The 115,343-nt window shown below is 41.8% G+C and carries 100 protein-coding genes, 1 tRNA gene, 1 rRNA gene, 1 other RNA gene and 1 pseudogene; 69 read left to right on the forward strand and 35 right to left on the reverse strand.

Annotated elements, in window-relative coordinates; translation table 11 throughout:
- Positions 1 to 190 precede the first annotated feature (190 nt).
- The 3 genes from rrf (at position 191) to Xsto_RS01275 (ending at position 1,584) form a co-directional block, all read left to right on the forward strand.
- Positions 191 to 306 (forward strand): 5S ribosomal RNA (gene rrf, locus Xsto_RS01265).
- Positions 307 to 358: 52 nt separating this feature from the next.
- A tRNA-Asp gene (locus tag Xsto_RS01270) sits at positions 359 to 435 on the forward strand.
- Positions 436 to 795: 360 nt separating this feature from the next.
- Positions 796 to 1,584, forward strand: coding sequence for an endonuclease/exonuclease/phosphatase family protein (locus Xsto_RS01275; RefSeq protein WP_099123954.1), 789 nt, complete (start codon positions 796 to 798; stop codon positions 1,582 to 1,584).
- Positions 1,585 to 1,673: 89 nt separating this feature from the next.
- Here Xsto_RS01275 and Xsto_RS01280 read toward each other — a convergent pair whose 3' ends face one another.
- Positions 1,674 to 3,059, reverse strand: a complete 1,386-nt coding sequence (locus Xsto_RS01280; protein ID WP_099123871.1) for an amino acid permease — start codon at positions 3,057 to 3,059, stop codon at positions 1,674 to 1,676.
- A 204-nt stretch (positions 3,060 to 3,263) separates the two neighbouring features.
- On the opposite strand from Xsto_RS01280, the gene queE reads away from it, so the two are divergent.
- The gene (gene queE, locus Xsto_RS01285) at positions 3,264 to 3,935 is read left to right on the forward strand and encodes a 7-carboxy-7-deazaguanine synthase QueE (RefSeq protein ID WP_099111061.1); all 672 of its coding nucleotides are present in this window, start codon (positions 3,264 to 3,266) and stop codon (positions 3,933 to 3,935) included.
- Between the two features lie 57 nt (positions 3,936 to 3,992).
- Here queE and queD read toward each other — a convergent pair whose 3' ends face one another.
- The gene (queD, locus tag Xsto_RS01290; RefSeq protein WP_099111062.1) at positions 3,993 to 4,355 is read right to left on the reverse strand and encodes a 6-carboxytetrahydropterin synthase QueD; all 363 of its coding nucleotides are present in this window, start codon (positions 4,353 to 4,355) and stop codon (positions 3,993 to 3,995) included.
- A gap of 257 nt (positions 4,356 to 4,612) precedes the next feature.
- On the opposite strand from queD, the gene cysJ reads away from it, so the two are divergent.
- From cysJ to Xsto_RS01305, 3 genes are all read left to right on the forward strand, one after another.
- Positions 4,613 to 6,430 (forward strand): NADPH-dependent assimilatory sulfite reductase flavoprotein subunit, encoded by a 1,818-nt coding sequence (gene cysJ / locus Xsto_RS01295; RefSeq protein WP_099123872.1) that lies wholly within the window; start codon positions 4,613 to 4,615, stop codon positions 6,428 to 6,430.
- A gap of 63 nt (positions 6,431 to 6,493) precedes the next feature.
- Positions 6,494 to 8,224 (forward strand): assimilatory sulfite reductase (NADPH) hemoprotein subunit, encoded by a 1,731-nt coding sequence (gene cysI / locus Xsto_RS01300; RefSeq protein ID WP_099123955.1) that lies wholly within the window; start codon positions 6,494 to 6,496, stop codon positions 8,222 to 8,224.
- Complete coding sequence (locus tag Xsto_RS01305) at positions 8,221 to 8,955, forward strand: phosphoadenylyl-sulfate reductase (protein WP_099123873.1); 735 nt, start codon at positions 8,221 to 8,223, stop codon at positions 8,953 to 8,955. The genes cysI and Xsto_RS01305 overlap by 4 nt, the downstream gene beginning before the upstream one ends.
- Before the next feature lie 307 nt (positions 8,956 to 9,262).
- Here the strand turns inward: Xsto_RS01305 and Xsto_RS01310 are convergent, their stop codons facing one another.
- Both Xsto_RS01310 and Xsto_RS01315 read right to left on the reverse strand, forming a co-directional pair.
- A complete protein-coding gene (locus Xsto_RS01310) occupies positions 9,263 to 9,688 on the reverse strand; it encodes a hypothetical protein (protein ID WP_099122801.1) in 426 nt (141 codons plus the stop codon).
- On the reverse strand, positions 9,685 to 10,038 hold the full coding sequence (locus Xsto_RS01315) for a hypothetical protein (RefSeq protein WP_099123874.1): 354 nt from the start codon (positions 10,036 to 10,038) through the stop codon (positions 9,685 to 9,687). Before Xsto_RS01315 ends, Xsto_RS01310 begins: the two co-directional genes overlap by 4 nt.
- 517 nt (positions 10,039 to 10,555) lie before the next feature.
- Here Xsto_RS01315 and Xsto_RS01320 point away from each other — a divergent pair.
- On the forward strand, positions 10,556 to 10,990 hold the full coding sequence (locus Xsto_RS01320; RefSeq protein WP_099123875.1) for a hypothetical protein: 435 nt from the start codon (positions 10,556 to 10,558) through the stop codon (positions 10,988 to 10,990).
- A gap of 124 nt (positions 10,991 to 11,114) precedes the next feature.
- Here Xsto_RS01320 and Xsto_RS21350 read toward each other — a convergent pair whose 3' ends face one another.
- Complete coding sequence (locus Xsto_RS21350; protein ID WP_169926574.1) at positions 11,115 to 11,288, reverse strand: hypothetical protein; 174 nt, start codon at positions 11,286 to 11,288, stop codon at positions 11,115 to 11,117.
- Positions 11,289 to 11,312: 24 nt separating this feature from the next.
- On the opposite strand from Xsto_RS21350, the gene Xsto_RS01325 reads away from it, so the two are divergent.
- The 9 genes from Xsto_RS01325 to truD all read left to right on the forward strand — a co-directional run bounded on the left by Xsto_RS01325 (position 11,313) and on the right by truD (position 19,816).
- Positions 11,313 to 12,014 (forward strand): hypothetical protein, encoded by a 702-nt coding sequence (locus Xsto_RS01325; protein WP_169926575.1) that lies wholly within the window; start codon positions 11,313 to 11,315, stop codon positions 12,012 to 12,014.
- 354 nt (positions 12,015 to 12,368) lie between these two features.
- Entirely contained in the window at positions 12,369 to 13,832 is a 1,464-nt protein-coding gene (cysG, locus tag Xsto_RS01330) for a siroheme synthase CysG (RefSeq protein WP_099123877.1), read from the forward strand.
- A gap of 21 nt (positions 13,833 to 13,853) precedes the next feature.
- Positions 13,854 to 14,780, forward strand: a complete 927-nt coding sequence (gene cysD / locus Xsto_RS01335; protein WP_280176238.1) for a sulfate adenylyltransferase subunit CysD — start codon at positions 13,854 to 13,856, stop codon at positions 14,778 to 14,780.
- Between the two features lie 34 nt (positions 14,781 to 14,814).
- Positions 14,815 to 16,257, forward strand: coding sequence for a sulfate adenylyltransferase subunit CysN (gene cysN / locus Xsto_RS01340; RefSeq protein ID WP_099111069.1), 1,443 nt, complete (start codon positions 14,815 to 14,817; stop codon positions 16,255 to 16,257).
- 39 nt (positions 16,258 to 16,296) lie between these two features.
- Positions 16,297 to 16,923 carry an adenylyl-sulfate kinase gene (gene cysC, locus Xsto_RS01345; RefSeq protein WP_099123956.1) on the forward strand — a complete coding sequence of 209 codons (627 nt, stop codon included), beginning with the start codon at positions 16,297 to 16,299 and terminating at the stop codon, positions 16,921 to 16,923.
- 192 nt (positions 16,924 to 17,115) lie between these two features.
- Positions 17,116 to 17,436 carry a cell division protein FtsB gene (gene ftsB / locus Xsto_RS01350; protein WP_099111070.1) on the forward strand — a complete coding sequence of 107 codons (321 nt, stop codon included), beginning with the start codon at positions 17,116 to 17,118 and terminating at the stop codon, positions 17,434 to 17,436.
- A gap of 72 nt (positions 17,437 to 17,508) precedes the next feature.
- Positions 17,509 to 18,294 carry a 2-C-methyl-D-erythritol 4-phosphate cytidylyltransferase gene (ispD, locus tag Xsto_RS01355; RefSeq protein ID WP_099123879.1) on the forward strand — a complete coding sequence of 262 codons (786 nt, stop codon included), beginning with the start codon at positions 17,509 to 17,511 and terminating at the stop codon, positions 18,292 to 18,294.
- A complete protein-coding gene (ispF, locus tag Xsto_RS01360; RefSeq protein WP_086955344.1) occupies positions 18,291 to 18,764 on the forward strand; it encodes a 2-C-methyl-D-erythritol 2,4-cyclodiphosphate synthase in 474 nt (157 codons plus the stop codon). Before ispD ends, ispF begins: the two co-directional genes overlap by 4 nt.
- Before the next feature lie 2 nt (positions 18,765 to 18,766).
- Positions 18,767 to 19,816, forward strand: coding sequence for a tRNA pseudouridine(13) synthase TruD (gene truD, locus Xsto_RS01365; protein ID WP_099123880.1), 1,050 nt, complete (start codon positions 18,767 to 18,769; stop codon positions 19,814 to 19,816).
- Between the two features lie 83 nt (positions 19,817 to 19,899).
- Here truD and Xsto_RS01370 read toward each other — a convergent pair whose 3' ends face one another.
- Positions 19,900 to 20,643, reverse strand: coding sequence for an SDR family NAD(P)-dependent oxidoreductase (locus tag Xsto_RS01370; RefSeq protein ID WP_099111073.1), 744 nt, complete (start codon positions 20,641 to 20,643; stop codon positions 19,900 to 19,902).
- 346 nt (positions 20,644 to 20,989) lie between these two features.
- Here Xsto_RS01370 and Xsto_RS01375 point away from each other — a divergent pair, with 346 nt between their 5' ends.
- The 5 genes from Xsto_RS01375 to rpoS all read left to right on the forward strand — a co-directional run bounded on the left by Xsto_RS01375 (position 20,990) and on the right by rpoS (position 25,500).
- Complete coding sequence (locus Xsto_RS01375) at positions 20,990 to 21,568, forward strand: P-loop nucleotide/nucleoside kinase family protein (protein WP_099111074.1); 579 nt, start codon at positions 20,990 to 20,992, stop codon at positions 21,566 to 21,568.
- 276 nt (positions 21,569 to 21,844) lie between these two features.
- A complete protein-coding gene (gene surE / locus Xsto_RS01380; protein ID WP_099111075.1) occupies positions 21,845 to 22,609 on the forward strand; it encodes a 5'/3'-nucleotidase SurE in 765 nt (254 codons plus the stop codon).
- Entirely contained in the window at positions 22,603 to 23,229 is a 627-nt protein-coding gene (locus Xsto_RS01385; protein ID WP_099111076.1) for a protein-L-isoaspartate(D-aspartate) O-methyltransferase, read from the forward strand. The genes surE and Xsto_RS01385 overlap by 7 nt, the downstream gene beginning before the upstream one ends.
- A gap of 154 nt (positions 23,230 to 23,383) precedes the next feature.
- A complete protein-coding gene (gene nlpD / locus Xsto_RS01390; RefSeq protein WP_099111077.1) occupies positions 23,384 to 24,451 on the forward strand; it encodes a murein hydrolase activator NlpD in 1,068 nt (355 codons plus the stop codon).
- Positions 24,452 to 24,504: 53 nt separating this feature from the next.
- Positions 24,505 to 25,500: an RNA polymerase sigma factor RpoS gene (gene rpoS / locus Xsto_RS01395; protein ID WP_099111078.1), complete on the forward strand. Its 996-nt coding sequence runs from the start codon at positions 24,505 to 24,507 to the stop codon at positions 25,498 to 25,500.
- Between the two features lie 120 nt (positions 25,501 to 25,620).
- Here the strand turns inward: rpoS and miaE are convergent, their stop codons facing one another.
- Both miaE and mutS read right to left on the reverse strand, forming a co-directional pair.
- A complete protein-coding gene (gene miaE, locus Xsto_RS01400; RefSeq protein ID WP_099123957.1) occupies positions 25,621 to 26,415 on the reverse strand; it encodes a tRNA isopentenyl-2-thiomethyl-A-37 hydroxylase MiaE in 795 nt (264 codons plus the stop codon).
- A gap of 18 nt (positions 26,416 to 26,433) precedes the next feature.
- A complete protein-coding gene (mutS, locus tag Xsto_RS01405; protein ID WP_099123881.1) occupies positions 26,434 to 28,995 on the reverse strand; it encodes a DNA mismatch repair protein MutS in 2,562 nt (853 codons plus the stop codon).
- Between the two features lie 651 nt (positions 28,996 to 29,646).
- Between mutS and Xsto_RS01410 the strand changes: the two genes are divergently transcribed.
- Complete coding sequence (locus Xsto_RS01410) at positions 29,647 to 32,169, forward strand: TonB-dependent receptor domain-containing protein (RefSeq protein ID WP_169926576.1); 2,523 nt, start codon at positions 29,647 to 29,649, stop codon at positions 32,167 to 32,169.
- Between the two features lie 74 nt (positions 32,170 to 32,243).
- Here the strand turns inward: Xsto_RS01410 and Xsto_RS01415 are convergent, their stop codons facing one another.
- Complete coding sequence (locus Xsto_RS01415; RefSeq protein WP_099123883.1) at positions 32,244 to 32,606, reverse strand: GFA family protein; 363 nt, start codon at positions 32,604 to 32,606, stop codon at positions 32,244 to 32,246.
- Positions 32,607 to 32,843: 237 nt separating this feature from the next.
- A complete protein-coding gene (locus tag Xsto_RS01420; RefSeq protein WP_099123884.1) occupies positions 32,844 to 33,449 on the reverse strand; it encodes a plasmid pRiA4b ORF-3 family protein in 606 nt (201 codons plus the stop codon).
- 185 nt (positions 33,450 to 33,634) lie between these two features.
- On the opposite strand from Xsto_RS01420, the pseudogene map reads away from it, so the two are divergent.
- The 4 genes and pseudogenes from map (at position 33,635) to Xsto_RS01440 (ending at position 38,945) form a co-directional block, all read left to right on the forward strand.
- Positions 33,635 to 34,429, forward strand: a pseudogene (gene map, locus Xsto_RS01425) (type I methionyl aminopeptidase).
- A gap of 205 nt (positions 34,430 to 34,634) precedes the next feature.
- Positions 34,635 to 36,194, forward strand: a complete 1,560-nt coding sequence (locus Xsto_RS01430) for a phosphoethanolamine transferase (protein ID WP_169926577.1) — start codon at positions 34,635 to 34,637, stop codon at positions 36,192 to 36,194.
- Positions 36,195 to 36,441: 247 nt separating this feature from the next.
- A complete protein-coding gene (locus Xsto_RS01435; RefSeq protein WP_099111085.1) occupies positions 36,442 to 38,595 on the forward strand; it encodes a carbon starvation CstA family protein in 2,154 nt (717 codons plus the stop codon).
- 146 nt (positions 38,596 to 38,741) lie between these two features.
- The gene (locus tag Xsto_RS01440; RefSeq protein ID WP_047678653.1) at positions 38,742 to 38,945 is read left to right on the forward strand and encodes a YbdD/YjiX family protein; all 204 of its coding nucleotides are present in this window, start codon (positions 38,742 to 38,744) and stop codon (positions 38,943 to 38,945) included.
- Between the two features lie 95 nt (positions 38,946 to 39,040).
- Here the strand turns inward: Xsto_RS01440 and Xsto_RS01445 are convergent, their stop codons facing one another.
- Positions 39,041 to 40,294, reverse strand: coding sequence for an NAD(P)/FAD-dependent oxidoreductase (locus Xsto_RS01445; protein ID WP_099123886.1), 1,254 nt, complete (start codon positions 40,292 to 40,294; stop codon positions 39,041 to 39,043).
- A gap of 128 nt (positions 40,295 to 40,422) precedes the next feature.
- Complete coding sequence (locus tag Xsto_RS01450; RefSeq protein WP_211284278.1) at positions 40,423 to 42,180, reverse strand: flavin monoamine oxidase family protein; 1,758 nt, start codon at positions 42,178 to 42,180, stop codon at positions 40,423 to 40,425.
- A gap of 205 nt (positions 42,181 to 42,385) precedes the next feature.
- Here Xsto_RS01450 and yjiA point away from each other — a divergent pair, with 205 nt between their 5' ends.
- Positions 42,386 to 43,339 carry a GTPase gene (yjiA, locus tag Xsto_RS01455; RefSeq protein ID WP_099111087.1) on the forward strand — a complete coding sequence of 318 codons (954 nt, stop codon included), beginning with the start codon at positions 42,386 to 42,388 and terminating at the stop codon, positions 43,337 to 43,339.
- Positions 43,340 to 43,942: 603 nt separating this feature from the next.
- On the opposite strand, the gene Xsto_RS01465 is transcribed toward yjiA, so the two are convergent.
- On the reverse strand, positions 43,943 to 44,506 hold the full coding sequence (locus Xsto_RS01465) for a tyrosine-type DNA invertase (RefSeq protein WP_086955361.1): 564 nt from the start codon (positions 44,504 to 44,506) through the stop codon (positions 43,943 to 43,945).
- Between the two features lie 1,006 nt (positions 44,507 to 45,512).
- Positions 45,513 to 46,838 (reverse strand): SLC5/6 family protein, encoded by a 1,326-nt coding sequence (locus Xsto_RS01470; protein WP_099111089.1) that lies wholly within the window; start codon positions 46,836 to 46,838, stop codon positions 45,513 to 45,515.
- A gap of 1,114 nt (positions 46,839 to 47,952) precedes the next feature.
- On the opposite strand from Xsto_RS01470, the gene Xsto_RS01475 reads away from it, so the two are divergent.
- Genes Xsto_RS01475 through Xsto_RS01485 form a run of 3 tightly spaced genes read left to right on the forward strand, consistent with a single transcriptional unit; the run spans position 47,953 to position 49,679 of the window.
- Entirely contained in the window at positions 47,953 to 48,624 is a 672-nt protein-coding gene (locus tag Xsto_RS01475; protein ID WP_099111090.1) for a CsgG/HfaB family protein, read from the forward strand.
- Positions 48,625 to 48,654: 30 nt separating this feature from the next.
- Positions 48,655 to 49,011 (forward strand): DUF4810 domain-containing protein, encoded by a 357-nt coding sequence (locus Xsto_RS01480; protein WP_099111091.1) that lies wholly within the window; start codon positions 48,655 to 48,657, stop codon positions 49,009 to 49,011.
- Positions 49,011 to 49,679 (forward strand): DUF799 domain-containing protein, encoded by a 669-nt coding sequence (locus Xsto_RS01485; RefSeq protein ID WP_099111092.1) that lies wholly within the window; start codon positions 49,011 to 49,013, stop codon positions 49,677 to 49,679. The genes Xsto_RS01480 and Xsto_RS01485 overlap by 1 nt, the downstream gene beginning before the upstream one ends.
- 84 nt (positions 49,680 to 49,763) lie before the next feature.
- Here the strand turns inward: Xsto_RS01485 and Xsto_RS01490 are convergent, their stop codons facing one another.
- The gene (locus tag Xsto_RS01490) at positions 49,764 to 51,104 is read right to left on the reverse strand and encodes an MATE family efflux transporter (RefSeq protein ID WP_099111093.1); all 1,341 of its coding nucleotides are present in this window, start codon (positions 51,102 to 51,104) and stop codon (positions 49,764 to 49,766) included.
- Between the two features lie 377 nt (positions 51,105 to 51,481).
- On the opposite strand from Xsto_RS01490, the gene Xsto_RS01495 reads away from it, so the two are divergent.
- The 3 genes from Xsto_RS01495 to Xsto_RS01505 all read left to right on the forward strand — a co-directional run bounded on the left by Xsto_RS01495 (position 51,482) and on the right by Xsto_RS01505 (position 55,651).
- Positions 51,482 to 52,828, forward strand: coding sequence for an NCS2 family permease (locus tag Xsto_RS01495; RefSeq protein WP_099123888.1), 1,347 nt, complete (start codon positions 51,482 to 51,484; stop codon positions 52,826 to 52,828).
- 271 nt (positions 52,829 to 53,099) lie between these two features.
- A complete protein-coding gene (locus Xsto_RS01500; RefSeq protein WP_099111095.1) occupies positions 53,100 to 54,749 on the forward strand; it encodes a Na+/H+ antiporter in 1,650 nt (549 codons plus the stop codon).
- Positions 54,750 to 54,751: 2 nt separating this feature from the next.
- Positions 54,752 to 55,651 carry a carboxylate/amino acid/amine transporter gene (locus Xsto_RS01505; RefSeq protein ID WP_099111096.1) on the forward strand — a complete coding sequence of 300 codons (900 nt, stop codon included), beginning with the start codon at positions 54,752 to 54,754 and terminating at the stop codon, positions 55,649 to 55,651.
- On the opposite strand, the gene metR is transcribed toward Xsto_RS01505, so the two are convergent.
- Positions 55,536 to 56,492, reverse strand: a complete 957-nt coding sequence (gene metR / locus Xsto_RS01510; protein WP_141554483.1) for an HTH-type transcriptional regulator MetR — start codon at positions 56,490 to 56,492, stop codon at positions 55,536 to 55,538. The genes Xsto_RS01505 and metR overlap by 116 nt on opposite strands.
- 107 nt (positions 56,493 to 56,599) lie before the next feature.
- Here metR and metE point away from each other — a divergent pair, with 107 nt between their 5' ends.
- Entirely contained in the window at positions 56,600 to 58,879 is a 2,280-nt protein-coding gene (metE, locus tag Xsto_RS01515; RefSeq protein ID WP_099123889.1) for a 5-methyltetrahydropteroyltriglutamate--homocysteine S-methyltransferase, read from the forward strand.
- A gap of 65 nt (positions 58,880 to 58,944) precedes the next feature.
- On the opposite strand, the gene Xsto_RS01520 is transcribed toward metE, so the two are convergent.
- A complete protein-coding gene (locus tag Xsto_RS01520; RefSeq protein ID WP_099123890.1) occupies positions 58,945 to 59,337 on the reverse strand; it encodes a YidB family protein in 393 nt (130 codons plus the stop codon).
- 577 nt (positions 59,338 to 59,914) lie between these two features.
- Between Xsto_RS01520 and otnK the strand changes: the two genes are divergently transcribed.
- The 17 genes from otnK to hemB all read left to right on the forward strand — a co-directional run bounded on the left by otnK (position 59,915) and on the right by hemB (position 77,163).
- Complete coding sequence (otnK, locus tag Xsto_RS01525) at positions 59,915 to 61,204, forward strand: 3-oxo-tetronate kinase (RefSeq protein WP_099123959.1); 1,290 nt, start codon at positions 59,915 to 59,917, stop codon at positions 61,202 to 61,204.
- Between the two features lie 399 nt (positions 61,205 to 61,603).
- Complete coding sequence (gene otnI, locus Xsto_RS01530; protein ID WP_099123891.1) at positions 61,604 to 62,383, forward strand: 2-oxo-tetronate isomerase; 780 nt, start codon at positions 61,604 to 61,606, stop codon at positions 62,381 to 62,383.
- 31 nt (positions 62,384 to 62,414) lie between these two features.
- Positions 62,415 to 63,182: a DeoR/GlpR family DNA-binding transcription regulator gene (locus Xsto_RS01535; RefSeq protein ID WP_099123892.1), complete on the forward strand. Its 768-nt coding sequence runs from the start codon at positions 62,415 to 62,417 to the stop codon at positions 63,180 to 63,182.
- A gap of 56 nt (positions 63,183 to 63,238) precedes the next feature.
- Positions 63,239 to 64,192 carry a D-erythronate dehydrogenase gene (denD, locus tag Xsto_RS01540; protein WP_099123893.1) on the forward strand — a complete coding sequence of 318 codons (954 nt, stop codon included), beginning with the start codon at positions 63,239 to 63,241 and terminating at the stop codon, positions 64,190 to 64,192.
- Positions 64,193 to 64,204: 12 nt separating this feature from the next.
- Positions 64,205 to 65,578 (forward strand): GntP family permease, encoded by a 1,374-nt coding sequence (locus Xsto_RS01545; RefSeq protein ID WP_099123894.1) that lies wholly within the window; start codon positions 64,205 to 64,207, stop codon positions 65,576 to 65,578.
- A gap of 183 nt (positions 65,579 to 65,761) precedes the next feature.
- Positions 65,762 to 67,141 carry a GntP family permease gene (locus tag Xsto_RS01550; RefSeq protein ID WP_099123895.1) on the forward strand — a complete coding sequence of 460 codons (1,380 nt, stop codon included), beginning with the start codon at positions 65,762 to 65,764 and terminating at the stop codon, positions 67,139 to 67,141.
- Positions 67,142 to 67,388: 247 nt separating this feature from the next.
- Positions 67,389 to 68,144 carry a uridine phosphorylase gene (gene udp / locus Xsto_RS01555; protein WP_099111100.1) on the forward strand — a complete coding sequence of 252 codons (756 nt, stop codon included), beginning with the start codon at positions 67,389 to 67,391 and terminating at the stop codon, positions 68,142 to 68,144.
- A 171-nt stretch (positions 68,145 to 68,315) separates the two neighbouring features.
- Complete coding sequence (locus Xsto_RS01560; RefSeq protein WP_099123896.1) at positions 68,316 to 69,104, forward strand: tyrosine-protein phosphatase; 789 nt, start codon at positions 68,316 to 68,318, stop codon at positions 69,102 to 69,104.
- 98 nt (positions 69,105 to 69,202) lie between these two features.
- Complete coding sequence (locus tag Xsto_RS01565) at positions 69,203 to 69,733, forward strand: DedA family protein (RefSeq protein ID WP_099123897.1); 531 nt, start codon at positions 69,203 to 69,205, stop codon at positions 69,731 to 69,733.
- 128 nt (positions 69,734 to 69,861) lie between these two features.
- The gene (gene rmuC / locus Xsto_RS01570) at positions 69,862 to 71,244 is read left to right on the forward strand and encodes a DNA recombination protein RmuC (protein WP_099123898.1); all 1,383 of its coding nucleotides are present in this window, start codon (positions 69,862 to 69,864) and stop codon (positions 71,242 to 71,244) included.
- Between the two features lie 198 nt (positions 71,245 to 71,442).
- Complete coding sequence (gene ubiE, locus Xsto_RS01575; protein ID WP_099111104.1) at positions 71,443 to 72,198, forward strand: bifunctional demethylmenaquinone methyltransferase/2-methoxy-6-polyprenyl-1,4-benzoquinol methylase UbiE; 756 nt, start codon at positions 71,443 to 71,445, stop codon at positions 72,196 to 72,198.
- A gap of 1 nt (position 72,199) precedes the next feature.
- Entirely contained in the window at positions 72,200 to 72,853 is a 654-nt protein-coding gene (ubiJ, locus tag Xsto_RS01580; protein ID WP_099123899.1) for a ubiquinone biosynthesis protein UbiJ, read from the forward strand.
- On the forward strand, positions 72,840 to 74,468 hold the full coding sequence (gene ubiB / locus Xsto_RS01585) for a ubiquinone biosynthesis regulatory protein kinase UbiB (protein WP_099111106.1): 1,629 nt from the start codon (positions 72,840 to 72,842) through the stop codon (positions 74,466 to 74,468). Before ubiJ ends, ubiB begins: the two co-directional genes overlap by 14 nt.
- Before the next feature lie 110 nt (positions 74,469 to 74,578).
- Positions 74,579 to 74,839, forward strand: a complete 261-nt coding sequence (tatA, locus tag Xsto_RS01590) for a twin-arginine translocase TatA/TatE family subunit (protein WP_099111107.1) — start codon at positions 74,579 to 74,581, stop codon at positions 74,837 to 74,839.
- Between the two features lie 9 nt (positions 74,840 to 74,848).
- Positions 74,849 to 75,232, forward strand: coding sequence for a Sec-independent protein translocase protein TatB (gene tatB, locus Xsto_RS01595; RefSeq protein WP_099111108.1), 384 nt, complete (start codon positions 74,849 to 74,851; stop codon positions 75,230 to 75,232).
- 3 nt (positions 75,233 to 75,235) lie between these two features.
- Complete coding sequence (tatC, locus tag Xsto_RS01600; RefSeq protein WP_099123900.1) at positions 75,236 to 76,015, forward strand: Sec-independent protein translocase subunit TatC; 780 nt, start codon at positions 75,236 to 75,238, stop codon at positions 76,013 to 76,015.
- A 131-nt stretch (positions 76,016 to 76,146) separates the two neighbouring features.
- A complete protein-coding gene (gene hemB, locus Xsto_RS01605; protein WP_099123901.1) occupies positions 76,147 to 77,163 on the forward strand; it encodes a porphobilinogen synthase in 1,017 nt (338 codons plus the stop codon).
- Positions 77,164 to 77,235: 72 nt separating this feature from the next.
- Here hemB and dxs read toward each other — a convergent pair whose 3' ends face one another.
- From dxs to xseB, 3 genes are all read right to left on the reverse strand, one after another.
- A complete protein-coding gene (dxs, locus tag Xsto_RS01610; RefSeq protein WP_099123902.1) occupies positions 77,236 to 79,101 on the reverse strand; it encodes a 1-deoxy-D-xylulose-5-phosphate synthase in 1,866 nt (621 codons plus the stop codon).
- 303 nt (positions 79,102 to 79,404) lie between these two features.
- Positions 79,405 to 80,322 (reverse strand): (2E,6E)-farnesyl diphosphate synthase, encoded by a 918-nt coding sequence (gene ispA / locus Xsto_RS01620; RefSeq protein WP_099123960.1) that lies wholly within the window; start codon positions 80,320 to 80,322, stop codon positions 79,405 to 79,407.
- A gap of 4 nt (positions 80,323 to 80,326) precedes the next feature.
- Positions 80,327 to 80,584, reverse strand: coding sequence for an exodeoxyribonuclease VII small subunit (gene xseB, locus Xsto_RS01625; RefSeq protein ID WP_086955388.1), 258 nt, complete (start codon positions 80,582 to 80,584; stop codon positions 80,327 to 80,329).
- Between the two features lie 248 nt (positions 80,585 to 80,832).
- On the opposite strand from xseB, the gene thiI reads away from it, so the two are divergent.
- On the forward strand, positions 80,833 to 82,281 hold the full coding sequence (thiI, locus tag Xsto_RS01630) for a tRNA uracil 4-sulfurtransferase ThiI (RefSeq protein ID WP_099111547.1): 1,449 nt from the start codon (positions 80,833 to 80,835) through the stop codon (positions 82,279 to 82,281).
- A 64-nt stretch (positions 82,282 to 82,345) separates the two neighbouring features.
- Here thiI and yajL read toward each other — a convergent pair whose 3' ends face one another.
- Together yajL and panE are read right to left on the reverse strand one after the other, a co-directional pair.
- A complete protein-coding gene (gene yajL, locus Xsto_RS01635; protein ID WP_099111548.1) occupies positions 82,346 to 82,942 on the reverse strand; it encodes a protein deglycase YajL in 597 nt (198 codons plus the stop codon).
- Positions 82,905 to 83,816, reverse strand: a complete 912-nt coding sequence (panE, locus tag Xsto_RS01640; RefSeq protein ID WP_099123903.1) for a 2-dehydropantoate 2-reductase — start codon at positions 83,814 to 83,816, stop codon at positions 82,905 to 82,907. Before panE ends, yajL begins: the two co-directional genes overlap by 38 nt.
- A 182-nt stretch (positions 83,817 to 83,998) precedes the next feature.
- Here panE and Xsto_RS01645 point away from each other — a divergent pair, with 182 nt between their 5' ends.
- Complete coding sequence (locus tag Xsto_RS01645) at positions 83,999 to 84,490, forward strand: YajQ family cyclic di-GMP-binding protein (protein ID WP_099111550.1); 492 nt, start codon at positions 83,999 to 84,001, stop codon at positions 84,488 to 84,490.
- A gap of 118 nt (positions 84,491 to 84,608) precedes the next feature.
- Here Xsto_RS01645 and Xsto_RS01650 read toward each other — a convergent pair whose 3' ends face one another.
- The 9 genes from Xsto_RS01650 to Xsto_RS01690 all read right to left on the reverse strand — a co-directional run bounded on the left by Xsto_RS01650 (position 84,609) and on the right by Xsto_RS01690 (position 94,438).
- Complete coding sequence (locus Xsto_RS01650; protein WP_099123904.1) at positions 84,609 to 85,976, reverse strand: MFS transporter; 1,368 nt, start codon at positions 85,974 to 85,976, stop codon at positions 84,609 to 84,611.
- Between the two features lie 113 nt (positions 85,977 to 86,089).
- Positions 86,090 to 86,974: a heme o synthase gene (gene cyoE, locus Xsto_RS01655; RefSeq protein WP_099122210.1), complete on the reverse strand. Its 885-nt coding sequence runs from the start codon at positions 86,972 to 86,974 to the stop codon at positions 86,090 to 86,092.
- A gap of 12 nt (positions 86,975 to 86,986) precedes the next feature.
- The gene (locus Xsto_RS01660) at positions 86,987 to 87,319 is read right to left on the reverse strand and encodes a cytochrome o ubiquinol oxidase subunit IV (RefSeq protein ID WP_086955395.1); all 333 of its coding nucleotides are present in this window, start codon (positions 87,317 to 87,319) and stop codon (positions 86,987 to 86,989) included.
- Complete coding sequence (locus tag Xsto_RS01665; RefSeq protein ID WP_099111553.1) at positions 87,319 to 87,930, reverse strand: cytochrome o ubiquinol oxidase subunit III; 612 nt, start codon at positions 87,928 to 87,930, stop codon at positions 87,319 to 87,321. Before Xsto_RS01665 ends, Xsto_RS01660 begins: the two co-directional genes overlap by 1 nt.
- The gene (gene cyoB, locus Xsto_RS01670) at positions 87,930 to 89,912 is read right to left on the reverse strand and encodes a cytochrome o ubiquinol oxidase subunit I (RefSeq protein ID WP_099111554.1); all 1,983 of its coding nucleotides are present in this window, start codon (positions 89,910 to 89,912) and stop codon (positions 87,930 to 87,932) included. Before cyoB ends, Xsto_RS01665 begins: the two co-directional genes overlap by 1 nt.
- Before the next feature lie 4 nt (positions 89,913 to 89,916).
- Positions 89,917 to 90,894 carry a cytochrome o ubiquinol oxidase subunit II gene (cyoA, locus tag Xsto_RS01675; protein WP_099111555.1) on the reverse strand — a complete coding sequence of 326 codons (978 nt, stop codon included), beginning with the start codon at positions 90,892 to 90,894 and terminating at the stop codon, positions 89,917 to 89,919.
- Positions 90,895 to 91,244: 350 nt separating this feature from the next.
- Entirely contained in the window at positions 91,245 to 92,006 is a 762-nt protein-coding gene (locus Xsto_RS01680) for a nucleoside-specific channel-forming Tsx family protein (RefSeq protein WP_099111556.1), read from the reverse strand.
- A gap of 237 nt (positions 92,007 to 92,243) precedes the next feature.
- A complete protein-coding gene (gene ampG / locus Xsto_RS01685; protein WP_099123905.1) occupies positions 92,244 to 93,770 on the reverse strand; it encodes a muropeptide MFS transporter AmpG in 1,527 nt (508 codons plus the stop codon).
- An 80-nt stretch (positions 93,771 to 93,850) separates the two neighbouring features.
- On the reverse strand, positions 93,851 to 94,438 hold the full coding sequence (locus Xsto_RS01690; protein WP_099111575.1) for a lipoprotein: 588 nt from the start codon (positions 94,436 to 94,438) through the stop codon (positions 93,851 to 93,853).
- 244 nt (positions 94,439 to 94,682) lie between these two features.
- On the opposite strand from Xsto_RS01690, the gene bolA reads away from it, so the two are divergent.
- From bolA to Xsto_RS01740, 9 genes are all read left to right on the forward strand, one after another.
- On the forward strand, positions 94,683 to 95,000 hold the full coding sequence (gene bolA / locus Xsto_RS01695; protein ID WP_099111558.1) for a transcriptional regulator BolA: 318 nt from the start codon (positions 94,683 to 94,685) through the stop codon (positions 94,998 to 95,000).
- Positions 95,001 to 95,490: 490 nt separating this feature from the next.
- Positions 95,491 to 96,795: a trigger factor gene (gene tig / locus Xsto_RS01705; protein ID WP_099111559.1), complete on the forward strand. Its 1,305-nt coding sequence runs from the start codon at positions 95,491 to 95,493 to the stop codon at positions 96,793 to 96,795.
- A gap of 259 nt (positions 96,796 to 97,054) precedes the next feature.
- The gene (clpP, locus tag Xsto_RS01710; RefSeq protein ID WP_086955403.1) at positions 97,055 to 97,678 is read left to right on the forward strand and encodes an ATP-dependent Clp endopeptidase proteolytic subunit ClpP; all 624 of its coding nucleotides are present in this window, start codon (positions 97,055 to 97,057) and stop codon (positions 97,676 to 97,678) included.
- A 144-nt stretch (positions 97,679 to 97,822) separates the two neighbouring features.
- On the forward strand, positions 97,823 to 99,094 hold the full coding sequence (gene clpX, locus Xsto_RS01715; protein WP_099111560.1) for an ATP-dependent protease ATP-binding subunit ClpX: 1,272 nt from the start codon (positions 97,823 to 97,825) through the stop codon (positions 99,092 to 99,094).
- Between the two features lie 208 nt (positions 99,095 to 99,302).
- Positions 99,303 to 101,657 (forward strand): endopeptidase La, encoded by a 2,355-nt coding sequence (lon, locus tag Xsto_RS01720; protein WP_099111561.1) that lies wholly within the window; start codon positions 99,303 to 99,305, stop codon positions 101,655 to 101,657.
- 240 nt (positions 101,658 to 101,897) lie between these two features.
- On the forward strand, positions 101,898 to 102,173 hold the full coding sequence (gene hupB, locus Xsto_RS01725) for a nucleoid-associated protein HU-beta (protein ID WP_153043670.1): 276 nt from the start codon (positions 101,898 to 101,900) through the stop codon (positions 102,171 to 102,173).
- Between the two features lie 226 nt (positions 102,174 to 102,399).
- Entirely contained in the window at positions 102,400 to 104,265 is a 1,866-nt protein-coding gene (gene ppiD, locus Xsto_RS01730) for a peptidylprolyl isomerase (protein ID WP_099123906.1), read from the forward strand.
- 105 nt (positions 104,266 to 104,370) lie between these two features.
- A complete protein-coding gene (locus Xsto_RS01735) occupies positions 104,371 to 104,790 on the forward strand; it encodes a ComEA family DNA-binding protein (RefSeq protein ID WP_241538015.1) in 420 nt (139 codons plus the stop codon).
- Between the two features lie 146 nt (positions 104,791 to 104,936).
- Positions 104,937 to 105,347, forward strand: coding sequence for an acyl-CoA thioesterase (locus Xsto_RS01740; protein ID WP_099111565.1), 411 nt, complete (start codon positions 104,937 to 104,939; stop codon positions 105,345 to 105,347).
- A 42-nt stretch (positions 105,348 to 105,389) separates the two neighbouring features.
- Here the strand turns inward: Xsto_RS01740 and queC are convergent, their stop codons facing one another.
- Positions 105,390 to 106,088, reverse strand: coding sequence for a 7-cyano-7-deazaguanine synthase QueC (gene queC, locus Xsto_RS01745; protein ID WP_099111566.1), 699 nt, complete (start codon positions 106,086 to 106,088; stop codon positions 105,390 to 105,392).
- Positions 106,089 to 106,120: 32 nt separating this feature from the next.
- Entirely contained in the window at positions 106,121 to 107,173 is a 1,053-nt protein-coding gene (locus tag Xsto_RS01750; RefSeq protein WP_099123907.1) for a PLP-dependent cysteine synthase family protein, read from the reverse strand.
- 121 nt (positions 107,174 to 107,294) lie between these two features.
- Between Xsto_RS01750 and Xsto_RS01755 the strand changes: the two genes are divergently transcribed.
- The 6 genes from Xsto_RS01755 to ffs all read left to right on the forward strand — a co-directional run bounded on the left by Xsto_RS01755 (position 107,295) and on the right by ffs (position 113,988).
- Complete coding sequence (locus Xsto_RS01755) at positions 107,295 to 107,756, forward strand: Lrp/AsnC family transcriptional regulator (RefSeq protein ID WP_099111568.1); 462 nt, start codon at positions 107,295 to 107,297, stop codon at positions 107,754 to 107,756.
- A gap of 68 nt (positions 107,757 to 107,824) precedes the next feature.
- A complete protein-coding gene (locus Xsto_RS01760; RefSeq protein ID WP_099123908.1) occupies positions 107,825 to 109,573 on the forward strand; it encodes a SmdA family multidrug ABC transporter permease/ATP-binding protein in 1,749 nt (582 codons plus the stop codon).
- The gene (locus tag Xsto_RS01765; RefSeq protein ID WP_099111570.1) at positions 109,557 to 111,350 is read left to right on the forward strand and encodes a SmdB family multidrug efflux ABC transporter permease/ATP-binding protein; all 1,794 of its coding nucleotides are present in this window, start codon (positions 109,557 to 109,559) and stop codon (positions 111,348 to 111,350) included. The genes Xsto_RS01760 and Xsto_RS01765 overlap by 17 nt, the downstream gene beginning before the upstream one ends.
- Positions 111,351 to 111,531: 181 nt before the next feature.
- A complete protein-coding gene (gene glnK / locus Xsto_RS01770; RefSeq protein ID WP_099123909.1) occupies positions 111,532 to 111,870 on the forward strand; it encodes a P-II family nitrogen regulator in 339 nt (112 codons plus the stop codon).
- Between the two features lie 14 nt (positions 111,871 to 111,884).
- Positions 111,885 to 113,165: an ammonium transporter AmtB gene (gene amtB, locus Xsto_RS01775; RefSeq protein WP_099123910.1), complete on the forward strand. Its 1,281-nt coding sequence runs from the start codon at positions 111,885 to 111,887 to the stop codon at positions 113,163 to 113,165.
- 726 nt (positions 113,166 to 113,891) lie between these two features.
- An RNA gene (gene ffs, locus Xsto_RS01780) (signal recognition particle sRNA small type) lies at positions 113,892 to 113,988 on the forward strand.
- A 122-nt stretch (positions 113,989 to 114,110) separates the two neighbouring features.
- Here ffs and Xsto_RS01785 read toward each other — a convergent pair.
- Positions 114,111 to 114,314: an HHA domain-containing protein gene (locus tag Xsto_RS01785; protein ID WP_010845060.1), complete on the reverse strand. Its 204-nt coding sequence runs from the start codon at positions 114,312 to 114,314 to the stop codon at positions 114,111 to 114,113.
- 46 nt (positions 114,315 to 114,360) lie between these two features.
- Positions 114,361 to 114,729: an Hha toxicity modulator TomB gene (gene tomB, locus Xsto_RS01790; RefSeq protein WP_099111573.1), complete on the reverse strand. Its 369-nt coding sequence runs from the start codon at positions 114,727 to 114,729 to the stop codon at positions 114,361 to 114,363.
- Positions 114,730 to 115,343 lie beyond the last annotated feature (614 nt).

Below are 115,343 nucleotides of genomic sequence, written 5' to 3' on the forward strand. Positions count from 1 at the left end.
AGGACGTAGATAGGCTGGGTGTGTAAGCGTTGCGAGACGTTGAGCTAACCAGTACTAATGAACCGTGCGGCTTAACCTGACAACACCGAAGGTGTTTTGCGGGGATTGAGAGCAAAGACAAAGTTTCAGATGAAAAAATGACCGAAAGAAGACGGTCAAACAGCTTGTTCGGGATTGAAAACAGGATTTGTCTGGCGGCAATAGCGCGGTGGTCCCACCTGACCCCATGCCGAACTCAGCAGTGAAACGCCGTAGCGCCGATGGTAGTGTGGGGTCTCCCCATGTGAGAGTAGGGAACTGCCAGACATCAATTTAGACGTGTTGCCAGCCCAAAAGGCAGCATGAAGCAGTATTCGGTGGTGCGGTAGTTCAGTTGGTTAGAATACCGGCCTGTCACGCCGGGGGTCGCGGGTTCGAGTCCCGTCCGCACCGCCACCGATTTAGAGAAACCCCTGAGAGAAATCTCAGGGGTTTTTTCTATTTCAGCCATTTTTATCAGTATCTTGATTCGATTCTCAATCAGCCCTTCTATATACTCGAGTATTGGAATACCGCCTCATCAATAACTTGCTACCAGATGCGTTACTTTTTTAATAAATGGAAAAGATTTCCTGTATAAAATCTATTCTGGCATTTACTCTTACAATTCATACTTTGTTTTTAGTACGTTTTTAGTACTAAGGATTGCAATCAATTATAGAGGTGTCATATTAATGAAGGCCGATGCATTAAGGTAGGTTGGGGTGCAATTTGATAAGAAATAGGTATGTAAGAAGAGCCCGTGAGAGAAAAAATCTGGCTCATAAAAATTATGCAGTAAGGTATATCGCAGGGCAGCCTGTAGAGAGGGTTTTTCCTACTTCCACGCGATTACTTGAAGAAGCACTCTTGCCATGTGGAGAGCCATTTTTTTCTGATAATAATGTGTTTTCTGTTGCTATTTGGAATATCCATAAACAGCAACGCCCACGGTGGCAAAGTGTTTTATCTTCCTTAATTGAAAAAAGTGATCTTATTTTACTGCAAGAAGCGCAAACAACACCTGACTTACTGAAATTCATCACAGCCAGTGGTTTGGTTGCAGATCAAGTACCTGCATTTGCTATTCCTCAGCATCCATCGGGTGTGATGACATTAGCCTCTTCTTCTCCTATCTATTGTTGTCCGTTAAGGGAAAAAGAACCTATATTAAGGCTTTCTAAATCATCTCTTATTACTATGTACCCTTTAGTTGATGAACAGCAGCTGATGGTGGTTAATGTACACGCTATTAATTTCAGCCTTGGCGTTGACGTTTATAGTCGGCAGTTGGATAACATTGGTATCTATATTAAGTTACATGATGGGCCAGTGATATTTGCCGGTGATTTTAATGCTTGGAGTCGTCGACGATTCAGAGTGCTGGAGCGTTTTGCTCAACGTATGGGGTTAAAAGAAGTTTACTTTAACGACGATCATAGAACAATTGTATTTGGTAAACCCCTAGACTTTGTTTTTTATCGTGAATTAACTGTCCAGAGTGCAACCGTTTTAACAACGATTGCTTCTGATCATAACCCGCTTCTTGTCCGATTTTCGTTATAAGTTACGAAGATCTTCAATTAATTAAGCGTGGTGAAAGGTAAAAAAGAGCAAAACGCCGGAAATTGCTCCGGCGTTTTCAGAGACCAATTTTATTGGCTAGCACGGTGAGATGTGGCAAGTTTTTTCTTTATGCTGAAAAAATAGGCAATGGTCAGGATGATCACCCAGCCAGCGCCAATGTATAAAGCATCTCTCGTTTGCTCAAAATACCCGAGTAGCAGGATAATTACACTCATAAAAATAATCGTAATTATGGGAGCAATGGGCCACATTGGAACCGGAAATTTCAAGGTTCTGACCTCTTCTGCACTCATTTTGCGACGCATAGCCACATGAGAAAGCAGAATCATCAACCACACCCAGACAGTGGCAAATGTAGCGACGGATGCAATAAGAATAAAAATATTGCCGGGAAGCAGCCAATTTAGCATGACTCCGAGCAGCAGAACCACAATCATGACCAAAACAGTCATCCATGGAACCCCATTTCGGGTCAGCTTTTTAAATGCCTCAGGTGCTTGTCCTTCCTGAGCCATGCCATACATCATTCGTCCGGCACCAAAAATATCGCTATTGATGGCTGAAATGGCAGCAGTAATAACAACAACATTCAGAACATGCGCAGCCGCACTGATTTTCAGATCAGAAAAAATCTGTACAAATGGGCTTCCATTCTGACCAATCTGATCCCACGGATAGATACACATCAGGATACATAAAGTCAGGACATAGAAGATTAAGATACGGAAGGGAACAGCATTAATCGCTTTAGGAATTGTTTTTGCCGGATCTTTTGCTTCACTGGCAGTGATACCAATGACTTCTATTCCACCGAAAGCAAACATCACAATAGCCAATGAAGCAACCACTCCACTGATGCCATTCGGCATAAAACCGCCATGTTCCCATAAATTAGCGATCCCGGTGGCATGCTCTGTTGTCTGGCCAAAACCAAAGATCATAATTGCAAGACCACCAATGATCATGGCAATAATGGCAGTGACCTTAACGATAGAAAGCCAGAACTCCATTTCACCGAAAATCTTCACATGACATAGATTCAGCGCACCAATAAAACAGACGATACTCAGAACCCAAATCCATTGATCAACATCGGGGAACCAAAATTTCATGTACAAGCCGAATGCAGTGATATCAGCGAGGCAAACAAACAGCATTTCAAGAACATAGAGCCAACCTGTCAGGAAACCGGCTAATGGGCCCAGATAATGGCTGGCATACTGCGAAAAAGAACCGGAAACAGGATGGTGAACGGCCATTTCGCCGAGTGCTCTCATCACCATAAATACGGCAGCACCGCCAATCAAATATGCCAGCAATACAGCCGGTCCTGCTTGTTGTATTGCAGCTGCTGAGCCATAAAACAGCCCTGTGCCTATTGCAGAGCCTAAAGCCATGAAGCGGATATGCCTCACACTCAGACCCTGTTTAAGCTGATTTTCATTGTCTTGCATTCGTTAATCCCATCTATCTTTCATGCCAGAGAGTATTTTCAGGCATACAATGCTATTTCAGGCATATGCTATTTCAGGTATACAATGCCCTGTCTGGTGTCAGATACCAGCAAAAGCAACCTCGTACGATACCATAAAGATGGATGTCCGCGGGATAGATATCTGTAATAATAACGGGCAGTTTATTAAAACCAGAGTTTTTTTATGATTTACCCAATAAATGAGATGTTTCAGACTTTGCAGGGAGAAGGTGTGTTTACCGGTGTTCCTGCTGTTTTCATACGATTACAGGGATGTCCGGTAGGGTGTAGCTGGTGTGATACCAAGCATACTTGGGAAAAAGAAGCTGATAAGCAGCAGTCGATGGAGAACATACTGGTAAAATCGCAGGATAGCGATACCTGGGGCGCTGCCACACCAGAGCAAATCATTAATTTGTTCACTCGTCAGGGATATACTGCTCGTCATATCGTAATTACGGGTGGAGAGCCGTGTTTGTATGATTTACGTCCCCTGACGGAATCACTGGAAAATGCAGGTTATCAGTGTCAGATAGAAACGAGTGGTACACACGCGATCCACTGCACTGACAAAACTTGGGTAACCGTTTCACCGAAAGTGAAAATGCGTGGCGGATACAAAGTATTGCCTGAAGCGATGAATCGCGCAAATGAGATTAAGCACCCTGTCGGGCGTGAGCGCGATATTGAATCATTGGATGATCTATTGACTATGCTTGATGAAAATAACAGACCGGTTATTGCCTTACAGCCTATCAGTCAGAAAGAAGAAGCAACCCGCTTGTGTATTGAAACCTGCATTGCCCGTAACTGGCGTTTCTCGATGCAGACGCACAAATACTTAAATATCGCTTGATGTGCGTTTGGCGCTTATTTATTGTGCATTCAGCACCAAAATTTGGTGCTGAATGTCTTACTTTCCACGATAGATACAACCGGCACTACAGGTTTCTTTAACCATAACGGCGCTGAGCTGTGGCAAAGCAGGTTGTAACTCTCTCCAAATCCATTGAGCCAGCACTTCGCTGGTTGGGTTTTCCAGACCGGGGATCTCATTGAGATAATGGTGGTCCAGCCGCTCCCAAATTGGCTTGAAGATGGCTTTCACATCGGCAAAGTCCATGAGCCATCCGCTATGAGGATCAATCTCACCGGTGATTTCCAGACGAACCATAAATGAATGCCCATGCAAGCGACCACATTTATGTCCTTCAGGAACATGTGGCAGGCGATGCGCCGCTTCAAATTGAAAATCTTTAAAGATGGTAGTGCTCATAATACTTTTTCCTGAATTCAAAAGGCCGGCTATTCTACCTGAACTTTCGCGCCTAACGTGATTTTTCTGTAGAAATAAAATCCAGCGTTTAACAACTTTATCGATATATTAAATCTGTAAATAAAGTTAGGTAATTTAGTTATTAGATATTGCTAACCTTTCTTTAAGTCCGACGCCTGTTCTAGGATAACCTTATGATTACTCCATGTTTGTGACTGTTAATCATGGGTATTGGCTATAGCAAAGGGCACTGGATAATGACTGCAAAACCACCTTCAACTGCATTACTACCTGTATCTCAGGAACAATTGTCACGCCTGCAATCAGAGGTTAGTGATTTTTCTCCACATCAACTGGCTTGGTTATCAGGCTATTTTTGGGGAATGTTGAATTCTCAACCGCAAACCAACACGGTAGCATCAGTGTCAGGAGTACCTGAACCTGAACAGGAAACCGTGACACTGATTTCGGCTTCTCAGACGGGTAATGCAAGGCGTCTGGCAGAACAGCTCAGAGACGCTTTACTGGCGCAGAATTTGAGTGTGAATTTAGTTAATGCTGGTGATTATAAATTCAAACAGATCGCAAAAGAGCGCGTATTGATCATTATTGCCTCAACGCAGGGTGAAGGTGAACCTGCCGAAGAAGCTGTAGCACTACATAAATATCTGCATTCCAAAAAAGCAGCTTCGATGAAAGAGACGGCTTACGCTGTATTTGGCTTAGGAGATACCTCCTATGAACATTTTTGCCAGTCCGGTAAAGATTTTGACCGCCGCCTGAGTGAATTAGGTGCTCAGCGATTACTGGATCGCGTTGATGCAGATGTGGAATATCAGGATATATCTACACAATGGTGTCAACAACTGACCGATATTCTGAAGCAACGCTTACCATCTCCGGCAAATACAGCAATAGCCACAACAAAGACAGCAGTGGCCGCTGGTACTGTTCTTTCCAGCCCTTATAGCAAAGAAGCGCCATTGACTGCTTCTCTGCTGGTTAACCAGAAAATTACCGGACGCACATCGGATAAAGATGTCCGCCATATTGAAATTGATCTGGGGGATTCTGGTTTGCGTTATCAGCCCGGTGATTCATTGGGAGTTTGGTTTGAAAACGATCCGGGATTGGTTGATGAATTGATTGGCTTGCTTCATCTGGAAGGAACTGAAACTGTCACAGTACATGGAAAGTCACTTGCTTTGCGTGAGGCTTTGACCAGCCATCTTGAACTGACACAAAACACGGGTGTTATTGTCGAAAAATATGCTGCCCTGACGAAAGATGAAAATTTGCTTGCTTTGCTCTCCGAAAAATCAACGTTGCAACAATATGCGCAAAAAACGCCTATCGTGGATATGGTCAGGCAGGCAGCTCAGCAACCTGAAGCTCAGCAATTTATCGATATATTACGTCCATTAACTCCACGCCTATACTCCATTTCCTCTTCTCAGGATGAAGTCGAAAATGAAGTACATATTACCGTTGGTGTTGTTCGTTATGACATAGACGGTCGCGCCCGTACCGGAGGAGCATCAGGTTATCTGGCTGATCGGTTACAGGAAGATGACAACATCCGTGTCTTTATTGAGCATAACGATAACTTCCGCTTACCCGCTGACCCACAAACCCCGGTGATCATGATTGGCCCCGGCACCGGAGTGGCTCCATTCCGGGCATTCCTGCAACAACGGGATAATCAGGGTGCTGAAGGTAAAAACTGGCTGTTCTTTGGTAACCCTCATTTTGTAGAAGATTTTCTGTATCAGGTGGAATTTCAGCGTTATGTCAAAGAGGGGTTACTTACCCGTATTGATTTGGCATGGTCGCAGGATCAACAGCATAAAGTGTATGTGCAGGATAAGCTGCGTGAGCAGGGCGAGGAAATCTGGCGCTGGATTAGTGAGGGAGCACATTTATACATTTGTGGAGATGCCAATCGTATGGCAAAAGATGTCGAGCAGGCATTGCTGGATATCATTTCACAACAGGGTGGTATGGATGTAGAGCAGGCGGATGAATTCCTAAGTGAACTGCGCCTTGAACGTCGTTATCAGAGAGATGTTTACTAGCAAAAATAACGAAAAACTATAAGCAATAAAAACCAACGGGCAATGAAAACGATCATGAAAACAATGAGCAATGAAAAACAAGGTCCTTTGATTGTTGAAGGTAAACTCGCTGACAGTGAACGTATGAAGTCAGAAAGCAACTACTTACGTGGGACGATCAGCGAAGATTTAAAAAATGGGCTGACAGGCGGGTTTGAGGGGGATAATTTTCTCCTCATCCGTTTTCACGGTATGTATCAACAGGATGATCGTGACATTAGAGCTGAGCGTGCGGAACAAAAACTGGAACCCCGCCATGCTATGATGCTGCGCTGTCGTCTGCCGGGAGGAATTATTACTCCGCGCCAATGGCTGGGCATTGATCAGTTTGCGACAGAGAGCACGCTGTATGGCAGTATCCGGTTGACTAACCGTCAGACATTCCAGTTTCACGGCATCCTGAAAAACAACGTCAAACCGGCGCATCAATTACTGTCTCAAATGGGATTGGATTCACTGGCAACCGCCAACGATGTTAACCGTAATGTACTGTGTACCTCTAACCCAGTACAGTCGGCTTTGCATCAGCAGGCTTATGAGTGGGCGAAGAAAATATCCGAACACCTCCTGCCACGTACTAACGCGTACGCTGAGATCTGGCTGGATAAAGAAAAAATCGCAACAACCGACGAAGAGCCGATCCTCGGTAAAACGTATCTACCGCGTAAATTCAAAACATCAGTCGTGATCCCACCACAAAATGATGTTGATCTGCATGCCAATGATATGAACTTCGTTGCTATTGCAGAGAATGATCAGTTGATCGGCTTTAACGTGCTGGTGGGTGGCGGATTAGCCATGACTCATGGTGATAAAAACACCTTCCCACGTCTGGCGAGTGAATTTGGCTATATTCCACTGGAGCATACACTGGCAATTGCTGAGTCCATCGTGACAACACAGCGTGACTGGGGTAACCGAACTGAACGCAAAAACGCTAAAACCAAATATACCCTTGAGCGTGTTGGCGTTGAAACTTTCAGGCAGGAAGTTGAAAAACGTGCAGGTGTGAAATTTGAGCCAGTCCGTCCTTATGAATTTACCGGACGGGGCGATCAGATTGGCTGGTTGAAAGGTATTGATGATCAATGGCATTTGACCCTGTTTATTGAAAACGGCCGCTTGCTGGATTACCCGGACAAACCACTAAAAACCGGCGTGGCAGAAATCGCCCGAATTCACAAAGGCGATTTTCGTCTTACCGCCAATCAGAACCTGATAGTAGCAGGAGTGGCGGAAAGTGAAAAAGCGCGTATTGAATCTATTGCCCGCGAGCATGGCCTTATTGATGACGGCGTGACGTCACTGCGTCACCATTCTATGGCGTGTGTTTCGTTTCCGACTTGCCCTTTAGCGATGGCAGAAGCGGAACGTTTCCTGCCAACTTTTGTGGATCATGTCGATGCGTTAATGGCAAAACATGGCGTTAGCCATGAGCATATCGTGTTGCGTGTTACAGGTTGCCCCAATGGATGTGGTCGGGCGATGTTGGCAGAAATCGGGCTGGTGGGCAAAGCGCCTGATCGCTATAACCTGCATCTTGGTGGAAATCGTAATGGTAGCCGAATTCCTCGTATGTATCAGGAAAATATCACCTCTGCTGAGATCCTGACCATTCTGGATGAATTTATTGGTCGTTGGGCTACAGAGCGTAATGAAAATGAAGATTTTGGCGATTTCCTGATCCGAACTGACATTATCAAACCTGTATTGAACTCAGCTATCGACTTTTACGACTGGCAGGAAGCAGTATGAGCCAGCCACATTTAGCTGAGTTACTGGTTTTGTCTCCTGAGCAGCGCACAGAAGCGCTCGCTGAGACAAACCAACAACTAGAGTTACTGGATGCCCGTCAACGCGTCCTATGGGCACTGGAGCATCTGCCCGGTGAGTTCATCCTTTCATCCAGTTTTGGTATTCAGGCGGCAGTCTGCCTGCATCTGGTCACGCAGGAATACCCTGATATTCCGGTTATCCTGACGGATACCGGCTACTTGTTCCCAGAAACTTATCAGTTTATCGACAAACTGGCTGATAAACTAAACCTGAACCTGAAAATATTTCGTGCAGAACAAAGCCCGACTTGGCAGGAAGCGCACTATGGCAAACTGTGGGAGCAGGGCGTTGATGGGATTGAACGTTATAACCAGATTAATAAAGTTGAGCCGATGAACCGTGCGCTGAAAACATTGGATGCGCAGACATGGTTCGCAGGATTACGTCGCCAGCAATCAGAAAGCCGCGCTAACTTGCCAGTGCTGGCAGTGCAACGCGGTGTTTACAAGATACTGCCGATTATCGACTGGGACAATCGCAAGATACATCAATACCTGACAGAGTATGCCCTTGAATATCATCCTTTATGGGATCAAGGCTACCTTTCTGTCGGGGATACCCATACGACGCAAAAATGGGAACTGGGTATGAGTGAAGAACAAACCCGCTTTTTTGGCCTGAAGCGGGAATGTGGCTTGCATGAAGGCTGAGTTCCTTTTGAACTTTTGGAATGGCCGAATTATTCGGCCATTCTCAAATTCAAATATTCAGTTATAGCTAAAATCAGTTATCACAATGCCCTTCTTTAGTAAGGTGCATGTCCATCTCCATCTTAGATTCTTCTTGCTCCTTTGTTCAATATACTCAAACTGGCGTCTTAAAGTTAAATTAGTACACTCCAAATTTAGCTGGTGTGAGTATAGATGCCACTATTCCCTTGGAATAATAGAAAGCTATAATAACAATCATGGAAGGCCTGATTAATTAAATCATCATCTGAAAAAGGTATAGAAGAAACTACAAAGGTACCCCGAATTTGTGTGTGTACCATAATATTCCGAAGTATTTCTTTGTATAATCTACCCAGTCATTATCTTCAGCGTTTGTGGACTTCTCTTTGATAGACATACCACCAACCGGATCACCATGAAAAATAAACAACGGATACATGTCCTGTGTTACACACCACCCTATCCATGGTATAGGGTTCTCAAATATAGCTTTTTTATCTTGGCAATATTTTTCCAAATATTGAAAAACATCAGTGTCAGTATGAAGTGTTACAATAGCTCCTGCACTTACCATTGAGCTTGGTCTCTCTGAGTATTTACTTTCAACGGCACTTACAATCCCATTTACAGGAGGTGTTCCTACTCTCAATCTACCATTAACACAACCAACCAATAAACAAGAAACTAAAAAAGTGATTAATAGTGACTTCATCTTTCTCTCTTATTATATTCAGACCATAGATAAGGATAAAACTCTTTTGAAAATGTTGTCCATTCATTATCAGAAACAAAATTTTGTTTTTCAAATATCCCCATCGTTCCCAATTTTGCATCTATATCTGTTCTACTTATAATAAATAAAGGAATTTTATCCTTTGTTATACACCATCCTGAGTATATAGTGTATTGTTCAAAATTTGCATTTTTATTTTTACAATACTCTTTAATTCTATTAAATAATATTGGCTTAACATGGAGGTCTACACTTTTAATGAATTTAAATCGATGTGTAGAATATTGTGGGTACTCTGATTCTAAAAAACTTATAACTCCATTATCCAATGGTTCTCCTTGTTTGAAAGTTACGCATCCAGATAACAAAAACATTACAAAAATTGAGGTTATTATTGGGCGCATTGCATATTTCTCTTAAAATAATTAATTTTTTCCATTGAAGATTCCTTTTGTGATAACTATTTTTTAATAAATTCAGTTTGAATTTACCAAGTTGATTTGGATTTTATTTTATCTTTCCTATGATTTTTTTCAAGTTATAGTTGCTGTTAATAAGCGGATTCTTAGCATATTATTGTTCAAAATAACTTTTGTTTACCTATATTAGGTGGTAAGGGAATGGAATTATATGTGTCATATATAACCACCTCCGTTAATAGATTGAATGGTAAGTAATAAAACTTAGCAATCCATACATTTAATAAATGAGAATATGATCAAGAAAAAATTTAGTGAAATAGATTATTCTGTTATTTTCAATAAATAATGGATAATGCATACAGACTCACTAAATTTTAATCGACAATATGAAAAGTGTAGCCTTAAGATAAATATTCGGAATAATATGAATAAAAATATTGATATTGGATATGTTAAATTATTATGGTTATATATACTATGCCAATTTCTAATTGGATGTGATAACTCCAATGCGAATTTTGATAATAGTGAACCATCTGAAATTCAGATAATTAAGGGCATACAAAACCACTTTGATTTGAATGCAATTGACAACAGAGTTCAAGAAATGCAAATTTTTTTGAATTCAGTAAAAAAATTAGATGATTGTGAATGGCTTGAAACAGAAGCTACTAAAATACGTTGTCCTGTAGACATAATTGTTAGTATGCAACTCAGCTCCAGAACCATCTCAAGACAATTTAAAATTAGACATAAAGTGCATCTTAGAGAAGATAATGGAAAATTAATTGTGGATGAAAAATTAAAAACAAAAATACGTCAAATGATAATCACTAACGGAGTTAATGCTAAGATGTAAACATATGGAAGATAATTGGTCTAATATATAATTTGCTTTTATGACAATTGATAAAAATAATGTTAAGGAAATGATGATTATGGAATCGATTAATTTATTTGGTCTATTTTTACTATGTATAGTTTTAATTGGTTGTGATAATACCAATACCAATACCAATACCAATACCAATACCAATACCAATACCAATACCAATACCAATACCAATACCAATACCAATACCAATACCAATACCAATACCAATACCAATACCAATACCAATATTCATTTTGCCGATGATGGTCCATCGGAAAGCCAAATATATGATGCTATTCAGGCTAGATTGAGTGAGTCTGAACCAAATAAGCCTATTCAAGAAGGGCCATTCTCTGTGGAGAGTGTAAAAAAAGTGGGAAATTGTAAACTATCTAAGGATGAACCCACCAAGATGCGTTGCCCTGTTGAGATGACCTTCAATAATGATCGTGGGCTAAATTCAGGGTCCAAACAAGGCTCATTTAAACGATTTAATTCTACTTTTAATTTTAAGGAGCAGATTGTTAGCCTAAAAATGTATATTTGGCAGGAAAATGGGAATTGGGTTGCGGATGATCAATTAAGATCACGAATACAAGCAGATACTTTGCTTAGCAAGGCTGGTGTTCGGGTTAGATACGCGGAAGATGTGGAACCTAATATCAGTACTCATTTTGATGATGGTGGTCCATCGGAAAGTCAGATATATAATGCTATCCAAGATCTTTATGATAAAACTGAATCAGATGGTGAAACTGAGAAAGAAGCATTTTTTTTGGAATCAGTAAAGAAAATAGGAAATTGTACACCCGTTGCGACTGAGCCGACTAAGATGAATTGTCCAGTGGATGTCACCGCAGGATGGCAAGGCGGAGCAAATTCTATTCCTCAAAAGTATACGTTTAATCAATATATATCTATCTGGCAGGAAAATGGTAATTGGGTTGCAGATAGCCGAGTAAAATCAAGAATACAGTTGGTGATGCTTTTCAGTATCAGGAAAGGTTAGTATGGGATTATTGTTGCTCCTAGTTCCCTAGTTTCGTAAGGATCCTTGATGAAAAAATGGTGTGTTAAGAGTGGATTGTTCTTTTTAATAGATAGTTAATTCTTTTAGTGTAAATCCTCGCCCAATGTGGCGGGGTATAAAAGAAAGAAGTGGGAGCCTGAAAATAAAAAAAAAAAAGTAGTCATTTTCCCCTGAATATTTATCATGTCACCATTTTATAACCCATTAAAAAACCTACCTTATACGATTCAGGAACTAATAATTACTTTTTGACATTTCATAACCCTATCACAGCCTCATATATTCATCTCTTAGATAATTATTAATAAATTAAATTCTGGATGGCATGTCATTGTGGATTACTTACCCTTATTTGTTGAGCTGAAGTCGCGTGCTGTTTTGCTGGTGGGAGGTGGCGAAGTGGCTTCCCGCAAGGCCAGCCTGTTATTGCGGGCCGGTGCGGCATTAACAGTCGTTGCTCCTGAATTACACACTGAATTGCAACAACGCCATCAAAAAGGGGAGTTTGAGTGGCGACAGGGTACATTCCGTACGGATTATCTTGATGGTGTATTTCTGGTGCTTGCAGCGACTGACGATCATGATTTAAACCAGGCTATTTTTACCGAAGCTAATCGCCGTGCCATTTTGGTTAATGTGGTAGATGATCAGTCACTGTGCTCAGCTATTTTCCCCTCAATTATTGATCGTTCTCCGGTTATGGTGGCGATCTCATCTGCCGGAAAATCCCCGGTATTAACACGGTTACTGCGGGAAAAGCTGGAATCGTTGTTGCCTTTTCATCTTGGTGCGATGGCAGAAATTGCCGGTCGTTGGCGTGGGAAGGTAAAACAGAGCCTGAATTCTCTGCGCCAGCGTCGCTATTTCTGGGAAAAAGCCTTTAGCGGGCGCTTTGCCACGCTAGTTGCTAATGGGCAGTTACAACAGGCTGAGGAGCAATTGGCTCAACAGATTGCCGATGAACAACAAAATCAAACCAGTAAACAAGGTGAGTTGGTATTAGTCGGAGCAGGTCCCGGTGATCCGGGTTTGTTGACGTTAAAAGGGTTACAGGTGATCCAGCAGGCTGATGTGGTGCTTTATGATCATCTGGTCAGCGATGAAATACTCGAATTAGTGCGTCGTGATGCTGACAAAATCTGTGTAGGCAAGAGAGCAGGTAGTCATTCTGTTGCGCAGGAAGAAACAAACGCTCTGATAGTCAAACTGGCACATCAGGGGAAAAAAGTGGTTCGCCTGAAAGGTGGTGATCCCTTTATTTTTGGTCGCGGCGGAGAGGAATTACAAGTTGCCGAATCTGCGGGTATTCCTTTTCAGGTTGTGCCCGGTATAACTGCCGCCGTTGGTGCTTCGGCTTATGCGGGTATTCCTCTGACACACAGGGAACACTCCCAAAGTGTCACGTTTATTACCGGGCATTGTCGCGAAAATGGCAATGAACTGGACTGGCCCGCACTGGCACGAGGTAACCAGACACTGGCAATTTATATGGGGATCATCAAGTCAGCCCTGATTAGCCAGAAACTCATTTCACATGGGCGGGATGCCAGTACACCGGTTGCTGTTATTGGCTGTGGAACCCGCGCTGAGCAACAGGTATTGACCGGAACCCTGTCCGAACTGGAGCAGTTGGCACAGGAAGCGCCATCACCAGCGTTGCTGGTAGTGGGAGAAGTTGCTCAGCTTCACCATCAATTAGCTTGGTTTGGGTTGAAATCGGTTGATCATCAAAATCCGGCAGAACATACAGAATCTACTGAGCCGGCAAATCGCCCTGCTGTTGTTGATTTAGCCTAATGAACTATTTATGGAAGAACTATTAATGGGGGAGCATTAATGGACAACAAAAGACTGACTCATTTGCAACAACTTGAAGCAGAAAGTATTCATATTATTCGTGAAGTTGCTGCCGAATTTACTAATCCGGTAATGCTTTACTCCATTGGTAAAGATTCTTCTGTGATGCTGCATCTTGCACGTAAAGCATTTTATCCGGGAAAGTTGCCTTTCCCGCTGCTGCATGTCGATACCGGTTGGAAATTCCGGGAAATGTATGAATTTCGCGATAAAACCGCAGAGAAATATGGTTTTGAATTGCTGGTCTATCGTAATCCGCAGGGTGAAGAATTGGGCATTAACCCCTTTATTCACGGTAGTGCCAAACATACCGATGTCATGAAAACGGAAGGCCTGAAGCAGGCACTGGATAAATACGGATTCGATGCCGCATTTGGCGGTGCCCGGCGTGACGAGGAAAAATCCCGCGCTAAAGAGCGTATTTATTCTTTCCGTGATCGCTCTCATCGCTGGGATCCGAAAAATCAGCGTCCGGAACTCTGGCGTAACTATAACGGCCAGATTAATAAGGGGGAAAGTATCCGAGTATTCCCGTTATCTAACTGGACTGAGCTGGATATCTGGCAGTACATCTATTTAGAGCAGATAGATATTGTTCCCCTCTACTTTGCGAAACCCCGCCCGATCGTTCAGCGCGATAGCACGTTGATTATGGTTGATGACAATCGTATCGATTTGAAAGCGGGAGAAGTTATCAGCCAGCGTAAAGTTCGTTTCCGGACGCTCGGTTGTTGGCCTTTGACTGGTGCCGTGGAATCGGAAGCGGAAACCCTGCCGGAAATTATCGAAGAAATGCTGATATCGACAACCAGTGAGCGGCAGGGGAGGCTGATTGATAGTGATCAGTCCGGCTCAATGGAGCTGAAAAAACGTCAGGGTTATTTTTGAGGCACAGCGTTATTTTTTTGAGGGGAGCATAAAAATGCCGGCACTCGCACATAATGAAGTCATCGCCAATCAAATCAGAGAGCAGGGCGGTGTTGAATCCTATCTGAGAGCACAACAGGAAAAGGGGTTACTGCGTTTTCTGACCTGTGGCAGCGTTGACGATGGCAAAAGCACGTTGATCGGTCGCTTGTTACACGATACCCGTCAGATCTACGAAGATCAGCTGGCGACTTTGCAAAATGACAGTAAACGGTTGGGAACTCAGGGAGAAAAGCTGGATCTTGCGCTTTTGGTTGATGGCCTTGCGGCTGAGCGGGAGCAGGGTATCACTATAGATGTTGCCTATCGTTACTTCTCCACGGAAAAACGCAAATTTATCATCGCGGATACGCCGGGGCATGAGCAATATACCCGTAATATGGCAACAGGGGCATCAACCAGTGATCTCTCTATTCTTCTGATCGATGCACGTAAAGGTGTACAGGAACAAACTCGCCGCCATAGTTTTATCAGTACGTTATTGGGGATCCGCTATTTGGTGGTGGCGGTAAATAAAATGGATCTGGTGGAGTACCGGCAGGGTATTTTCGATCAGATCAAACAGGATTATCTGGATTTTGCCAGCCAGTTGCCCACTGATCTGCAAATTTATTTTGTTCCTATCTCGGCGCTGGAAGGGGACAATATCGTCAGTCACAGTGAGAAAATGCCGTGGCACAGTGGAGCAACTTTGCTGGATCTCCTTGAAACAGTAGATGTACAGAAAAATGTTTCAGAGCAGCCTCTGCGCTTTCCGGTGCAATACGTCAATCGCCCTGATCTTGATTTTCGTGGTTATAGCGGCACATTATCATCGGGAATTTTACGTCAGGGGCAAAAAATTAAAGTGATGCCATCAGGCCGGGTTTCTACGGTAGAGAGGATCGTAACTTTTGATGGTGATTTGCCTTTTGCTGTACCGGGGCAGGCGATCACTATCGTTTTGAAAGATGAAATTGATATCAGCCGTGGTGATCTGTTGGTTGCAGTTGAAAACCAAATGACTGTAGCGCGCCATGCTCTGGTAGACGTTGTCTGGATGTCAGAAAAACCGCTGATTCAGGGGCAAAGTCTGGATATCAAGGTAGCAGGTAAAAAGAGCCGGGCAAAAATTGATAATGTCCGGTATCAGGTTGATATCAACAATCTGACCCAGAAAGTCGCGGTTGAACTGCCGTTAAATGCTATTGGGCTGGTGGAGTTTTCATTTGATGAGCCGCTGTTGATTGATAGTTATCAGCAAAGTGCGGATACCGGTGGCATCATTTTGATCGACCGCCTGACTAACGTTACCGTTGGTGCGGGGCTGGTGCGGGAAATTCAGACTGATGTCTATCAGGAGCCGCATGAATACAGTGAGTTTGAACTGGAGTTCAACCGGTTGGTGCGCCGCCATTTCCCACACTGGGGAGCACGTGATTTATTGGGAGGGAAGTAATTGGTTCAGGTCAGGGAGAATTCTCCCAATACTAATACTATTTCCCGCAATACGGTCTCCCACAATACGCTTTCACCTAATGTAGTCTGGCACTCACACTCTGTGGGCAGACAACAGCGGGAAGCAGTGAACGGGCATCCGGCTTTGGTTATCTGGTTTACCGGGTTATCCGGTTCAGGCAAATCAACACTTGCTGGGGTATTAGAACAGGCGCTGTTTTCGCAGGGGATCAAAACTTACTTATTGGATGGGGATAATCTGCGTCATGGGTTGTGCAATGATTTAGGTTTTTCTGAAGCTGATAGGCAGGAGAATATCCGCCGTGTGGGAGAAGTTGCAAAACTGATGCTTGATGCAGGGCTGGTGGTATTAACGGCTTTTATTTCTCCTAATCGTGCTGAGCGACAAAAAATACGGCAATCCATGAAACCAGAGCAATTCATTGAGGTATTTGTTGATACACCTCTGGAAATTTGCGAATCCCGTGATCCGAAAGGCCTATATAAGAAAGCACGAGCCGGAGAAATCCTGAATTTTACCGGCATTGATTCAGATTATGAGGCACCAGAACACCCCGATATTCATTTAGATGGTTCACAACCCATTGAGTTATTGATGGAAGAATTACTTATTTCGCTCAACGAAAGAAATATTCTGACTACCTGATATCCCATTTTTGTTTTCCATTCTCTGAACACATTTCCCGGACAAAGTAAAAACACATTATTGCGAGTCAGGTAATGTGTTCCTACACTCATGTCACTGCGTATTCTTTTGTGATCCATTTGTGATTCGTTTGTGATAGTGGCGTCATCCCCTGAGTTATGGGATGATTAGCGGGTTTTTCAGGGGGCGGAAATGGGTAAACTAACGCTACTATTACTGGTTTTACTTGGCTGGTTACAGTATTCGCTGTGGATCGGCAAAAATGGTATTCACGATTATATGCGGGTTAAGGATGAGGTTGCAAAACAAGAGAAAGACAACCTTTTTCTTAAGTCGCGTAATGACCAGCTATTTGCGGAAATTAAGGATTTGAAAGGCGGTCAGCAAGCAATTGAAGAACGTGCCCGTAATGAATTAGGTATGATTAAACCTGGTGAATCTTTTTATCGCATGGTACCGGATACAACGAAACAAAATGCACAACAGGCTTCAGGACAAAATAACGAGAAATAAAACAGTGAACAATAATTCAAATGAACTGCTCAACTCTTCACTCTCCTGCTGATATTTTTATAACTGAATTTTATGACTGAAATAGTTGCTTTAATCCCTGCTGCGGGTATCGGTAGCCGGATGAAATCGGAGTGTCCGAAACAATATCTCAGCATTGCCGAAAAAACGATTATTGAACATACACTCTCTGCACTGCTTGAACATCCCCGCATACAGCAGGCCATCGTTGTGTTACACCCTGCTGACAGACAATTTCACCAATTGCCTATCGCTTCTGATCCGCGTATTACAACAGTTATCGGTGGTGATGAACGCGCTGATTCAGTATTAGCCGGGCTGAATTATCTGGCCGGGTTGTCGCCGGAATGCCCGAATTGGGTTTTGGTTCATGATGCAGCTCGCCCCTGTTTGCATCGGAATGACCTTGATAACTTACTGCAATTGCTGGATGAGAAATCGGTTTCTTCTGTGTTGAATGGTGGGCCGTTTCATGACGAACGGTTTTGTGGGGGATTACTGGCCGCACCGGTCAGGGATACAATGAAACGCATGATGGTAGTTCCTTCGGGAAGAGTAGCTGAAACAGTACCACAGGCGGTCGATCACACTGTTGATCGCAGTGGTCTTTGGCATGCGTTGACTCCACAGCTATTTCCGTTGCAGTTATTACGCGATTGTCTGATGAAAGCCCTTGCCGAACAGGCCTGCATTACAGATGAATCTTCTGCGCTGGAATATTGTGGCTATCATCCAGCACTGGTCAGCGGTCGGGCGGACAATATAAAAGTAACTCAGCCGGAAGATCTGGCACTGGCTGAGTTTTACCTATCCCGAAAATCAAAGGAACGTATCTTATGAGAATTGGTCACGGTTTTGATGTACATAAATTTGGCGGAGAAGGGCCACTGATCATTGGTGGTGTCCGCATTCCTTATGAACAGGGGCTGATTGCACACTCAGATGGTGATGTTGCCTTACATGCTGCAACAGATGCTTTGTTGGGAGCGGCAGCATTGGGTGATATCGGCAAACTATTCCCGGATACTGACCCGGCTTTTAAGGGCGCAGATAGTCGTGAGCTGCTGAAAGAGGCTTATCGCCGCATTCGTGAAAAAGGTTATCGGATAGGTAATCTTGATATCACCATTATTGCTCAGGCACCTAAAATGTTACCTCATATTCCCCAGATGCGCGTCAATCTGGCAGAAGATCTTGAGTGCCATATGGATGATATTAACGTTAAAGCGACAACGACTGAAAAATTGGGATTTGTAGGCCGTAAAGAAGGTATTGCCTGTGAAGCGGTAGCTTTACTGGTGAAGGAATAAGCATGATATTGAGTGAATTACACTGGCTTTATGGGCGTCCGGAAGCCACTGGCGTTGTTAAATCGATCCCGGAAGATTTTATTGTACGGGAAGACTTAGGTTTTTCTCCTGATGGAGAAGGTGAGCACTTAATGGTGCATATCCGCAAGACAGGATGTAACACGCAGTTTGTTGCTGATAACCTTGCCCGTTTTGCCAAAATACCGGCACGTTCTGTCAGTTATGCGGGCTTAAAAGATCGTAATGCGGTGACAGAGCAGTGGTTCTGTTTACATCTGCCGGGAAAACAAGACCCTGATCTGTCTGTATTTCAGCTTGAAGGATGTGAAATACTGGCTACTGCTCGCCAGAAACGCAAACTGCGCATTGGTACGCTGAAAGGCAATGATTTTACACTGGTGTTGAGAGAAATTTCTGATCGTCAGGTAGTCGAAAAACGTTTAGAGCAGATAGCTCAGACAGGCGTCCCTAATTATTTTGGTGAACAGCGTTTTGGGCGTGATGGGCAGAATCTGGTTCAGGCGCAACGCTGGGCAACAAATGAAATACAGGTTAAGGAGCGTAATCGCCGTAGCTTTTACCTTTCTGCCAGCCGTAGCGCTATGTTTAACGCAATTACCAGTATACGTATCGGACGAGGCGAACATCGGCAAGTACAAAATGGCGACGCATTGCAGTTAACGGGGCGTGGCAGCTGGTTTGTGGCGGATGAATCTGAACTGGCTGTGTTACAGCAGCGGGTTATGGACGGTGAATTACAGATTACGGCGTCATTACCGGGTGATAAGGCATTGGGAACGCTACATCAGGCTTTGGATTTCGAACAGCAATGTTTACAAGATTATGAATCTCTTTGGGGATTGGTGAAACGTGAACATGTCGACAGTGCTCGCAGAGCGATGTTAGTAAAACCACTTAATCTGCACTGGGAATGGCTGGATGACCAAACGGTTACCCTTCATTTTTCTTTGCCATCGGGCAGCTTTGCCACCAGTGTTATCAGAGAGCTGATTAATCAGAAGCAAAACAATACGGCTGATATTTCTGAGTAATGGTTTTCGCCTGAGTATTACTTTAGATATTTCAAGTTGCAGCTTTGTCAGTAAGCTGCAACTTGAAAGTCGATGGAAGAGTATTACTGTGCGGTATATCCACCATCGACAAGTAATGTCGTGCCGGTAATAAATGAGGCATCATCACTTGCTAAGAATAATACGGCTTTCGCCACCTCTTCTGGTTTTCCTAAACGTCCCAGTGGATGAAGAGAAATAAGCTGCTCTTTTAGTTCTTCGGGGATCTTACTTAATAGCGGAGTGTTGATATAGCCGGGGCAAACTGTATTTACCCTGATATGGTTTTTGGCATAGTCAATCGCTAAAGTCTGGCTTAATAACTTTACGCCGCCTTTAGAGGCTGTATAAGCTGTAATGGCTTCGCGGCTGACAAAGCTGTGGATTGAACCACAGTTGACGATCACCCCGCCTGATTCTTGTTTAAGCATTTCATGGATAACAAACTTATCGCACAGAAAAACCCCGGTCAGATTTACATCGATAGTTTTCTGCCAGTTAGCAACCGTTAGTTTATCTGCACTGTTATCGGCGGCTATCCCTGCATTGGCAAATAAAACATCGATACGTTTAAATTTTTCAACTGTTTTCGAGACCATATACTTAATGCTCTCTTCGCTTGTGACGTCAGTTTTAATAAAGATACTTTCATTGCCTTTTGTATTAAGTTCCTCGGCAACTTTTTTCCCATGATCTGAGAAATCGGCAATCACAACATGAGCACCTTCGGCAGAAAATGCTTTTGCTGTTGCTTCACCAATTCCACTTGCTCCGCCCGTAATAATCACCACGCTATTTTGGAATCTCATATAAGCCTCTGTTATTACTATTGAATGCAAATAATAACTCTAAAGTGGTATTAACTATTCTAGGACAATATAATTACGTTAGTGAAAATTATTTTCGGAGATAATATAGATATTATTTTTACGAGAGGATTGTTTCAATTATCTGAAAACTGATCTGGTTATTGCAGTTGAAGTTTTCTATATTAATTTTTGGAATGTATTTTACATAATTAATTGGAATTTATGGGATGTATTATTATTTCACACTCAACGGAATAAAGTGGATAGTGTCTAATTTAGTTAGTGTTGGCCTCAAATGAAAATGCTCTTGTGAGTTAATAACCTTTACACAATGGAAGGTAATTTAATGTATTCATCAAAAATATCCTCATCGGAAAATACTCTTTGCCAAGATAAATCTATTTCTCAGGAAAAAACGACGCAGCAGCAAAAAGCGGTTTTTCACATATTATGTGGAAAAATTGCTTCGGGAAAATCGACCCTCTCTGCAAAGTTATCTCAGCAACCAATGACAATTGTGATGAATGAAGATTATTGGCTATCAACACTTTATGGTAGTGAAATAAAAACCGTGGCCGATTATGTGTGTTATTCAGAAAAACTCAGAAATGCGATGGAGCCTCATTTAATCTCTTTATTGAATGCCGGGATTTCTGTCATTCTTGATTTTCCTGCTAACACGATTGAAAACCGAAAATGGATGAAAAAAATCATTGAGGCAACAGAGGTCGAGAGCTACCTTCATTTTCTTGATGTGCCTGATAGTGTTTGTCTGGCTCGCCTACATCTGCGAAATCAGTCTGGTGAGCACCAATTTTCGGTCACAGAAGAGCAATTTGCGGCCATCACCCGCGCTTTTGTCGCTCCTCAGGAAGAAGAAGGGTTTAATATTGTTCTACATGGTAATAAAGAGATAAATCTCTGAACAAAAGTGAGTGCAACCAACAAAGGTACAACTTAAAAGATGCAGAGTATAAGTATGCTCTTATTTAAGTAAACGGGATGCAAAGCGCTCTACAAAACTGCTTGCGTCATGCTAAGATCAAACGATTTTCTGGCAAACCCTGATGTTGTTTAAGCAGAGATCTTTAAGACGCGAGCAGAATAGCATATAGGGAAAGTTACTGTATTAATCTATGTTTTAACAAATACCATGTTTCAACATTTGCCATTTTTTAAGTAAATTTAATGAGATATTTTAATGCTTCGGATATTGCTGAGTAATGATGATGGTGTTACCGCCCCGGGTATTCAAACGTTAGCGGCCAAATTGCGGGAACAGTATCACGTGCAGGTTGTAGCACCTGATCGTAATCGTAGTGGTGCATCGAATGCTTTAACTCTGGATCGTCCTTTGCGTATCAGCAGGCTGAATAATGGTGATGTTGCAGTTCAGGAAGGTACTCCGACAGATTGTGTTTATCTGGGCGTCAATAAATTAGTCCGTCCACGGCCTGATATCGTCGTTTCAGGCATCAATTGTGGCCCTAATCTGGGGGATGATGTGATTTACTCCGGAACCGTGGCTGCTGCGATGGAAGGGCGTCATCTGGGGTTACCCGCTCTGGCTGTGTCACTGGATGGTGACAAACATTACGAAACAGCGGCGGAAGTCACTGTTCGCTTATTGAATATGTTACAGAAATCGCCATTGAGAGCCGGTAATATTCTGAATATTAATGTCCCTGATGTGCCTATCGAACAAATCAAAGGATTCAAGGTGACACGGTGTGGCTGTCGAAGTGCAGCGGAAGAAGTTTATTCTCTGGAAGACCCTAAAGGCAATATGCTCTACTGGATAGGGCCACCGGGAGAAAAACACGATGCTGGCCCGGAAACCGATTTTGCTGCGGTAGAAGAAGGGTTTGTTTCCATTACTCCTTTGCAGGTAGATTTGACAGCCTATAAAGCACAGGAACTGGTAACTGATTGGCTGTTGAAAGCCGGGGATGTCGGAGAATGTTAAGTCGGTTAATGAAAAATTTGCTGACACAGCTACACCAACAGGGGATTCATAATGAACACCTGCTGGACGTGATATCCAAAGTACCCAGAGAATGCTTTGTCGATGAAGCTCTGGCACATAAGGCATATGAGAATACAGCATTGCCCATCGGACACGGGCAGACTATATCTCAGCCATATATTGTTGCCCGCATGACTGAATTACTGGATTTAACGCCTGAATCTAATGTACTGGAGATTGGGACGGGGTCTGGTTATCAGACTGCGATACTTGCTCATTTAGCCGGACATGTTTTTTCTGTAGAACGGATTAAGGGATTACAGTGGCAGGCTAAACGCAGGTTAAAGCAACTCGATTTACATAATATCTCAACCCGCCATGGAGATGGCTGGAATGGGTGGCCGTCAAAGGGGCCATTTCATGCCATCATCGTCACAGCAGCACCTCCAGAAATACCACAGGCATTGTTACATCAGCTGGCAGATGGCGGCGTGATGGTATTGCCTGTTGGTGAAAGCTCTCAGTCGCTGAAAGTGGTACATCGCTATGGGAACGATTTTCATAGTGAAGTGATCGAATCTGTTCGTTTCGTGCCTCTTATCCAAGGCGAACTGGCATAATCTGCTGATTTATTTTTTTACCGCTATTTTTAAATTAGCAGCCATTTTTTTGAGATAAAAAAAAGTATTTTGCCTTAAATATTTTTATGAATCTTAATTTCTTTATAAATCATAATGCTTGTCGCTTATATTTGCCTTTATGGGGGAATAAGGTATGAAAGTAGGAAACTTAATGAAAAAAATACAGTGGATAATAATCTATACAATTGCAGGCACAATACTGGCTGGTTGTAGTAATACACCAAATCGTCCTGCCCCAATAGTGAGTGTGGATAATCAGGAAAAAAATAGAATAATATCCTCCCGCCCCTCATCGATTTCGACTCCAATGCCATCGTCTCCTCCGGTAATCTCCAAAAATAGCGAAATAGATAAATATTCCACAAATGGTAAATATTCGGCAAATAATGCTGGAAATAATAATTTACAGCATGGAAAAATCGTCTATAACCGAAATTATGGGAGCATTCCGAAAGGGAGCTATAACGGTAAAACTTACACAGTTAAACATGGAGATACTTTATTTTACATTGCCTGGATTACAGGTAAGGATTTTCGTGAACTATCTCACATAAATGGCATTTCAGAACCTTATGGCTTAAATGTCGGCCAAGTCCTGAGAATTGGCAATGTAAACTCCAGGAACGGTGTATTAATAGCATCAAATAGCACACAATCTAAAATTGAGCAGGTTGATTTTCAAAAAGGTAATGCGTATCCTGCAAATAATGACAGGAATAATTCGCAAAAAATGTTGCCAAGGGAAACGATTTCTGATAGTGACGGTGCCCCTTCGAAAGTATCGTCTGCAACAGATTTAAATGCGAGTAAGGCTAGCACGAGTAAGACTATCAATAGTTGGAGATGGCCTGCTGAAGGAAAAGTTCTTGAAGGTTTTTCAGATTCTCAGGGTGGGAATAAGGGCATTGACATTGCGGGTAATCGTGGCCAACCCGTCTTTGCAACCGCCAGTGGGAAAGTTGTTTACGCCGGAAATGCATTACGTGGATATGGAAATCTAATAATAATAAAACATGATGATGACTATCTGAGTGCTTATGCTCATAACGATACTATGCTGGTGCGAGAGCAGCAGGATGTACAGGCAGGGCAGAAAATAGCAACTATGGGTAGCACCGGAACCAGTTCAGTAAGATTGCATTTTGAGATTCGTTACAAGGGAAAATCCGTAAACCCGCTGCGTTATCTTCCGCAGCGATAAACCAGGGCAGGAATCTGAACTCCTGTCCGCATTATCATGGGTAGGAGCAGCTGATGAGCCAAAGTACGCTTAAAGTTAATGAGTTGTATGAAGAGGCGGATTTAGACGAAAATGGCACGGAAGCCGATGACTTTGATGAAGCGTTGCTGAAAGACGAGGATGATTTAACCAGTTTTGATGAAGACTTGGAATTGTTGCAAGGAGTTAACCAACGGGTTCTTGATGCAACCCAACTTTATCTCGGAGAAATTGGTTTTTCTCCTTTGCTGACAGCAGAGGAAGAAGTTCTTTTCGCTAGACGGGCATTGCGGGGAGATATTGCTGCGCGCCAACGCATGATTGAAAGCAACTTGCGGCTGGTAGTCAAAATATCCCGAAGATATAGCAACCGAGGATTGGCGCTTTTGGATTTAATTGAAGAAGGCAACCTTGGTCTTATTCGAGCAGTAGAAAAATTCGATCCTGAAAGAGGTTTTAGATTTTCTACTTATGCCACCTGGTGGATCCGTCAGACAATTGAACGGGCGATTATGAATCAAACTCGTACGATCCGTTTGCCCATTCATATCGTTAAAGAGCTGAATGTTTATTTACGTACTGCAAGAGAGTTAGCTCATAAATTAGATCATGAACCAAGTGTCGAAGAAATTGCTGAAAAACTGGATAAGCCAGTTGATGATGTAAGCCGTATGATGCGGCTTAATGAACGCATTACTTCAGTCGACACTCCGATTAGCGGGGATTCAGATAAAGCGCTGTTAGATATTTTATCTGATGAAAACGATTCTGGGCCAGAAACAACTATCCAAGATGATGATATGAAGCAAAGTATTGTCAAATGGTTGTTTGAACTCAACGCAAAACAACGTGAAGTTCTGGCTCGTCGTTTTGGCTTGCTTGGTTATGAAGCGGAAACTTTAGAGGATGTAGGACGAGAAATTGGATTAACTAGGGAAAGAGTTCGCCAGATTCAAGTTGAAGGATTGCGCCGTCTCAGAGACATTCTGCATACCCAAGGATTGAATATCGAATCCTTATTCCGTACTTAGAATTTTACACCTGAGATAAAGGGATAATTAAATTAAAAGGTGGGATAATAAAGCCCACCTTTCTTAATTTATCGGCATACTTTTAATTTATCGGCATACTTTTAATTTATCGGCATACTTTTAATTTACAGGTATACCACTATGGAATTTAAAATCAGAATCGGGTGACTGAATAAGTTCAGCTTCTATTTGACCAAAGTATTTCACTCTTTCTGTAATATCATTTTTAGATATAGATTGAGCCAGTGTTAAATAATCCTGATAATGGCGAGCTTCTGAACGCAGCAGGGAAATATAAAATTTACCCAATTCCTCGTCCAGATGAGGCGCTAATTTAGCAAAACGTTCACAAGAACGCGCCTCAATATATGCCCCAATAATTAATTTATCCACCAGAGTATAAGGCTCATGATTCGTAATATGCTGAAATAGCGATCGAGCATAACGGCTCGCGCTGATGCTGTCATAGCTTATTCCTCTGGATTCCATAATCTCCAGCACCTGATAAAAATGATGTAGTTCTTCTTTTATCAGCAACACCATTTTATCAATTAACGACTGGCTGTAAGGGGACTTTTCCCGTGCAGTAATTTGTTTCGTAATTTGGCTTTTGCCCTTTAACGAATGGATGCTGCCGATTTTTTTATAGGCAAAATCCTCATAGGGCTGAAACCATGCCAGCAGCGCATCCGCGCTAGCCGGATCAACAGCATATTTACGGATCAGAAACATTGCGCTCTGCGCTGCTTTTAGTTCACATAAAAGATGATCACGCAGCAAAACCGGAAGGTTCTCCGGCTGCCGTGCTTTCTCAACCCATTGATTCGGGGTATCACACTGTAAAAATTGATAAATGGGCTCTAACAAGCTGGTATCACCTTTTATGGACAAACCTGCTGTTTTACGCCCTGTCATTTGTAAATCCGTCATGCTTTACACCATGTCTTTTAAACGGTAAATCCATTCCAGTGCCTGACGTGGCGTCAGGGAGTCCGGATTCAGGTTTTCCAGTGCTTCTACTGCCGGGGAGGTTTCTTCCGCCAGTAGTGCCAGCTGTGGTGTATCGACATGACTTGCTGTTGCATTGTTGGAGAGTGACTCCAGCTCTTTTAGTTTCTGGCGTGCCCGTTTGATGACATCACGGGGAACACCGGCCAGTGAGGCAACGGCTAGCCCGTAGCTCTTGCTGGCTGCTCCATCCTGCACATTATGCATAAAGGCGATGGTATCGCCGTGTTCAACCGCATCCAGATGGATATTGACCACTCCTTCCAATTTTTCAGGCAATGTCGTCAATTCAAAATAGTGGGTGGCGAATAACGTCATCGCTTTAATGCGGTTAGCCAGATTTTCAGCACAGGCCCACGCGAGAGAAAGGCCATCGTAAGTTGATGTGCCACGACCGATTTCGTCCATCAACACCAGACTGTGTTCTGTCGCATTATGCAGAATATTGGCCGTTTCAGTCATTTCTACCATGAATGTTGAGCGTCCGGATGCCAAATCATCGGATGCACCCACGCGGGTAAAAATACGGTCTACAGGCCCAATCACCGCTTTTTCTGCCGGGACAAAACTACCAATATATGCCAGCAAAGTAATTAAAGCGGCCTGACGCATATAAGTACTTTTCCCGCCCATATTCGGCCCAGTAATGATTAACAGGCGACGCTGTGAAGAGAGGGTTAACGGGTTAGAGATAAAAGGTTCGCTGAGAACCTGTTCAACAACCGGATGACGGCCTCCCGTGATTTGGATGCCGGTTCTGTCTGTTAATGTCGGACAGGTATAGTTCAGTGTTTCAGCTCGTTCGGCCAGATTTGCCAGCACATCCAGTTCTGAAAGTGCTTCAGCGCTGGTTTGTAGAGCTGCCAGATGAGGAAGTAACAAGTCGAACAGCTCTTCATACAGAGCTTTCTCAATGGCGAGAGCCTTGCCTTTGGAAGTCAGAACCTTATCTTCATACTCTTTTAATTCAGGAATAATATAGCGCTCTGCATTTTTCAGAGTCTGGCGGCGGACATAGTGAATTGGCACAAGGTGACTTTGTCCACGACTGACCTGAATATAGTAACCATGCACTGCATTGAAGCCGACTTTCAGGGTATCAATACCGAGTTTTTCACGTTCACGGATTTCCAGTTTATCGAGATAATCACTGGCACCATCAGCCAATGCCCGCCATTCATCCAGTTCAGTATTATAACCGGGCGCTATGACACCGCCATCACGCACCAGAACAGGCGGGGTTTCGACTACCGCGTTTTCCAGCAGTTGCTGTAACTCGTCAAAACGACCAATACGTTGTTGTAATGCCTGAATATACGGAGAGTCAGAAGAATCCATGATCTGGTGGATATCTGGCAATTGCTGGAAAGCGTGGCGCATTCTTGCCAAATCACGAGGGCGGGCAGAGCGGAGAGCGAGACGGGCCAGCACTCGTTCTAAATCGCCAACCTGACGCAAGAACGGTTGTAGCTCAAAGCCTATCTCCTGAAGCGCAGAAATAGCCTGCTGGCGATTTTCCAGTATATCCCGATTGCGGATTGGAGTATGGAGCCAGCGTTTCAACATGCGGCTGCCCATAGGCGTCACACACTGATCGAGTACAGAGGCAAGGGTGTTTTCAGTGCTTCCAGACAGGTTCTGAGTCAATTCAAGATTACGGCGGGTAGCGGCATCCATGATGACCGTCTCTTGCTGGCTTTCCATTGTGATATTGCGGATATGAGGCAGAGCAGTGCGCTGAGTGTCTTTGACATATTGCAGCAGACAGCCTGCCGCCCGCAGTGCCTGTGGAGCTTTTTCGACCCCAAAGCCGATCAGATCACGGGTACCAAATTGCAGATTTAGCTGCTGCTTTGCCGTATCCAGTTCAAATTCCCACATAGGGCGACGACGCAGGCCGTGATAGCGTTCGATCAACCCCATGTGCTCAAAGGCTTCAGGATAGAGTAATTCAGCCGGACGGGTGCGCTGGAGTTCAGCAGCAATTGTATCTTCATCAGCCATTTCAGAAACACGGAAACGGCCGGAAGTGATATCCAGAGTAGCGTAGCCAAACCCCTGACTGTCATGCCAGATAGCCGCCAGAAGGTTATCCTGACGTTCTTGCAGCAATGCTTCATCAGTGACCGTCCCCGGAGTCACAATACGTACAACTTTACGCTCAACAGGGCCTTTGCTGGTGGCAGGATCGCCAACCTGTTCACAGATTGCCGCAGATTCACCCAGTTGAACCAGTTTTGCCAGATAGTTTTCAATTGCATGATAAGGAACTCCAGCCATTGGGATTGGCTGGCCTGCGGACTGCCCACGTTTGGTCAAGGAGATATCCAGTAACTTTGCTGCCTTTTTCGCATCGTCATAGAACAACTCATAAAAATCTCCCATGCGATAAAGCAGCAAAATATCAGGGTGTTGCGCTTTCAGGCGCAGATACTGCTGCATCATGGGAGTGTGGGTGCTTATATCCTTTGCTGGAGATTCTTTCATGTTGATTTGATTCAATTTTATTGTTCCTGTTGACTCGGTTGGGCTATCGACACTCAGTCAACCCATCTAAATGACAAAACCTAAATATAATCAGCTAAGGATAGAACGCTAGTGAACCTCTGCTGGGCGAAAACACTATCTTATCACTGATAATCTGTGCGATTCATCTGTGGATTCGATGGCTGATATTAAGAGGAAGAGTCACACGGTAGGTTATCAGGATTGCGATCGGGAATGTATCGGATTTTTTGACTATTAAATGGGATTGCGAAGCGGCTCGATTTAAATATTTTTCCCTGATGTATCGATGTTGGTCATTTTTGATTCAGGGGTAATGGAAAGATAAATCATCCAGTAATGATAATTGTTACTGTTTGCATTTGTTTTTAGCATTAATTATCATTACAACCCTTATAAGAACGATACAAATATACCAGCAGCACACAACAAATGAGTATACCTATTATTTTTCGACCTAATCCTCCGCGTTTGGGCGGCTTTTCATTATTATTTTTGGTTGGATCGCTTTTACTCATTGGTTGTCTATATGTCGCTGATTCTGGTGCTCATCAGTTACTTCCTACCCCAATTAAATTCAAATTGAATTAATTATCACACTGAACTAATAGCCATAACATGGAAGCATTAAAAGTGGAATCATCAACAAACTCGTTCAGCTCCCCACTGAACCTGAGAACAGGGATTTTATTAGCACTACTGGGAAACACAGTTTTTCCATCTTACGCAGCAGACACTGATAAAACATCGAAAACCGCGCCAGAAAATCCTCATAAGCCAGAAACCGTGGTACTTAAAGAGCTTAAAGTTTCCGGATTCAGTGAAGCACAGCTAAACGCGGATTTACCTTATATGACCCCCGGTTCCAGTACTCATATTTCAGCGGAGCAGGTAGAACAGCGTCGTGGCACATCCGTGGGTGATTTTCTGAAGGGAACGCCGGGTGTACTGAATAGTGAGAACCGTAACTCTGGTGCGCTGGATGTCAATATCCGTGGGATGCAGGGACAGGGAAGAACACCGGTTATTGTTGATGGAGCCATGCAGGAGACAACGATTTACCGTGGTTATTCAGGAGTTGCCGGACGCACATATATAGATCCGGATTTGATTAGTTCGGTAGATATTGAGAAAGGCCCGAGTACAGGGGCTGACGCTAATGGAGCCATTGGCGGAGTGGTCAGGGTAAGTACGCTTAATGTGAATGATGTTGTTTTACACGGCCAGACATTCGGTGTGAGAATGACTGGTGGGTTTAATAATAACAGTACAAGGCCTCCGGAAGTGGGTACGGTTGGTGGTTATCCCAAATCTGATTCCTATCAGAATGACGAGATTTATAAGGCCTATGGTCACCCTGCCGGAATGGATCGACATGGTGGATTCCGTCCAACCGGAGGGAATGGCAGTATTGCATTGGGGATCAAAAGCGAATATCTGGATATGGTTGCCGCTTTTGCCCGCCGACATAATGGCAACTATTATGCGGGTAAAAGAGGAGAAAATGTTCCTCAGATAACAATTACACCATCTCGTAAAGGTCGGAGTTTTGCCTCGTCTGAGAGATTTACGCCTTATAGGGCGAGTGAGGAAATACTTAACACCTCGATGGATAATATTTCCTATTTACTGAAAGGAAAATTGAAGTACGAAGGTCATGGCCTTGAACTGGCTAGAAACGAATATATCAGTCGCTATGGTGAAATAATGCCATCGGCAATAGCGCGTTGGGGTGTGCCTTATGAAGGCTTTATGAATAAGATCAATGTCAATTCATATACGGCACAATATCGTTTTAAGCCAGAAGGTAATTATCTGGTCGATTTAAAATCTAATGTGTTTTATAACCGGGCTGTTAGCCGAATTAACACCTCAAACCCCCCTTTCGGTAAAGAACCAACTGGTTCCGCTTATTTAAAAGAAGAATTATCACGAGGCCGTACTTATAGCCAAGTGGATAAATGGGGAGTAGGTATTAATAATACATCAGAGATCCTGTTCCCTTATGGGGATCTTTCGTTTACCTATGGCGCATCTTACACATATGAAACTATTGGTTATCCGAAGGATGAGATCTATGACGCACATAAGAGTGGTACTTTTAGGGAAGGATGGCGCAATGATTACAATATTTTTGCTAATGCCGAATGGAAACCTCTGGATTGGCTGACCTTTGATGGTGGTTTGCGTTATTCATATTTTAAGTCTCATGATAATAATCCTATATTTCCAGATACTTTTGATGAGAATTATAAACCGAAGGCAGTGGTTGAACCGGTTACCTACGGAGAGGGATTAGAACGTACTGCCGGTGGTTGGTCTCCGATTATCAATATGACCCTTGAGCCTTTAGAAGGTCTTCAATTCTATGGCAAGTATGGCTCTGCTATCCGGTTACCAAGCCTGTTTGAAACAACTAAAGGCTGGTCTCAGACTCCGAATACAAACCTCCTGTTATCACCTGAGCGTTCTTTGTCATGGGAAGTCGGGGTCAATGTATTGAAGAATGATCTGTTGATGGATGGCGATAAATTCCGTACTAAACTGAGCTATTTTGATACACAAGTTAAAGATTATCTGACCAGAATAAACAACGCAAAACGTGGTCAGTATGAGACTCAGCTTACAATGATCAATGTTGATAGAGCGGAGTGGCGTGGTTTAGAGCTTTCATCAAGTTATGATGTGGGTTTTGCTTACGCTGAATTAGGCTGGTCATATTACACACACACGCTATTTTGTTTAACACCAGAACAGGCAAGCATTAATCCTAAAATGCGCTGTAATCCGGGGGGTATTCCGGACAGCTACGTTGTGAACCATATCCAGCCGAAGAATAGTTATACAGTGACATTGGGTGGACGTGCTTTTGATCAGGATTTGGATATGGGAGCTATGCTAAGTTACTTTGGTAGCCGACCTAGTGTAGGGCTGAGTGATGTTAAAGGGCAGCGTTCCGGAAGTGTTCTGGTTCACGTTGAATGGGAACCTTACACAACTGTTGACCTGTTTGTGAAATATAAAGTTAATAAAAACATCCGGATTCAGGCAGGTATTGATAACGTGACTGATGTCTATTACCTCGATCCGTTAGCAATGGGATTAATGCCGGGACCGGGACGTACTTTCAGAACGAATGTGACTGTTAAGTTTTAATTACAATCGTTGTGAACGCCTGACTGAAATGCCTATTCCCGGACGGAGTAGGCATTTTCTTTTCTGTATTATTTTCATTTCGGTTGTGAAGGCGGGTAAGAATGTGACAATGGGGTTAATTCTTCTGATTCATAATTATCAAAATTTCCCAGAATTAATCCAATCGTCGAGCCATCATCAATTGCCCCTAATGAACTACCACAATGATTACAAAATGCCCGGCTGGAATAATCAGAGGATCGATATAAAGAAGGAAAGCCCCCCTTTCCAATCCATCGCACTGAATCTTTCGGAAATTCAACCCAGCAGAGTGTCAATGCTCCGGAATGTTTCTGACACATCGTACATGAACAGGTATGGGGATTATTAGGCGTTCCTGCCGCAATGAATCGAATATTGCCGCATAAACATCCACCACGATATTCAGATATATCCATAATTCTTTCTCCCATAAAAAATAAATAGCTTCATACACAATTAATAAAAGACGCTTGCTATTTTATTCACCGGGATAAATAGCAAAGGCCCTTTATATACACTTCGTCTTTCAAGTTGCCTCTTTGTTGGCTGCGCTCGCTCACCCCAGTCACATAGTTATCTATGCTCCCGGGGATTCTCTCTCTTGTCGCCGCGATGCATTTTGAAATCCATTGTGTATATTGTGTATAAGTAATTCACCCGAACAAAGACAGATAACGATCTCTCGACCAGCGATAATATAAGGCCAGCATATTATTGACTTCCTCGGGATAAAATTTTTCAGGTAAAAATGCGTCACCGGGGGAAATTTCAGTTTCACCATGTATCCATTCAAACATTTCCTGATATTCTTCATGGGCTGGATCTTTAAGAATATTAAGTAGATCCCTATAACCATAGACTCCGCCACAATCTTCCGGAGGGCAGGCTTGTTCTCCTTCGAGGCAGAATATCGGCATGGGTAATTCTTCCGGTGAATAGTTACTGTTTTCCAACAAGATTTCATGTTCCCATGAGTCACCAAAATCATAAAGATAAATGAATTTACTTCCTTTGCGTTTGATGAGTGAATCCAGTTTGAATTTCCCTTCCTCATGACCTTCTTCTGGTGCTTCAGGCCTTTCGGTAAAACGTTTAGAATCCAAAATAAATTCATGTAAATGACTATCTTCCCAGCCCATTACAACTTGAATGACATCATGTAATCTATCCAATGAAATATTGGATGGAACAATGAAGCGACGCCATATAGCGGGTTTTGTTTCTGTAAGTGTAATTTTTAACTGATAGAACTTTTTCATTTATTACCCTTAATGACTTGAATAATTGACAAAGAAATATGTTGAGTTCAATAAGGCTTCATTACAGTATGAATTATCCTATAGTGATAATGCGAACAAATTTTAATAAATAGCTTGAGTTATTCACTTATGCAAGGGCATGATTAATAGAAGCCCCTATTTACTGAAAAAATAAGAGAAAATTAATGGCAGATAGTACTGGCGTATTGATTAAAAATTCAGAAGAAATAAAACGAATGGAAATTGCGGGACATATGACAGGGCAGGTTCTTGAAGCTGTTCGTCAGATTATTGTCCCCGGAGTGACGACATTAGAAATAGATGCGTTTTGTCATAATTATATCGTTAATACACTGGGAGCTATTCCTGGTAGTCTGGGGCAATATGGTTTTCCCCATACAGTTAATACATCAGTTAATCATGTCGTTTGTCATGGCTGACCATCCGATAAGAAATTAAAAAATGGTGATATTGTTAATGTGGATGTGACAGTAAAAAAAGAGGGATACTATGGCGATAGCAGCGTCACGTTTTGTGTCGGAGAAGTTCCCTCACATGCCAGACGGCTGGTGGATATCACACAAGAGTGTCTGTATAAGGCGATCAGGATTGTAAAGCCGGGTATCACATTAGGGGATATCGGGCAGACAATACAGCAGCATGCTGAGGCGAATAATTATAGTGTTGTCCGTGAATACTGTGGTCATGGTATCGGAAGTAGTATGCATGAAGAGCCTCAGGTTCTGCATTACGGGAGAGCGGGTGAAGGAATTATACTGGAAGAAGGTATGACATTCACAATTGAGCCAATGATCAATCAGGGGAAAAAAGAGGTTAAGCTGCATAAAGATGGCTGGACTGTTACAACGAAAGATCGCCGCTTATCAGCTCAGTTTGAGCATACTATTCTGGTTACGCATGATGGTTTCAGGGTTCTGACCTTACGGGATGAGGAACGGGAGATGTTTGAGCGCAGCTAGCTTCCCGGTTTTGTACGCTACTGATAGTGATCTTTCTTTGTGTTTTAAGCAGGCTGTTTTTTGTTTTCTAATAGTCTGCTATGACGTAGTATTATCAGAAATTAAAGTCTATTGTTTAGTATAGCCATCATTTTTCTGGGTTTATAAACAATAAAGGAACTGACTTACAGCAATATTTATGGTTATAAGGAATACCGATAATATTATGTCCTCACTTTATAAAAATAAAAATATTTTTTATTTAATCTCTCTTTTTCTACTGGTATTACTGATTCATAATTGCTTGGGATATCAGCTAAAATTAATATATGTTTTTAGTGCTTTCGCATTCTTTTTATTTCTTGCTTCCAGTAATAAACGTTTATATGTTGTACTGATCTCTCTGTTTTCCATTGTCGGAATATTATACGCACCGCTTGGTCTCAACTACGGTTTTCCAGATATCAACGCTGTCGGTTCAGTGCTTTATACTAACCGGAATGAAACACTGGAATATATCAGTGGGTTTCCTGTATCAACTTATTTGACTGTGTTTGCTATTTTTATTCTGATGTTGTGCTCGGTAAAATTAAATGCCGTTTTTTCAGCAAAAGGTAAGAAGTGGTTATTGGCACTGTTTTTTATTTCTGCGTTTTGGTCACCTGTTAAGGGATATGTGAAGTCGGATTTTGTGGATAGTTATGGACTTCTGAATACCAGTTTACCTGAAATTCGTTTTTTTAAAGACGCCTACCAAAGTTATGTGAAGGTTATGTCTGAAAATAACCGGTTTGCCAGCGTTATCAAATATCAGGATGACTGGCAGCCTACAGTTAAAGAAGATAAGTACGATACCTATATTATGGTTATTGGCGAGAGCGTCCGTCGGGATTTTTTAGGGGGATATGGATTCCCTGATAACAACACGCCCTGGTTGGATAAAACGAATGGAACAATATTCACTAACTATATTTCTGCTGCACCATCCACTCAGCTTTCATTGACGAACTCACTGGCAATTCGTCAGGAAAATCAGATCAAGCTGAATAACAGTATCATGACACTGGCAAATAAGGCTGGTTTTGAAACTCACTGGATTTCCAATCAAGGTATGAAAGGCGGGTTTGATTCTCCTTCTGCAATGATAGGCCAGCAGGCCATGCACTCTATTTTTCTGAAAGAGGGAAGTTCAGATGATAGGAGCTACATGCCGGATGAAAATTTATTACCCCATATCCGTAATGCCCTGAAACAGGGTCACAAAAAGAGATTGATTGCCATTCATTTGATGGGCTCACATCCACAGGCTTGTGCCAGAACTAATAATAAATACAGCCACTATCTTCACTCCAAAGATATCTCCTGTTATGTACAAAGCATCCATAATACGGACAGTTTATTGGCTGAAATTGAGAATATCGCCAGACACAACCAGCTGAACTGGACGATGCTCTATTTTGCTGACCATGGTTTGTCTTTTGTGCGCAAAGGAACGGATAAAGAGAATCTGAACCATAGTGATGCCAATAAACAGAATTATCAGGTGCCTTTCGTCATTACTGGCTATGACTACAACGTTAAAACCAGAATCGATGCTTACCGCAGCGGATTTCATCTTTTACCTATGCTATCCACGTGGCTGGGGATTGAAGAACCTCGGTTATCTTCTGAATGTGACTGGTTCTCTGAGCAGCAATGCGGCGATCAACACACTGTCATGTCATTTGATGGTAAGTATGCTGACTTTAACAGCCTGAAAGATGATGCCATTGATTTTGGTTTGTAGACGATAAGTATATTCACGAAGCATTTACTTTAAAGTCACTGTAAAACCACTGATAGAAGGATTCTGACCGCTTAATGTGTTATTTCACCGTTAGCGCAGATCCTTCCCATCCCGGCGGAAGAAGTTTCGTATCATAGTACAGTGTGGCGAGTAGTATCGCTTCCTGCGGTAGTCGGATAACTGGCGTACAGAAGCGGAGAAATGAAAGGGTAACTTGCTGTTCGTCTTACCTTAAAAAGGGTGTTTTATGAACAATAATAAATTTTTAAAACATATCCCCTGGATGATACTGGGGATAATTGGGGCATTTTGCCTCGGAGTTGTTGCACTACGTCGGGGAGAACATGTTAGTGCTTTATGGATAGTTGTTGCTTCGGTGGCAGTTTATCTGGTTGCTTATCGCTATTACAGCCTTTATATCGCCACTAAGGTGATGAAGCTGGATGCAACACGGGCAACACCGGCGGTTGTTAATAATGATGGCCTCAATTATGTGCCAACCAACAAAAATGTCCTGTTTGGTCACCACTTTGCTGCTATTGCGGGAGCCGGGCCGTTAGTCGGGCCAGTGCTGGCGGCACAGGTTGGCTATCTGCCGGGAACATTGTGGCTGCTGGCGGGGGGCGTTCTTGCCGGTGCCGTACAGGACTTTATGGTTCTGTTCATGTCTTCCCGCCGTAATGGAACATCACTGGGAGAGATCGTTAAAGAAGAGCTGGGGCGGGTTCCGGGAACAATCGCCCTGTTCGGTTGCTTCCTGATTATGATCATTATCCTGGCAGTACTGGCACTGATAGTGGTGAAAGCACTGGCAGAAAGTCCGTGGGGAGTATTTACCGTTTGTTCCACCGTTCCCATTGCTCTGTTCATGGGCATTTATATGCGGTATATCCGCCCGGGACGAGTGGGGGAAGTTTCCGTTATTGGTATTCTGCTGCTGATTGCTGCGATATGGTTTGGTGGTGTTGTCGCTGCTGATCCTTATTGGGGACCGGCTTTAACTTTCAAAGATACCACCATTACTTATGCATTGATTGGCTATGCCTTTATCTCTGCCTTGCTGCCTGTTTGGCTGATTCTGGCACCACGCGATTATCTGGCAACTTTCCTGAAAATCGGTGTGATTGTTGGTCTGGCGGTTGGTATTGTGATCCTTAATCCTGACCTGAAAATGCCGGCTGTAACACAATTTGTTGATGGTACAGGCCCTGTCTGGAAAGGCACGTTATTCCCATTCTTATTTATTACGATCGCCTGTGGTGCTGTATCTGGTTTTCATGCCCTGATTTCTTCTGGTACGACGCCTAAGTTACTGGCAAACGAAAAAGATGCCCGATTCATTGGCTATGGTGCAATGCTGATGGAATCATTCGTTGCGATCATGGCTTTAGTTGCTGCATCCATCATCGAGCCGGGGCTTTATTTCGCCATGAATACGCCGCCGTCTGCACTGGGTATTACCATGCCGGATTTGCATAATCTGGGAACATCTGAAGCGCCTGTGATTATGGCAGCTTTGCAGGATGTCACCACTCAGGCAGCCGCCACGGTAAGTTCATGGGGATTTGTGATTTCACCTGACCAAATCCTGCAAACGGCAAAAGACATAGGTGAACCTTCGGTTCTGAACCGAGCCGGTGGTGCACCGACTCTGGCGGTAGGTATTGCTCATGTATTCCATCAGATCATTCCGGCCGCAGATATGGGCTTCTGGTATCACTTTGGTATTTTGTTTGAAGCGTTGTTCATTCTGACTGCTCTGGACGCAGGGACACGTTCCGGCCGTTTTATGTTGCAGGACTTATTGGGCAATTTCGTTCCATCGCTGAAAAAAACGGATTCCCTGATTGCCAGTATAATTGGTACAGCGGGCTGTGTGGGAATGTGGGGCTACCTGTTGTATCAAGGCGTTGTCGATCCGCTGGGCGGTGTTAAGAGCCTGTGGCCACTCTTTGGCATTTCGAACCAGATGCTGGCAGCTGTTGCACTCGTGTTGGGTACTGTTGTACTGATCAAAATGAAACGTACTAAGTACATTTGGGTAACGGTTGTACCGGCTATTTGGTTGTTGATTTGTACCACATGGGCGTTGGGGCTGAAATTATTCAGTGATAACCCTAAACTGGAAGGCTTCTTATTTCTGGCGAAGGAATATAAGCAACGTATTGCGGAAGGCGGAGCAGATCTGACCGCTCAGCAGATCAATGATATGAGCCATATTGTTGTGAACAACTATACGAATGCTGGCCTGAGCATTTTGTTCCTTATTGTGGTCTATAGCATTATTATTTATGGTATCAAAACTGCGATAAACGCGAATAAAAACCCAGAACGTACAGATAAAGAAACGCCTTATGTTCCTGTTCCGGAAGGTGGAGTAAAAGTTTCTTCTACGCACTGATGCTAATATTTAAGCCATAGAGTGGCTTTGGCAATCACAATACCCCACATGATAGGTTTTGTATTATGTGGGGTATTTCTTTAAGGTATAGTTTTAAGGTATAGCATTAAGGAAATCACTTTTGAGAACAGTTATGGGAGAGTGTTATGTTTGGTAATCTTGGCCGTGCCGGAAAATATTTAGGGCAGGCAGCCCGGATGCTGGTGGGAGTGCCTGACTATGATACTTATGTACAGCATATGAAGGATAACCATCCCGACCAACCTTATATGACTTATGAAGAATTCTTCCGTGAACGGCAGAATGCACGTTATGGTGGTGATGGGAAAGGGGGAATGCGTTGTTGTTAGCGAGTGTAGATGGTACAAACCTGAGGCGCGTCGTCACCTTATTTTTATCAAAAAGTGTTGATTGCGCCTCAGGCTAAGTCAGGTAAACCTGGCAGCTAAGCTGGCTTAATAATATTTTTCCTGTCTATCCTGAATGGATAAATATTAAAAGAAGTACTTCCTTTTAATGCAAGATCGGCGCAGGCTTTGCCAAATAATGGGGCAAATTTAAATGACCAGCCACCTAATGATAAGATAATATTTTTGTATTGGTCATATTGTTGAGGTATAAAATCCAGGACGGCTGTATTATCAGGTAAATCAGCATGCAATGCTCTCGCCATATCAATAGGGGTTGTATCGACTCCTCTCATATATTTGTTGGCAAAATCCCGGGTTATATCAATATCTAATTCCTTTGGTGCAAAACACCTATCTTCCACATGATCATAAGTATACGAAGCCCAATCTACCGCCAGACGGATAAAGCCTTTTCTTGCAAAGTCATAACTAGGAAAGCCATAGAACAGGTTGCTGTAACCATTTTTAGAATTCTCAAATTGAAAAAACATTGGATAGTTTTTTTCTGGAATTTCTCCGGTGAGTTTATAATATGAAAAGCACATATCCCAAATAATATAATTTATTCTTATTCCTACTGAGTCAGGTAATATTTGATTGGTGAAAGCATTAGAAGTCATCACTACTTTATCAGATTTATAGCTGCCATTGTTTGTTATAATCGAAACGCCATCTTGGCGGCTGGTTATTTTACAGACTTTTGTTTCCTCAGTAACGGTAACATTATTTGACTCTTTCAAGTATTGACCAAGTTTTTTGATAATATTTTTGACATCAATGGTTGCATTATCAGGGCTATATAAACCCATATAATTATCTGGCAGATTTTTGAAAGGATACTTACTTTCCAGTTCATCTTTGGTAATTATTTCATATTTTTTATTGAGTTCTTTTAATACTCTTACTGGCCCGAATAGAGTGCCTTGTGGTGTATCACCTGTGGCGATACCAAAATTGAGTAACCCATTCATATACATGAATTTAGAATCCAGATCTTTTTCTAAATCATAATACATTTCTCCGGCTTTGAAAGATAATTTAGCATGTTCAAGATCATCATACACGGTTCTCCACATTCTGACATGTCCTGCTGAGCTTGAGTCTTGTGTTCCGATAGTATTCCTTTCTATCAGCAGTATATTCTTACCAGACTTAGCGGCATAATAAGCCGTGCACAATCCAATAATTCCTCCACCGACTACACAGATATCATATTTTTTATTATGAATGTATTTATTTTCATGATCTGATAATGGTGATTCCATTTTAATAACGTCATGTCGATTCATCTATATTCTCCAATTTTATTTATTGTTAAAATTTAATTTTATTAACTATAAAACCAGACACAGATTGCACGCCAAACACGATTGAGACTAAATAGTGTTCTATATTGAAATTCATTGCATATAGATAATTATCGCCCTAAATAATATTCTTTATCTAACCACTCAGGCCAATTAAGACGAAATATTTCTTGTAATAATTTTTCCGTGACACAAAATGCTCCTTCAGTCCAGCCTTGATCCCCTGAATAAGCTTCTCCGATAATATGCACTGATTCATTTTTTATTGGATGCCTCATAAAAGGCATGACTTCGTCAACTGATACTCCGACTTTCCATGCATGATATCCACCACCATATGGATCCTTAGACCAGTCTTGAATTCGGGCAATATAAGGAGGAGGAATATCAATACCATGTAGCTCTTTAACCTGATTCATTGCTTCTTCGACCAGGTGTTTAGATACAGGCTCTCCGGGTAAAGGCGATTCTTTCAATTTTTCTTTTGATACTATACGAGTTTCACAAGGTTCATAGATAGAGTCTTTATCTTTTATTTGTATCAGTGCTTTCCAAAATGTTACAGCCCGCATATCGTTATAGCTTGATAGGAATAATGAATGTGAATTTTTATCGTCTGTGCCGAAATAGTAGCATTGGCGAATAGCTAAATCAGTAATTGATGCACCGGATTTGGTGTTAAATTGTTTATTCCACCACGGGTATTCAAATCCCATTAATAATTTTAATGATGGTTCAGGAATGACCGTATCAATATTCTTATTTAATTTTGGTTGTGAATGTTTATCAAAGAAAAAATTGTACTGATCCAGAAGATTAAGGGATTGTTTTGGCATTGCCAGAATAATAGTGTCAGTGTGTACTGTCCAATAAGTCTGGCTATTTTCATTTCTGAATTTTAATGAATAACGACGATTTCCGCCATTATTATGTTGAAAAGTTATTAAAGTGTTTTTTAACCATAGCTTAGCACCATTTTGGTCTGTATAGGCTTTTGCTAAAGCATAAGCTAATTGATCATATCCATTTTTAATAGTTCTATATTCTATATCAGTTTGTGTAAAATCACCTACCATATAAGACATTGATTCAGCAGCATTCCAGTTTATGGTGTTTGAGTAATATCCTCCTGCATCAGATAAGAAATTATATCCTTCCTGACCGACTTGATCTTTAATTAAATTCCAGAATCCGATGTCTTTGACTTTCATTTGATCATAGGGGCTTCCTTTTTTAATATAAGTTATATTCTTTTTGATGATATCCCACTGCCGTAGACTGATTTTAAATTTGTAATCATATTTACTTGTTTTTTCAACAAGATTACCATAGTTCTTCTTAAACCAAGGGTCTGCAACTAAAACGTCATATATAATCTTATTAAATAGCTGTGATGCACTATATCCTTGAATATCATCATTAAGAAAGTATCGTATTTTAAATTTTTTATCATTTTTCTGCATTTCAGACCATATATCCGCCCTGAATCGCTGACCTCGTAAATAGAAAAAATTATTTGGTGAGTCACTTTCTGGAAAGGGAGCGTGATCTAATTTAAAAATATTTTCAATCAATGAAGTGGTGATCTTTTGTGATGTTAAATAACGCATTCCTCCTAACTCACCAATAATATCCATTCCAGGTAAGTTAACAGAGAGTAACCTTCCTCCTATCGTATGATTTAAATCAAAAATATGTACATTTGTAGGATAATTGGTGTTGTCAGAATAATCTCCACTTAACAAACGATATCCTGTATATAAACCAGATACACCCGCACCAACAATAGCAATATCAATTGATAGTTCTTCCTGAGTCCCGGTACTATGAGGAATTTGATCCATCTCAATTCTTTTGTTTATTTTCATGGTCCATCTCCATTAATATAAATAGTATTCTGCTGGAGTTGTTTTTTAATACAAGTCTGAGAAGAGAAGTAATTTTTATCAGTATGGTATTATTTTTCTAGAATTGGAGTAACTGGATTAATCTGATTGTTCAAATCGTGTATTATTATTGATCTCAGATTTGAATTTTTTAAAACAAACAATTTTTATAGTGATGCAGGAAAAAATGAAACCTATATCAGTGACCATCCTTACAGGATTTTTAGGATCAGGGAAAACGACATTATTACAGCATATTCTCAATGCTGAACATGGTTATAAAATTGCTGTCATAGAAAATGAATTTGGTGAAGTACCTATTGATAATGAACTTATCGGAGATAGAGCAACACAAATTAAAACACTAAGCAATGGTTGTATCTGTTGTAGTCGCTCGAATGAGCTGGAAGATACTTTACTTGATTTATTAGATGGTATTGATAACGGGCAGTTTGTTTTTGATCGTCTGATTATTGAATGTACAGGGATGGCAGATCCCGGCCCAATCACTCAGACTTTCTTTTCTCACGAGGTTTTGTGTCAGCGTTTTTTACTGGATGGCATTATTACACTGGTGGATGCGGTTCATGCAGAGCAGCAGCTTGATGATTTTTCCATTGCACAATCACAAGTAGGATATGCTGATAGGCTTTTGTTGACGAAAACGGATGTTGCTCCTGAGAATGACGCATTAATCGGGCGATTGCAGAAGATCAATGCCAGAGCACCGATCCATAAGATCGTACATGGTGAGGCTGACTTAGGTCTGCTTTTTGATCTGGAAGGCTTTATTCTGAATGATCAACTGACTATTACACAGCCTGTTTTTCGTTTTATCCCTCAGCACCAAAATAGTGTTCAGTCGATAGTTGTTACTCTGAACCATTCAGTGGAATTAACGAAAGTTTCAAATTTGATGGAAGAATTGTTACTGAGTTTTGCTGATAATTTACTGCGTTATAAAGGTATTCTTGCCATTCAGGAAGAATCGCGCAGGTTATTGTTTCAGGGAGTACAGCGTTTGTACAGTGCGGACTGGGATCGTGAATGGCGTGATGATGAACAGCGTCAAAGTGTGTTGGTTTTTATTGGAGTAGATCTGCCAGAGCAGAAAATCAGGGAAAAATTTGCACAACTATAGTTAGTCATTTTTTAATAACAAGATATCTGTTTCACTGAACTTGAAAAATGAAGGGAATATTCCCTTCATTTTTTAAGCTGCCTCTTTACTGATGAAATCACTTCATTGCAGTAAGATTCTGGGTAATGCATTTTTCTATATCTACCTTTCAGTTGCTGTATTACTGGCTGCAACCTGAAATTCATAATGTATATTATTAAGAATAGGTAGAAATTTTTTTCACATATTTAAATAGAAATTTATATTATAAATTCTAACCTGGAGTTTAAGTTTTATAAAAACAGTAAGTACTGATTTAACAAATAAAAAACAATAAAGACAAATATTATACATAAATCAGATTTATCATACGTTAAGGTTCATATTTGTATTATGATGAATTCACCTGTTTTTTTATCTGCAATCTCCACAGAAGAAGTAGTGGAGATCGTCGCAATAACAGATCATGTTATACACTTCGTCTTTCAAGTTGCCTCTTTGTTGGCCGCGCTCGCTCACCCCTGTCACATAGTTATCTATGCTCCTGGGGGTGAACTCCCTTGCCGCTGCGATGCATCTTGAATTCTATTGTGTATAGTGAATACAGGGAAAATAGATGGAAATTCACTTAGAGTGTGTTTCCCAAATGTTAGAAAAGCGTTTTACATTACTGGCTGTGTAAATCACTGTATGTGAAATATTACGGTGCCCCAGATAATCCTGAATTAAACGTGTATCACGGCCGAGATCGGCAAGTGCGTAACCACAGGCATGTCTTAGCATATGAGGGTGTGGAGAAACACTGACCGCAGCCTGCTTGCCATAACGCTTTAGTAACCCATAAACTTGTTGCCGTGAAACCGCTCCCGATTTTTGGGAGAGGAAAACCCATGGAGAATCCGCTTCTCGCCATTTTTGGCGTACATCCAGCCATTTTTTTAGTGCTTCAATTTCTTCCGGGATTAGTGGATGTGTTGTTGACAGACCACCTTTTAATCGTCTGATATGAATAATAGCTGAATTTAAATCGAGATCGGATAAACATAAATTACACAGCTCACTGACTCTGAAGCCATGAATAAAACACATCAATAACATGCAATAATCTCGTTCTGCATGACGTCCTTGTTTTGTTTCTGCCAAAATTGCATCTATTTCGTATCGGGTTAAAAATTTACGTTGCTTCATGAAATTATCATTCCTATTACATCAGTTCGATCAGCTATAAATAACGGGGATATTTAAACTAATCGAATACAACAAGCTATTGGAGCTTTTCCACATGATTGGATAAATACCAGGTTAATATAATTAGAAAACAGACAATGAAGAAATTTACTGCTTCTATTTATCTTTTTTTAATGAAAATATTTATTGAGAAAGTGTAAATATTTGTTATGTAACCCTCGTGAATAGAATGGGCTAATTATAAAGATAATTCTACTAAGAATGTTGTTTGGCTAAATTTTGCAACTAAACATTTTACTGAGTTTTATTTTTAGTTTTTTATTCTTATATTGTTCCTTTAGGGTGTAGTGGTTTCGTCTTTTTACTGCATTTAGTGGAAAAAGTAAATGATTTATCTAATTAGATCAAAATATACACTTATTTTGTGTGCTAATTATCTACAAAAAGACTCCATATGATATTTTATGGATTAATATTTTATGTTTTTTGAATATACGATATTTTGTTTTGATGTTTAATATTTAATGATGATAGTAGGCATTTTAATGCCAATAATGGAAGTATTGTAGAGTGTTAAATGATCAATGGATATGTATTGGAGAACTATTATTTATAGTTACTATTTTTGTAAGTGATTATTTCATTAATAACTAAATGGCTTTATTTTTCCTATTAAGGCAGGATAAATTATTAAATAAATATAAATTATAATTAATTAAAAATGACGATTATCATTGCAATAATAGTTTATTAGAGGTATTTGATAACACAAATGACTTATAGATTTCAAGATACATTGTGGTAGTTAAGGAATGAATTTATCCGGCATAAAATATGCATTCCAGATGAGAGATTGTGATCTTTATAAAAAGGGTAATAGAGGTAGATGCGTAAAGATAATAGAAAAGCTAATTGAAATATGTCTGATAAAGACCTTCCGTAGCGGAAGGCCGTTATTTGTAAATAAACTTTAATCATAAAACAGTCAGTGACTGTTTTTATCACATCAAGAAAAGGCCAGGAAAGGAGAGATACACAGTAAGAGCCCTGTGAAGATAATTAAAACCAGTGAGACTCCTTTGTAGTGATGAAGGCTGGGGACTTTATAAACCAGATAGGCTGGAATTAGGCAGCCTACAATCCCAAATATCGGGCTACAGATAGAGGTGAAACTTAAAACAGGGGCATTAAGAATGATAGCTCCCCACGCCAATAAAATAGCAAATACCATAATGCCTTTTTGGACCCACTTTTCATTGATTTTTGCAGCAGGCATTAACCGTCCTAGCAGGTTCATGGCTATTCCCTGACTGGCTTCGCGGAATCCGAGATAAACACCAAAAAAAGCGGTCATGACAGCGAAGACATTGAGCATGACACTGACAAAAATGACCCAGCCACCAGGGAAAAATTGGGCGGCAATCGCAAGTGCAGAAATATTCTGCTCATAAGCTTTGATTGCTTCATCGTGCCCTAGTGCCAGCGTGAAAGAGACGGCATAGAAAAATACGGTACAAAACAGGATAGCAAAGGCAATATTCATCGCTCGTAGTGCCTTATAGCGGGCAACTTCGCGGTTGCTTTCATGACTTCGATAAGAGATAACCATTGGGCTGAGTGTCTGAATAAACAAAATGGAAGTCAGTGTGAAAGGTAGCGTGATAATGGCTTTTTTGATTAACATGGAAAAAGGAGGAAGCGCACCGATATTGTATAAGTGCCACATACCAATCATGGAAAGCCCCAGTGCTGCAACAACAACTAATTTTACCGTTACCATCAGGCTGGAAACTTTAAATAGTAATTGCTCACTACGGGAAGAAATCATCACTAAAATACAGATTAAGGCCAGACCATAAAAAGGATTTTCGGAGAGTAAGTTATCGGTCACTCCGAAGGTTTGTAGGTATGAGGCGCTATCATTGGTAATTGCAGTGGAGTAAACAAACATCCAAATTACCAGCATAATAAAGTAGAGCACACCTAATAAAATCCCCCAGTTTTTACCAAGATAACCCCCGATTATGCTGGGATAGTCTTTACATTCGGGGGATTCGGCAAGTGTATTAATGAACAACCGCTGAAAAAGATACATAGCCGGATAGCCGATAACTGAAGAGAGCAGGAAAACCCATAGTCCCATCAGACCAACCTGAACAGGAAGGAAAACAATACCTGCTCCTATGGCCATGCCAATACTCATGATCACCCAACCCATGTCAGTACCATTGAACTTTATGGCTTGTTTCCATTCAGCTTCTGTCATATTGGCTCGTTTTGCTGCCGAAGAAACATGAGACATGGGCTGATTACCTTTTATTGCTGTTTTCATAATAGTTCTCGCTTACATTTTTGGTGTTGGAGTCGGGTTTAACTAAGTGCAGGGAGACATACCATATAAACACCAAAGAATTGTTTGCTCAGAAAATGAATTGTTGTGTGTTGATATTAAAGAATTTTATGAAGAAAATGTTTTCCGGATGACTCTGGCTTAATACGTTTTTGAGAAGAGTCATTTTTATGCCTAAATGGGTGCGGTTTATCATTTTCTTTTTATATCAGGAGGTTGTAATTGTTTATAATATTGAAAATTTAAACAACCAGAGAGAAAACGATGTGTTTTATCACATCTGAACTTACTCAAAACATCCTGTTAGTATTAAATCCTTTTTATTATTTTCATTATGATATAATTTAGAATATTAATCTAGTTTTTTCTTATTAGCGATAAAAAATGGATAAAAATCCATCTGTCCTAATGTGGGTAATTTTATTTATTTATTTTTATATTTTATTTAATCTGAATCAATTTATGGTCAGAATATTGTATTAATTTATCGCTTTAAATAAAAATAACGGAACGGAATAGATGCTTATCAAATATTATTTAATGATTAATTAAACCATCTGATATTTATATGATTTTAAAATGGCATGTATGTGTTTTTGTTTTGTTTATTTTTTAAAATTATATTTGTTTTGTTTTTCCGTTTTTTTAGAAAGTTATTTCTATTTTTAGATAGGAATTAGTGATTTTATCGTAGTTGTGATATTCAAAACTCATCAGGTATAGTGACACAGGCGAGGCCTAGTGTGAGAAGCTCTGGAAGAGATGTTAATTATCATTTAAGTCAGGGTTTATATAATTATTCCTATTTTTAGCGGGTTGTTTGGAAATAATATTCCGCAATATATGATATTTCTATAATGATATTTTAAGGTTTAATATCTTCAGTTTTGTTTAACTATAGTGACAGAGCATTGTTGATTATATCATGTTTTATTTCATGGACTTTTCCTATGATAAAACCTATTATTTAGCCGTTTTATCTTGGTCATATCTGCCGTTATATACTTAATTTCGCTTAAATAGAAACCAGCAAGATAATATAAAGGTATAACTGACCTGACAGGCTGTTAATCAAAAAATTCGCAGGAAGAAAATAATGAAAAGTAAACTGACTTTAGCTTCTGTTTGTCTGGCTTCACTCATGCTAGCCGGCTGTGCAACAGAATCCTCATCAACTCTTCAGGTTCAAAAAGTTTCCTCTTATAACACAACCTACAAAGGTATTCGCAGCCCTATTGCTGTGGGTAAGTTTGAAAACCGTTCAAGCTACCAGAATGGTATTTTCTCTGATGGTATTGATCGTTTGGGTAACCAGTCAAAAACTATTCTGGTGACAGACTTACAGCAAACCGGTCGTTTTAATGTGCTGGAGCGCACGAATATGGCCGAATTGCAAACAGAAGCCGGATTACAAGGTAAAGCACAGAAGTTAAAAGGGGCAAGTTATGTCATTACTGGTGCAGTGACTGAATTTGGCCGTAAAGAAGTAGGTGATCACCAGTTATGGGGAATTTTAGGTCGTGGTAAATCACAGATCGCTTATGCAAAAGTGATGCTGAATGTGGTGAATGTGGAAACTTCCGAAGTCGTTTTCTCTTCAGCGGGAGCCGGGGAGTACAAGCTATCCAACCGTGAAATTATTGGATTTGGCGGCACTTCGGGTTATGACTCCACTCTGAATGGCAAGGTTTTGGATTTGGCAATTCGTGAAGCCGTGAATGATTTAGTGTCAGGTATTGAAAGTGGTGCTTGGAAGCCAACGAATTAATAATAAATATTATATAGGAAAGATCATTTAATGTTTTTGATGAAAAAGACGGGGATGTTACTGGGCACGCTAGTGTTAGTCGGATGTGTACAGGCACCTAAAACTATTTATGAATGGGGTGATTACCAGTCAACGCTTTACCAGTATTACCAACAAGATAAAACTGGGCCACTGGAGCAGATACAGGCTCTGGAAAAAGTGATTGAACAAGCAAAAGCCAAAGATAAACCGGTTCCTCCCGGCCTGCATGCACAAATGGGGCTACTGTACAGCAAAACAGGCAATATTGAGGATGCCTTTCAGCAGTTTGAAATAGAGAAAAGATTATTTCCTGAATCTGCACCTTATATGGATTTTCTGCTGAATAAAAATAAGGGAGTGAAATAATGAACCGTATTTTGGGCGCGATTGGTGCTTTATTTTTGCTGATACTGACGGGGTGTGCCAAACAGGCACCGCATGATTATTCTGCCTTAAGGGCAAGCGATCCCAAATCAATACTGGTTCTGCCAGCAGTGAATAAGTCTGTAGATGTGAAAGCCGCTGGCAGTGTGATTTCTCAGGTTACTTATCCATTGGCTGAGTCAGGATATTATGTTTTTCCTGTTGCGGTAGTAGAAGAAACCTTCCGGCAGAATGGTGTGTCTGAGGCTCAGGATATTAGCAATATCAGCTATAAGAAATTGCATGATATTTTTGGTGCAGATGCAGCGCTTTACTTGGATATCACGCAATACGGTACACAATATCAGATCATCAGTAGTGATACTCGTGTGACTGCTGAGGCTCGTTTGGTTGATTTGCGTACAGGTGAAAAAATCTGGGGTGGTATCGCAACAGCATCCAGCGCAGAGAATCGTAACAATGGTGGTGGCGGAATTATTGGTATGTTAGTGTCTGCGGCCATTGAACAAATTGTGAATACTGTCGCTGATAGAGGACACGAAATTGCGGGTATTACCTGCAACCGTTTGTTAAGTGCCGGGCAATACTGGAATGGCCACCTGCTGTATGGCCCACGTTCAGCGTTTTATCGTAAAGAAAAAACAGAATAATTACTCCTGTTACCTTTCCGATTATCTTATTACAAATGCCGCAGATAATTACTGCGGCATTTTTACTAACGTTCTTTAATCTGATTAAACATCCAATCGCTTAGTTTGCCATTTTTTGGATTTCCAGCGCCACGCGTTTACCAGACCACGTACCCACTCATCACAGAAAAATCCAATCCAGATCCCCAGAATGCCCATTCCCATGGTAATTCCCAGAAAATAACCAACGGGGATAGAGATACCCCACATGAAAATCAGGGCAGTATAAAGCGGGAACCGGGCATCGCCTGATGCTCGCAGTGCGTTGACCATAACGATATTAAAAGTACGTCCCGGTTCAAGAAACACTGATAACAGGAAGAGTGGCAGCAACAGCTCAATGATTTTTTGGTCTTCTGTCATCAGGCCGAGAAGTGGTTGCCGGAAAGCCCAGAAAGATAAGACCACTCCAATTGTGACGATAACACCGATTTTCAGGCTTTTTATACCGCGGATATAGGCCTCTTCAAAGCGTTTTGCCCCGACAAGATGACCAACCATAATTTCGTTACCAATACTGGTGGCAATCCCAAAAAGCATAATGAACAGCGATAGCTGGAAATACAGCGTCTGTGCTGCCAGAGATGTTTCACCCATCAAACCGATAAACGCCTGTGCCGTCATGTACTGCAATATCCACACGAGGTTTTCACCGGCCGCAGGCAAACCGATATGCAGGATTTTTCCAAGCATATTCTTTGACCAGCATATGAGTAATTTGGGTACCAGCTTTATTTTCAGGCCATAAAATAGCAAGCCACAAAGGAGAATAACTGCAACAGTACGACCAAATACTGTAGACCATGCCACACCTTCGAGGCCATATTTAGGTAGCCCGAAGAACCCGTACAGAACAATCATATTGCCGACAATTGTCAGTAGATTGGCAATCAGGGTGACATACATGGCTGATTTGGATTTGCCATATACTCGCAAGCAGGCTGCCAGAATAATTGAAATGGCTTCTGGTATCAGACAGATACCTAAAATATGCAGATAAGCAAATCCATCATCCATCAGGTTTTCTGGCAGATTCATGATATGCAGGATTTTGTAGCCGAAGAAAATAGTTACCAATGCACAGCCAAATCCCAATACAAAATTAAAGGCGATGGAAATGTGGATCGCCTGACTGGCTTTATCCCGCCTTCCTGAACCGAGGTATTGGGCGATGACAACGCTGCAACCAACGCTGATAAAATTGAAGATAGTAATAAATAGATCAAAAACATGATTCCCAACGCCCATCGCAGCCAGATAAGCGGAAGAAATATGGCTAACCATATAGGTATTGATTAACAGCGTTGCCATATGAAGAAAAATATCAATGAAGATCGGCCAGCTCAGGGAAAAAAGCGAACGATCAACAACATCAGATTGATGCATTATAAAAAACCTATTGTTTGAATTGAAATGAGTGGTCTTTTTGTGGTGTGACATATACTCAGAATACAATCGTAATTTTACTTGGTTTATTGGTTGATTGATAGGCAAAACACACGATTTGCTGATAGATAACAGGTAATAAAATTTATGGCTATGACTTGATTCTTATCCCCGATTCACTGGATAATCTTCTGCCTCAAATTATCTCACCATTTTTTTATCTCAAAAGCCAAACGATTGCGTATGAGAAATGGCTGAATTGATAGCTTCAGCATTTTTAGCGTTATTAAGTGACGTAATCGTTTTCGTCGGAAGGGGAGTAAAGAAATGATGAGAAAAATAATGATCGATATTTAACACACTGGCAGGGGATAAATATGTCTGGCACGCAGGCACCAACTCAATGCAAACTCGATAGGTATTTTAAGATAACTGAACGTGGAAGCTCGGTACGTCAGGAGATTCTCGCTGGGTTAACAATATTTCTGGCTATGGTGTATTCCGTTATTGTTGTACCGGGTATGCTCGGACAAGCCGGATTTCCTCATACCGCAGTATTTATTTCTGTCTGTCTGGTGACCGGAATTGGCTCATTGCTGATGGGGTTATGGGTTAATTTGCCGATGGCGATTGGCTGTGCCATCTCACTGACTGCCTTTACTGCTTTTAGTCTGGTATTAGGGCAGCAAGTTAGCATCCCTGTTGCTCTGGGCGCTGTTTTTCTGATGGGATGTATATTCACCTTTATTTCTGTTACCGGTATTCGAGCCTGGTTATTGCGCAATATTCCAATGGGAATTGCACATGGGGCAGGAATTGGTATCGGATTATTTTTGCTTCTTATTGCGGCAAATGGTGTCGGTCTGGTGATTAAAAATCCGAAGGAAGGATTACCGGTTGCCTTTGGTACACTGACTGCCTTTCCTGTCTTTATGACTCTGTTTGGTCTGGCTGCGATTATCGGTCTGGAAAAGAAAAAAGTCCCCGGTAGCATTTTGTTGGTTATCATTGCTATTTCAATCATTGGCCTGATTTTCGATCCTGCGGTGAAATATCAGGGTTTTTTTAAAGTCCCCACATTAGGAGAAGACGGCCTTTCCCTGATGTTCAGTATGGATATCATGGGGGCGTTACAGCCTGCTGTCCTGCCAAGCCTTCTTGCACTGGTGATGACCGCAGTATTTGATGCCACAGGGACTATCAGAGCTGTGGCCGGGCAGGCCAACCTGTTGGATAAGCGTGGGCAGATTATTAGTGGTAGTAAGGCGTTAACCGCTGATTCTGTCAGTAGTATTTTTGCCGGAGCGATAGGCTCTTCGCCTGCTGGCGTTTATATCGAATCTGCCGCAGGGAGTGCTGTAGGCGGAAAAACAGGGTTAACTGCGACCATTGTCGGTATTTTGTTTCTGCTAATCTTATTCCTTTCCCCATTGTCATATCTGGTTCCTGCGTATGCCACTGCACCGGCTTTAATGTATGTCGGTCTGCTGATGCTGAGCAATGTGAGAAAACTGAATTTCGATGATTCTGTTGATGCTGTGTCGGGGCTGTTGTGCGCCGTATTCATCGTTCTGACCTGTAATATCGTGACAGGAATTATGTTAGGTTTCAGCACGTTGGTTGTCGGGCGTATTTTTGCCGGTGAGTGGCGTAAGCTGAATATTAGTACGGTAGTCATCGCCACTGCACTGGTGGTATTCTATGCTAGCAGTTGGGCCATTTAGCCAGAACTAGCCTGAAAGCTATGCGTAAGCGGTTAACGTTTGCGCATATATTTCCCTGCCTGATAATTTTTAAAACCTGTCAAATTTTCGACAAAATCCCTCAGATAAGTATAAAATAAGAAAATGGCTTGCGGGTCATTGATTCACAATGTGATTGTTTTTTGATTTTCCAGAATAACTTCAATTTTTGTGGTTATTAGCGCTGTTATTAGAAAGAAAAAACAGTCACAATCTCCTCACCGACGGATTTTTGGCAATTTGTAAGGGTAACATGGAAATATTCTTTACTATCTTGATCTTGATTTTGGTGGTGTCAGTTTCTGGTGTTCTTACTAAGGTGATCCCGTTCCGTGTCCCTTTGCCGATAGTGCAAATAGCAATGGGGGCGTTGCTGGCTTGGCCTCATTTTGGTTTACACGTTACTTTCGACCCTGAATTATTCCTCGTTTTACTTATCCCTCCTTTGTTATTTGTTGATGGCTGGAAAACACCGACCAGAGAATTTTTTCACCATGGGCGTGAAATCGTTATTCTGGTTTTAGTGCTGGTTTTAGTAACAGTTGTCGGTATTGGTTATTTGATTTACTGGTTATTGCCGAGTATTCCGCTTATTGCGGCTTTTGCTCTGGCCGCCGTGTTGTCACCAACCGATGCCGTTGCCTTATCCTCAATCGTCGGGAAAGGGCGCATTCCTAAAAATATGATGAGTGTGCTGGAAGGTGAAGCGTTGATGAACGATGCTTCGGGTCTGGTCGCTCTGAAATTTGCTGTGGCAATTGCCATGGGAACAATGGCATTTACGGTAACCGGTGCAACATTCGAATTCTTTAAAGTTGCAATTGGTGGTCTGGCATCAGGCGTTGCTGTTACCTGGTTGTACAGTAAATCACTGAGATTGATGAGCCGCTGGAGTGGCGATGATCCCGCGACTCAAATCATGTTTATGATGCTGTTGCCATTTGCTTCTTACATGATTGCTGAACATATTGGTGTTTCTGGCATTCTGGCTGCTGTTGCGGCGGGTATGACTATCAGTACGGCTGGCGTGATCCGTAATGCACCGCTGGATATGCGTTTGCGAGCGGATAATGTTTGGGGAATGCTGGCATTCGTATTTAACGGGCTGGTATTCATCATGCTGGGGCTACAGTTGCCGGGAATTTGGGAGACTTCTGTTGCTCAGGCTGATCTCGACCCGCATGTAGAAACCTGGATGCTGTTTGCTGCTGTAGGCATCATTTATGGCGCACTGGTATTGCTGCGGTTCTGCTGGTTATGGCTGATGAAAAATACCAGTAAAATCCTGATGAAGAAGAAACCACTGGAATTCTCAACCTACACTACGCGTGAATTGTTGCTGGCTTCATTTGCGGGAGTCCGTGGTGCTATTACTCTGGCTGGTGCTCTGTCAGTACCTCTCTTCCTGCCGGATGGCGATCCGTTTCCTGCCCGTTATCAGTTGATCTTTATTTCTGCAGGTGTGATTCTGGTTTCACTTTTTGTTGGCGTCATTGCCCTGCCACTCTTGCTGAGAGGTATGAAAGTGGGAGACAAACAGGCTGATCTTGATGAAATCAGAATGGCGAAAGCAGCGATGGCTGAAGTTGCGATTGTCAGTATGAATAAAATGGAAGAACGCCTGTCTGCCAGCACAGAAGAAAAATTAGATGCTGAAGTGATTAGCGAAGTTGCTTCCCGGGTTACCGGTTACTTACGGCGCCGTACTGCGGGCACGGACGAGGGTGAACACAGCTTGGAGGTTGAAGAGCTGGAGCGTCGTTTCCGTCTGACTGCATTACGGGCTGAAAGAGGGGAACTGTATCACTTGCGTGCAACCCGTAAAGTTAGTAATGAAACATTACAGACGCTTTTGCATGATCTTGATCTGCTGGAAGCACTGTTAGTGGATAAATCTCAATAAATATGTGGCTATTAACAATCACAACATTTTTGTGGGCCGCCTCATTCAGCCTGATCGGTGCTTATCTTGCCGGTCAGGTTGATAGCTGGTTTTCTGTACTCATCAGAGTAGCACTCGCTGCTTTGGTATTCCTGCCATTCCTGCGCTGGCGTGGGCTATCGCTGAAAGTGATTTCGCTGTATATGGCAGTGGGCGCTTGCCAACTGGGTGTGATGTACTTGTTTGTATTTCATGCGTACCACTATCTGACAGTGGCAGAGTTTCTGCTTTTTACTGTTATGACACCGCTGTATGTCACACTGATCTACGATTTACTGAAGCGTCAGAGGCTGCGTTGGGGATATGCACTCAGTTCGCTGCTGGCTGTTGCCGGAGCTGCGATTATCCGTTATGACCGGCTAAGTGAATCTTTTTGGATTGGCTTGATTTTGGTGCAACTGGCGAATATTTTCTTTGCTATTGGTCAGGTTGGTTATAAGCGTTTGATGGAGAAGCATCCGATCCCACAACGAGTGGCGATTTCATGGTTCTATTTAGGTGCCTGTGTTGTTGCAATTATCGGATGGTTAATCTTTGGTAACCCACAGAAGCTGCCGACAACGCAATTACAGTGGTGGGTTCTGATCTGGTTAGGCGCAGGGGCATCCGGTATTGGCTATTTTATGTGGAACTATGGTGCAACTCAGGTTGATGCCGGAACACTCGCAATTATGAATAATATGCTGGTTCCGGCTGGGTTACTGGTTAACTTTGTCATTTGGCAGCAGCATCCAGATTGGCTGAGCTTTAGCATTGGAGGCAGCCTGATTGTTGCATCGCTTTGGGTGCATCACCGCTGGATATTGAAACCCGTTTTACAAAAGGCAGACTATCCACCGCGTGCTGGCGCGCAGAACGAATAAATGTATCAATAGCCGGTTGGTGTTGCTCTCCTTTACGGCAGGCAGCGTACAACCGGCTCCATAATCCCTCTCCCAGCGTTTGCGTGACAACTAAACCCTGTCTTTCAAATGTTTCTACGGCCCAGTGAGGTAATGCTGCAATACCTAAGCGGGCTGCCACCATTTGGATCAGTAATAAAGTGTTATCAACGGTTTTCAGGGTGGGAGTTACTTCGGCTGGCTGGAGAAAACGTCTCCAAATATCAAAACGTTGTCGTTGAACAGGATAAATCAGTAACGTCTCAGGTGCGAGATCTTGTGGCTGAATATCCCGCTGATTGGCTAATGGATGATCCGGGGCCACCACCAACTTTACTTCATAATCAAACAGCGGTGTATAGTGGAGATCGCTGTCGGAAATAATATCGGATGTCAGTACAATATCCAGCTCCTTTTGTTGCAGGGACGGTTGTGGATCAAATGTCACCCCGGATTTGAAATCCACATTAACCAGCGGCCAGCTTTCCCGGAAAAGCTTTAATGCAGGCGTGAGCCACTGAATACAGCTATGACATTCAATCGCAATGCGTAGGTTAGTTTCTTCCGGTTCATTACACTCACTCAGAGATGCTTTGATCATCGGTAAAATCTGCTCAGCCAGCTTCAGTAGAACTTCTCCCTGATGTGTAAGTTGAAGCGGCTGACTTTTACGAATGAAAAGTTTGTATCCCAGACGATGCTCTAATTCACTGAATTGATGTGAAAGAGCAGATTGAGTTTGATGCAAGTGATTCGCAGCAGCTGCCAATGAGCCACAGAGATTTAGTGCTTGCAATGTTTTTAAGTGTTTAATTTCGATCATGAAAAACCTTCAAGTTGATGATGAATAATTTGCGCTTGTGGTTTATACATTACCTGTTGATTATAGAAGTGTAAACATCTAGACGGCTAAAATTTGCGGGTGACGACATGACAGTTTTAAATCATACATTAGGTTTTCCACGTATCGGATTGAAAAGAGAGCTAAAAAAAGCACAAGAAAGCTATTGGGCAGGTAAAATTTCTCAACAAGAATTGCTAGAAACAGGCCGTGAATTACGAGCACGTCACTGGCAACAGCAAAAAGAAGCAGGAGTAGATTTAATTCCTGTCGGTGATTTCGCTTGGTATGACCAAGTATTGACGACCAGTCTGCTGCTGGGGAACGTTCCTCCTCGCCATCAAAATGAAGATGGAAACATTGATTTAGATACACTATTCCGCATTGCCCGTGGTCGGGCACCGACAGGTACTCCGGCTGCTGCGTCAGAAATGACCAAGTGGTTTAACACTAACTACCATTACATTGTTCCTGAGTTTCAGGAAGGTCAAGAATTTAAATTAGGATGGACTCAACTGCTGGATGAAGTCGATGAAGCACTAGCACTGGGACATAACGTAAAACCTGTTTTACTGGGGCCGGTGACTTATTTATGGCTTGGAAAGGTAAAAGGCAAAGCCTTTGAACGCCTCTCTTTATTGGCGGATATTCTGCCCGTATATCAACAGGTGCTGGGTGAACTGGCAAAACGTGGCATCGAGTGGGTACAGATAGATGAGCCTGCATTGGTGCTGGAGCTGCCAGAAGAGTGGTTAGCTGCATTTCAGCCTGCTTATCAGGCACTGCAGGGCCAGGTTAAGTTATTGCTGACAACCTACTTTGATAGTATCAGTCATAATCTAGCGACCATTAAATCACTGCCGGTACAGGGGTTACATGTTGATTTAGTTGCAGGGCAGGATTCACTGGATGAACTGCATAAATCTTTACCTGAGACATTATTGTTATCGTTAGGGGTTGTTAACGGACGTAACGTCTGGCGGGCAGATCTGAGCGCAAAATATGAACTTGTTGCGCCTTTATTGGGTAAACGAGATATTTGGATCGGTAGTTCTTGCTCATTATTACATAGCCCGATTGATCTGAATGATGAAACAGGACTGGATGAAGAAGTTAGGAGTTGGTTTGCCTTTGCACTACAGAAATGTGCGGAACTTTCTCTGCTATCTCAGGCATTGAATGCTCCACAAGGCAGCAGACAGCCCGAGCTGGATGATTATAGCGCGCCAATTCGTGCCCGCCGTAGCTCCGTCCGGGTGAATAATCCGGCTGTAGCTGAGCGCCTTAACAAGATCCGTCCGCAGGACAGCGAACGTAATCAAGTTTATGAAGAGCGCGCCAGACTCCAACGTCAACGTTATAAACTACCTTTGTGGCCGACAACAACGATAGGTTCTTTCCCTCAGACAACAGAGATCCGCGGCTTACGCCTGGATTTCAAGAAAGGTCGCGTTGATGGCAATCATTACCGCACCAATATCAGTGAACATATTAAACAGGCGATCACTGAGCAGGAACGGCTGGGATTAGATGTGCTGGTACATGGTGAAGCCGAACGTAATGACATGGTGGAATATTTCGGTGAACATTTTGACGGTTATGTCTTTACGCAAAACGGCTGGGTACAAAGTTATGGTTCCCGCTGTGTTAAACCACCGGTCATTATCGGAGATATCAGCCGTCCAGAAGCGATTACCGTTGATTGGGCAACCTATGCTCAATCCCTGACAGATAAGCCAGTAAAAGGCATGTTAACCGGGCCGGTAACGATTCTTTGCTGGTCATTCCCAAGGGAAGATATCAGCCGGGAAACTATTGCTAAGCAGATTGCACTGGCTCTGCGTGATGAAGTGGATGATTTGCAGAAAGCGGGTATTGGCATTATCCAGATTGATGAACCAGCATTGCGCGAAGGCTTGCCGCTGCGCCGCGAAGAGTGGCAGGCATATCTGGATTGGGCAGTGGATGCCTTTAAACTAAGTGCAGCCATTGCGGAAGACGAGACTCAGATCCATACCCATATGTGTTATTGCGAGTTCAATGACATCATGACTTCCATTGCAGCACTGGATGCGGATGTTATCACCATTGAAACGTCTCGCTCAGATATGGAACTGCTGGATTCGTTTGAAGACTTTTCATATCCAAATGAAATTGGGCCAGGCGTGTATGACATTCACTCACCGAATGTGCCGAGTGTTGAGTGGATTGAAGCCTTGTTGCGCAAAGCGGCTGAACGTATTCCGGTTGAACGTTTATGGGTTAACCCCGACTGTGGCCTGAAAACCCGGGGCTGGGCAGAAACCCGCCAGTCATTGGCGAATATGGTTGAAGCCGCAAAACGTCTGCGTGATTCAGTTAATAGCTAAGTAAATTTAAGTAAGACTTTAACCTGCCCACCATAGGAAAATATAAATATGGCGGGCAGGTTAATTTATTTAGTCAGTAATTTATCTTTCAATAAATTCATCCCTACTGATTTTAGATCCAGATTTTCAGGTACTTCACCATTTGGTGTAACCTTATCAATAAGATTAGGCAGATGTTGTGAAATGAGTGATGAGGCTTCACTGGGGTCGATACCCATTTTTTCTGCTAATGTCTGGATTGTGGAGGAGCCAAAAATAGAGGAAACCTGATCAGCATGAATAGGCGTATTTTCCCCCGTACCAATCCACGAATGAATTGTGCCATCCAATCCTTGCCGGGAAAACTGTTCAACTAACCCACTTATTCCTCCCTGACCTTCAACCCAGTCCATTATATGCTGAATTTGTTGGCTCTTACCCCGACTCATCATATTTGAAATTTGATCAAAAAAGCTCATCGTAATTTCCCTCCTTTGTTGAGGTTTTACTAGCTCAATCGATATAAAACACTAATTTTTGTGTTTTTACAGGAATGAATTAGTGTAAATGTTATAAAGAAAAGGGTAATTCAATATTTAATTATTAAAGTAGCACAGGATTTTTAATCCGGTTTGTTTTAGATAAGTGGTGGTTTTTGTTATTGAGTATTTTTATTTATGTAAGTCACAACATTGTGTGAAATGATGAATTCCATTTTTTTTAAAATTAAGTAATTAAATTCAATATGTTATTGTTTTTTTTGTGGCTAATAAATAATCTTTCAGTGTGATTTTTGTCGTTTCTTTGTGAAATTGTCTATGTAAGTATAGATGGGTAATTAATTGCGACAACACCAGAGAACTTCAGAAAATAACTTAATAAAAACAAAGAATATCGGATTATGAGTGATAGAGTTAGAAATTATCTGCTCATTAATCCGGTATACAATTTATGATTTTTATAGGTGTGTTTTTAGAATTCAATAAATATGGAAGCGAAGATGTTACTATGAACTGGAAAGCCAATGAGTAAATGAATGTGGTCAGAGGGAAAGATATGACAATTAAACTGGGGATAATTGCTGATGATTTTACAGGGGCAACAGATATTGCCAGTTTTATGGTACAAAGTGGTTGGAGAGTGTGCCAATTGTTAGAAGTGCCAAATAAGCACACCCCCGTACCATATGATGTTGACGCGATAGTGATAAGTTTGAAAAGTCGTTCTTGCCCGGTTGATGAGGCTATTGATAATTCGCTGAAATCTTGTCGATGGTTACAATATATAGCTGAGTGTCAGCAATTATTTTTTAAATATTGTTCGACTTTTGATTCTACGTCAGAAGGAAATATTGGTCCCGTCATAGATGCTTTGATGGATGAGCTGCGAGTTGATATTTGTTTAGTTTGTCCAGCTCTTCCTATTAATGGCAGAACAGTTATTCATGGACATTTATTTGTTAACGGACAATTACTAAATGAGAGTGGTATGCAATACCACCCCGTTACACCAATGAAAGATGCTAACTTGTTACGGTTAATAGAACAACAATCGAAAGGACAGGCAGGGTTAGTAAATCTCAATTGTGTCCGACAAGGAGAACTATCTATCCGTAATTGTTTGGATAAATTTCGCCGTGAGAATATTCGATATGCTGTGGTAGATACTATGCTAATGGATGATTTTATTCCAATAGCTCGAGTTGCGTCTGATATGATTTTTGTAACAGGTGGTTCTGGATTGGGGGCTGCACTTGCTTGCTATCATACGGGAGGTAATCAGCGGATAGAGTGTGGTGTGTCAGTATCATCAACAGGGAAATTTGTCCCTAGTAGAGGAAGAAAAACAATCGTTCTTTCTGGAAGTTGTTCTCCTATGACATATCAACAAGTTATGGAATATAAGAAGATTGCTCCAGCAATGGTATTGGATGTGGGGGAATGTGTTAATAATCCTGATTATTCTAGTTATCTAGTTAATTGGGTTATGGAACAAACAAAATGTGAGTGGGCACCAATGCTATATGCTACACAATCTCCAGAAGATTTAAGGGTAACTCAAAAACAATATGGAGCTAAACAATCCAGTGATGCTGTTGAGCAGATTTTTGCGCAATTAGCCGATAAATTAAAGCGGCAAGGATTTAATACCTTTATTCTGGCTGGAGGAGAAACTTCTGGTCGGGTGGTGAAAAGTTTAGAAACTCACCAATTCACTATTGGAGCGGCCATTGCACCGGGTGTTCCTTGGGTATATGACTTGCAGAATGATTATTGGTTGGTACTGAAATCCGGTAATTTTGGAGATATAAATTTTTTTAGAAATGCTCAGGATATGCTTCATTAATAAAATGGCTCTATGTTATATTGATTTTTATCATATTAAATTCAATTTAATCTCTCCAAACAAATTATACCAATCTAATAGTCCTTTCCTTTTATGGACTTAGAGGTCTTCTCTACCTTTCTGTAGTACACTACCAATATTTTTTAATATACTATTCTTCTTAAATATTTCCTTATATTGATGGAATATATCAATATTTAAAATTTCATGATTTATATAAGTAATAATATCGTTATTAAAAATAACTTTGTTTATTATTTCACTTGGAATTGTAATTCAGTTGATTAGGGTATTTGATACTATGGTATTGGCTTTAAAAAAGAAAAATATGAGATAGACACGAAGATTTTTACGAAGAATTGGAAATAGTTTTTGTCAGGTAATATGTAAGGCATAATTATGGTTAAATTTGCAGCAAACCTTAGCATGATGTTTAACGAGTATCCTTTCACTGAACGTTTTACGAAAGCAGCAGAAGCTGGATTTAAAGGAGTGGAGTATTTGTTTCCTTATCATGAAACTGTAGAAAATATCTCTAATATATTGAATAAAAATGGATTAACTCAAGTATTATTCAATATGCCAGCAGGTATTTGGGAGATGGGTGACAGGGGGCTCGCTTGTTTGCCTGGGCGTGAACAAGAATTTGCTGATGGAGTATATAATGCTTTGAAGTATGCTTTGGCTTTAGATTGCAAACAAGTCCATGCGATGGCAGGCAAGTTGGATAGGCGATTCACTCAAGAGCAACAAAATGAGTGTTATATCACAAATATCCAATATGCTGCAGATGTAATGGCTGAACATAATATTGATCTATTAATTGAACCAATAAATACTCGTGACATGCCTGAGTATTTTTTGACAACGCCTACTCAAGCTGAAGAATTATTAAGTTTTATTGATCGTAAAAATGTTTTTATTCAATTAGATCTTTATCATTGTCAAATTATGGAAGGTGATTTACTAAGAACGATAGAAAGACTCTGGGGTAAATTCAAACATATTCAGATAGCTTCAGTACCGGGGCGCAACGAGCCAGATAAGGGTGAAGTTAATTATCTTTGGTTATTTAATAAATTGGATGAAATGGGGTATCAGGGATGGATTGGATGTGAGTATTACCCAGAGGGATATACAAAAGAAGGGCTAGGGTGGTTTTTAAAAGCTCAGCCATGATCATGGAATATAGAATAGAGTAGGAAAGGTAATGATCCCATCAGAGCGTAGAGATTTTATTTACCGTCACTTACATGAATATAAAACGGTTTCTATTAGTATGCTAGTTGAGTTACTGAATGTTTCACATATGACTGTTAGGAGAGATATTCGTATTTTAGAAGAAGAAGGAAAGGTGATTAGTTCTACAGATGGAATTCAATTAAATGATGCTCTACGACAAGAGTTGCCATGGAGTGAGAAAGCACATATTCATCACCGTCATAAACGAGCGATTGGTAAATATGCAGCTTCATTAGTAGAAGATGGACAAGTAGTTTATTTAGATGCGGGAACTACAACATTTGAAGTAGCACAAGTATTGGCAGAGCGTTTTAATTTGACAATCGTTACGAATGACTTCTCTATTTCCCAATATCTTATGAGTAAACCCCAATTGAATTTATTTCATACTGGGGGACAGGTGGATAAACGTAATTATTCTTGTGTTGGAAAGAGTGCAGCTATGGTGTTACACACTTTGAATATAGATATTGCATTTATTAGTACGAGCTCATGGGATCTTGAGCATGGAATTTCTACTCCACACGAAGAAAAGGTTTTAGTTAAACAAGCACTTTTAAAAGTTGCGCGTAGAAAAGTATTGCTTTCCGATAGTAGTAAATATGGGAAATATGGCATGTTCCGTGTTTGTCCGATATCAGATATGAATGATATTGTTTGTGATGTACGGCTGCCTATATCAATACAAGAAAAATTTCAGGAATTAAATCTGGAATTACACATCGTCAATATTTAATAAAGATATGTTTGCAATTATAAAATAACTATAAGAGGTTGTAAGGGGGATTTTGTATGAAAATAATTATTACTGGTGGTGCCGGTTTTTTGGGGCAGCAGTTAGCTTTAGCTTTGCTTAGAAATGAATATGGATTGAATTTTGGACATCTAGTTTTGGTTGATATTCAATGTCCAACTTCTCCTATCAATGATCCTAGAGTACAGTGCATTACATTAGATTTGGCTGCTGAAGGAACTGTGGAGAAATTAATTGATTCAGAGAGTGATATACTATTCCATTTAGCTGCTATCGTTAGTAGTCATGCTGAGGAAGATTTTGATTTAGGAATGAAAATTAATTTTGATGTAACACGCCGTTTATTGGAAAGTGCTCGTATCCATAACCCAGCATTAAAATTTATTTTTACCAGTTCACTAGCAGTATTTGGGGGGAATCTACCGGAAATTGTAACAGACGAATATGCTGTTAATCCACAGTCATCATATGGTACTCAAAAAGCTATGTGTGAATTAATGATTAATGATTATTCTCGTAAAGGATATGTCGATGGAAGAATACTTAGATTGCCGACTATAAGTGTTCGTTCTGGTAAACCTAATAAAGCTGCTTCATCATTTGTTAGTGGTATTATTCGTGAGTCATTGAATGGAGAAAAAAATGTTTGTCCAGTTTCTTCTTCTCTTATATTGTGGATTTCTAGCCCTGATACTGTTATTAAAAATATTATTCATTCAGTAAAAATATCTGCGAAGGAATTTACTTTTTCTCGTATAATAAATTTGCCAGGTATTAGCATAACAGTTGATGAAATGATTGATACATTGAATAATGTAGCAGGACAAAAAATAGCAGATCTTATTAGTTTTGAAAAGAATGAAAGTATTAATAGTATAGTGGAAAGTTGGCCGGGTAATTTTGATATTAGTCATAGTCTTTCATTAGGATTCAATGTTGATGCTTCGTTTAGCGAAAATATTCTAACATTTATTGATAATAAAAAATATTAAAAGGATTTTTATATGACATTGTATATTCCAATCATTGGATTAGGGGTATCAGTATTTACTCTACTTTTTTTGGTTTTGTACTCGAGGGTTCATGCGATTATTGCTATGTTGATTGCAGCGATAATTGCTGGAATTACTAGTGGATTAAGTATAACGAATACTGTAGATATAATCACTAAAGGATTCGGTTCAACATTAGGTAATATTGGAATTGTGATTGGACTAGGACTCATGATGGGTCGGATACTAGAGGTTTCAGGAGCAACTGAACAGATAGCATATAGTTTTATTAAATGGTTGGGGGAAAAACGTGAGGAATGGGCTGTAGCTATCACTGGCTATATTGTTAGTATTCCAATTTTTGTAGATACAGCTTTTGTCATAATCTATCCTATAATTAAGACATTAGCGAAAAAAAGTAAGAAAAATTTATTAACCTTAGGTGTTTCCCTTGCTGGGGGGTTAATTATAACTCATCATTTAGTTCCTCCAACTCCCGGACCTCTTGGTGTTGCAGGCATATTTGGGGTAGATATTGGGGCGATGATGCTAATAGGAATGATATTAGCAATTCCTTGTGTCATTGGTATTGTTTTTTATGCCAAATGGTTATCTATTAAATATCCTGAATATTATTTTTCTGGTGAGGGAGATTTTGAAAAAATCCATAATAACTATATGGAAGAAAAGTCTAATAAACGATTGCCAAGTTTATTTTTATCTCTATTACCCATTATTGTTCCAATAATATTAATTTTAATAAAAGCAATTAATAATATTTTATTAAAGGTTGATGTTATTTTGGTAAAAGAAAAAAGAATTTATTTTCAGTTTATTGATTTTGTTGGAAGTCCTATTATTGCCCTATCAATTAGCGTGTTAATAGCGATTTACACCCTAATGCCAAAAGTTAGAAAAGAGGAAATTATAGGGCATATGGAAATAGGGTTAAAATCAGCTGGAATTATTCTATTAGTGACCGGTGTTGGGGGAGCATTGGGAGCTGTATTGCGAGAAAGTGGGACTGGGGGGATTTTAGCACAGCAAATTTCTAATTTGCCAATTACACCAATCTTGATCCCATTCATTATTGCAACATTAGTGCGTTTAATCCAAGGGTCTGGTACTGTTGCAATGGTTACATCTGCTTCTATTTCTGTTCCTGTGATCAGTGAGATACCAGATATAAATATGTTGTTGGCAGCTCAAGCAGCTACTGTTGGAGCCTTTTTCTTTAGTTACTTCAATGATAGCCTGTTCTGGATGGTTAACAGGATGATGGGCATTAAAGATGCAAAACAACAGATGATTGTCTGGTCAATTCCTACCACCATTGCATGGGGGATCGGGTTGTGTGGTATATTACTTCTTAATCTTATCATGTAGGCTATCGTGATGGCGCTCAAAAGAAGCGCCCTTCTTTTTCTCAAATTATCTAAATATCCCTTTGTTAATTTATACCAAGACATCAATTTCTAATAAGCCCACTTTAACACAGCTTGTAACAAGGGCTTTGTCCAGCATACCATGCACCTTTCTCGCCAATAATACAGATTGAAACGGGGTTTTATGGTTGATTTTTACATTCCAGTTATTGGATTGGGAGTGGCGGTATTTTCGCTGATTTTTCTGGTTTTACGTACACGTATTCATGTGCTTGTTGCTATGTTAATTGCTGCAGTTATTGCAGGAATATCTGGTGGCCTGAGTATGGGCCATGTTGTTGATGTTATTGCTAAAGGGTTTGGTACGACATTAGGTAACATTGGTATTGTGATTGGGCTGGGAAGCATGATGGGGCGGATATTGGAAGCCTCTGGTGCAACGGAACAAATCGCCTATAGTCTGATTAAATGGCTGGGTAAAAGGCGCGAAGAGTGGGCACTTGCAATCACCGGCTATATTGTCAGTATTCCTATATTTGTTAATTCGGCTTTTATTATCCTTTATCCGCTGGTAAAAGCGTTAGCGAAGAAAGGTAAACGGAATGTATTAACGTTGGGTGTAGCGCTGGCCGGTGGGTTAGTGGTGACTCACCATATTGTTCCGCCAACGCCGGGGCCGCTTGGTGTGGCCGGAATATTTGGGGTAAGTGTCGGTAAGGTTATGTTGGTGGGAATGGTACTGGCAATCCCATGTGTTATTGGCATCACTTGTTATGCTAAATGGCTGGAGACTAAATACCCTGAATACCTGCTTGTGGAGGATGAAGGAAATCTGCAAGAAATTCACCAGCAATATATGGAAGAAAAAGCCAGTAAGCCTTTACCGGGACTCTTCATTTCCCTTTTACCTATCGTTGTACCTATCGTTCTCATTTTTACCAGTGTTATAAATGGACTGTTGTTAAAGACTGCACTATTTGCAGGGAAGGATGATGATCTTTACTTCCAGGTTTTTAATTTCCTTGGGTCACCGATTATTGCTCTGGCGATAAGTGTGTTGCTGGCGATTTATAAACTTATGCCAAATATCAGTAAACATGAGGTAATAGAACACTTAGAAGCGGGTTTACAGACGGTTGGAATCATTTTATTGGTATCGGGAGCCGGGGGAGCCTTAGGTGCCGTATTAAATGAGGGTTCAACCGGGACAATAGTGGCGCAATATGTTGCCAGTCTGCCGATTACTCCTGTTCTGATCCCTTTTATCATCGCCACGTTAATACGTATTATTCAAGGTTCAGGCACTGTTGCTATGATCACCGCAGCATCTATTTCTGCGCCGGTTATCAAACAGATACCAGATATTAATATGCTGGTTGCTGCTCAGGCTGCAATGGTGGGAACACTGTTTTTCAGCTATTTTAATGACTGTTTTTTCTGGGTCGTGAATAGGATGATGGGGATAAAGGATGTGAAAAAACAGATAATCATTTGGTCCATTCCGACCACCATTGCGTGGGGAATCGGGTTGTGTGGAATATTACTCCTTAATTTCATCATGTAAGTGTTCCAATGGCGCTCAAAAGGGCGCTTTTTGTGACTACTCTTCGAATATTGTTTCTATTTCAGCTTTATACTCACGGTGTTACCTACATACATTAAATTGTGACAATAATCACAATTTAATGTATGTGTTTCTTTTTAAATTCAATTAAATGTGACTTTAATCATTAAAAAGTGTCAGAGTATTTACTAGATTTAGGTATCTCCATTTTATTTGGATTTTGAATTATTTCCGTTGAGGAGCCAATATGTCTGATGTATTTCACTTAGGTATCACCAAAAATGACTTACAGGGTGCAACCCTGGCTATTGTTCCAGGCGATCCTGATCGTGTTGAGAAGATTGCAAGATTGATGGATAACCCGGTTCATCTGGCTTCCCATCGTGAATTTACAACATGGCGTGCTGAAATTGACGGCAAACCTGTTGTTGTCTGCTCGACGGGTATTGGTGGCCCATCAACGTCAATTGCGGTAGAAGAGCTGGCTCAACTAGGTGTACGCACATTCCTGCGTATCGGTACAACCGGTGCAATTCAGGAAAATATTAACGTTGGTGATGTGCTGGTAACCACTGCGGCTGTTCGTTTAGATGGCGCCAGCTTGCATTTTGCTCCAATGGAGTTTCCGGCAGTGGCTGATTTTGAGTGTACTAATGCACTGTACGCTGCCGCGAAAGCATCAGGTACTACAACGCATGTTGGTGTGACAGCTTCTTCTGATACTTTCTATCCGGGACAGGAACGTTACGATACCTATTCTGGCCGCGTTGTCCGTCGTTTTCAGGGTTCAATGAAAGAGTGGCAGGAAATGGGCGTCATGAACTTTGAAATGGAATCAGCAACTCTATTAACAATGTGTGCAAGCCAGGGATTGCGTGCCGGAATGGTGGCTGGTGTGATCGTTAACCGTACCCAGCAGGAAATTCCTGATGTTGAATTGTTGAAGAAAACAGAAAGCAATGCCTTAAGCATTGTTGTTGATGCGGCTCGCCGTTTATTGTAATTGTTGAAATTATGGGCCGGAATTCTCTGGCCCGATCACCTGAATTTTCCGTTTTCTTTACTTCCTTTCATTCTGAAATCTGATAATGTCATAACATTTTGTATTAAAGATGATTTGTCTCAGCCACAAACTGTCTCAATCGTGCATTAATTTCAATAAAAAAGAGTGATTATGACCACAACCACAACAGTTATATCTCATCCTTCATTACTCCCCTTAAATGGCGGTATTAACTTCCGCGATTTAGGTAACAGAACACTAAGTAATGGTTCTAAGATTAAATCAGGTCTGTTATTTCGTTCAGGCTCTCTGGATATGCTGACTGATAACGATCAGATTTTCTTGGCTGAACAGAACCTGTTCCAGATCATCGATTATCGTGATAGCAGTGAAATTATAGATAGGCCGGATCATGTATGGAGTGGTGCGAGCTATCATCATGCTCCGGCTAATCCGCTTTCCAAAGAGGTTGATGCTAATTTCGATAAGCTAAGCCATGAGGCGTTGGAACAGTTTGATGCTAAAGATTTTATGTTGCGGCTATACCAATTGTTACCAATTAATAACCCGGCTTATAAGACATTAGCCAGTTTATTACTACAGCCGGAAAAAGGCGGAATTGTGCAGCATTGTGCTGTTGGTAAAGATAGAACAGGAATCGGTTCTGCTTTGGTATTGTTTGCTTTGGGAGCAGATCTGGATACCGTAATGGAAGACTATCTGGTAACTAATATTACTCTGACACCGTTTCGGGAATATTTATTGAATGAATATGCAAAAAGTATGAGTGATAGTTTGGTTGAGAAAATGTCTTATGTATTTTCAGTCAGAGAAGAGTTTTTAATGACAGCTCTGAACAGTATCAATCAGCATTATGGCAGTGTGGATATTTGGTTAGAAAAAGACGTTGGGCTTGATATGACAGCTCGGGAAAAATTGCAGAGCTATTTTCTGGAGTAAATCCATTTTGTTAGCGTAAAGAAAAGCAAGGTTAGCATCAGTTCATTGATTTGCTGCTAACCTGAAAATTAGTAAAGATTAACACAGGAAAGACGAATGTGAGCTTGCATGAAGTCATTGAAGTAATTATCAATTTTGTAAAAAATCATGAAGCATGGGCAATTCCTATTATTTTCCTGCTCGCTTTTGGAGAATCCTTGGCATTTATTTCTCTGCTATTACCTGCAACGATCATCCTGTTAGGGTTGGGGGCACTGATTGGTGAAAGTGGATTAAATTTCTGGCCAATATGGATATCAGCAGCAGCAGGCGCATTCTTTGGTGACTGGGTTTCCTATCTATTTGGCTATCATTACAAGGAAAATGTCGGTCAGATGTGGCCTCTTTCTCGCCATCCACAAACCTTAGTACGCGGACATCGATTCTTTGAGCGTTGGGGCATATGGGGTGTTTTTATTGGTCGTTTTTTTGGCCCATTAAGAGCCGCAATTCCTTTGGTCGCTGGGATTTGTGCTATGCCACAACGTCATTTTCAGCTGGCTAACTTTGCTTCTGCACTGATTTGGGCATTTGGTATTTTAGCGCCGGGTGCTTTCGGTATACGCTGGCTTGCAGAGTGGATGGGGTAATTGCGAGCCGCTTTGCAAACTTAAATAAATCCTGCAAACAATCTGGACATCTATACAGCCTCTATTTAACTTACATTAAGGTCAGTCATTGAGCACAGACGCTGGTGTAATGTGAGTGGGGTGTATAGATGGATATCTATTGGTTATACGTGTTAATTGGTGGTTTAAGTGGATTATTGTGCGGGGGGATTTTCGTTTGGTTTTCTGTTCACCAGCGTATTCAGTACAAAGAAAGGGCGTTGCGTGAATTACACGGCCAGCTTGCTGTCAGCAATGAAAGGCTGGAGCAGTCTCATTACTGGCGTACGGAGTGTGAACAACTCAATCAGGAGCTGCTTGCCCAGCGTGAAATCAACAGCGTACAGGAAGCTGAGTTACGTGAATTGAGTACTCGTCTTGAAGAGAGCAAGCTGGCAGCTGAAGAAAAACAGCGTCTTTTGATCAATAGTGAACAGCGCCTGAATGCTCAATTTGAAAATCTCGCCAATCGTATTTTTGAACAAAACCGCCGCCGTACAGATGAATATAGCCGCCAAAGTCTCAATGGTCTGTTAATGCCTTTTCGTGAACAGTTGGAAGGGTTTCGTCGTCAGGTGCAGGATAGCTTTGGGCAGGAGGCTCGTGAACGCCATACGTTAACTCATGAAATCCGTAACCTTCAGCAGCTTAATGCTCAAATGGCAAAAGAAGCGATTAATCTGACCAAGGCCCTGAAAGGAGATAATAAAATACAGGGTAACTGGGGGGAGATGATACTAGCGCGGGTTCTCGAAGCATCCGGTTTACGTGAGGGGCATGAGTTCCATACACAGGTCAATATTAAAACTGACAACAGCGAACGCTTTCAACCCGACATTATTGTGCATCTACCGCAAAGAAAAGATGTCATTATTGATGCCAAAATGTCACTGGTTGCCTATGAGCGCTATTTCAATAGTGATGATGAAACAGAACAGGTTCAGGCATTACAGGAACATATTAACTCTATAAGAGGGCATATTCGGGGGCTAGGGCGTAAAAATTACCAGCAGTTACCGGGATTACGTTCGTTGGATTATGTCCTGATGTTTATCCCGGTTGAGGCTGCTTATCTAGTTGCGCTCAATCAGGCTCCAGAAATACTCGATGAGGCGCTGAAACATAATATTATGCTGGTCAGCCCGTCAACATTATTAGTGGCTGTGCGCACGATCAATAATCTCTGGCGCTATGAATATCAAAGCCAGAATGCACGTTTGATTGCCGACAAAGCGGCCAGAATGTATGACAAAATGCGCTTATTCGTGGATGACATGCAGGGGTTAGGGCAAAGCCTCAGTAAAGCACAGGCAAGTTACCATCTCGCGATGAAAAAACTGGCGGAAGGAAAGGGGAATCTCATTAGTCAAGCAGAAGGTTTTCGCGATTTAGGAGTGGATATCAAACGGCCTATTGATTCACAGGTTATTGATATACACAATGGATTTGAAGATGCGTCGCTGCGGCAAGGGAACTCATCCCCGGGAGCATAGATAACTTTATGTTTATAAAAACGGTGACTGGGGTGAGTGAGCGTAGCCAACAAAGAGGCAACTTGAAAGACGAAATGTATAAATTCTTCCAATCGTTACCGGTCAATGAGCATACCCAGTAGATTTTTCCGGATAGGGTTTTATCGGAAAGGCTGGTAAACTTGCTATAATTTTTTGAATGAAAAGCGGACAAAGAAAATGCCAGATCAATCTAAAGAAACCACACATTTTGGTTTCCGTACCGTAGCTAAAGACGAAAAAAAAGATATGGTGGCGGAAGTATTCCACTCCGTTGCAGCAAAATATGATTTGATGAATGATTTGATGTCATTTGGCATTCATCGTATTTGGAAGCGTTTCACTATCGATGCAAGTGGTGTCCGCCGTGGTCATAAAGTTCTCGATCTGGCTGGTGGAACAGGGGATCTGACAGCGAAATTCTCCCGTCTTGTTGGAGAGAAAGGCGAAGTTGTATTGGCAGATATTAATGATTCCATGCTGAAAGTTGGCCGGGAAAAATTGCGAGATAACGGTATTGTCGGTAATGTCAGCTATGTTCAGGCGAATGCTGAAGAATTGCCATTCCCGGATAACTATTTTGACTGCATTACCATTTCATTTGGCCTGCGTAATGTCACGGATAAAGATAAAGCCCTACGCTCAATGTTCCGGGTTCTCAAACCAGGCGGGCGTTTACTGGTACTGGAATTCTCCAAACCCATACTGGCACCTCTGAGTAAGATTTATGACACCTATTCGTTTCATATTTTGCCACGAATTGGTCAGGCGGTTGTTAAGGATGCAGACAGCTACCGTTATCTGACTGAATCTATTCGTATGCACCCTGATCAGGAAACATTAAAAGGTATGATGGAAACTGCTGGTTTTGATCTGGTTTCCTACTCCAATATGACCGGTGGAATTGTTGCACTGCATAAAGGGTTTAAATTCTGACATGGAAACTCCCTCATTAAGCCATAGCGTGAATTCTACGGTGCTGTTTCCGGTTTTAACTGCCTTTCTGGAAACAACGCTGAATCACCTGCTGTATCGAGAAACGGTATTGAAATCAGCTCGTATGAGATTAGCGGGCAAAGTGCTTTCCATCGAACTGAGAGAAATTGAAATACCGTTGATACTGGTTTTCAGTGAAAAACAGGTCGATGTTTTAAGTCAGTGGTCAGAGTCTGCTGATTGTTCAATGAAAACCACATTACCAGCCCTGCTTAAATTACGTGATCGCCAATGCCTCTCATCTTTGATCAACAGCGGTGAAATTATTATTGAGGGAGATATGCAGGTTATTCAGCAGTGGTCCGCTCTGCTGGATATGCTGGAATGGGATCCGGCTCATTACCTTTCACCTTATGTTGGCGATATTGTGGCAGAAGGGCTCAATCGGGTAGTGAAAAATAGTATCCGGTTTGCCTGTAATACTGTCTCAAGGCAGAAAAACTACCTGAGTGAATCACTGACTGAAGAGTGGAAAATGACACCTGGCGCTTTGGAATTGGCTTATTTCAGCGAAGAGGTAAATGCTGTCGCCAATGAACTGTCTGACATGGAAAAACGTCTGGCAGCGATGGAGAAAAGATATGACGCCCAGTGAAATAAAGCGCCTCTATTTGATCATTAAAGTTTTCCTTACCTATGGATTGGATGAACTGATCCCAAAGATCCGTCTGACATGGCCATTGCGTTTTGGGCGCTATTTCCTGTTCTGGTTGCCTAACCGACACAAGGATAAACCACTAGGAGAACGTTTACGTCTGGCATTACAGGAGCTTGGGCCGGTATGGATTAAGCTTGGTCAGATGCTGTCTACCCGCCGTGATCTCTTTTCTCCTGCAATTGCTGATCAACTTTCCCTCTTGCAGGATCGCGTTGTTTCCTTTGATGGTGCCGTTGCGCGTCAATCCATCGAAACCGCATTGGGTGGTGCTCTGGAAACGTGGTTTGACGATTTTGAACAGCAACCTCTGGCTTCCGCCTCTATTGCTCAGGTGCATACTGCGCGCCTGAAAGAGAATGGAAAAGATATTGTTATTAAAGTGATCCGCCCCGATATTCTGCCTGTGATAAAGGCGGATGTCCGGCTAATGTATCGTTTAGCGAATCTGGTTCCTTTATTACCCGATGGTCGTCGTCTTCGCCCGCTTGAAGTAGTTCGTGAATATGAAAAAACGTTGCTTGATGAGTTGAACCTGCTGCGGGAAGCTGCAAATGCTATTCAACTGCGGCGTAATTTTGAAAAGAGTCCGATGCTTTATGTACCGGAGGTTTATCCTGATTACTGTCGGGAAAACGTACTGGTGATGGAGCGTATTTATGGTATTCCGGTATCCGATGTTGCTGCATTAGAAGCACAGAATACCAATATGAAATTGCTTGCTGAACGCGGTGTGCAGGTCTTTTTCACGCAGGTATTCCGCGACAGCTTCTTCCATGCAGATATGCATCCGGGCAATATCTTTGTGAGCTATGAGCACCCGGAAGATCCTACTTATATCGGCATTGATTACGGTATTGTCGGCTCACTGAATAAAGATGATAAACGCTATCTGGCTGAAAACTTTATTGCTTTCTTCAATCGTGATTATCGTAAGGTTGCTGAGTTACATGTGGATTCAGGCTGGGTTCCGGCAGATACGAATGTAGAGGATTTTGAGTTTGCCATCAGAACGGTATGTGAGCCTATTTTTGAAAAACCACTGGCAGATATTTCATTTGGTCATGTGTTGTTGAACCTTTTCAATACGGCCCGTCGTTTTAATATGGCTGTGCAACCACAGCTTGTTTTGTTGCAGAAGACACTACTGTATGTTGAAGGCTTGGGTCGGCAATTGTACCCACAGCTCGATTTATGGAAAACAGCAAAACCATTTCTGGAAGATTGGCTGCATGATCAGGTTGGTATTCCGGCTATCATGCGAGCGTTTAAAGAAAAAGTACCCTATTGGGCGGAAAAACTGCCGGAACTTCCTGAATTGGTTTATGGCACACTGCAACAACATAAACGTTTGCAAACGAGCATTGATCAGATATCACAACAGTTAAAACAACAACGGCATAATCAGCAGAAATCCCTTTACTTACTCGGGATTGGTGCAACACTGTTTATCTGTGGTGGTTTGTTTTTTATTTCTAATCTGGCCCATCTAGCATCAGGGTTAATTGGAGCAGGAATAATATCGTGGCTGCTGGGCTGGTTTAAACTGAAATAGCGGCTTCTTGGCATGATTACGTTTTGGCACGGTTGCGGTATTTTCGAACATAAGGTTCGTAGATTATAATAAAAGAATTAATGTTTCCCACGAACATGAGGTAGATCAGTATGGGTGGTATAGGTATTTGGCAATTGCTTATTATTGCTGCCATTGTTGTCTTGGTGTTCGGCACTAATAAACTACGTACTTTGGGTTCAGATTTGGGTGAGTCGATAAAAGGCTTCAAAAAAGCGATGAGTGATGATGAAAAATCAGATCAGGCAGAAAAAAATAGCCATGATGCTGATTTTGAAACTAAAAACCTCACTGATAAGCCTACGGTTGATCAATCTGAAAAATCAGAGAGTAAAAACAAAGAAAAAGAGTAGGTATAAACCGTGTTTGACATTGGTTTTAGTGAACTGCTATTAGTGCTGGTGCTTGGCCTGATTGTTCTGGGACCAGAGCGTTTACCTGTTGCTGTCAGAACAGTGGCTGGCTGGATTCGGGTATTACGCTCACTGGCGACAAATGTCCAGAATGAACTTGCAAAAGAATTAAAATTACAGGAGCTTCAGGACAGCCTGAAAAAAATGGAAGAAAAGGCAGATTTACAATCCCTCTCTCCAGAATTACAGGCATCAATGGATAAATTGAGGGAAGCAGCTGAATCGTTGAAAGAGTCTTATCAGCTAACTCCTGAAGAAGCTAAAGAGCTGGAAGAAGATGAAACACACTTTCATCCTCCTGTATCTGATAAAAAATCCAATAGTGAACGCTAAAACATGTCGATGGACGATGCTCAACCTCTTATCAGTCACCTGATTGAACTCCGTAAGCGGATTCTGAATAGCCTGATTACTGTGCTGGTCGTTTTTCTGGCACTGGTTTATTTTTCTAACGATATTTATCGGCTTATTGCTGCACCGTTAATGGACCAACTCCCTGTGGGAGCAAATATGATTGCGACCGATGTCGCATCGCCTTTTTTCACCCCCATCAAATTGACCATTATGGTATCCGTTTTTGTTTCGGCTCCCATGATCCTATATCAGGTATGGGCATTTATTGCGCCAGCACTGTATAAGCATGAACGGCGTTTGATTGTGCCATTACTGTTTTCCAGTAGTGTCTTATTCTACTTGGGGATGGTCTTTGCCTACTTCGTGGTATTTCCCCTTGTGTTTGGTTTTTTTACCAAAACTGTTCCCTCTGGAGTCATGATTGCGACAGATATCAGTAATTATCTGAGTTTCGTTATGGCGCTTTTCATGGCATTTGGTGTTTCATTTGAAGTGCCGATAGCGATTATCCTGCTGTGCTGGAGTGGGGTAGTGACTCCTGAGTCATTAAAAAGAAAACGTCCATATATTTTGGTCGGAGCATTTGTGGTAGGGATGTTACTCACACCTCCTGACGTTTTCTCGCAAACTTTGTTGGCCGTTCCCATGTATTTGTTGTTTGAGCTGGGGGTATTTTTGTCGCAGTTTTATGTGGGAAAACGCAAATTACATGAAACTGAAAATGGCTCTGAACGTGAGACAGACGGTAACCCGAAAAAATAATCAGCCATCAGATAGTCGTGATTATTGCTACAAACTTAAGGGTTAAGCTTAGTAGTATTAAAAACAATAGTTCGTAATGGCAAAATTAGCCCAGTGTAATCCTGCTGGGTTTTTATATTAGGAGAGCAGTAATGAGCTATGCATTTCCAGGTACGTTTCCTGGCCGTCGTATGCGCCGTGTACGCCGCCATGATTTTTCCCGCCGTTTAGTCGCTGAAAATCAACTCACTGTTAATGACTTAATCTATCCAGTGTTCGTGATGGAAGGTACTAATCAGCGTCAGGAAGTGCCTTCCATGCCGGGAGTATATCGTTTGACAACCGATCTTCTGCTGAAAGAAGCTGAAGAGATTGCCCGATTGGGTATCCCTGTTTTGTCTCTGTTTCCGGTTATTGAATCCGATAAAAAATCACTGGACGCGAAAGAAGCTTATAATCCGGAAGGTTTGATTCAACGCTCTATTCGTGCACTGAAAGATGCAGTTCCTGAATTGGGGTTACTGACCGATGTGGCGCTGGATCCTTTTACAACACATGGGCAGGATGGGGTTATTGATCAGGATGGTTATGTTATCAACGATATTACCAAAGAAATCTTGGTCAAACAGGCGTTATCTCATGCAGAAGCAGGGGCTGAAATCGTTGCACCAAGCGATATGATGGATGGGCGTATTGGGGCGATTCGCGAACAACTTGAGAATGACGGGCATGTAAACACGCAGATTATGGCTTATTCTGCCAAATATGCTTCCTGCTATTACGGACCATTCCGCGATGCTATCGGTAGCAGCGCTAATCTGAAAGGTGGCAACAAGATGACCTATCAGATGGATCCGGCAAACAGTGATGAAGCATTGCAGGAAATTGCACAGGATCTACAGGAAGGGGCTGATAGCGTGATGGTAAAACCCGGGATGCCTTATCTGGATGTGATCCGCAGAGTAAAAGATACTTTCGGTGTACCGACATTTGCTTATCAGGTATCCGGTGAATATGCGATGCATATGGCTGCTATTCAGAACGGTTGGCTGAAAGAACAACCTGCAATTATGGAGTCGTTACTCTGTTTTAAACGGGCAGGGGCTGATGGGATCCTGACTTACTTTGCCAAACGTGCGGCGCAATGGTTACATGAGCAAAAGAGCTAATATTTTTTTAAACAAAAATAGCTAAGAAGTAAAACGGATGAATAATAGAAAATATTCATCCGTTATGACAATTTATTGCTTAAGGTGTTTTTCGATAGCGTTTAAAATGCCAGCGGAATCTAACCCTAAATCAGAATGAAGTTCTGCCTGTGTTCCCTGAGGTATAAAGTAATCAGGTAACCCGAGGTTTAACACTGAAACTGAGTTCCCTGTTTGCATCAGCAGTTCATTAACTCCACTGCCTGCACCACCCATGATGGCATTTTCTTCCAGCGTTACCAGCAAATCATGTCGGGAAGCCATCTCCAGAACCAGTTCTTTATCAAGTGGTTTGACAAAGCGCATATCAACAACGGTTGCATTCAGGGATTCAGCAGCCTGCAATGCGTTTGGCAGTAATGTACCAAAGTTCAGAATGGCAATTTTTTCTCCCTGACGGCGGATAACGCCTTTGCCAATTGGTAGTATTTCCAGTGACTGAAGTTCTGCGCCTGTGCCTGTGCCTCGTGGATAACGGACAGCAGCTGGACCGTCTTGATATTGGTAGCCGGTATGCAACATTTGTCGGCACTCATTTTCATCACTTGGCGCCATAATAACCATATTGGGTATACAGCGCAGGAACGAAAGATCGAAGGCACCCTGATGGGTCTGCCCATCCGCACCGACAATTCCCCCCCGATCGATGGCAAACAGGACAGGTAAGTTCTGGATGGCCACATCATGGATGAGCTGATCATAAGCACGTTGCAGGAAAGTCGAGTAAATCGCGACAACAGGCTTATATCCCCCAATGGCCAGACCTGCTGCAAATGTCACAGCATGTTGTTCAGCAATGGCAACATCAAAGTATTGTTCTGGATATTCACGGGAGAAACGCACCATGCCTGAGCCTTCTCTCATAGCGGGCGTGATCGCCATGAGTTTTTTGTCAGTGGCAGCTTCTTCGCATAACCATTCACCAAAAATTTTCGAGAATGTCGGGCGGGTATCTGAGCTTTTTGGCAGAGAACCTGTTGAAGGATCAAATTTAGGAACCGCGTGCCAACTGATAGGATCTTTTTCCGCAGGAGCATATCCACGGCCTTTTTTGGTCATGATATGCAGAAATTGTGGCCCTTTCAGATCACGCATGTTTTTCAGTGTCTGAGTCAGTGCCAGTACGTCATGACCATCAACAGGGCCGATATAGTTAAACCCAAGTTCTTCGAACAGCGTTCCGGGAACAACCATACCTTTGAGGTGTTCTTCAGTTTTTTTCAGCAGTTCTTTGATAGGAGGCAGACCGGAAAAGACTTTTTTGCCGCTTTCGCGCAGAGTCGTATACAACTTACCGGAAAGAAGCTGTGCCAGATGGTTGTTCAGTGCGCCAACGTTCTCAGATATCGACATTTCATTGTCATTAAGAATGACGAGCATATCGGGATCGATATCTCCTGCATGGTTCATGGCCTCAAAAGCCATACCTGCGGTAATGGCACCATCACCAATCACACAAACTGTTTTGCGGCCTTTATCTTCATGTTTTGCCGCAATTGCCATACCTAAACCAGCGCTGATTGAGGTTGATGAGTGCCCGACACAAAGTGTGTCATATTCACTCTCATTCCGCCACGGGAAAGGATGGAGGCCATTTTTCTGGCGGATAGTGTTGATACGGTCACGGCGCCCGGTCAGAATTTTATGTGGATAAGCCTGATGACCGACATCCCAGACTAAATTGTCGAAGGGTGTCTTATAAACATAATGGAGTGCGACGGTTAATTCGATAGTTCCAAGGCCGGAAGCAAAGTGGCCGCTGGAGCGACTGACACTGTTTAGCAAAAATTGGCGCAGTTCATCGCATAACTTTGGCAACGTGTCTTTAGGTAGCAGGCGAAGCTCTTCAGGGGTTTCCGCCAATGCCAATGTTGGATATTTCGCTATATCAATGCTCATGCTATGCCTGTTAAAATGCTATGCACGTTATATCCTTCGTCTTTCAAGTTGCCTCTTTGTTGGCTAAGCTCATTCGCCCCGGTCACCGTTTTTATAAACATACGGTTATCTATGCTTCCGTGTCCCATTCCCTTGCCGCCGTGATGCCACTTGAAATCCCTTGGATATATAAATTGAAGATTAAGAACCCTGATATTATTAGCATGTAATTGCGGGGGTTCTCCCGAGAAGGCCATATTCTATTTTATTTTGAATTTATTTAACTGATAACTCATCAATCAGCGGTTGTCATGGCCTGAGTTTTTAGCTGTTTCTCTCAATGATGAAGCCCGCCAGCTGTTTTAGAGTCACAGTATTATAGAATTGTTTTTCCAGTTCTGTGAGAGCGGCAATAGCATCTTCATGCAGATCTTTGGCTTTTTTCTGAGCCTGCTCTAATCCCAGTAATGCGGGATAGGTACTTTTACCAAGCTGCTGATCGTTCCCCTGACGTTTGCCGATAATTTCTGTATTGCCAATGACATCCAGAATATCATCATGAACCTGAAACGCGAGGCCGATAGCTTGGGCATACTGATCGAGTAAAGGTAATACTTCCCGGCCCCGTGCACCAGCGCCATACGCGCCAAGCCTGACAGCACAACGAATTAGCGCACCTGTCTTGTGTTGGTGAATCTTTTCCAGAGCGGTCAGATCAATTTGCTTTCCTTCCGCTTGCAAATCCAGTGACTGCCCGCCGCACATACCAGCAATACCGCTGGATATTGCTAATTCAGCAACCATCTCAAGGCGATCAGATAGTGTGATATTTGGCATGTCGTGTTTTGCCAGGATCTCAAATGCTAACGACTGCAAAGCATCCCCGGCCAGAATAGCATGATTTTCACCAAATTTTATATGGCAGGTAGGCTGACCACGGCGTAAATCATCGTTGTCCATTGCGGGTAAATCGTCGTGGATCAGGGAATAAGCGTGAATGCACTCTATAGCAAGGGCTGGCGCATCAAGGCTCTCTTTGGGCAGTCCCAGCATTTCACCTACTGCGTAAACCAGAAATGGTCGTAGCCGTTTTCCACCCAATACAGCACCGTGCTGCATAGCAGTTGCTAATGGGCCGCCTAAAAAGGGGAGCGAAGAAAATGTTGCCATCAACTTCTCATTGATATGTTGCTGGCAATTGCTTAATTGCTCTTCAAAAGGAGCCTTACATTGTTCAGACATAAAGTTACTCAGCATCAGGCGAAAATTCATCAAGCGGCGATTGTGCATCATTACTTAATAGAATTTGTACTCGTTGTTCCGCTTGTTGGAGGGTTTTTTGCCCTTGTCTTGCAAGTTGAATTCCGCGTTCAAATTCATTTAATGCATCCTCTAAAGGAAGCTCCCCTGATTCCAGCCGAATGACAATTTCTTCCAGCTCTTTCAGGGATGTTTCAAAAGTCGGTGCCTGCTCGGTTGCTGATGTTCGGTTTGCCTTAGACATAATGATTTAATAGTATGATTATTTAACGAGTTACAGTGAAGTAAATCCGTTACAGAATTGCAGAGTACCCTACTACACTGAAAGAAATAAATCATTCGTTACTACTGTTTTTTTACAGACAAACTGTTTTTTTACAGGAGATATAGTGAGATGGTGTTATACTCTGCGCCCTATCCAACTGACTATTTAAGAACCATCATTGATCCTGCTTGTGATAGTTCAATACTGAATGACTACTATATCTTACTATGAAGTTTATCATTAAATTATTCCCAGAAATTACGATCAAGAGCCAGAGTGTCCGCTTACGTTTTATTAAAATCCTTGCCAGCAATATCCGTAATGTACTGAAAACATTCGGAGAGGGAACTGCTGTTGTTCGCCATTGGGATAATATAGAAGTTCGAACTAAAAATGATAACCTCGGCGCAGAAATTTGTGATGCACTTACACGTATTCCGGGTATTCACCATATCCTGCAAGTAGAAGAGAGAGAGTTTCGTGACTTGCATCATATCTTTGAACAAACCTACGAAACATATGGGCATTTATTGCATGGAAAAACGTTTTGTGTCCGTGTAAAACGCCGGGGTAAACACAGTTTTACTTCCAATGAAGCTGAACGATATATTGGTGGCGGCCTGAATCAGCATATTGAATCTGCCAAAGTGAAGCTGACCCATCCAGATGTGACAGTTAATCTGGAAATTAATCAGGATACACTGGTTCTGGTTAAAGCTCGTCATCCGGGGATTGGCGGATTTCCAATCGGAACACAGGAAGACGTTCTTTCACTGATTTCAGGCGGCTTTGATTCCGGTGTTTCCAGCTATATGCTGATGCGCCGTGGCTGCCGTGTCCACTACTGTTTCTTTAATCTTGGTGGTTCAGCGCATGAAATTGGGGTGAAACAGGTTGCTCATTATCTGTGGAACCGATTTGGCAGTTCTCACAAAGTTCGTTTTGTTGCTGTCGATTTTGAACCGGTTGTCGCAGAAATTCTGGAAAAAGTGGATGATGGTCAAATGGGGGTTGTGCTTAAGAGAATGATGGTCAGAGCCGCCTCCAAAATTGCAGAGCGCTATGGTGTTCAGGCAATTGTGACAGGAGAAGCGCTGGGGCAGGTATCCAGTCAGACACTGACTAACCTGAGACTGATTGATAATGCTTCAGATACCCTGATCCTTCGTCCTCTGATTTCTCATGATAAAGAGCACATTATTAAGCTGGCTCGTGAGATAGGCACAGAAGATTTTGCCCGCACTATGCCCGAGTTCTGTGGCGTTATCTCTAAAAGCCCGACAGTGAAAGCAGTCAAAGCCAAAATTGAGGCAGAAGAAGATAAGTTTAATTTCGATATTCTGGATCATGTAGTAAGTGAAGCCCAGAATCTGGACATCCGTCAGATAGCTGAGCAGGCTGGTGAGCAGGTTGTAGAAGTAGAAATGGTGACTGAGTTTTCTTCTGATGATGTGTTACTGGATATTCGCTCACCAGATGAACAGGATGACCGTCCTCTGAAAATGGAAGGCATCGATATCCATTCACTGCCTTTCTATAAGCTGAGTACCCAGTTTGGCGATTTGCCAAAAGAGAAAAACTACCTGTTGTATTGTGAGCGTGGAGTAATGAGCCGTTTACAGGCGCTTTACCTGCGTGAACAGGGTTTCCAGAATGTGAAGGTTTATCGCCCTTAGCCTGAAAACAGATAAGCTGCTGGCATTATGTATTGTTACCAGCAGCTTATTATTAACAAAACAATTACTGTAGATTTTGGTAATTGTTTATCCCCGGAGGCAAAACTAACTGAGCAGCAACTTCTGCGGCAGTATCTTTCCCTTTCAAAAGCTCAATCAGTTTTAAAGCGAAGTCAAAAGCAGTCGCAGGTCCCTGACTGGTGAGTAGATTGACTCTCTCATCAAAATAGACCCGCCGATCTATCCATTTCTCTGGCGCTATTTTATCTTTCATGCTGGGATACCCCGTCATATTACCAACTGGAAAAAGTTGGTGATGTTCCAGGACAATAGCCGGTGATGCACAAATTGCAGCGATGATTTTTCCCTGACTTTGTGCCGTGCGAATTTTTTCCACGACTAGCCCGCTATCACGAAAACATTCCGCTCCTTTTATGCCGCCCGGCAGGATAATGGCATCAAAATCTTCGTCAACAACTTCTACCAGAGGGACATCTGCGACAATCTTAACACCACGTGAGCAGGTTAATATCAGTGCACCATCTGTTGCTGTACTGGCGACGGTGACGTTAATACCGGCTCTGACCAGTAAATCAATAGTTGTGACAGCTTCGGTTTCTTCACTACCGTGAGCGAGACAAATGAGAGCTGAGGCGTTCATATTCGTCCTCCTGTCGTTTGATATAACGATAAATTTGTGCGTTTTCTGTCAGTATCAGCCCATGTACACGGGCCCGAGTTAGTAGAAAACCAGTAATGTAGTCTATTTCCGTACGTCGTTGTGAGCGGATATCCTGCCGCATAGATGAAGAGTTTTCTGATGTCCTCGTGATGATATCCATAATGTAATCTATCAGTGTCTGCTTGGAGACTTGAATACCATCATGCTTCATCACTTGATGAACCTCATCACATAAAGCATGGACTTTAGCAATATGATTTAGTAATCCACCATTTTTGCAATCGTAAAGTACGGTGAGCGGATTGATAATGCAGTTCGCAGCAAGTTTTAGCCAGCTGATAGCATAAATATCATTGCTCCAGACTACCTCTGGCAGAGCATCGTTCAGAATATTTGCTAATACACTGAATTTATTGGTATCAGGTAGTATAGAGCCAATTTGGGTTATTCCTGGTGATTTATGATAAACAATACCATTTTCCTGATAGGCTCCATGAGTCGTTACTCCGGATAAAATAGGGTTAGGTAGCGGTAAAAGTTCTTCCTGTGTTCCCATTCCGTTATGCAGTAACAGTATCGGGCAATCAGGGGAAAGTTTAGGGGAGAGATTATTAATAGCATTGGGAACCTGCCAGGCTTTCAGACAAACAAGCAGTAGCTCGCTTTCAGCAAGATGCTTTTCATTATTGGCAAGGACTTGCTGTTCAAATGTTCTATTTTGTAATGTATTAATATGAACAGCTAACGAAGGTTGTGGAACTTTTAGCCATGCTTGAACATGATGCTGTTGTTCAGACAAGGCGGCAAGCCATAATTTTCCTATGGCACCACAACCCAGAACAGTTATTTTCATTGTTCTTCCTTGAGAGATACTTTCATCGGAAACGTTAAAATTATGCAAGTCTTACATAAATCTCAAACTACCTAATGTCGCGGAAATCAGAAAGATCACTTAGCCTGAGAAGTATAGATCTTTTGCCAATAATGGAAAGCGGTTATCATGCCGGATTATTGATTAGCTGGAGGTGACTGGTAATGCCATCATTTGATATTGTTTCAGAAGTTGATATGCAGGAAGTGCGCAATGCAGTAGAAAATGCGCAGAGAGAATTAACCAATCGCTGGGATTTCCGCAATGTCAATGCGAGTTTTGAATTAAACGAGAAGAACGAATCCGTTAAGATCGCGAGCGAATCTGACTTTCAGGTTAACCAACTTATCGATATTCTGCGTGAAAAATTTGCCAAACGAGGAATTGATGGCTCGGTGCTGAATGTTCCTGAAAATATGGTTCATAGTGGTAAAACCTACAGTGTGGAAGCAACCATGCTACAGGGTATTGATACACCGCTAGCGAAGAAAATCGTTAAGCTGATTAAAGACAGTAAGCTGAAAGTTCAGGCCCAAATTCAGGGTGAACAAGTACGAGTTACTGGTAAAGCCCGTGATGATCTGCAAAGTGTGATTACATTAGTTCGCGGTGCAGAGTTGGGCCAGCCTTTTCAGTTTACTAACTTCAGAGATTAACCGTAGTATAAGCGGATTATTCTTTTTGGCCTGAGCCAAATATTTAAGGGAAGCCCGTAATTATTTATTACTGTTGCTTCCCTTAATTCTGTACAGATATCGGCTATCCTGAACTTTATTATGAATGGGCAATTACAATCTGTTCTAATTGTTCACGGTTAGTCTGCTTAGTATCTACCTTTATATATGCGCTGAGTTCCTCTGGTACAATCACGACATCTTTCACACCCACCTGAGACCGTATTTCTTTTTCCAGAACGTCAGGAGCACTTAATTGAGCAGGCAAAACTAGCCTGATGCTACTGACATAAGGTGGCTGACGCATAGTAAGACTGAGAATAAACCAGAATAGAGTAAGAATGATTCCAGCCATAAAGACTAATGATGCACCTTGTATTTCGTATAGCATACCGCCAAGACTTCCGCCCAACGCCACGCCGATAAACTGGCTGGTGGAATAAATCCCCATTGCTGTACCTTTATACCCTGCCGGCGCTTCTTTACTGATTAATGAGGGTAAAATGGCTTCCATGATATTAAACGCAAGGAAGAAAATCTGAATACCGGCAAATATTCCCCAAAGATGTGAGCCTAAAGACCACAATACAAACTCAGCGATAAACAACATGCCGATACAAAGCAGGAAGACCTGTTTCATTCGGCGTTTCTTTTCTGCATAAATAATGAATGGTAAAACAGCAACGAAGGAAATAAGCGTAGTAATTAAATAAACTTTCCAGTGTTGCTGGGGAGGAAACCCGACTTTTTCCATAATAAGGGGTAGGGCAACAAAACTCGACATCAATAATGTATGCAGACTAAGTATACCAAAATTGAGTTTTAGCAACTGGGGATCAGAAAGTACACGCCGGAAGCTGCCGCGAACAATACCGGATTCCCGATTTAATAAGTGTTTATGTGTCGATGGTACTGCGAATAATGTTATTAAGATACCGCAACTGGCAAGGATTGCTATTGTACCAAATAAACCATTCAATCCAATCTGGTGAGTAACAATAGGACCGACGACAATGGCAAAGGCAAATGTGAGACCAAAACTGATCCCAATAAATGCCATAGCTTTTGTGCGGTTTTGCTCACGGGTCAGATCCGATAGCAATGCCATAATTGCCGCAGAAATTGCTCCCGTCCCTTGCAAAGCTCTTCCGACAATAACACCCCAGATGGAGTCACTAAAGGCGGCAATAATGCTGCCTAAGACAAAAATAAGCAGTCCAATGATGATTAAAGGTTTTCTACCGATTTTATCTGAAAGTAGCCCGAATGGGATTTGAAATATAGCTTGTGTTAAACCGTAGATGCCAATTGCAATGCCGATCAAAGCTTCGGAGGCGCCCCGTAACTCTAAACCGTAAGTTGTCAGGACTGGTAACACCATGAACATGCCTAACATGCGTAGAGAAAAAACGGAACCTAAACCCCATGTTGCTCTAAGTTCAAGGGGAGTCATTTTATTATCGTTCATGGGTACCTCATACCTTCAAAAATTCGATATGACATTTTAGCTAGACAGGAGTAAAGCAATGTTTGCAAGAGAAAAGGAAAGAAAAATGGCAGGGAAAACCTGCCATTTGAATACTACCGGATGTAAGTTAGCGCTATTTCTGGAGATGCCGCAGAATCCACAGACATCATGATACTCAAAGACATGATGGCGACAATAGAAAATATAAATAACTTACGAGCCCAAGCTCGATCATTTGTGGTTTTATAACCTGATAATGCCATCCCCAGCCACCAGATACTTACTACTGCAGCAACGATGAGGTATTTATAACCTGCATAGCCACTGATTGTCAGCATCAGCGTAGCAACCATAAATGCCAGAATATAGAGAGTAATGTGGTTTTTTGCCACAGAGATACCCTTAATAACAGGCAAAACTGGAATATTGGCGGCCTGATAATCTTTGAACCGAAAAATAGCAATGGCGTAAGAGTGGGGCATTTGCCATAAGCTGAAAATCAGCAATAGAATCAATGCTCCCATGTCAAACTGCCCTGTTACGGCACAATAACCAATAACAGGAGGTGCTGCACCTGACAAGCTACCTACCAGCGTGCCATAAATAGACTTCCTTTTCATGTAGAGGCTATAAACCCCTACATAAATGACAAACCCGATGAGAGCTAACTGCATTGCTAAGGCATTGGCTGCTACATAGAGCAGCACCATGCCAGCAATACCTAACACTGAGGCGTAAATCAGGCTGATTTTCGGATTGATAAGCCCTTTAACAAGGACCCTTTCTTTTGTTCTTTCCATGATCCTGTCAATATCGCGGTCAATATAGTTGTTAAATACACAACCTGACGCTACTACCAACGATACTCCGACCATTGTTGCAAAGAACAAGGGGTAATCTATTACGCCCTTGGAAGCGAGTAGAAAACCACCAATCACAGAAATTAGATTTCCGAAAATAATTCCTGGTTTGGTCACTTGTAGGTATTGCTTAATCATTCAAATCAACTCTTAATCAACCATCATATTGATATTCAGGTTGTACATAATCCACAGTGAGCCAACGACAACGATGGCAATAACCAACAATGTGAATATTAAAGCAACAAGGTTCCAGCGTTCTTCAGATGATGTATTCATATGCAGGAAGCAGATGAAATGTACAAAAATCTGAATAACAGCCATGACAACCACGGTGACGAGGATTGTACTGTGTGAAGCAGTACCATCCATTACCATCCAGAATGGGATCACGGTCAATATGACTGACAGGATAAAGCCAATCATATAAGTTTTGAAGCTACCGTGGCTGGCGCCGGTATGAGAAGTATTTGGATGACTCATCACATAGCTCCCATCAGATAAACGACAGTAAATACACAGATCCAGACAACGTCAAGGAAGTGCCAGAACAGGCTCAGGCAGTTCAGGCGAGTCTGGTTCACGTCAGTCAGACCACGGCGTGCAACCTGAACCATCAGGACAATAATCCAGATCAGACCAAAGGTAACGTGCAGACCGTGAGTCGCAACCAGTGCGAAGAAGGATGACAGGAATGCACTGCGGTCAGGACCAAAACCTTCTGAGATCAGTTTATGGAATTCGTAAACTTCCATTGAAACGAAGCCCAGACCCAACAGGAAGGTAACGAACAGCCACAGGTTTACCTGACCAGCTTTACCTTTGTTCATGCCCAGCATGGCAAAACCGTAAGTGATACTACTGAACAACAGCAGGAAGGTTTCTACCAGCACAAATGGCAGTTCAAAAATTTCTTTACCTGACGGACCACCCGCTGTGCCGTTAGCAAGTACAACATAAGTTGCAAACAGGCTTGCAAACAGAACCAAGTCACTCATCAGGTAGATCCAGAAACCAAATACTTTGTTGGCTCCTGTATCGTGGTGCCCATGAGCGTCATGGGCGGCTGTGTTATTAAGGGTTTGAGTCGACATTATTTCGCACCTGCCTTTCTCAGTTCTTCGTAACGCTGATCTTCAATTTTTTCGACTTCAGCTACAGGAACGTAGTAATCAACGTCTTCGTCAAAGCTTTTCACGATGCAGCTGATGACAATACCTGCGAAACTTGCAATAGCCATCCACCAGATATGCCAGATAAACGCAAAGCCCAGCACCAGACAGAATGCACTGATAATCACGCCAGCACCTGTGTTTTTAGGCATATGAATTTCTTCATATTTAGCAGGACGCTTATATTCAGTACCTTTTTCTTTCATATCCCACCACGCATCACGAGTCTGGATGTGTGGAACTTCCGCAAAGTTATAGAACGGAGGTGGGGATGAAGTTGACCATTCCAGAGTACGGGCACCCCATGGGTCACCAGTCAGATCACGATTCTGCTCACGGTCACGGATACTGACGTAGAACTGGATAACCTGACACAGAATACCAAGAGCAATCAGGACAACACCACCTGCTGCAACTACCAGCAAAGGATGGAATTCTGGGTTGATATCCTGGCTCAGACGGCGGGTCATACCCATGAAGCCCAGCGCATACAGCGGCATAAAGGCAACGAAGAAACCGGTGATCCAGAACCAGAATGCACGTACACCCCATTTTTCATTCAGGGTGAAACCGAATGCTTTCGGGAACCAGTAAGTTGTACCAGCGAAACAGCCGAATACCACACCACCGATGATAACGTTATGGAAGTGAGCAATCAGGAACAGACTGTTATGCAGTACGAAGTTTGCACCCGGAACAGCTAGCAGAACACCGGTCATACCACCAATGGAGAAGGTGACCAGGAAGCCGACAGTCCACAGCATCGGAGTTTTGAATTCGATGCGACCACGGTACATGGTGAACAGCCAGTTGAAGATCTTAACCCCGGTCGGGATGGAGATAATCATCGTGGCAATACCGAAGAAGGCGTTAACGTTCGCGCCGGAACCCATGGTAAAGAAGTGGTGCAACCATACGATGAACGACAGAATGGTAATAACAATTGTCGCCCATACCAGAGAGGTATAACCAAACAGACGTTTTTTCGAGAAGGTTGCCGTAACTTCAGAGAAGATACCAAAGACAGGCAGAACCAGAATATAAACTTCAGGATGACCCCACGCCCAGATCAGGTTGATGTACATCATCATGTTGCCGCCCATATCGTTAGTAAAGAAATGGGTGCCCAGATAACGATCCAGGGTTAACAGTGCGATTGTCACTGTCAAAATAGGGAATGCTGCAATAATCAGTACGTTGGTACACAGTGAAGCCCAAGTGAAAACAGGCAGTTTCATCATGGACATACCTGGCGCACGCATACGCAGGATAGTCACGAAGAAGTTAACACCAGTCAGCAATGTACCTACACCGGAGAGCTGAAGACTCCATATCCAGTAATCAACACCAACTCCCGGGTTGTATTCCAGACCGGACAGAGGCGGGTAGGCCAGCCAGCCAGTTTGTGCGAATTCACCGACCCCCAGTGAGAGGTTGATCAGAACGACACCCACAACAAACAACCAGAAGCTCAGGGAGTTCAGGAATGGGAATGCGACGTCACGTGCCCCGATTTGCAGAGGAACCACGATATTCATCAAACCAACAACGAAAGGCATCGCCATGAAGAAAATCATGATTACGCCGTGCGCGGTAAAAATCTGATCATAATGGTGCGGGGGCAGGAAACCTGCTTCACCAGCGGAAGCCAGGGCTTGCTGTCCACGCATCATGATGGCGTCAGCAAAACCACGCAGCATCATTACCATGGCAACAACGATATACATGACACCGATTTTTTTATGGTCAACACTTGTCAACCATTCGCTCCAGAGCCATTTCCATTTGCCGAAATAAGTTATGGAACCAACTACTGCCAGTCCCCCGAGAAGGATCCCCAATAAAGTAACCACAATAATGGGTTCATGTAATGGGATCGCATCAAGTGTTAATTTTCCCCACATGTCTTTATTCCTCAACACCTGCATGAGCCGGTTGACTCATATTCATATTATGACCCGCAGCTTCACCATGTTCTGCTTTGTCATGGCCTGTTTTGCCGTGAGACATACCAAACATACCGCCATGACCCATATCACCCATAAACTTGGCGATAGTTTCCTGGAACAGTTTTGGTTTCACGCTTGAGAAGTATTCAACTGGGTTGTTCTGGCTAGGTTTTGCCAATGCATTGAATGCCTGCACTGTGTCCAGAGTTTTAGGTGACGCTTTAACTTTTTGTACCCACTCTTCAAACCCAGCACGATCTTCAGTTGCAGTTGCGGTGAATTTCATGCCAGAGAAGCCATGTCCACTGTAACTGGCTGAGAAGCCATCGTATTTGCCTGCTGAGTTAGCAATCAAGTGCAGTTTTGTCTGCATACCTGCCATTGCATAAATCTGACCGCCTAACTGTGGGATGAAGAAAGAGTTCATCACAGAATCAGAGGTGATTTTGAAGTTAATTGGCACATCTTTAGGGAATACAATTTCATTTACGGTTGCAATACCCTGCTCCGGATAGATAAACAGCCATTTCCAGTCGAGGGAAATAACTTCAATCGTTACCGGCTTCACATCGCTGTCCAGTGGCTTATATGGATCGAGCTCATGAGTCGTTTTCCATGTAATCGTGGCCAATACGATGATAATCAGGATAGGCACGGTCCAGACAACAAGCTCAATTTTATTTGAGTGTGCCCAGTTTGGACGATAGGTTGCAGATTTGTTGGCTTCCCGGTAACGTAAAGCAAAGACGATTGCCATTACGATAGCCGGGATAACAACGATCAGCATCAGGCCAAACGCTGTCAGTATCAGCGTTTTTTGCTCAACGCCGATCGCCCCTTTGGGATTCATCAATACCATATCACAACCACTTAGCATTAAAGTGGCTGCGAGTAGTGACGATAACCCAATAGTTTTTTTGTATTTCATAAGTCTCATTAGAGCGACCCCAGATAACAAAAGCTTTATTGTCGTTTCATCAGTGCGGGCATTCTACGGTAAGGTTACCGGAGTGTAAACAATTGTAATAGAAGCAGGATGGCTTGTAGGCTTTTTATGCTAGAGGGATCACATGCAATATGAGATTTAACAAAAAGTTAACTTCGGGTGGTTATTGTATCCAATAAATCAAAATAGGCAATATTTTTTATATAACCATCTATTTTTAAATAAACTTTTCTTAATGAAAATTACAGGTAACGTTTTTAAACAGACAATGTTTCAGTAAATAAATCATGACTTTTAATCTTGGTGAACAGTTTTGAACTGTTCACCAGTTAAACTAATTATCAGAAGTTATATTTTACACTGTAAACAATACCATCCTGAAGGAAATCTTCCCCTAATTTATTGTCAGCATAACGGTATTGAATTCCGGCAGTAAAAGAAGGGTGTGGATTCCACCATAACCCTACTGCGCCGTTGACTCCGTCAGGGCCACCGTTGCCGTAACGCTTATTGCGGTTTAATTCAATTTCATTCCAGTTTGTGACGCTGAATTTTTGTTCCCACAGGTTGAAATCGTATCCGGCAACCCAGCCTACAACGTATCCGTTGTTTCCTGAGTAGAACTTGTTGTCGGTATAATTTAAAGCGACGAACGGTTTGAACCACAGACCAGCGAAGGTTGTATTATAACCTAATCCATAGAGTGTATTGACTTCATGGAAGTTTCCGCCGTTTCCGGGAAGAGAGTAGCTTCCGTAAACATGTCCGTAAAGATTGAAACCTGTCTCTCCCAGATAATAACGACCTGTTGTTTTGAAGGCGTATCGTAGGTTATCACCGGGTTGTGCAGTCTTGCTGTTAAATGGATTCTCTAAATCAAAGAAACCATATAGCTCTCCCCAGCTGAAGCCCGCTCCACCTTCTAGCTCCATATAGGCAAAGTCATCTTTGTGAGAAGACTGCCCGGTTTTGTGTGTTGTGTGTTTGCTCCAGTCAAGGTAGTTCATGCTGACATTGGCAAACCCCCACTGGTATTCCGCGCTGGCTGAGGCAGAAACCAAGGCGGCAGCAACTGCTGTGAGTGTCAAAATATGTCTTTTCATAAATTCCCTTTATATGGCTTTAGATAAATAAAGATATTTTGGATAGTTCGAAACAAAATAAATATGAACGTGAGAATAATAATATTTATTAGTATAAATATAAATGTTCCCCCTCTAGAAAAGATGTTTCTTGGGTCACATAATTTTAGTTTTTTACTATTATTGTGATAATAATCACTAAATAAGAGCAACAAAAGACTGAACTTTGTCAGCCTTTTGTTGTAGTGGCAGGAATTTTTAAGCAAATTTACTTTTTTTCAATGCGATGTAGTCCAGAATACCACCCAGCAGTAATCCTATAACACCAATAACAACGCTCCAGGACAACATAGGGTATATAAAGTCACTTATGTTATTACAAAGATCGATATATCTTGGAGAGATGTAAAGCACCAAAGTGACAATATGCGTTATTACAAACAACAGGCTATTTATAATTAACCAGGCAGCAAAAATAAGTGCAGCCAGAGTCATCGTCAGGAAGGCTAGCCGATAATAGTTACTGAATAGTGTCCGGGGAATAAAACTATCCGTTTTTTGGGTATAAGCTAGTGTACTACGACAAACCAGCAGTAGAGCCAGGCCCGGAAATCCAATCACAATGGAAAACAGATAAAACATTGACCAGCCATGAGCTTCAGCAAACCAGCCTGCAACCGGGCCAACATACACTCGTCCTACCGCGGCCAACGCTGAAAGAAGAGCAAATTGTGTCGCTGAAAAAGACTTATTGCAAAGTGTCATGAGTAGGGCAACAAATGCTGCTGTGCCCATACCACCACAGATATTCTCCAGAAATATAGCCCCTCCCATGACATAAATATCTTTAGGGGTGACGGCAAGTATCCAATAACCGAAATTTGAAATGGTTTGCAAGATCCCGAAGATCATCAATGCACGGAACAGACTCCACTTTTGCATTAAATAACCACCATATAGTGCTCCTATAATGGTAGCGGCCAGTCCAAGGGTTTTATTGATCATACCAACTTCGGCCGGATTAAAACCAACTCCTCGGATAAGAAAAGGAGTGCTAAGGGAGAGGGCGAAAGCATCAGCCAATTTATACATAACAATTAGCAGAAGGATAAGCCAGGCATTATTTCGACTAAAAAAATCAAATAAAGGTTCTACAACGGCCTGGTGCAATGTTTTTGGTGGCGCTGTATCTATTTGGGGTTCTTTAGCCGTAAGAGTAGCATAAACACCAATCAGCATCAGACCGGCCATAAGCCAGTACATACAATTCCAGCCAATATAAGTTGTTACCCATAGGGCTAAACCGCCGGAAACCAGCATTGCCAATCTGTAGCCTAATACAGAAATCGCAGCTCCGGCACCGCGTTCTTCTTGCTGAAGCAGGTCAGTTTTATAGGCGTCGAAAATAATATCCTGAGAAGCGGAAAAGAAGGCGACAGCAACAGCTAATGCGGCTAACCACCATAAATGTTGTGAGGGATTTAGAAATCCCATGCCCGCGATACTGATAATGAGCAAAAGCTGGGTAACAAGCATCCATCCACGTCGCCGTCCCAGAAATGAAGGGGAATAGCGATCCATGGCAGGTGCCCAGAGAAATTTAAAGACATATGCCTGACCGACTAAAGTGAAAAAGCCGATAGTTTTGATATCAACATCTTCCACTGTCATCCATGCTTGTAATGTGCCTGCTGTAAGAGCAAGAGGAAGGCCTGATGCAAAACCCAGTAAAAGAAGAATGCGATAGTTACGTATTGCTGATAAATTAAGAGCATGATTTGCCATAAGCCCCTCCAATACTTTCTGCCTATAGTCTACTGAAAGTCACTTCAATAGAATCAGGCAGAAAGCATATTCATATTCTGTTAGCGAACGTTTTGTTTGATGAAGGTGCTGATTGACGAATCTTGGGCCATATCTGCGATAACATCTGATAATACAGTATTAACAGCATCAGCAATTTTTGCGTTAGTTGCACTTAATGGAGCCTGCACATTATAGCTGGTGCGATAGTTCTTGATTTGTTTATTGCCATCCTGAGCATAAACGATCACTGAAATTTCTGCTTTTGCTGAAATATCGTGACGTAAACTGCCTTCTTTAACATTGGCATAAAGTTGATTGACAACAACTTGCAAGTTGGCATTAGCCGGAGAGCCAATCATATAACCACGAGCGACCATTTGCTTTTCCAGCGCTTCTTGCAGTAAAAAGCGTAAATCGCGTGAAGGTAGCAGCGTGACTAATTTTGCATCCCGGTTTACTTGAGCCAGGGCTTGAGATTGCCGCTGGTCGACCCCACTAATATTGATTGTGATAGCTTTCATCGTCGGGTCTGCTGATGGCAGGGCAATTTTAGGCTGAATAGCGAGTGTATTGCTGGGGGTTGCACAGCCAGTCAGATTGGCTAAAAAGAGAAGTGCGGTAAGTGGAATAAGTATTTTCTTTAGCATGTAAATGGTCTCATTCTGGATACGGATACCCGGTATAGTAATACAGATAGTACAAACCGTTGCAATCATAACACTGCGATAGGTAGTGGCATATCCCTAATGCTTACTAATTGAAAGATATAGATAAATAAACAAAATGTATTTGGTTTAAGATAATTAGATGTTTGAATCCTATAAATCGCGGGAAATAAACTAAAATCAATATATGGTTGATTAATAACCTTTGGTGACTAAGGAGAATGAGATGGTTCGTCAGGAAATAGAAACAAAGTTACGGGCGGCATTTAAGCCTTCTCATCTGGAAGTTATTGATGAAAGTTATCGTCATAATGTACCAGCAGGTTCTGAAAGCCATTTTAAAATCATTGTAATCAGTGATGCATTTATTGATCAGAGGATGCTTAATCGTCATCGCTCAGTATACAGCACTCTGGTTAATGAGATGGCTGGAGGAGTACATGCTCTGGCACTTCACACATATACAGAAAAAGAGTGGATGGAATTGGAAGATACCGTTCTGAACTCGCCAGCATGCCGGGGAGGAACGGCGACGACTTCATGATTTTACAGAGTAGCGAGCTTGTACTTACTTTTTAATTAATTTGGTTTTCACGTTAAACTACAGCCTTCGGGCTGTATTTTTGTTTATACCCGTCATTTTAAGTTATAGCGTTGCTGGTCATGCATGTCCACCCGGTTACATCATACATTATGTAACCGAGGAAATTATCTTGCCGTCGCGCGCTATCTTGAAGTCTGTGGGGATATTCATATCGAATAACCAATGGCATGATGTGGTTATTGAGCAATGCTTATCACATAAGTCAACGAATATTGCACGCTTTTGCCAGCAATTCTCGACTCATACTGTCTGCATCGCTATAATGCTGCGTCTAAATTTTTACAATAGTTTCGGGGCGCTTCTGATCACAGGGATTCTCGGTTTTTAAATGCGACCACCCCGGTTCTTGAAGAGTGCTGCAATTTGCTCGTATCAGGCGTTGTGCCATTCTGAAGTTGACCGAGCACTATGATTTTTTTGAGGTAACAAGATGCAAGTTTCTGTTGAAACAACTCAAGGCCTAGGGCGTCGTGTGTCAATCACCGTTCCTGCTGCCGACATTGAAAAAGCAGTTAACAGTGAGCTGGTTAATGTAGCGAAAAAAGTACGTATTGACGGTTTCCGTAAAGGTAAAGTACCTATGAAAATCGTTCAGCAGCGTTATGGCGCCTCTGTCCTGCAGGATGTACTGGGTGATCTGATGCAGCGTAATTTCATCAATGCGATCATTGAGAATAAAATTAATCCAGCCGGCGCACCAAGCTACAAACCAGAGCAGTTTAAAGATGGCGAAGACTTCGTTTACGCAGTTGAATTCGAAGTATACCCAGAAATCGAACTGAAAGGTCTGGAAGAAATCGAAGTTGAAAAACCTGTTGTTGAAGTAAAAGATGCAGACGTTGACACTATGCTGGAAACTCTGCGTAAACAACAGGCTGACTGGAAAGAAACCGATGAAGCAGCAGCTGCAGAAGATCGCGTAACTGTAGATTTCAATGGCTCTGTTGACGGGGAAGAGTTCGAAGGCGGCAAAGCAACAGACTTCGTTCTGGCAATGGGCCAAGGCCGTATGATCCCAGGTTTCGAAGAAGGTGTTGTTGGCCACAAAGCGGGCGACGAATTCACTATCGATGTGACTTTCCCTGAAGATTATCATGCTGAAAACCTGAAAGGTAAAGCGGCGAAATTCGCAATTAACCTGAAGAAAGTTGAACAGCGTGAACTGCCAGAACTGACTGAAGAGTTCATCAAGCGCTTTGGTATTACCGAAGCGACAGTTGATGGTCTGCGTGCAGAAGTTCGTAAAAACATGGAACGTGAACTGAAAAATGCAGTACGTAACCGCATTAAAACTCAGGTTCTGGATGGTTTGGTTAAGGCTAACGAAATCGACGTTCCTGCTGCGGCTATTGATGGCGAAGTTGATGTATTGCGTCGTCAGGCGGCACAGCGTTTCGGTGGTAATGAAGCGCAGGCTCTGGAACTGCCTCGTGAGCTGTTCGAAGAGCAGGCAAAACGCCGTGTAGTTGTTGGTCTGCTGTTAGGTGAAGTTATCAGCAGCAATGAGCTGAAAGTTGATGATGAACGTGTTAACGCACTGATCGAAGAAATGGCTTCTGCATATGAAGATCCAAAAGAAGTCGTTGAATACTACAGCAAAAATAAAGAAATGATGAACAACATCCGCAACGTTGCTCTGGAAGAGCAAGCTGTTGAATTGGTTCTGAGCAAAGCGAAAGTTTCTGAAAAAGAAACTGGCTTTAATGATTTGATGAATCAGAATCAAATGGCATAAGTTTCATTTATTGATTACCTGAGATGATAAATTCCTCTCTCAGTAATGCAAACCCGCAGGCGAAGCTTGCGGGTTTTTTTTATTGTTCTTGAAAAAAACAGATTTAACCTCATATCCTTTCTTACTATTATGTAATGGCTTACTACTTTTTATAGAGGGAAGCCCTCTGTTAGTTAACTTTGGATCATGGTCATCATCGCTTATCTCAAGTAGAATCAGTTATGAATGGCACCAGCGTGAGTTCTATTAGGAGACGGAAATGTCATACAGTGGCAAGCAAGATCAATATGCACCTAACATGTCTTTGGTGCCGATGGTGGTTGAACAGACAGCACGTGGGGAACGTGCATTTGATATTTATTCCCGCTTATTAAAAGATCGAATTATTTTTCTGACTGGTCAGGTAGAAGATCATATGGCGAACTTAATTGTCGCTCAGATGCTATTCCTGGAAGCAGAAAACCCAGAAAAAGACATTCACTTATATATCAACTCGCCGGGTGGGGTTATCACAGCTGGTATGTCTATTTATGACACCATGCAATTTATTAAGCCAGATGTGAGTACTATTTGTATGGGACAAGCCTGCTCAATGGGGGCGTTCCTGTTAACAGCTGGTGCGAAAGGGAAACGTTTCTGTTTGCCAAATTCCAGAGTGATGATCCATCAGCCATTAGGTGGGTTTCAGGGGCAGGCAACAGATATTGAAATCCATGCGCAGGAAATACTCAAAGTTAAAGCACGTATGAATGAGTTGATGGCAAAACATACGGGGCAATCGCTTGAGAAGATAGTCGAAGATACAGAACGTGATCGTTTCTTATCAGCCGGGGAAGCCGTAGAATACGGATTGGTTGATAGCATATTCACCCAGCGCAACTAATTTATTGATAATTAATTTATTACTCCAACACTATAATTTAAAGGTGGATTTTTGTACAATCACCTGATTATGCGGAGTAATGACAGCGTTTTTTCTGTTATGCCAGATAGACTGGGATAACAGCTCATAAAGTGAGGTTGACTGATGACAGATAAGCGCAAAGACGGTTCAGGAAAGCTGCTGTATTGCTCTTTCTGCGGGAAAAGCCAACATGAAGTCCGGAAATTAATAGCTGGCCCGTCAGTGTATATCTGCGATGAATGTGTCGATTTATGTAATGATATCATTCGCGAAGAAATTAAAGAGCTAGTACCACATCGTGAGCGTAGTACATTGCCTACCCCTCATGAAATTCGCCAACATCTGGATGATTATGTCATCGGTCAGGAAATGGCGAAAAAAGTACTAGCGGTAGCCGTTTATAACCACTATAAGCGCCTGCGTAATGGGGATACTAATAACGGTGTGGAATTAGGCAAAAGTAATATTCTGCTAATCGGGCCAACCGGTAGCGGTAAAACTTTGCTGGCAGAAACACTTGCCCGTTATTTAGATGTACCATTTACCATGGCTGATGCTACGACTCTGACTGAAGCAGGTTATGTTGGGGAAGACGTAGAAAACATTATTCAAAAGCTTTTGCAAAAATGTGACTACGATGTACAGAAAGCGCAGCGTGGTATCGTTTATATTGATGAAATAGATAAAATCTCCCGCAAATCTGATAATCCTTCAATAACACGTGATGTGTCAGGTGAAGGCGTTCAGCAGGCACTGTTGAAATTGATTGAAGGCACAGTAGCAGCTGTTCCTCCTCAGGGTGGTCGTAAGCATCCACAGCAAGAGTTCCTTCAGGTTGATACATCTAAAATTCTATTCATCTGTGGCGGCGCATTTGCCGGGTTGAGCAAGGTTGTTAGCCAGCGTTTGAATGTCAGCTCCGGAATAGGTTTTAGTGCTACAGTTAAAGGTGAATCAGAGAAAGCAACTGAAGGTGACTTGCTTGCTCAGGTTGAACCGGAAGATTTAATCAAATTCGGCTTGATTCCTGAGTTCATTGGCCGTCTGCCGGTTGTGGCAACGTTGGGTGAACTTAATGAAGAAGCTTTAATCCAGATTCTGCAAGAGCCAAAAAACGCGTTGACAAAACAGTATCAGGCTTTATTTAATCTGGAAGGCGTTGAGCTGGAGTTCAGAAAAGAAGCTCTGACAGCGATTGCTAAAAAAGCAATGGTGCGTAAAACGGGTGCTCGTGGTCTTCGCTCAATTGTGGAAGGTGTTTTATTGGACACAATGTACGATCTCCCATCAATGGAACATGTAGAAAAAGTTGTCGTTGATGAGACGGTTGTTGAAGATAAATCCGCACCATTATTGATATATAGCAAACCGGATGCTCAAGTTTCTGGTGAGTGATGAAAATAGGGTAAGAAGTACCGGCCATCAATTCGCATTGAAAAAATAAAATGAGGGATTCTCCCTCATTTTGCTTTTTGCAGACTCAGGCTATTGAATGTCGGATTCCTGTCCCCATATATTTTATATTCTTTGAAGTGAAACTCGTGAAAACCGTGTTTCACGAGATTCCTAAAAACTGGCGAAAGCTAAACGAAGAGAGAGCTCTATGAATCCTGAGCGTTCCGAACGCATAGAAATCCCTGTATTGCCTTTGCGCGATGTAGTGGTTTACCCACATATGGTGATCCCTCTGTTTGTTGGGCGAGAGAAGTCGATTCATTGTCTGGAAGCAGCAATGGATCATGACAAACAGGTCATGTTGGTAGCGCAGAAAGAAGCATCCACTGATGAACCGGGAGTCAATGATCTATTCTCCGTAGGTACAGTGGCTTCTGTTCTACAGATGCTGAAATTACCAGATGGCACAGTGAAGGTTCTGGTTGAAGGCTTGCAGCGTGCCCGTATTACGACACTGACAGATAACGGTGAATACTTTTATGCGCAGGTTGAATATCAGGACTCCCCTATCGTTGATGAGCGCGAGCAGGAAGTTCTGGTAAGAACCGCGATTAATCAGTTTGAAGGCTATATCAAACTGAATAAAAAAATTCCGCCGGAAGTGCTGACATCACTACACAGTATTGAAGATGCCGCAAAACTGGCTGATACCATTGCTGCTCATATGCCATTAAAAATCAATGACAAACAGGCTGTTTTAGAAATGTCTGATGTTGTTGAGCGCATTGAATATCTGATTGCAATGATGGAATCAGAAATCGATCTGCTACAGGTAGAAAAACGAATTCGTAATCGCGTTAAAAAACAGATGGAAAAAAGCCAGCGCGAATACTATCTGAATGAGCAAATGAAGGCGATTCAGAAAGAATTAGGTGAGATGGATGATGCACCTGACGAATATGAGACGCTGAAACGTAAGATCGAAAATGCCAAGATGCCTAAAGAGGCACGGGAAAAAGCAGAAGCTGAGCTGCAAAAATTAAAAATGATGTCCCCAATGTCAGCAGAAGCGACGGTTGTGCGTAGCTACATTGACTGGATAGTGCAGGTTCCGTGGAACGCACGCAGCAAAGTGAAAAAAGATTTGGTGAAAGCCCAGGAAATACTGGACACTGATCACTACGGTTTGGAGCGAGTTAAAGAACGTATCCTTGAATATCTGGCTGTACAAAGTCGTGTCAGTAAAATCAAGGGACCAATACTTTGTCTGGTTGGGCCTCCGGGTGTGGGTAAAACCTCACTGGGGCGTTCCATTGCTCGTGCAACTGGCCGTAAATACGTCCGCATGGCACTGGGTGGAGTACGTGATGAAGCAGAAATACGTGGTCATCGTCGTACTTACATTGGCTCAATGCCGGGTAAGTTAATCCAGAAAATGTCTAAAATCGGGGTTAAAAACCCACTGTTCCTGTTAGATGAAATTGACAAAATGTCGTCTGACATGCGCGGTGATCCAGCATCGGCTTTGCTGGAGGTTCTTGATCCTGAACAGAACGTGACATTTAACGATCATTATCTTGAAGTGGATTATGATCTGTCTGATGTGATGTTTGTGGCGACATCCAATTCCATGAATATTCCGGCACCTTTGCTGGATCGTATGGAAGTGATCCGCTTGTCAGGTTACACCGAAGACGAAAAACTGAATATTGCCAAGCGTCATTTGTTACCTAAACAGATTGAACGCAATGCATTGAAAAAAGGTGAACTGACCATCGATGATGGTGCGATTCTCGGCATTATCCGTTATTACACCCGTGAAGCCGGTGTACGTAGTCTGGAACGTGAAATTTCCAAACTGTGTCGTAAGGCGGTTAAAGCATTGTTGATGGATAAAGCGCTTAAGCATATCGAGATCAATGCTGATAACCTGAAAAATTATCTGGGTGTTCAAAAAGTGGATTATGGTCGTGCTGACACCGAAAACCGTGTTGGTCAGGTAACCGGGCTTGCATGGACTGAAGTTGGTGGTGATCTACTGACCGTGGAAACAGCCAGTGTTCCGGGTAAAGGCAAATTGACTTACACCGGTTCATTGGGAGAAGTCATGCAGGAATCTATTCAGGCTGCATTGACAGTAGTCCGGGCTCGAGCGGATAAGCTGGGCATCAGTTCTGATTTCCACGAAAAGCGCGATATTCACGTTCATGTGCCTGAAGGTGCAACACCTAAAGATGGCCCGAGTGCAGGTATCGCAATGTGTACAGCGCTGGTTTCCTGCCTGACTGGTAATCCGGTTAATGCCAATGTGGCGATGACTGGTGAAATTACTCTGCGTGGGCTCGTTCTGCCTATTGGTGGTTTGAAAGAAAAATTGCTGGCAGCTCATCGTGGCGGAATTAAAACGGTCATCATCCCTGATGAGAATAAACGCGATCTGGAAGAAATCCCTCAGAACGTGATTCAGGATTTGGAAATCCACCCTGTTAAGCGTATAGAAGATGTTTTGACTATTGCTTTGCAGGAGCCTGCATTTGGTGCAGAAGTGATATCACTAAAGTAGTACAAAAATAGTGAGCTGAATCAATACACTGTATGAAAATAAGGTTGGTAAGCTAATTCAGGCTTGCCAGCCTTTTTTTGTCTCATTAAGTTATCTTAATCTAAAGATCTGATTAAATATTTTGCTGTTCTATGATTTCTTGCTAATACTGGAATTGATTGATATAACGGCAAGACTGTCGTGTTAGCCGTTATAAATAGGCGTTTGTTACGATAGTAAAACTAAATGGGGATGATAAGCGTGAATAAGTCACAACTGATCGACAAAATTGCTGCTGATGTGAATATCTCTAAAGCAGCAGCCGGGCGTGTAGTAGATGCATTCATTTCTTCAGTTTCTGGAGCATTGAAAGGCGGTGATGATGTCGTTTTGGTAGGGTTTGGGACATTTACTGTACGTGAGCGGGCCGCTCGCATAGGACGTAACCCTCAGACAGGGAAAGAAATCAAAATCGCAGCAGCAAATGTACCTGCTTTCCGCGCCGGAAAAGGCTTAAAAGATGCTGTTAACGGGTAATTGTTAAATAGCCACCTTATTTACCATTACAGGTATACCCTATGGGTTCAAGATGTCGTCAAACAGAGCTGCCATTTGTAAGTACCGTGCAGATTAGACTGACTAGCTGGAATCGATAGGTTAAAATATAAGCGCGTCACTTGATTGATGCGCTTTTTTTCTCTTAGCGTTCGAATTAGCGTAATATGGCAGTTTCTTTTTCACTAAAGCGGAGTTTTACGTCTTTATGATGGACAACCTACGCACAGCGGCAAATGGCCCAGTGCTTAAAATCGTGTTGGCTCTAATTATCCTGACCTTTTTGGTGACGGGTTTAACAGGCTACCTGTCAAGTGAAGGCGGTAATTATGCTGCCAAAGTGAATGGTCAAACCATTAGTCGTGCTCAGTTAGAGCAGGTATTTCAACAAGATAAAATGTCACTACAAGAAAGGCTGGGAGATCAATTCTCTGCCCTGCTAAGTAATGAGCAGGAAGTGAGAGCTTTGAAGCGCCAGTCATTGGACAGTATTATCAATACCGTTTTGCTTGAACAATATGCAAATAAGCTGGGACTATCAGCTAGCGACGAACAGGTAAAGGAAGAAATCCGTAAGCAGAGTTATTTCCAGACTGACGGTAAATTTGATAACGAAAAATATTTACAGGTGCTCACAAACGCCGGTCTGAATCCGGATAATTATGCGGAGCAGATTCGACAAGATCTGATTTCCCGCCAGCTGCGTACAATATTAATGAGTACCGAAATTGCTTTACCAGCAGAAATTAAGCAGCTTGCTGAGTTATCGCTACAGGAAAGAACCGCTCGTCTGGCAACTCTTGAACTGCAATCAATCGAAGCACAGCAGTCTGTGACAGATCAAGAGCTGAAAAATTACTACAATATGAACAGTAAGCATTTCACTGTTCCTGAGAAAGTCAAAATCAGCTACATCAAGATGGATGCTGCGGATGAACTGAAAAATGTTACCGTGACTGATGCTGATATTGAAAAGTACTATAAAAACAACCTGTCAAAATATACTCAGCCAGAAAGAAAGAAATACAGTCTTATCCAGCTGGCATCTGAAGCTGATGCAAAATCGGTTCTGAATGAATTGAAAAAAGGGTCTGATTTCAGCAAATTAGCAGAAGAAAAATCAACAGATAAATATTCTGCTAAACAAGGAGGGGATCTTGGTTGGATGGAAGATAGCTCCTCACCTGACGAAATCAAATCAGCTCATTTAACAGAGAAAGGGCAACTTTCTACTGTTATAAAATTGTCTAATGGTTATGCAGTTTTCCGTCTGGATGATATTAAGCCTCAGGTAGTGAAGGCACTTGCTGATGAGCGCTCAGCCATAGAGAAAACGGTTAAGCAGGAAAAAGCGATTGATGCATTTTATGCATTACAAAGAAAAGTGAGTGAAGCTGCAGCCAATGATAATGAGTCTTTAGCAGCGGCAGAGCAGGCGGCAGGTTATAAAGCAGTCACTACAGATTGGTTTGATAGAGACCAGGTTCCGGCAGATATCAATTTCAGCCAGGTCGTTCAGGCTATTTTCTTTGGTAATTTGGTTGATGATAAAAGCCCTTCAGGAACTAATTCTGACGTGATATCTGTTGATGGTGACAGGGCCTTTATCATTCGCGTTGATGAGGTTAAGCCTGAATCTGTTTTGCCATTTGAAGAAGCCAAAACTGAAGTGACTGAGTTGGTTAAACGCCAGAAAGCTGAAAAACAGTTACAGATTGATAGTGAAAGTCTGCTTACAGCATTAAAAGCAGGCAAGGGCGATCAAGCACTGAAAACGGCAGGAATTCAGTTTGGTGAACCAACGGTAATGGCACGCAAAACCAGTCCGGTTACTGATGTATTATTTACGTTGCCTCATCCTAAAGACGATAAACCTGTATATGGGTTAGCGTATGATGGAATTGGTAATGCTGTTCTGATTCAATTAGATAAAGTCATTCCAGGCTCTATTTCGGAAGAGCAGATTAAACAGGCAATGATGATGGAGCAGTATCAGATTAGTAATACTATGTTTGAATCCCTGATTAATAATTTGCGTGATAATGCTGAGATTAAATTAGGGCAAATTGATTAAATTGCGATGCTATTCGCAATTTATCTTGCAAGATAGTAATTGAAAAAGGCCACTTTCGTGGCCTTTCGCATATCTGGATCTTCCCTGTTGTGTTGAAATTTTGTTATGGCACTCTTTTATCCGTCAACAAAACATGGAGGAATTTTTATGAAGTATCTAAAGGGACTATTTAATTCATTTGTTCTTATTTTTGGGATCAGTATGCCGTTATCTTATGCTGTTGCAGCAGGAGAGCTTGTGAATAAAACGACACAGGTTCAACCAACTGACCCTCATAAGATAACGGCTGAAAAAAGTGAATTAAATAACAAGGAAGAAAAAACGCTTTCAGGCAAAATCAATATCAATACAGCGAGTGCTGAACAATTAGCGAAAGAACTTAATGGTGTTGGTGCCAAAAAAGCACAGGCGATTATTGAGTATCGTGAAAAATATGGCTCATTTACAGCCATTGAGCAGCTACAGGAAGTGCAAGGTATTGGTCCAGCATTTATAGAAAAAAATCGAGATAAATTAATCCACTGATTAAAAGCCTTCTTGGTGAATACACAAATGATTTTATCAAGGGGGCTGTGATACTGATCAAGAATCATTGATTAAACATTATTGTAATTAAAATGTTCTGCTATTGTTAATCACTTTCTGGTCAGATGAGTTTAAGGAAAAGAGTAATGAGTACAATTATCAAAGTCAGAGGTTATCATATTGATGTTTTCCAACATGTGAATAATGGGCGTTACTTAGAGTTTATGGAGGCCGCTCGTTGGGATTTGTTTTCTGACAGTGACACGTTGCAGTGGTTAAATAATAACAAGGTTGCTTTTATTGTAGCCAATATTAATATTAACTATCGCCATCCAGCCGTGCTAGGAGATGAATTGGAAGTGCATTCATCCATGGAGGAATTACGTAACAAAAGTGGTACTTTTTTTCAGAAAATTATACGTAAAGGTGATAACAGGATTATCGCTGATGCTTTGAGTACATTTGTTTGCGTTGATTTAAAGACACAACAGACGTTAGTGCTGGAAGGTGAATTACGCGAAAGATTAAATGAGTTTAAAAATGAAACAGTGAAGTGAGAGATATTTGGTATCTCCCACTGATAGACTGAATTATTTGTATTAGTTCAGTTGCGTTTTGGATTTCATTTCTGCCATTGTCGACTCGGCATTATTTAAATAAACATTTAATCCGTTAGCACGAAGATGGCAGGCTGCGCACTCACCACAGCCATCTCCCTGGATACCGTTATAGCAAGTGAGAGTCTGAGAACGAACAAAGTCCAGTTTTTGGTAATAATCCGCTAACGCCCAGGTTTCCGCTTTGTTGAGCCACATTAAGGGAGTTTCAAAGCGTATATTGCGAGCGATGCCAAGACAGACTGCATTGTTCAGGGATTTGACAAATTCATCACGGCAGTCAGGGTAACCGGAAAAATCAGTTTCACAAACGCCAGTAATAACGGCTTCAGCTTCAACCTGATATGCATAAATTGCAGCCAGAGTTAAGAACAGTATATTGCGGCCAGGAACAAACGTATTTGGTAGGCCATTTTTTTCGCTTTCACTAAAATCGGGTACAGGAATGTTATCTCTTGTCAGGCTGCTGACTGCAAGCTCATTCAATAAAGTAACATCAAGTACCTTATGGGCGGCTGCACCAAGCTCTTTACTGATGCGGCTGGCAACATCAATCTCAGCACGGTGGCGTTGACCATAGTCAAAAGTGACACAATGGACTTCATCATATTGGCGGAGTGCCTGAATTAAGCAAGTGGTGGAATCTTGCCCACCACTGAATACAACAACGGCTCGTTTCATGATACCTACCTTTTTAAATTGAAGGAGGTATGTTACTCATAACTATTTAATTTGGGTAGTTGTGTGAGATATTGCGTGAGGTCACCGATATTATTTTTTACCCAGTCAGGATTGTAATAGGTATCAAGGTAGCGTTCGCCGCTATCACATAACAAAGTTACGATGGAACCTTGTTGGTTGTTATCATGCATTTGCTTGGCTAACTGTAAAGCTCCCCAGACATTGGTTCCTGTTGAGGCACCTGTTTTTCTGCCAATGAGTTTTTCCAGCCAGTGGATAGTGGCGATAGACGCACAATCAGGAACTTGCATCATGCCATTGATTACATCGGGTATAAAAGAAGGTTCAGCGCGAGGGCGTCCAATACCTTCGATTCTACTGCTGGTACTGCTACGGAGTTGTCGGCAATTCTGCTGGTAGCAATCATAGAAAACGGAGTTTTCAGGATCAACAACAATAAGCTTGGTAGCGTGTCCCTGATAGCGCATATAACGGCCCAGTGTTGCGGAGGTTCCGCCAGTTCCTGCTCCCATCACAATATAAGTTGGTTCAGGAAAGGGCTCTAATTCCATCTGGCGGAAAATGCTTTCGGCAATGTTATTGTTACCTCGCCAGTCAGTTGCGCGTTCAGCATAAGTGAATTGATCCATATAATGGCCATTCAATTCTTTTGCCAGACGTTCTGACTCTTCATAAATAAGGGCTGAATGTTCTACAAAGTGACATTTTCCACCGTAAAATTCTATTTCCTGAATTTTGCGTTTAGCTGTGCAGGTAGGCATTACTGCAATAAAAGGCAGGCCAAGTAAACGGGCAAAGTAAGCTTCAGAAACAGCGGTGCTGCCGGATGAGGCTTCAATAATGGGAGTTCCTTCATCTATCCAGCCATTACTGAGTGCATAAAGGAAAAGTGAGCGAGCCAGTCGGTGTTTAAGACTACCGGTAGGATGAGTACTTTCATCTTTAAGATACAGATCAATCCCTGGAAACATGGGTAGATTGAGTTTAATTAGATGGGTATCAGCACTACGTTGATAATCAGCTTGAATAGATTTTATGGCATTAGCAGCCCATAAAGATGACATAAATTGACCCTGGGTAAAATATATTTTCAATGTATAGAATACTCTTACATTTGGAGAAATAGGTTGTTATCTTTTTGAAGCTGTTCTTTATTTTTAGGAAAATTTTCTACAGGATATAGGTATGTTAGATAAAACAGACCGCAAGCTATTAAAGCTGCTCCAACAGGACTGTAGTCTGTCCTTGAATACGTTGGCAGAAGCCGTTAATTTGACTTCTACACCTTGCTGGAAACGTCTTAAACGGCTTGAAGATGAAGGATATATCGTTGGAAAAGTTGCGTTGCTTAATGGAGAGAAGCTTGGATTAGGCCTGACTGTGATTGTCATGATAAAAACTCAGCAACACAGTAGTGAGTGGTATGAGCAGTTTGTTACTTTTGTCAAAGAGATGCCGGAGGTTTTAACGTTCTATCGTATGGCTGGAGAATATGATTATTTAATGCATGTAGAAGTTGTTGATATGAAAAGTTATGATCAGTTTTACAAACGCATGGTTAATGGGATACCTGGCTTGATAGATGTGACCTCAAACTTTGCAATGGAAAAAATAAAATATACAACGGCGTTACCTATACCAGATTAGACAATGACTAAAATCTCTTTGGTGAAGTGGGCGCTGATCCTTTCATTTTTTACCTCGGGAATAGTTTTGTGAGATTATTTTCTCAATTACGTTGGTATTTTCTTAGTGAATGGCGCCGCTATTTAGGAGCCATTATTTTTCTTGTGATGGTTGCGATATTGCAATTAATTCCTCCACGTTTGGTTGGAATTATTGTTGATGGCGTTAGTACCAAAACAATGTCATCCAATCAATTATTGATGTGGATAGGAATCATGCTTGTTATAGCGGTAGCTATATATGGCCTGCGATACGTTTGGCGGGTATGGTTATTTGGAGCTTCCTATCGTTTGGCTGTTAAGCTGCGTAGTGATTTTTACCAGAGATTGAGCCGTCAGGATCCTGAATTTTATTTACGTCACAGAACGGGGGATTTAATTGCCCGGTCAACAAATGACGTTGATAGAGTTGTTTTTGCAGCAGGTGAGGGAGTACTTACTTTCGTTGATGCCTTAGTCATGGGATGCGCTGTACTTATTGTGATGAGCGTAGAGATAAGCTGGCAATTAACTCTATTATCATTGCTACCTATGCCTATTATGGCATTAGTAATTAAACGGTACGGTCAACAACTTCACCATCGTTTTAAATTAGCCCAAGGTGCTTTTTCTGCACTGAATAACCATGCTCAGGAAAGTTTAACCAGTATTCGAATGATCAAAGCTTTTGGATTGGAAGACCTACAATCCAGTCAGTTTGAAGAAGTAGCCACCGAAGCTGGCCGCAAAAATATGCGTGTTGCACGAGTGGATGCTCGTTTTGATCCCACTATCTTCATTGCCATCGGTTTTTCTAACTTACTGGCAGTCGGTGGAGGAAGTTGGATGGTAGTAAATGGTTCTCTGACACTAGGTGAATTGACAAGCTTTGTTATGTATTTAGGGCTGATGATTTGGCCTATGTTAGCGCTGGCATGGATGTTCAATATTGTTGAGCGTGGCAGTGCGGCCTATACGCGTATTCTCAGTCTATTACAGGAACCTTTGGTGATCGAAGACGGTTCACACGCCTTATCTGCGGAGCGTGGTACATTAACTGCGGATATCAACACCTTTATTTATCCCGGTTATAGTGAACCTGTTTTGCAGAATATCTATTTTCAGTTATTGCCGGGGCAATTATTAGGCATTTGTGGGCCGACTGGGTCAGGAAAAAGTACATTACTCGCTGTATTGCAACGTCAGTTTGATATTACTGATGGTGAAATTCTATTCCAGTCCCAAAATGTTTCTACATTGAGGATGGATGAATGGCGCTCACGGCTGGCTGTCGTGAACCAAACACCTTTTTTATTTTCCGATACGGTTGCAGGGAATATTGCTTTAGGGCGTCCAGATGCTACTCAAGAACAAATTGAGGAAGTTGCCCGTTTAGCAAATGTTCATGATGATATTCTGCGGTTACCACAAGGTTATCAAACAGAGGTCGGAGAACGGGGTGTTATGCTTTCAGGCGGTCAAAAGCAACGCATCTCTATCGCAAGAGCACTACTATTAGATGCAGAAATTTTGATTTTGGATGATGCCCTTTCTGCTGTAGATGGTCAGACTGAGCACCAGATCATGAAAAACCTCAGTCAATGGCGGCGGCGGCGTACTGTTATTATCAGTGCGCATCGATTATCGGCGTTAGTAGAAGCGGATAATGTTCTGGTTATGCAAAATGGCATGATTTCTCAACAGGGGCAGCATAAACAGCTCATTGCACAATCTGGTTGGTATTCAGAAATGTATCAATACCAACAACTTGAAGCTGCATTGGATGGTGAATATGAGTAACACTGGTATGGAAAAGCCTAATACACGCAAACTCTGGCCGTCTTTAAAGCGCCTGCTGTCTTACAGTAAACATCATCGTAAGCCCATTATTCTGGCTGTAATTATGTTATGGGTAGCTGCTCTGGCAGAAGTCAGTGGTCCAATGCTCATCAGTTATTTTATCGATAATATGGTTTCAACCGGCCACATCCCGCTTGGTATTGCCAGTGGCCTTGCGGTTGTATTTTTGATATTACAGGTGGTGGCCGCTGCATTACATTATTTCCAATCTCTATTGTTTAATCAGGCATCTGTAGGAGTAGTGCAACAAATTCGAACAGATGTTATGGATTCAGCTCTGCGTCAGCCGCTAAGTACTTTTGATAACCAACCTGTCGGGCAGTTAATTTCCCGTGTGACAAATGATACGGAAGTTATCAAAGATCTGTTTGTGAATGTCATTCCTACGGTTTTTCGTAGCGTTGCACTGATTGGCGCAATGCTAATGGCAATGTTCTTTTTAGACTGGCGTATGGCGAGTGTTGCGCTGACTATCTTCCCTGCTGTTTTTCTGGTCATGATACTTTATCAGCGTTTCAGTACGCCCATTATTCGGCGGGTAAGAGGATACCTTGCTGATATTAATAATGTGTTTAATGAAGCCATTAATGGTATGACTGTTATCCAGCAGTTTCGTCAACAGGCGCGCTTTGGTGAGAAATTGTTTGCTACTAATCGGGCTCACTATCAGGCGCGAATGCAAGCATTGCGCTTGGATGGCGTTCTGTTAAGGCCTTTATTGAGCCTGTTTTCTGCTGCAGTATTGTGTGGTTTATTGCTGTTGTTTGGTTTTCAGGGAACAGACTTTATTGGGGTAGGGGTATTGTATGCATTTATCAGTTACCTTGGGCGCTTGAATGAGCCACTGATTGAACTGACAGCGCAGCAGTCGTTATTGCAGCAGGCGGTGGTTTCAGGTGAACGCGTTTTTGAATTAATGGATAGCCCTCAGCAGAAGTATGGTGTTGATAAACAGATTCTAGCGAGTGGCAGAATTGATGTTGAAAATTTAAGCTTTGCTTATCGTAATGACAAAGTTGTGTTAGATAATATCAATCTGCATGTACCATCACGGGGTTTTATTGCTTTAGTTGGGCATACTGGAAGTGGCAAAAGTACATTGGCTAATTTGCTGATGGGGTATTATCCATGGCAGAGTGGTGAGATTTATCTTGATGGGCGGTCGGTATCTTCGCTTTCTCACACCACCTTGCGCAATGGTGTGGCAATGGTTCAACAGGATCCTGTTATTCTGGCTACCTCATTTTTCGATAATATCACGTTAGGACGAGATATTTGTGAGGAAAAAGTCTGGCAGGTACTTGAAGTGGTGCAACTGGCAGAATTTGTACGCAAATTACCGGAAGGTATTTATTCAAGACTGGGAGAGCAGGGAAATACGCTTTCTGCCGGGCAAAAACAACTTTTGGCAATGGCCCGTGTCTTGGTGCAAACACCACAAATTCTGATTCTGGATGAAGCTACAGCAAATATTGATTCAGGGACAGAACAATCCGTTCAACAGGCATTACGGCTGATCCGTAAACAGACAACCTTGGTAGTTATAGCTCATCGTCTTTCAACGATTGTTGAGGCTGATTCCATATTTGTGCTGCATCGTGGTGCAATTGTAGAGCAGGGGCAGCATCAACAGCTACTGGAAAGGCGTGGCCGTTATTACCAGATGTATCAGCTGCAACAAGTAGGCGAAACATTAAACGAACCTCTGCACATTTAGTGTGCATATCGGGAGTGGCTGAACAGGTTACTCCCGTTCTTACATCTTCTTTCAGTACAATTCATTTATAACTTTTTGACTAAAAATAACTTTTAATTTTTGGCATTCCCTTTGCAATTATCTCCTGTAATTCATTCTTGTAAATACTATTTGGTAAGTACAGATAAAAAGCGGGGGATATATGAAGTTGATCACTACCATCATTAAGCCTTTTAAATTAGAAGAGGTAAGGGAAGCCCTTTCAGATATAGGCATACAAGGCATGACTATCACTGAAGTAAAGGGTTTTGGTCGTCAAAAAGGTCATTCAGAGCTTTATCGGGGAGCTGAGTACAGTGTCAACTTCCTACCAAAAGTAAAACTTGATATTGCCACTCATGATGAACGAGTAGAAGAAATTATTCATGTGATAAAGCAAGCTGCTTTCACGGGAAAAATGGGTGATGGCAAGATCTTTGTCTTTGAATTACAGCATGCCGTCAGGATCAGGACAGGTGAAGTTAATGACGCGGCATTGTGAATGGGGGAAGAGAAATGAGAAAACAGCTATTAATTATGGCCAGCCTTGTGGCTGGTGTTCCTTCTTATGCTTTTGCGGCGGGGAATTTGGTAGATAAAGCTGATACTGTATTTATGCTGATAAATACAATCCTTGTGATTTTTATGACTATACCCGGTATAGCTTTATTTTATGGCGGATTGTTGCGCCGTAAGAATGTTTTGTCATTGATGTCACAAGTGATTGTCAGTTTTTCAATCGTTTGGGTTCTTTGGATTATTTATGGTTATAGTCTTTCTTTTGAAGCTGGGAATCCTTTTTTCGGTGGGTTTAAGCAAGTTATGCTGAAAGGTATATCCATCACTGATTTGAGTGGTAGTTTTTATCAATTAATTTATGTCGTTTTTCAGGGGGCATTTGGATGTATTACTGTGGCTTTAATTGTTGGAGCCTTGTGTGAAAGGGTCCGTTTTTCTGCATTACTGATTTTCATAGTATTGTGGTTTACTGCCTCTTATATTCCTATGGTTCATATGGTGTGGGGTGGTGGCTGGCTGGCTCAGGATGGAGCTCTAGATTTTGCTGGTGGAACAGTCGTGCATATTAACGCCGCTGTTGCAGGTTTAGTTGGTGCTTACTTACTAGGGAAACGCTCTGGATTTGGCAAGGAATCCTTTAAACCGCATAATCTGCCTATGACTTTTATTGGCACGGCGATCCTTTATATTGGCTGGTTTGGATTTAATGTCGGCTCGGCTGGAGCAGTAAATGCTATTGCAGCATTGGCACTTGTGAACACAATGGCAGCGACGGCAGGAGCCGTGTTGTCATGGGTTTTCTCAGAATGGATATTCCGCAATAAACCCTCCCTTTTAGGTGCATGCTCTGGCTGTATTGCAGGGCTTGTTGCCATAACTCCCGCAGCTGCGACTGTTGGCATTGGGGGGGCTCTGGTGATTGGTATAATCGCTGGTATCACTGGCTTGTGGGGCGTTGTTGTATTAAAACGCTGGTTGCGTGTCGATGATGTCTGTGATGTCTTTGGTGTTCATGGCGTATGCGGCATTATTGGTTGTTTATTAACGAGTATTTTTACTGCATCTACTTTGGGCGGGACCGGTTTTGCGGAAGGTATGACGATGCTTAGACAGATTGGTGTACAGGCGGTTAGCATCTTGGTGTGTGTTGTCTGGTCAGCTGTAGCCGCTTACATCTCATTCAAGATTGCTGATAAGGCAATCGGGTTACGTATCAGTATTGAATCAGAAAGAGAAGGGTTAGATATTACTGCACATGGAGAAAGTGCCTACAATTGATGTGTTGTTTTTCCTGCAAAGCATACAGCTGTCTACAATGTTCCTAAAGACTAATTAGAGGCTTTAGCCTCTACCGGAGGCCAGTCTTTGGCTGGTTCCGGTCAACTCTTTGTTCTCTTATTACTTAAAACCTGATGAAATCCATTGATATACATAATTTTCAATTGATATTTTATGTTACCGAATTTATTTATTGATTGTTACATTTATAGTCGTATTAGTCATTTTTATTGGTTGGTTATTTAGTTTAATGATTGTTTTGCTATGCCTGAGTAATAAATTTTTAAGCGTAATTCTTTAAATATCATTTTTTTAATATGGTGTTGCTTAAATCTATTTAAATAGAAAGTCGCTAGTGAGTAATCTTATTAAACTATTTTATTTGTTATTTTAATTAAGAGCATGATTATAATTTTCATGAATTATACTCTCCACCTTTCCTGGTTGCTTCTTTTGCTGGGGGCATTTACGCTGGTATCAACATACGACTCGGTTATTTATGTTATCGGGGGGACTCTTTGGTCACTATTGATGAACTTAAAAATTCATGCGTAGAGTCTGCAATTGACATCACGGTAATGCGACTCAGTCAAATAAATGAGTTGTCACTGGGTCTGTGTTATGGATAATAAATAGACATTTAGACCAGAGTGGCTTGCTATTTTTAATAGTATGCAAGATAATGAGCGCCGCTTTGAAGTTGAAAGCAAACGTCAATGAGGGCTCTATTGGTTCTCCCGCAATGCTAACTTGTTAACTTGGTCAGATCTGGAAAGAAGCAGCCATAGCAGGGGATGTGTGTGCTGGGATGTCGCTGATAGAGCCCTCACCCATTTTGGTTCGCTATTTTTATCCCATACTCAGTTCAATCAAGAAATAACCAATATATGGGAGCCGATAATAGTTACCGGCCTTCACTACTTCCTATCTGATCACGACAACGTATTATCGAACAAATTTCCAGACAGACGATGGGATTTTGTCATAGAGTTTATTCATGGTCAGTTCAGCCAGGCGGTGGTCAGCTGCGGAATAGAACAATTCCAGTTCATCGTCCGAAAGCTCATATTTGTTTTTTTCAATTACACGTTCCAGCGTTTCAATAGAAGTGCATTTTCTCAAACGCATCAGATAGTCAGTTTTAGTCATGGTCGCCTTATCTTATTTGGTATAAAAATGGTTAAGAATATATTTATCAGATTTTGCTTAAAGAAGCGTTCAAATCATGTAGTAGAATACTCGTTAAGTGTTCGTTTGTTCTTTGCCAGTTTGTTAGTTCAACAAAGCTTATCTTATCACTACCAAACAAATTATATGTTTCATCCAGATATTTATCAATTAAGGTACTGAGATTGTAGTTATCAGTATATTTAATTTTAAAACTCCAGACAAACGCCGTAATGTGCTCAATCAATTCGTTTAGTCTTAAGTTCTTTTCGGAAGTCAGATCATTGATCCAATGATTATCAGTGCGATTCAACACTGAAAATGCTTCGTGAATTAAATTTTCACATAAGTACTTTAATTCCGCAATATCATGTCTTCTTGGTGAATATTCATCCATAAACACCCTCCCGTAAACAACGCACGGCTTATTTGAACTAAGGCTTATACATATCAATTATTATAGTCGTTCTTTTAAAATTAAGCCTATCAAAACATGATTATTATTTATTAATAATAAAACTCTGTTTTTCTGTTCACCACCAGTTCATTTAAACGATTGCCAATTTACTTCAGGCTTCGGCCAAAGGCTAGCTATCAGCTAAAAGGTGGGTGTAAACGCATGTGTCATTGAATATATTGAATTATACTAATATAGTGAATGTTATAGCAATAGGCACGCAAATCATTATATACCTACCCTCTTTCAAATTGCTACTTTTTTGCTGGCTGCCCTGTTAGCAGTACTCACTTACATAGCATCTTACACATAGTTATCTATCATAGTGTTTATACGCCGGCTTTATGCTTGCAACTTGAGTTTGGTCTATATATGAATTGTATTGCAGCGTTAAAAATGAATGTTATGCCATTATTGCATATGTCATCAGTGTGGGGGAACATTTTTTATCATTAAATGGCTAATCAGAAGAAAAAGATGCTAAGTTCCCGACTTATCTTCCCTTTATTATAAAAAACGTAAAGGTATCACTTTTAAATGTAAGGTATTTTTTA

The organism is Xenorhabdus stockiae (assembly GCF_002632825.1).
In the GTDB taxonomy this organism is placed as follows: Bacteria; Pseudomonadota; Gammaproteobacteria; order Enterobacterales; family Enterobacteriaceae; genus Xenorhabdus; species Xenorhabdus stockiae.

Coding starts and splice junctions, on each gene's coding strand:
- Xsto_RS01280 (WP_099123871.1), bottom strand. CDS start 3,059: ATGCAAGACAATGAAAATCAGCTTAAACAGGGTCTGAGTGTGAGGCAT.
- queE (WP_099111061.1), top strand. CDS start 3,264: ATGATTTACCCAATAAATGAGATGTTTCAGACTTTGCAGGGAGAAGGT.
- queD (WP_099111062.1), bottom strand. CDS start 4,355: ATGAGCACTACCATCTTTAAAGATTTTCAATTTGAAGCGGCGCATCGC.
- cysJ (WP_099123872.1), top strand. CDS start 4,613: ATGACTGCAAAACCACCTTCAACTGCATTACTACCTGTATCTCAGGAA.
- cysI (WP_099123955.1), top strand. CDS start 6,494: ATGAGCAATGAAAAACAAGGTCCTTTGATTGTTGAAGGTAAACTCGCT.
- Xsto_RS01305 (WP_099123873.1), top strand. CDS start 8,221: ATGAGCCAGCCACATTTAGCTGAGTTACTGGTTTTGTCTCCTGAGCAG.
- Xsto_RS01310 (WP_099122801.1), bottom strand. CDS start 9,688: ATGAAGTCACTATTAATCACTTTTTTAGTTTCTTGTTTATTGGTTGGT.
- Xsto_RS01320 (WP_099123875.1), top strand. CDS start 10,556: ATGAATAAAAATATTGATATTGGATATGTTAAATTATTATGGTTATAT.
- cysN (WP_099111069.1), top strand. CDS start 14,815: ATGCCGGCACTCGCACATAATGAAGTCATCGCCAATCAAATCAGAGAG.
- ftsB (WP_099111070.1), top strand. CDS start 17,116: ATGGGTAAACTAACGCTACTATTACTGGTTTTACTTGGCTGGTTACAG.
- ispD (WP_099123879.1), top strand. CDS start 17,509: ATGACTGAAATAGTTGCTTTAATCCCTGCTGCGGGTATCGGTAGCCGG.
- ispF (WP_086955344.1), top strand. CDS start 18,291: ATGAGAATTGGTCACGGTTTTGATGTACATAAATTTGGCGGAGAAGGG.
- truD (WP_099123880.1), top strand. CDS start 18,767: ATGATATTGAGTGAATTACACTGGCTTTATGGGCGTCCGGAAGCCACT.
- Xsto_RS01370 (WP_099111073.1), bottom strand. CDS start 20,643: ATGAGATTCCAAAATAGCGTGGTGATTATTACGGGCGGAGCAAGTGGA.
- Xsto_RS01375 (WP_099111074.1), top strand. CDS start 20,990: ATGTATTCATCAAAAATATCCTCATCGGAAAATACTCTTTGCCAAGAT.
- surE (WP_099111075.1), top strand. CDS start 21,845: ATGCTTCGGATATTGCTGAGTAATGATGATGGTGTTACCGCCCCGGGT.
- Xsto_RS01385 (WP_099111076.1), top strand. CDS start 22,603: ATGTTAAGTCGGTTAATGAAAAATTTGCTGACACAGCTACACCAACAG.
- nlpD (WP_099111077.1), top strand. CDS start 23,384: ATGAAAGTAGGAAACTTAATGAAAAAAATACAGTGGATAATAATCTAT.
- rpoS (WP_099111078.1), top strand. CDS start 24,505: ATGAGCCAAAGTACGCTTAAAGTTAATGAGTTGTATGAAGAGGCGGAT.
- miaE (WP_099123957.1), bottom strand. CDS start 26,415: ATGACAGGGCGTAAAACAGCAGGTTTGTCCATAAAAGGTGATACCAGC.
- mutS (WP_099123881.1), bottom strand. CDS start 28,995: ATGAAAGAATCTCCAGCAAAGGATATAAGCACCCACACTCCCATGATG.
- Xsto_RS01415 (WP_099123883.1), bottom strand. CDS start 32,606: ATGGATATATCTGAATATCGTGGTGGATGTTTATGCGGCAATATTCGA.
- Xsto_RS01420 (WP_099123884.1), bottom strand. CDS start 33,449: ATGAAAAAGTTCTATCAGTTAAAAATTACACTTACAGAAACAAAACCC.
- Xsto_RS01430 (WP_169926577.1), top strand. CDS start 34,635: ATGTCCTCACTTTATAAAAATAAAAATATTTTTTATTTAATCTCTCTT.
- Xsto_RS01435 (WP_099111085.1), top strand. CDS start 36,442: ATGAACAATAATAAATTTTTAAAACATATCCCCTGGATGATACTGGGG.
- Xsto_RS01440 (WP_047678653.1), top strand. CDS start 38,742: ATGTTTGGTAATCTTGGCCGTGCCGGAAAATATTTAGGGCAGGCAGCC.
- Xsto_RS01445 (WP_099123886.1), bottom strand. CDS start 40,294: ATGAATCGACATGACGTTATTAAAATGGAATCACCATTATCAGATCAT.
- Xsto_RS01450 (WP_211284278.1), bottom strand. CDS start 42,180: ATGAAAATAAACAAAAGAATTGAGATGGATCAAATTCCTCATAGTACC.
- yjiA (WP_099111087.1), top strand. CDS start 42,386: ATGAAACCTATATCAGTGACCATCCTTACAGGATTTTTAGGATCAGGG.
- Xsto_RS01465 (WP_086955361.1), bottom strand. CDS start 44,506: ATGAAGCAACGTAAATTTTTAACCCGATACGAAATAGATGCAATTTTG.
- Xsto_RS01470 (WP_099111089.1), bottom strand. CDS start 46,838: ATGAAAACAGCAATAAAAGGTAATCAGCCCATGTCTCATGTTTCTTCG.
- Xsto_RS01475 (WP_099111090.1), top strand. CDS start 47,953: ATGAAAAGTAAACTGACTTTAGCTTCTGTTTGTCTGGCTTCACTCATG.
- Xsto_RS01480 (WP_099111091.1), top strand. CDS start 48,655: ATGTTTTTGATGAAAAAGACGGGGATGTTACTGGGCACGCTAGTGTTA.
- Xsto_RS01485 (WP_099111092.1), top strand. CDS start 49,011: ATGAACCGTATTTTGGGCGCGATTGGTGCTTTATTTTTGCTGATACTG.
- Xsto_RS01490 (WP_099111093.1), bottom strand. CDS start 51,104: ATGCATCAATCTGATGTTGTTGATCGTTCGCTTTTTTCCCTGAGCTGG.
- Xsto_RS01495 (WP_099123888.1), top strand. CDS start 51,482: ATGTCTGGCACGCAGGCACCAACTCAATGCAAACTCGATAGGTATTTT.
- Xsto_RS01500 (WP_099111095.1), top strand. CDS start 53,100: ATGGAAATATTCTTTACTATCTTGATCTTGATTTTGGTGGTGTCAGTT.
- Xsto_RS01505 (WP_099111096.1), top strand. CDS start 54,752: ATGTGGCTATTAACAATCACAACATTTTTGTGGGCCGCCTCATTCAGC.
- metR (WP_141554483.1), bottom strand. CDS start 56,492: ATGATCGAAATTAAACACTTAAAAACATTGCAAGCACTAAATCTCTGT.
- metE (WP_099123889.1), top strand. CDS start 56,600: ATGACAGTTTTAAATCATACATTAGGTTTTCCACGTATCGGATTGAAA.
- Xsto_RS01520 (WP_099123890.1), bottom strand. CDS start 59,337: ATGAGCTTTTTTGATCAAATTTCAAATATGATGAGTCGGGGTAAGAGC.
- otnK (WP_099123959.1), top strand. CDS start 59,915: ATGACAATTAAACTGGGGATAATTGCTGATGATTTTACAGGGGCAACA.
- otnI (WP_099123891.1), top strand. CDS start 61,604: ATGGTTAAATTTGCAGCAAACCTTAGCATGATGTTTAACGAGTATCCT.
- Xsto_RS01535 (WP_099123892.1), top strand. CDS start 62,415: ATGATCCCATCAGAGCGTAGAGATTTTATTTACCGTCACTTACATGAA.
- denD (WP_099123893.1), top strand. CDS start 63,239: ATGAAAATAATTATTACTGGTGGTGCCGGTTTTTTGGGGCAGCAGTTA.
- Xsto_RS01545 (WP_099123894.1), top strand. CDS start 64,205: ATGACATTGTATATTCCAATCATTGGATTAGGGGTATCAGTATTTACT.
- Xsto_RS01550 (WP_099123895.1), top strand. CDS start 65,762: ATGGTTGATTTTTACATTCCAGTTATTGGATTGGGAGTGGCGGTATTT.
- udp (WP_099111100.1), top strand. CDS start 67,389: ATGTCTGATGTATTTCACTTAGGTATCACCAAAAATGACTTACAGGGT.
- Xsto_RS01560 (WP_099123896.1), top strand. CDS start 68,316: ATGACCACAACCACAACAGTTATATCTCATCCTTCATTACTCCCCTTA.
- rmuC (WP_099123898.1), top strand. CDS start 69,862: ATGGATATCTATTGGTTATACGTGTTAATTGGTGGTTTAAGTGGATTA.
- ubiE (WP_099111104.1), top strand. CDS start 71,443: ATGCCAGATCAATCTAAAGAAACCACACATTTTGGTTTCCGTACCGTA.
- ubiJ (WP_099123899.1), top strand. CDS start 72,200: ATGGAAACTCCCTCATTAAGCCATAGCGTGAATTCTACGGTGCTGTTT.
- ubiB (WP_099111106.1), top strand. CDS start 72,840: ATGACGCCCAGTGAAATAAAGCGCCTCTATTTGATCATTAAAGTTTTC.
- tatA (WP_099111107.1), top strand. CDS start 74,579: ATGGGTGGTATAGGTATTTGGCAATTGCTTATTATTGCTGCCATTGTT.
- tatC (WP_099123900.1), top strand. CDS start 75,236: ATGTCGATGGACGATGCTCAACCTCTTATCAGTCACCTGATTGAACTC.
- hemB (WP_099123901.1), top strand. CDS start 76,147: ATGAGCTATGCATTTCCAGGTACGTTTCCTGGCCGTCGTATGCGCCGT.
- dxs (WP_099123902.1), bottom strand. CDS start 79,101: ATGAGCATTGATATAGCGAAATATCCAACATTGGCATTGGCGGAAACC.
- ispA (WP_099123960.1), bottom strand. CDS start 80,322: ATGTCTGAACAATGTAAGGCTCCTTTTGAAGAGCAATTAAGCAATTGC.
- xseB (WP_086955388.1), bottom strand. CDS start 80,584: ATGTCTAAGGCAAACCGAACATCAGCAACCGAGCAGGCACCGACTTTT.
- thiI (WP_099111547.1), top strand. CDS start 80,833: ATGAAGTTTATCATTAAATTATTCCCAGAAATTACGATCAAGAGCCAG.
- yajL (WP_099111548.1), bottom strand. CDS start 82,942: ATGAACGCCTCAGCTCTCATTTGTCTCGCTCACGGTAGTGAAGAAACC.
- panE (WP_099123903.1), bottom strand. CDS start 83,816: ATGAAAATAACTGTTCTGGGTTGTGGTGCCATAGGAAAATTATGGCTT.
- Xsto_RS01645 (WP_099111550.1), top strand. CDS start 83,999: ATGCCATCATTTGATATTGTTTCAGAAGTTGATATGCAGGAAGTGCGC.
- Xsto_RS01650 (WP_099123904.1), bottom strand. CDS start 85,976: ATGAACGATAATAAAATGACTCCCCTTGAACTTAGAGCAACATGGGGT.
- cyoE (WP_099122210.1), bottom strand. CDS start 86,974: ATGATTAAGCAATACCTACAAGTGACCAAACCAGGAATTATTTTCGGA.
- Xsto_RS01660 (WP_086955395.1), bottom strand. CDS start 87,319: ATGAGTCATCCAAATACTTCTCATACCGGCGCCAGCCACGGTAGCTTC.
- Xsto_RS01665 (WP_099111553.1), bottom strand. CDS start 87,930: ATGTCGACTCAAACCCTTAATAACACAGCCGCCCATGACGCTCATGGG.
- cyoB (WP_099111554.1), bottom strand. CDS start 89,912: ATGTGGGGAAAATTAACACTTGATGCGATCCCATTACATGAACCCATT.
- cyoA (WP_099111555.1), bottom strand. CDS start 90,894: ATGAGACTTATGAAATACAAAAAAACTATTGGGTTATCGTCACTACTC.
- Xsto_RS01680 (WP_099111556.1), bottom strand. CDS start 92,006: ATGAAAAGACATATTTTGACACTCACAGCAGTTGCTGCCGCCTTGGTT.
- ampG (WP_099123905.1), bottom strand. CDS start 93,770: ATGGCAAATCATGCTCTTAATTTATCAGCAATACGTAACTATCGCATT.
- Xsto_RS01690 (WP_099111575.1), bottom strand. CDS start 94,438: ATGCTAAAGAAAATACTTATTCCACTTACCGCACTTCTCTTTTTAGCC.
- bolA (WP_099111558.1), top strand. CDS start 94,683: ATGGTTCGTCAGGAAATAGAAACAAAGTTACGGGCGGCATTTAAGCCT.
- tig (WP_099111559.1), top strand. CDS start 95,491: ATGCAAGTTTCTGTTGAAACAACTCAAGGCCTAGGGCGTCGTGTGTCA.
- clpP (WP_086955403.1), top strand. CDS start 97,055: ATGTCATACAGTGGCAAGCAAGATCAATATGCACCTAACATGTCTTTG.
- clpX (WP_099111560.1), top strand. CDS start 97,823: ATGACAGATAAGCGCAAAGACGGTTCAGGAAAGCTGCTGTATTGCTCT.
- lon (WP_099111561.1), top strand. CDS start 99,303: ATGAATCCTGAGCGTTCCGAACGCATAGAAATCCCTGTATTGCCTTTG.
- ppiD (WP_099123906.1), top strand. CDS start 102,400: ATGATGGACAACCTACGCACAGCGGCAAATGGCCCAGTGCTTAAAATC.
- Xsto_RS01735 (WP_241538015.1), top strand. CDS start 104,371: ATGGCACTCTTTTATCCGTCAACAAAACATGGAGGAATTTTTATGAAG.
- Xsto_RS01740 (WP_099111565.1), top strand. CDS start 104,937: ATGAGTACAATTATCAAAGTCAGAGGTTATCATATTGATGTTTTCCAA.
- queC (WP_099111566.1), bottom strand. CDS start 106,088: ATGAAACGAGCCGTTGTTGTATTCAGTGGTGGGCAAGATTCCACCACT.
- Xsto_RS01750 (WP_099123907.1), bottom strand. CDS start 107,173: ATGTCATCTTTATGGGCTGCTAATGCCATAAAATCTATTCAAGCTGAT.
- Xsto_RS01755 (WP_099111568.1), top strand. CDS start 107,295: ATGTTAGATAAAACAGACCGCAAGCTATTAAAGCTGCTCCAACAGGAC.
- Xsto_RS01765 (WP_099111570.1), top strand. CDS start 109,557: ATGGTGAATATGAGTAACACTGGTATGGAAAAGCCTAATACACGCAAA.
- glnK (WP_099123909.1), top strand. CDS start 111,532: ATGAAGTTGATCACTACCATCATTAAGCCTTTTAAATTAGAAGAGGTA.
- amtB (WP_099123910.1), top strand. CDS start 111,885: ATGAGAAAACAGCTATTAATTATGGCCAGCCTTGTGGCTGGTGTTCCT.
- Xsto_RS01785 (WP_010845060.1), bottom strand. CDS start 114,314: ATGACTAAAACTGACTATCTGATGCGTTTGAGAAAATGCACTTCTATT.
- tomB (WP_099111573.1), bottom strand. CDS start 114,729: ATGGATGAATATTCACCAAGAAGACATGATATTGCGGAATTAAAGTAC.